Origin of the sequence: Psychrobacter sp. NG25 (assembly GCF_015234355.1) — a bacterium.
Taxonomy (GTDB): Bacteria; Pseudomonadota; Gammaproteobacteria; order Pseudomonadales; family Moraxellaceae; genus Psychrobacter.
The window spans coordinates 519043-634385 of record NZ_JADGMV010000002.1; the positions used below are offsets into that span (position 1 = coordinate 519043).

The 115343-nt window shown below is 41.2% G+C and carries 86 protein-coding genes and 1 tRNA gene (1 of these 87 running past the window's edge); 47 read left to right on the plus strand and 40 right to left on the minus strand.

Annotated elements, in window-relative coordinates:
- Window positions 1-92 precede the first annotated feature (92 nt).
- Both IPZ60_RS04860 and cysS read right to left on the minus strand, forming a co-directional pair.
- Complete coding sequence (locus IPZ60_RS04860) at window positions 93-2126, minus strand: mechanosensitive ion channel family protein (protein WP_227669224.1); 2034 nt, start codon at window positions 2124-2126, stop codon at window positions 93-95.
- A 336-nt stretch (window positions 2127-2462) separates the two neighbouring features.
- Window positions 2463-3923 (minus strand): cysteine--tRNA ligase, encoded by a 1461-nt coding sequence (cysS, locus tag IPZ60_RS04865; RefSeq protein ID WP_194196721.1) that lies wholly within the window; start codon window positions 3921-3923, stop codon window positions 2463-2465.
- Window positions 3924-4405: 482 nt separating this feature from the next.
- Between cysS and IPZ60_RS04870 the strand changes: the two genes are divergently transcribed.
- Window positions 4406-5002, plus strand: coding sequence for a cob(I)yrinic acid a,c-diamide adenosyltransferase (locus tag IPZ60_RS04870; RefSeq protein ID WP_194196722.1), 597 nt, complete (start codon window positions 4406-4408; stop codon window positions 5000-5002).
- A 101-nt stretch (window positions 5003-5103) separates the two neighbouring features.
- Here IPZ60_RS04870 and IPZ60_RS04875 read toward each other — a convergent pair whose 3' ends face one another.
- Window positions 5104-6027 (minus strand): hypothetical protein, encoded by a 924-nt coding sequence (locus IPZ60_RS04875; RefSeq protein WP_194196723.1) that lies wholly within the window; start codon window positions 6025-6027, stop codon window positions 5104-5106.
- A gap of 362 nt (window positions 6028-6389) precedes the next feature.
- Between IPZ60_RS04875 and IPZ60_RS04880 the strand changes: the two genes are divergently transcribed.
- The 8 genes from IPZ60_RS04880 to IPZ60_RS04915 all read left to right on the plus strand — a co-directional run bounded on the left by IPZ60_RS04880 (window position 6390) and on the right by IPZ60_RS04915 (window position 16191).
- Window positions 6390-7121, plus strand: coding sequence for a glycerophosphodiester phosphodiesterase (locus tag IPZ60_RS04880; protein ID WP_194196724.1), 732 nt, complete (start codon window positions 6390-6392; stop codon window positions 7119-7121).
- A 433-nt stretch (window positions 7122-7554) separates the two neighbouring features.
- On the plus strand, window positions 7555-8733 hold the full coding sequence (locus IPZ60_RS04885) for a fatty acid desaturase (protein WP_194196835.1): 1179 nt from the start codon (window positions 7555-7557) through the stop codon (window positions 8731-8733).
- Window positions 8734-8915: 182 nt separating this feature from the next.
- Window positions 8916-10382, plus strand: coding sequence for a YdiU family protein (locus tag IPZ60_RS04890; protein WP_194196725.1), 1467 nt, complete (start codon window positions 8916-8918; stop codon window positions 10380-10382).
- Between the two features lie 509 nt (window positions 10383-10891).
- Window positions 10892-13210 (plus strand): NADP-dependent malic enzyme, encoded by a 2319-nt coding sequence (locus IPZ60_RS04895; RefSeq protein ID WP_194196726.1) that lies wholly within the window; start codon window positions 10892-10894, stop codon window positions 13208-13210.
- A gap of 198 nt (window positions 13211-13408) precedes the next feature.
- A complete protein-coding gene (locus IPZ60_RS04900) occupies window positions 13409-14605 on the plus strand; it encodes a tRNA nucleotidyltransferase (RefSeq protein WP_194196727.1) in 1197 nt (398 codons plus the stop codon).
- A gap of 21 nt (window positions 14606-14626) precedes the next feature.
- The gene (locus tag IPZ60_RS04905; protein WP_194196728.1) at window positions 14627-15439 is read left to right on the plus strand and encodes a pteridine reductase; all 813 of its coding nucleotides are present in this window, start codon (window positions 14627-14629) and stop codon (window positions 15437-15439) included.
- 94 nt (window positions 15440-15533) lie between these two features.
- Window positions 15534-15610 (plus strand) — tRNA-Ile (locus IPZ60_RS04910).
- A gap of 353 nt (window positions 15611-15963) precedes the next feature.
- Window positions 15964-16191, plus strand: coding sequence for a hypothetical protein (locus IPZ60_RS04915; protein ID WP_194196729.1), 228 nt, complete (start codon window positions 15964-15966; stop codon window positions 16189-16191).
- Window positions 16192-16449: 258 nt separating this feature from the next.
- Here IPZ60_RS04915 and IPZ60_RS04920 read toward each other — a convergent pair whose 3' ends face one another.
- The 6 genes from IPZ60_RS04920 to IPZ60_RS04945 all read right to left on the minus strand — a co-directional run bounded on the left by IPZ60_RS04920 (window position 16450) and on the right by IPZ60_RS04945 (window position 24959).
- Window positions 16450-16785 (minus strand): hypothetical protein, encoded by a 336-nt coding sequence (locus IPZ60_RS04920; protein WP_194196730.1) that lies wholly within the window; start codon window positions 16783-16785, stop codon window positions 16450-16452.
- On the minus strand, window positions 16766-17365 hold the full coding sequence (locus IPZ60_RS04925; protein WP_194196731.1) for a hypothetical protein: 600 nt from the start codon (window positions 17363-17365) through the stop codon (window positions 16766-16768). Before IPZ60_RS04925 ends, IPZ60_RS04920 begins: the two co-directional genes overlap by 20 nt.
- A 1-nt stretch (window position 17366) precedes the next feature.
- Window positions 17367-18677, minus strand: a complete 1311-nt coding sequence (locus IPZ60_RS04930; protein WP_194196732.1) for a hypothetical protein — start codon at window positions 18675-18677, stop codon at window positions 17367-17369.
- Entirely contained in the window at window positions 18674-19288 is a 615-nt protein-coding gene (locus IPZ60_RS04935; RefSeq protein WP_194196733.1) for a hypothetical protein, read from the minus strand. The genes IPZ60_RS04930 and IPZ60_RS04935 overlap by 4 nt, the downstream gene beginning before the upstream one ends.
- Window positions 19285-23211 carry an ATP-binding protein gene (locus IPZ60_RS04940; protein WP_194196734.1) on the minus strand — a complete coding sequence of 1309 codons (3927 nt, stop codon included), beginning with the start codon at window positions 23209-23211 and terminating at the stop codon, window positions 19285-19287. Before IPZ60_RS04940 ends, IPZ60_RS04935 begins: the two co-directional genes overlap by 4 nt.
- An 830-nt stretch (window positions 23212-24041) precedes the next feature.
- Entirely contained in the window at window positions 24042-24959 is a 918-nt protein-coding gene (locus IPZ60_RS04945; protein ID WP_194196735.1) for a LysR family transcriptional regulator, read from the minus strand.
- A 244-nt stretch (window positions 24960-25203) separates the two neighbouring features.
- On the opposite strand from IPZ60_RS04945, the gene IPZ60_RS04950 reads away from it, so the two are divergent.
- The 13 genes from IPZ60_RS04950 to IPZ60_RS05010 all read left to right on the plus strand — a co-directional run bounded on the left by IPZ60_RS04950 (window position 25204) and on the right by IPZ60_RS05010 (window position 38650).
- Window positions 25204-26376 carry a muconate/chloromuconate family cycloisomerase gene (locus tag IPZ60_RS04950; RefSeq protein WP_194196736.1) on the plus strand — a complete coding sequence of 391 codons (1173 nt, stop codon included), beginning with the start codon at window positions 25204-25206 and terminating at the stop codon, window positions 26374-26376.
- An 89-nt stretch (window positions 26377-26465) separates the two neighbouring features.
- Window positions 26466-26756 carry a muconolactone Delta-isomerase gene (catC, locus tag IPZ60_RS04955; protein WP_179799432.1) on the plus strand — a complete coding sequence of 97 codons (291 nt, stop codon included), beginning with the start codon at window positions 26466-26468 and terminating at the stop codon, window positions 26754-26756.
- A 202-nt stretch (window positions 26757-26958) separates the two neighbouring features.
- Window positions 26959-27882, plus strand: a complete 924-nt coding sequence (catA, locus tag IPZ60_RS04960) for a catechol 1,2-dioxygenase (protein WP_194196737.1) — start codon at window positions 26959-26961, stop codon at window positions 27880-27882.
- Window positions 27883-28013: 131 nt separating this feature from the next.
- Window positions 28014-29393: a benzoate 1,2-dioxygenase large subunit gene (gene benA / locus IPZ60_RS04965; RefSeq protein ID WP_189582368.1), complete on the plus strand. Its 1380-nt coding sequence runs from the start codon at window positions 28014-28016 to the stop codon at window positions 29391-29393.
- A gap of 62 nt (window positions 29394-29455) precedes the next feature.
- On the plus strand, window positions 29456-29962 hold the full coding sequence (gene benB, locus IPZ60_RS04970; RefSeq protein WP_370463018.1) for a benzoate 1,2-dioxygenase small subunit: 507 nt from the start codon (window positions 29456-29458) through the stop codon (window positions 29960-29962).
- Between the two features lie 138 nt (window positions 29963-30100).
- A complete protein-coding gene (gene benC, locus IPZ60_RS04975) occupies window positions 30101-31126 on the plus strand; it encodes a benzoate 1,2-dioxygenase electron transfer component BenC (RefSeq protein WP_265087435.1) in 1026 nt (341 codons plus the stop codon).
- A 49-nt stretch (window positions 31127-31175) separates the two neighbouring features.
- On the plus strand, window positions 31176-31955 hold the full coding sequence (locus IPZ60_RS04980; protein ID WP_194196740.1) for a 1,6-dihydroxycyclohexa-2,4-diene-1-carboxylate dehydrogenase: 780 nt from the start codon (window positions 31176-31178) through the stop codon (window positions 31953-31955).
- 78 nt (window positions 31956-32033) lie between these two features.
- Complete coding sequence (benE, locus tag IPZ60_RS04985; RefSeq protein WP_194196741.1) at window positions 32034-33230, plus strand: benzoate/H(+) symporter BenE; 1197 nt, start codon at window positions 32034-32036, stop codon at window positions 33228-33230.
- Window positions 33231-33345: 115 nt separating this feature from the next.
- On the plus strand, window positions 33346-34047 hold the full coding sequence (locus IPZ60_RS04990) for a 3-oxoacid CoA-transferase subunit A (protein WP_194196742.1): 702 nt from the start codon (window positions 33346-33348) through the stop codon (window positions 34045-34047).
- A gap of 37 nt (window positions 34048-34084) precedes the next feature.
- Window positions 34085-34744, plus strand: coding sequence for a 3-oxoacid CoA-transferase subunit B (locus tag IPZ60_RS04995; protein WP_194196743.1), 660 nt, complete (start codon window positions 34085-34087; stop codon window positions 34742-34744).
- Between the two features lie 51 nt (window positions 34745-34795).
- Window positions 34796-36028, plus strand: coding sequence for a 3-oxoadipyl-CoA thiolase (gene pcaF, locus IPZ60_RS05000; RefSeq protein WP_194196744.1), 1233 nt, complete (start codon window positions 34796-34798; stop codon window positions 36026-36028).
- 88 nt (window positions 36029-36116) lie between these two features.
- A complete protein-coding gene (gene pcaD, locus IPZ60_RS05005; protein ID WP_194196745.1) occupies window positions 36117-36893 on the plus strand; it encodes a 3-oxoadipate enol-lactonase in 777 nt (258 codons plus the stop codon).
- A gap of 392 nt (window positions 36894-37285) precedes the next feature.
- Window positions 37286-38650: an MFS transporter gene (locus tag IPZ60_RS05010; RefSeq protein ID WP_194196746.1), complete on the plus strand. Its 1365-nt coding sequence runs from the start codon at window positions 37286-37288 to the stop codon at window positions 38648-38650.
- 506 nt (window positions 38651-39156) lie between these two features.
- Here the strand turns inward: IPZ60_RS05010 and IPZ60_RS05015 are convergent.
- From IPZ60_RS05015 to IPZ60_RS05030, 4 genes are all read right to left on the minus strand, one after another.
- On the minus strand, window positions 39157-40554 hold the full coding sequence (locus IPZ60_RS05015; protein WP_320108717.1) for an FAD-binding oxidoreductase: 1398 nt from the start codon (window positions 40552-40554) through the stop codon (window positions 39157-39159).
- 141 nt (window positions 40555-40695) lie between these two features.
- Window positions 40696-42123: a VOC family protein gene (locus IPZ60_RS05020; protein ID WP_194196748.1), complete on the minus strand. Its 1428-nt coding sequence runs from the start codon at window positions 42121-42123 to the stop codon at window positions 40696-40698.
- A 63-nt stretch (window positions 42124-42186) separates the two neighbouring features.
- Window positions 42187-43464 (minus strand): aspartate aminotransferase family protein, encoded by a 1278-nt coding sequence (locus IPZ60_RS05025; protein WP_194196749.1) that lies wholly within the window; start codon window positions 43462-43464, stop codon window positions 42187-42189.
- Between the two features lie 281 nt (window positions 43465-43745).
- Window positions 43746-44657: a LysR substrate-binding domain-containing protein gene (locus tag IPZ60_RS05030; RefSeq protein WP_194196750.1), complete on the minus strand. Its 912-nt coding sequence runs from the start codon at window positions 44655-44657 to the stop codon at window positions 43746-43748.
- Between the two features lie 446 nt (window positions 44658-45103).
- Here IPZ60_RS05030 and IPZ60_RS05035 point away from each other — a divergent pair, with 446 nt between their 5' ends.
- Window positions 45104-46396: a dicarboxylate/amino acid:cation symporter gene (locus tag IPZ60_RS05035; RefSeq protein ID WP_194196751.1), complete on the plus strand. Its 1293-nt coding sequence runs from the start codon at window positions 45104-45106 to the stop codon at window positions 46394-46396.
- 1456 nt (window positions 46397-47852) lie between these two features.
- Here IPZ60_RS05035 and IPZ60_RS05040 read toward each other — a convergent pair.
- The 5 genes from IPZ60_RS05040 to IPZ60_RS05060 form a co-directional block, all read right to left on the minus strand.
- Window positions 47853-49004 carry a M20 aminoacylase family protein gene (locus IPZ60_RS05040; RefSeq protein WP_194196752.1) on the minus strand — a complete coding sequence of 384 codons (1152 nt, stop codon included), beginning with the start codon at window positions 49002-49004 and terminating at the stop codon, window positions 47853-47855.
- Between the two features lie 79 nt (window positions 49005-49083).
- A complete protein-coding gene (locus tag IPZ60_RS05045) occupies window positions 49084-49869 on the minus strand; it encodes an aspartate/glutamate racemase family protein (protein ID WP_205628041.1) in 786 nt (261 codons plus the stop codon).
- Between the two features lie 113 nt (window positions 49870-49982).
- Window positions 49983-51329 carry an APC family permease gene (locus tag IPZ60_RS05050; RefSeq protein ID WP_194196753.1) on the minus strand — a complete coding sequence of 449 codons (1347 nt, stop codon included), beginning with the start codon at window positions 51327-51329 and terminating at the stop codon, window positions 49983-49985.
- 133 nt (window positions 51330-51462) lie between these two features.
- Window positions 51463-52626 (minus strand): Xaa-Pro peptidase family protein, encoded by a 1164-nt coding sequence (locus tag IPZ60_RS05055; RefSeq protein ID WP_194196754.1) that lies wholly within the window; start codon window positions 52624-52626, stop codon window positions 51463-51465.
- 51 nt (window positions 52627-52677) lie between these two features.
- Window positions 52678-53835 (minus strand): cystathionine beta-lyase, encoded by a 1158-nt coding sequence (locus IPZ60_RS05060; RefSeq protein ID WP_194196755.1) that lies wholly within the window; start codon window positions 53833-53835, stop codon window positions 52678-52680.
- Between the two features lie 101 nt (window positions 53836-53936).
- Between IPZ60_RS05060 and IPZ60_RS05065 the strand changes: the two genes are divergently transcribed.
- Both IPZ60_RS05065 and IPZ60_RS05070 read left to right on the plus strand, forming a co-directional pair.
- Window positions 53937-54404, plus strand: coding sequence for an Lrp/AsnC family transcriptional regulator (locus tag IPZ60_RS05065; RefSeq protein WP_194196756.1), 468 nt, complete (start codon window positions 53937-53939; stop codon window positions 54402-54404).
- Between the two features lie 240 nt (window positions 54405-54644).
- Window positions 54645-55319 (plus strand): hypothetical protein, encoded by a 675-nt coding sequence (locus IPZ60_RS05070; RefSeq protein WP_194196757.1) that lies wholly within the window; start codon window positions 54645-54647, stop codon window positions 55317-55319.
- 4 nt (window positions 55320-55323) lie between these two features.
- On the opposite strand, the gene IPZ60_RS05075 is transcribed toward IPZ60_RS05070, so the two are convergent.
- Together IPZ60_RS05075 and IPZ60_RS05080 are read right to left on the minus strand one after the other, a co-directional pair.
- A complete protein-coding gene (locus tag IPZ60_RS05075; RefSeq protein ID WP_194196758.1) occupies window positions 55324-55548 on the minus strand; it encodes a hypothetical protein in 225 nt (74 codons plus the stop codon).
- 233 nt (window positions 55549-55781) lie between these two features.
- Window positions 55782-56675, minus strand: a complete 894-nt coding sequence (locus tag IPZ60_RS05080) for a LysR family transcriptional regulator (RefSeq protein ID WP_194196759.1) — start codon at window positions 56673-56675, stop codon at window positions 55782-55784.
- A 168-nt stretch (window positions 56676-56843) separates the two neighbouring features.
- Between IPZ60_RS05080 and IPZ60_RS05085 the strand changes: the two genes are divergently transcribed.
- From IPZ60_RS05085 to IPZ60_RS05095, 3 genes are all read left to right on the plus strand, one after another.
- A complete protein-coding gene (locus IPZ60_RS05085) occupies window positions 56844-57821 on the plus strand; it encodes a zinc-dependent alcohol dehydrogenase family protein (RefSeq protein WP_194196760.1) in 978 nt (325 codons plus the stop codon).
- Window positions 57822-58038: 217 nt separating this feature from the next.
- Window positions 58039-59025, plus strand: coding sequence for a hypothetical protein (locus IPZ60_RS05090; RefSeq protein WP_194196761.1), 987 nt, complete (start codon window positions 58039-58041; stop codon window positions 59023-59025).
- Window positions 59026-59055: 30 nt separating this feature from the next.
- The gene (locus tag IPZ60_RS05095) at window positions 59056-59592 is read left to right on the plus strand and encodes a hypothetical protein (protein WP_194196762.1); all 537 of its coding nucleotides are present in this window, start codon (window positions 59056-59058) and stop codon (window positions 59590-59592) included.
- A 652-nt stretch (window positions 59593-60244) separates the two neighbouring features.
- Here the strand turns inward: IPZ60_RS05095 and IPZ60_RS05100 are convergent.
- From IPZ60_RS05100 to IPZ60_RS05110, 3 genes are all read right to left on the minus strand, one after another.
- Window positions 60245-61198, minus strand: a complete 954-nt coding sequence (locus tag IPZ60_RS05100) for an EamA family transporter (protein ID WP_320108714.1) — start codon at window positions 61196-61198, stop codon at window positions 60245-60247.
- 223 nt (window positions 61199-61421) lie between these two features.
- Window positions 61422-62885 carry a sodium:solute symporter gene (locus IPZ60_RS05105; RefSeq protein WP_194196763.1) on the minus strand — a complete coding sequence of 488 codons (1464 nt, stop codon included), beginning with the start codon at window positions 62883-62885 and terminating at the stop codon, window positions 61422-61424.
- A gap of 277 nt (window positions 62886-63162) precedes the next feature.
- Window positions 63163-64419, minus strand: a complete 1257-nt coding sequence (locus IPZ60_RS05110) for a M24 family metallopeptidase (protein ID WP_194196837.1) — start codon at window positions 64417-64419, stop codon at window positions 63163-63165.
- Between the two features lie 227 nt (window positions 64420-64646).
- Here IPZ60_RS05110 and IPZ60_RS05115 point away from each other — a divergent pair, with 227 nt between their 5' ends.
- Window positions 64647-65627 carry a GlxA family transcriptional regulator gene (locus IPZ60_RS05115; RefSeq protein ID WP_194196764.1) on the plus strand — a complete coding sequence of 327 codons (981 nt, stop codon included), beginning with the start codon at window positions 64647-64649 and terminating at the stop codon, window positions 65625-65627.
- A gap of 237 nt (window positions 65628-65864) precedes the next feature.
- Here IPZ60_RS05115 and IPZ60_RS05120 read toward each other — a convergent pair whose 3' ends face one another.
- From IPZ60_RS05120 to IPZ60_RS05140, 5 genes are all read right to left on the minus strand, one after another.
- Window positions 65865-66638, minus strand: a complete 774-nt coding sequence (locus IPZ60_RS05120) for a phosphonatase-like hydrolase (protein ID WP_194196765.1) — start codon at window positions 66636-66638, stop codon at window positions 65865-65867.
- A complete protein-coding gene (locus IPZ60_RS05125) occupies window positions 66638-67780 on the minus strand; it encodes a TIGR03364 family FAD-dependent oxidoreductase (RefSeq protein WP_194196766.1) in 1143 nt (380 codons plus the stop codon). The genes IPZ60_RS05120 and IPZ60_RS05125 overlap by 1 nt, the downstream gene beginning before the upstream one ends.
- Before the next feature lie 102 nt (window positions 67781-67882).
- On the minus strand, window positions 67883-68869 hold the full coding sequence (locus tag IPZ60_RS05130; RefSeq protein WP_194196767.1) for an ABC transporter substrate-binding protein: 987 nt from the start codon (window positions 68867-68869) through the stop codon (window positions 67883-67885).
- 77 nt (window positions 68870-68946) lie between these two features.
- Window positions 68947-70629, minus strand: a complete 1683-nt coding sequence (locus IPZ60_RS05135; RefSeq protein ID WP_194196768.1) for an iron ABC transporter permease — start codon at window positions 70627-70629, stop codon at window positions 68947-68949.
- A gap of 56 nt (window positions 70630-70685) precedes the next feature.
- Window positions 70686-71642: an ABC transporter ATP-binding protein gene (locus IPZ60_RS05140; protein WP_265087437.1), complete on the minus strand. Its 957-nt coding sequence runs from the start codon at window positions 71640-71642 to the stop codon at window positions 70686-70688.
- A gap of 174 nt (window positions 71643-71816) precedes the next feature.
- Here IPZ60_RS05140 and IPZ60_RS05145 point away from each other — a divergent pair, with 174 nt between their 5' ends.
- Window positions 71817-72692: a LysR family transcriptional regulator gene (locus tag IPZ60_RS05145; protein WP_194196769.1), complete on the plus strand. Its 876-nt coding sequence runs from the start codon at window positions 71817-71819 to the stop codon at window positions 72690-72692.
- Window positions 72693-74175: 1483 nt separating this feature from the next.
- On the opposite strand, the gene IPZ60_RS05150 is transcribed toward IPZ60_RS05145, so the two are convergent.
- A complete protein-coding gene (locus tag IPZ60_RS05150; protein WP_011514116.1) occupies window positions 74176-74607 on the minus strand; it encodes an Lrp/AsnC family transcriptional regulator in 432 nt (143 codons plus the stop codon).
- A 168-nt stretch (window positions 74608-74775) separates the two neighbouring features.
- Between IPZ60_RS05150 and IPZ60_RS05155 the strand changes: the two genes are divergently transcribed.
- From IPZ60_RS05155 to IPZ60_RS05165, 3 genes are all read left to right on the plus strand, one after another.
- Window positions 74776-75876, plus strand: coding sequence for an ornithine cyclodeaminase (locus IPZ60_RS05155; RefSeq protein WP_194196770.1), 1101 nt, complete (start codon window positions 74776-74778; stop codon window positions 75874-75876).
- Window positions 75877-76120: 244 nt separating this feature from the next.
- On the plus strand, window positions 76121-77080 hold the full coding sequence (locus IPZ60_RS05160; RefSeq protein WP_149492222.1) for an arginase: 960 nt from the start codon (window positions 76121-76123) through the stop codon (window positions 77078-77080).
- Window positions 77081-77179: 99 nt separating this feature from the next.
- The gene (locus IPZ60_RS05165) at window positions 77180-78583 is read left to right on the plus strand and encodes a YjiH family protein (RefSeq protein WP_227669225.1); all 1404 of its coding nucleotides are present in this window, start codon (window positions 77180-77182) and stop codon (window positions 78581-78583) included.
- Between the two features lie 259 nt (window positions 78584-78842).
- Here the strand turns inward: IPZ60_RS05165 and IPZ60_RS05170 are convergent, their stop codons facing one another.
- The 3 genes from IPZ60_RS05170 to IPZ60_RS05180 form a co-directional block, all read right to left on the minus strand.
- Window positions 78843-80525: an NAD-dependent malic enzyme gene (locus IPZ60_RS05170; RefSeq protein ID WP_194196771.1), complete on the minus strand. Its 1683-nt coding sequence runs from the start codon at window positions 80523-80525 to the stop codon at window positions 78843-78845.
- A gap of 297 nt (window positions 80526-80822) precedes the next feature.
- Complete coding sequence (gene dld, locus IPZ60_RS05175) at window positions 80823-82574, minus strand: D-lactate dehydrogenase (protein WP_194196772.1); 1752 nt, start codon at window positions 82572-82574, stop codon at window positions 80823-80825.
- Window positions 82575-82609: 35 nt separating this feature from the next.
- The gene (locus IPZ60_RS05180) at window positions 82610-84313 is read right to left on the minus strand and encodes an L-lactate permease (protein ID WP_194196773.1); all 1704 of its coding nucleotides are present in this window, start codon (window positions 84311-84313) and stop codon (window positions 82610-82612) included.
- A 252-nt stretch (window positions 84314-84565) separates the two neighbouring features.
- Between IPZ60_RS05180 and IPZ60_RS05185 the strand changes: the two genes are divergently transcribed.
- A complete protein-coding gene (locus IPZ60_RS05185; RefSeq protein ID WP_194196774.1) occupies window positions 84566-85471 on the plus strand; it encodes a LysR family transcriptional regulator in 906 nt (301 codons plus the stop codon).
- A gap of 343 nt (window positions 85472-85814) precedes the next feature.
- On the opposite strand, the gene IPZ60_RS05190 is transcribed toward IPZ60_RS05185, so the two are convergent.
- From IPZ60_RS05190 to IPZ60_RS05200, 3 genes are all read right to left on the minus strand, one after another.
- A complete protein-coding gene (locus IPZ60_RS05190; RefSeq protein WP_194196775.1) occupies window positions 85815-87311 on the minus strand; it encodes a CoA-acylating methylmalonate-semialdehyde dehydrogenase in 1497 nt (498 codons plus the stop codon).
- A 59-nt stretch (window positions 87312-87370) separates the two neighbouring features.
- Window positions 87371-88561: an iron-containing alcohol dehydrogenase gene (locus tag IPZ60_RS05195; protein WP_194196776.1), complete on the minus strand. Its 1191-nt coding sequence runs from the start codon at window positions 88559-88561 to the stop codon at window positions 87371-87373.
- Window positions 88562-88632: 71 nt separating this feature from the next.
- Window positions 88633-90024, minus strand: coding sequence for a GntP family permease (locus tag IPZ60_RS05200; RefSeq protein WP_194196777.1), 1392 nt, complete (start codon window positions 90022-90024; stop codon window positions 88633-88635).
- A 182-nt stretch (window positions 90025-90206) separates the two neighbouring features.
- Between IPZ60_RS05200 and IPZ60_RS05205 the strand changes: the two genes are divergently transcribed.
- Window positions 90207-90977 (plus strand): IclR family transcriptional regulator, encoded by a 771-nt coding sequence (locus IPZ60_RS05205; protein WP_194196778.1) that lies wholly within the window; start codon window positions 90207-90209, stop codon window positions 90975-90977.
- A 335-nt stretch (window positions 90978-91312) separates the two neighbouring features.
- On the opposite strand, the gene IPZ60_RS14170 is transcribed toward IPZ60_RS05205, so the two are convergent.
- Together IPZ60_RS14170 and IPZ60_RS05215 are read right to left on the minus strand one after the other, a co-directional pair.
- Entirely contained in the window at window positions 91313-93100 is a 1788-nt protein-coding gene (locus tag IPZ60_RS14170) for an Ig-like domain-containing protein (RefSeq protein WP_227669246.1), read from the minus strand.
- Between the two features lie 2263 nt (window positions 93101-95363).
- Window positions 95364-95942, minus strand: a complete 579-nt coding sequence (locus IPZ60_RS05215) for a hypothetical protein (RefSeq protein WP_194196780.1) — start codon at window positions 95940-95942, stop codon at window positions 95364-95366.
- 920 nt (window positions 95943-96862) lie between these two features.
- On the opposite strand from IPZ60_RS05215, the gene IPZ60_RS05220 reads away from it, so the two are divergent.
- Window positions 96863-98572: a multidrug ABC transporter permease/ATP-binding protein gene (locus IPZ60_RS05220; protein WP_194196781.1), complete on the plus strand. Its 1710-nt coding sequence runs from the start codon at window positions 96863-96865 to the stop codon at window positions 98570-98572.
- A gap of 250 nt (window positions 98573-98822) precedes the next feature.
- Here IPZ60_RS05220 and IPZ60_RS05225 read toward each other — a convergent pair whose 3' ends face one another.
- A complete protein-coding gene (locus IPZ60_RS05225) occupies window positions 98823-100331 on the minus strand; it encodes a PepSY domain-containing protein (protein ID WP_194196782.1) in 1509 nt (502 codons plus the stop codon).
- A gap of 301 nt (window positions 100332-100632) precedes the next feature.
- Between IPZ60_RS05225 and IPZ60_RS05230 the strand changes: the two genes are divergently transcribed.
- Entirely contained in the window at window positions 100633-102837 is a 2205-nt protein-coding gene (locus IPZ60_RS05230) for a TonB-dependent siderophore receptor (protein ID WP_227669226.1), read from the plus strand.
- A gap of 129 nt (window positions 102838-102966) precedes the next feature.
- Here IPZ60_RS05230 and IPZ60_RS05235 read toward each other — a convergent pair whose 3' ends face one another.
- On the minus strand, window positions 102967-103665 hold the full coding sequence (locus IPZ60_RS05235) for a cupin domain-containing protein (protein ID WP_194196841.1): 699 nt from the start codon (window positions 103663-103665) through the stop codon (window positions 102967-102969).
- A gap of 168 nt (window positions 103666-103833) precedes the next feature.
- Window positions 103834-104697 (minus strand): universal stress protein, encoded by an 864-nt coding sequence (locus IPZ60_RS05240; protein ID WP_194196783.1) that lies wholly within the window; start codon window positions 104695-104697, stop codon window positions 103834-103836.
- A 476-nt stretch (window positions 104698-105173) separates the two neighbouring features.
- Between IPZ60_RS05240 and IPZ60_RS05245 the strand changes: the two genes are divergently transcribed.
- The 10 genes from IPZ60_RS05245 to IPZ60_RS05290 all read left to right on the plus strand — a co-directional run.
- Window positions 105174-105707, plus strand: a complete 534-nt coding sequence (locus IPZ60_RS05245; RefSeq protein WP_194196784.1) for a DUF2058 domain-containing protein — start codon at window positions 105174-105176, stop codon at window positions 105705-105707.
- A gap of 367 nt (window positions 105708-106074) precedes the next feature.
- A complete protein-coding gene (locus IPZ60_RS05250) occupies window positions 106075-106494 on the plus strand; it encodes a hypothetical protein (protein WP_110922835.1) in 420 nt (139 codons plus the stop codon).
- 345 nt (window positions 106495-106839) lie between these two features.
- A complete protein-coding gene (locus IPZ60_RS05255) occupies window positions 106840-108993 on the plus strand; it encodes an FAD-dependent oxidoreductase (RefSeq protein ID WP_194196785.1) in 2154 nt (717 codons plus the stop codon).
- 7 nt (window positions 108994-109000) lie between these two features.
- Entirely contained in the window at window positions 109001-110296 is a 1296-nt protein-coding gene (locus IPZ60_RS05260) for an ABC transporter substrate-binding protein (protein WP_194196786.1), read from the plus strand.
- Window positions 110293-112104 (plus strand): ABC transporter permease, encoded by a 1812-nt coding sequence (locus tag IPZ60_RS05265; protein WP_194196787.1) that lies wholly within the window; start codon window positions 110293-110295, stop codon window positions 112102-112104. Before IPZ60_RS05260 ends, IPZ60_RS05265 begins: the two co-directional genes overlap by 4 nt.
- Window positions 112105-112151: 47 nt before the next feature.
- Complete coding sequence (locus IPZ60_RS05270; protein WP_110922831.1) at window positions 112152-112781, plus strand: ATP-binding cassette domain-containing protein; 630 nt, start codon at window positions 112152-112154, stop codon at window positions 112779-112781.
- Between the two features lie 40 nt (window positions 112782-112821).
- Window positions 112822-113466, plus strand: a complete 645-nt coding sequence (locus IPZ60_RS05275) for a CDP-alcohol phosphatidyltransferase family protein (RefSeq protein ID WP_194196788.1) — start codon at window positions 112822-112824, stop codon at window positions 113464-113466.
- 20 nt (window positions 113467-113486) lie between these two features.
- The gene (locus IPZ60_RS05280) at window positions 113487-114308 is read left to right on the plus strand and encodes a sterol desaturase family protein (protein ID WP_194196789.1); all 822 of its coding nucleotides are present in this window, start codon (window positions 113487-113489) and stop codon (window positions 114306-114308) included.
- Between the two features lie 360 nt (window positions 114309-114668).
- Window positions 114669-115223 (plus strand): carboxymuconolactone decarboxylase family protein, encoded by a 555-nt coding sequence (locus tag IPZ60_RS05285; protein ID WP_194196790.1) that lies wholly within the window; start codon window positions 114669-114671, stop codon window positions 115221-115223.
- Window positions 115224-115333: 110 nt separating this feature from the next.
- Window positions 115334-115343, plus strand: the beginning of a protein-coding gene (locus IPZ60_RS05290) for a DsbA family protein (RefSeq protein ID WP_194196791.1). 644 nt of this gene lie beyond the right edge of the window; 10 of the gene's 654 nt are visible here — the first part of the coding sequence; the start codon lies at window positions 115334-115336; its stop codon lies off the right edge, out of view.

The window sequence follows — 115343 nt, forward strand, 5'->3', positions numbered from 1 at the left end:
AAAAACTTCACAATAACAAGCTTTAATCAGCATCTGATTAAAGCTTGAAGAAACACATTCCATCAAATATAAGCCTTGACTAATCGTCATCTTCACTGGGACTGGCTTTCTGTTAAAGTAAAACGCTCTGTTGGTAGATACTTGTTTTGCTGCTCATATAAGTAACCAAGCATCTGCTCACGTATCTCACAGGCCAACGTCCACGCTTCTATGGGCCCTACCCCTGAAACAGCACCGCGCAATTGAATGGTGTTTTCTGTCACGTCTACGACAAATATTTCAGGCTCCGTTTTGTTATCCCAAAGCTTGTTGTCTTTAACCATCGAGATAAACTGCTGACGAATAGCGTCAATATCTGCACCATAATCGATATATAAGAACACAGGGCAGGTCTGGTGTACTTCTGTATGTGACCAGTTCTCTACCCTATCAGTGATCAATTCACGCATTGGCACAATTAATCGACGCTCATCCCATGTTTTTAGTACCGCGTAAGTGTAACGTAAGTCTTCCACGGTGCTAAAGTTGCCATCCATTATCACACTATCACCAATCCGTACTGGCTGAGTTACTGCCACTTGCACCCCTGCGATAATGTTACCCAATATCGGCTGGGCGGCGATACCAATGACCACACCTGCGATACCAGCTGAGGTCAATAAGGTCTTACCAAGGCCTTCCATATTGGCAAACTCACTAAGTCCTATCCAAAAGCTCCCCAAAATCATAACAAAGATAAAGACACGGCGAAATATCGACACATAAGTACGGCGGCGACGCTCCTTATCGAAATGCTCTTCAGCCAGATTCTCAATCTGCATATCTTGATAGCGGTTGGCAAAGAAATTAATAATGCGAATACCTAGCCACATAGTGCTAAACACCAGTCCAATCCAAATAAGGGGACGAGTGGATGAGGCAACTGCATCTAAGTAAGGAAAACCGCCAGAAACTAAGGTGAAAACGAGTGAAAAACTGATCGTAAAGGTCAAAGGTACCGTCAGTTTATTAACCAAATCTGCTACGCCATTGGTGCTACCAACATACATGCTGTACTTTTCATCATCGATATAATGATTGATGATTTTTTCAGTGCCTTTACTGAGTAGCCAGCCCACACCCATGGTTAATAAGAAAAATAGTATGAGCGCTGAAAACTCCCACAGCGCAATCCCAAATATTTTTATTTTTAACCAAGTAGGCAAATAACGTTCAAACTCGGCGGGATGATATTGCTCATAGAGATTGTCAATATTACCAACCGTCTGCGCAGAAAACACCCAAATAGGCGCTTCCTCACCTACTCGCACTCGCTGCAAATAAATAGGAACACGGCGCTCTCGATAATCAATGTATCCAAGCTGAAGAGAACGTCTAGCAATGCCCATGACACTGCTAGTATTACCAAGTGGTGGCTCAATCAGACCGTCGGGACGATCTGGCATGTCGTCGAACACATACAGCTCTTTTTCAGATAACAAAAAGTCCAGTCGCTTTGTCAGATCAAGCGCACGGCCACGCTGGCTTTTCTCATCAATCAAGTTCATATTTAACGCATAAGCGGCCAAGTCATACTGCTGCTTCATTACTGCTGATTGAAAAAACTCTAAGGCTGCAAGCGGCGTTTCTAAATTGGGCGGCTCAGACAATGGCGGCAATCCAACATTTAGCTTATCGAGTATGTAATAGCTTTCACTATACTCTCCCGTCAGTGCTGAATCGCCTTGTAGCCTGCCTGCTTGTTCGACTGCACTACGCTCAGTAGGGTCAAATATCTCTTCTACCACACCAGAGAGACCAGCACTATCCTCTCTCATGTCACTGACTTTTTGAGCAGCATATTCAGCGAAATTGTCAGGTGTACTTGATGACTGGGCGCTATCTTGCTCACTTGCGCCTTGTTCTCTTCCAGTCTGCGCATTGCCATTAATTGCTGCATTAACCGGTACGCACACAGCGCTAATCACAAGAATAAAAAAAGCGAGTAGCAATGACCACAGGTTATAAAACGACAGGTCAGACATGGTGCTAGGATGTTCATTACCATCCATACTGGCATCGACATTGGCAAACACATCAGTGGCTATACTATGGCTACTAGCAGCTCGATTTTTGAGGGTATTCATAGATTAACGGCCAGTAGTTTATGTGAGAGTCGCATACAAAGGCTGTCCTTCATGAAGATGATTCTAGGGCGTGTCATCAATTAGCACATTAATACATTTAGTGGCCTTAAAATGGCTAAATTTTGCTAAACATCGTCAGTAATTTTGTCAATATGTTCATATTAACGGCAATTTCTTCCTTGTTTATCTACAATTTTTCTCATTTTAAGCCTCACAATCTAATTGATGACACACCCTAGCTAAGATTCTTATATTTTATTAAGTCTACAAAAAAAGCCAGCGTAAAGCTGACTTAGTTTGTGACTATCTGTATGGGTATTCTGTAACAGAATTACCTTAAGCGCGGCGCCATGTCGTACCAGCACGGCTGTCTTCGAGCTCAATACCTGCATCTTTTAATTGTTCACGTATCTCATCAGCACGGGCAAAGTTTTTGTTGGCTTTAGACTCTGCACGTTCAATGATTAAACCATCGATAGCCGTATCCGTTAAACCATCATCTGCCTGTTCACCAATCACAGCTTGCAAAAATTGCTGTACTGGCTGCTGTAGAATATTGAGCACTTGCGCCAATGCCTTTAATTGCTGAGCTGACTGCCATGCGGTGTCTATCTCTTCAGCTTTAATGGCTTTGGTGATGTCACGTGCCAGCCCAAACAAGACACTGATTGCAGTTGAGCTATTAAAATCATCATTCATCGCTTTGATAAAATCTTGCCCAGCTTCACTATTGTAGGCTTCAGTAGTCAACGCTTCATCAATTATGAGCGTCTCACCCTTTAACTGTTCTGCCAATTTTAGAACGTTATAGAGCCTGCTTAGGCTATTATGTGCTTCGTCTAATGCACTGTCCGAGAAATTGACTTGGCTACGATAGTGACTCGATAATAAGAAAAACCGTACTGTCTCAGGTAGGTACTTTGCCATTACATCGCGAATGGTAAAAAAGTTACCCAATGATTTAGACATTTTTTCGCCATCGACGTTAATAAATCCAACGTGCATCCAGTTGCGTGCATACTCGCAGCCAGTCGCAGCTTCGGACTGAGCGATTTCGTTTTCGTGATGCGGGAACTGTAAGTCATGACCACCGCCATGAATATCAAAGGTGCTACCTAAGCATTTAGTCGACATCGCAGAGCATTCAATATGCCAGCCTGGTCGTCCTTGTCCCCATGGTGACGCCCACTGCGGCTCATTAGGCTTTGCGGATTTCCATAGTACAAAATCAAATGGATTGCGCTTGTCATTTTCGACATCAACGCGTGAGCCTGCCTGCATATCGTCGAGATTGCGCTTAGATAATTTGCCATAGTCTGCAAAATTATCGACGGCATAGTAAACATCACCATTGTCGCCCGCATAGGCATAGTTGCCTGTGACTAGCGTTTCAATCATTTGCTGCATCTCATCGATATGATCCGTCGCACGCGGTTCAGCATCTGGCATCTGGCAACCAAGCGCAGTCGCATCTTCATGCATGGCTTCGATAAAGCGCTGCGTCAGCGTACCAATCTCTTCACCATTTTCGCTCGCACGCGCGATAATTTTGTCATCGATATCTGTAATGTTACGCACATAATTAACGTTATAACCCAATTGTGCCAGCCAGCGTACCGCCATATCAAATCCGACCATCACCCGCGCATGACCAATGTGACAATAATCATAAACGGTCATACCGCACACATACATGCCTACTTGCCCTGCTTTGAGTGGTACGAACTGGCGTTTTCCGCCAGTCAATGAGTCATAAATCGCAAGCTGAGACATCGCATCGGCAAGTGGTGTGGTCATAGTAAAAAAGCCTTTTAATATAAATAAAATTGATTAGGGCGCGTTGAATATTCACAAATAGGCACTGCTGATTAATAAAACGGTTCCAGACAAGGCGTAAAACGACGGTAATGCTCGTGCCTTAACAAGAGTTACAACACAGTATGGAGCCGTTTTAGTATCAGCTCGAAGAGACATGACTCTTTTTTGCCATTTCATAGTTAAAAATAGACGCTTAGAATAACTAAACTTACTATTTTTAACGTCGAACTGTCTAAAAAATAGTCTCTGTCAGTGCCATGGTTGAGTGTTCAACATGCCCTAAATAATAAGTAAAAACATTGCCTGAGTTTGATTAACAAGCAATATAGACTACTGTCGTCATAAATATAACGACCGTGATATAAAACTTAACCCATTATCTTAGCGAAAACAGCCATAAAATACTACAATGAGCGCGCAACTAACACTATTCCATCACAAAAATGATTAAGGATTTAGATATGGGCAATCGCTTGAGTAAAATATACACACGTACTGGAGATGACGGCAGCACAGGTATGGCAGATGGTAGCCGTCTCAGTAAAGCTGACGACATATTCAACGTCATGGGTGATATTGACGAGCTTAACTCACACATTGGTCTGGTGCGCGCCCAGTTACAACGCAATAAAGGCCAATCTATCGCAAAGGAATTTTCTGAAGGCTTAATCATTATTCAGCACTTACTATTCAATATCGGTGGTGAACTGGCTATGCCAGAATATGAAGGGGTCAATGCCACTCATATTGAATGGTTAGAGCAACAGATTGATGCCATGAATACCACCTTGCCACCGCTAAAAGATTTTATCTTACCGACAGGTTCCGTATTGGTTAGCCAATTACATGTCGCGCGTAGTGTGTGTCGCCGTGCTGAGCGTCAAGCAGTGCTATTACAACAGCAGCGTCCAGAAGCCATTCGCCGCACCGCAGTAAGCTTTATCAATCGCTTGTCTGACTGGTTGTTTGTCGCTGCTCGTTTTTGTACCGACCCCAAGCAAGTCTCTGAAGTACTATGGGACAGTCAGGTATTAAAAGATTTTGCTGAGAAAAAATAGCGGTACGTGATTATTAAAATATAAAGAAAAGCCCGCAACCTTAACGCTGCGGGCTTTTTTTGTGCTTATCATCTAATCATTTATTTAGGCTAGCTAACTGATTAGTAAGTAGCAGTGCTGTCTTCGATGATTATCATATCAATAGATTCATCTTTAGGTACTTCTTTTGGTTTTGCTGGCGTTTTAGGCTCAGACGACGCCGTTTGATTGTTCGCTGCTGGACTGCTCTGACTTTCTGCTGGCTTATTGATGGTTGGCGGCGTCGCAGGTTCAGCAGGACGAGTCGGCTCAACCGGCGTTACTGCTCTAGGCTCACGAATTTGTGCTGGCTGACTGTTGTTTTCCTGAGTAGCAGCACGTTGGGCGCGTTGGCTTTCCACTGCTGACTGGAACACAGAGCCTGCCATTACATCAGCAACGATGGTCATTAATGCTGGTTGTCCGGCGATACGTGTACGTACCTGGCCACCTTGAGTGCCTACGACATAAGTGAAAGCGTCATCAACGAGCATGTTGTTATTAATACGAATGTTGTTTTGTGCTAAACGTGACTGCAAGCTTGGCTGATTATTGGCCGCTTGTACTTGACTAGCCTGATACAAATCTGCACTTGGTAGCGTCATGCTAACGCTTGCCTGACAAGTCGTCATACCATTTGCATTGGCTTGTTGCAATACCGCTGCGTTCTGTACATCAATCACAATACCGCTCATTTTATCCGTGATAGCACCGCTAGCAAGATTGATCTGAGCATCGTTTGCGTAGTTGGCAGCCAGCGTTTGCGCTTGCTGATTGAGCGTATTCTTTAGAGCCGATTTGAGACGATCTTGTACCATTGGATCATCACAGCTAACGGCAGTGGCTGACGTGTTTTCAGTAGCGGTCGAATCCTGTTCTGTGAGCTCTGCTGCCTCAGTGCTGTCTTCTTTCTCTGAGCGATCACAGCCTGCAAGCGCCAAACTACATACGATACCGATTCCAGCGACTTTCTGCCACTTGCTTAAACTCTTATTTGCTACGCTCATATTGATTCTGCTCCCAATTTACTAATTCGTACCGCCACTGAAGGACAGTGATTGATGTTCAAACCGCAACTCTAGCTGCCATAGGTCTGAAAACCAGATTATTATACGGTGTTTGGATGAAATGGTCATTAGTGTAGCCCATGGATATACAAATAACGTCCTTCATAATGGGTAAAACCTACACTTGGTTGCAAAAACATAACAAATACATGCTTATGAACTCAATGTAAGTGCTTTTTTAAATTATTACCGCTGGTAAACAAAAGAGAAAAAACTATCAACTGTCTGTTTTACAAATTTTATTAGACGCTGCTTATATGAGGCTATATGATTGCTCATAAAAACAGCAGACCATATAAATAATGATAAATATAAAAAACACCCGCTTACTCGGTCATCGAGGCGCTCGTGGCGAAGCACTAGAAAACACCTTTATAGGGTTTCAGCATGCTCAACGCCTTAATGCTCACGGCTTAACAGGGGTCGAGTTTGATGTGCAACTGAGCGCCGATGGTCATTTAGTCGTGTTTCACGATGATGACTTGGCACGGATGTGTCGTCAACAGTCACGCATTGATCAGTTGAGTATGGTAGAGATTCAGCGCCAACGACAGTTTGAACATCAAATAATTCCATTAGCCAGCATAGCGTCTTTGCTGAGTAACTTTACGCACATTGAGCTTGAGATTAAGACCCACAGCCGCACCGATTACCCCAAATTAATGAGAGCTTTGACACATAGTTTAATTGATAGCCCATTTGCCAACCTTCCTATTGCACTAACCAGTTTTGATATGGAATTGCATGCTCGACTGCAACGCAGTAAGCTATTGATGCATATACCGCGTGGCCTATTAATTGAAACACCTAAAGCGCTGACAACCGCAACCAATACTGCGCTGCAACTTGGCTGTAGCCAATTGGGTATTTATTATCCTTTAATCAACCAGTCTATCATTGAACGTAGTCACCGTTACGGCTTGCCTGTAAGTGCTTGGACAGTCAATGACACAGATATAATTGAACAGCTAGTCAAATGGCAAACCGATGTCATCATTACTGACTTTCCAAGCCATTTGTTATTGAATTCATAAATCTATTTCTCATTTCATTCATTCAAAAAACCTACATATATTTAGTCTTACTTACACTTCTCCTTAATGCCTGATAAGTCACAGGTTATTTCTACCAATACATTCTATAAGCCATACAAGTTGTTGTTATTTAGCAATATTTTTATAGTGTATAAGTGTTCACTTTGTTAGGTTTTTAAGGTACTATAGAGACTTAAATTAATACCGTTAGGGATATTATATGATCGCAAAAAAAGCACTTGGCTTACCGCTGAAAGGCTTACGTTTCGCTATCAAATCTGGTGATACGCTTGTGAAAGCTGCCAGCACTCAAGTCACACGTTTTAAAACGCGTTTTGATGAGAGTAACTCGTTTAATGAGCAGCCAGTTGCAAAGCGCAACTATGCTGACACTGCCGTTCAAATTGATGCTCCTGAAGATAGCAGCATTGATATGCGTGAGTTTGAGTTTACAAAAGCGCCAATCAATTGGATTCCAGCGTCTATATTGGTAGCCACGCCTATTGCTGCTGCTATTATTACGCCATGGTATCTGTTGACTCATGAAGTTAGCGCGCCAGTTTGGGGTGTATTTGGTGCCTTTATGGTATGGACAGGTATCAGTATTACTGCTGGTTATCATCGCCTATTGTCGCATCGTGCTTATAAAGCACACCCGATTGTCAAAAACTTTTTATTGCTAGGTTCTACCTTTGCCGTACAAGGTTCAGCGTTTGATTGGGTTTCTGGTCACCGTACGCATCATCGTCATGTCGATGATCGCTTAGAAGACCCGTACTCAGCAAAGCGTGGCTTTTTCTTCAGTCACATGGGCTGGATGCTACGCAATTATCCTAGTGGTAAATTTGACTATAAAAATATCCCTGACCTAACCAAAGATAGAACGCTGCAAATTCAGCATAAATATTACGGTTTATGGGTTGCGGCATTGAACATCGGTGCAGTCGCCGCGATCGGTTGGTTATTGGGTGATGTTTGGGGTACGTTGGTCATCGTAGGCTTACTACGTCTGGTACTGACGCACCACTTTACCTTCTTCATTAACTCGTTATGTCATATGTTTGGTAGCCGTCCTTATACTGATACCAATACTGCCCGTGATAACTTCTTCTTAGCTATCTTTACGTGGGGTGAGGGTTATCATAACTACCATCACTTCTTCCAATACGATTATCGTAATGGCGTAAAATGGTGGCAGTATGATCCAACCAAATGGTTGATTGCTGGCTTATCGAAACTTGGTCTGACCACAGACTTACGTACTGTCGATGACACCACTATCAAGCATGCTGAAGTGCAAATGCAGTTCAAGGCAGCTCAACAGCAGATTGATACGGCAGCCAGTACTGGCCTTGACCTTCCTCATGCGATGAAGAGCTTCCAAGATCGCATTAAGTTTGAATACGATGCATTTATACAAACTGTGGAAGAATGGCAAGCACTGAAAGCGCAAACCATTGAGTTGAAAAAGACAGAATATGCTGATCGCTTGCATGAAGTTGATGATAAGCTAAAGCATGACTATGCCAAGATTGAGCAAAAAATACTTGAGCATAATAGCAACCTAAAGACAGCGTTTCGCTCTATTGGGTTAAACAAGAAAGCCGCTTAATTACCTATAATATAGCGCTGATTTATTTTGATAATTGCAAAGCTTCTCCTTCCCTCTATCCGTCATGGATAGGGGGATTTTTTTCTTTAGTATTACAAGAGATGGACAGAGCGACACGATGTCATATGACGGCTATGTTATAGTAATCCCTTTACTCTGATATTCAAATGGGAACGGCTCATATGCGTTATCAAAACACCTATGTCAACCTAGACACACGCCTCTATCATGAGCAACTGCCAACGGCATTAGACAATCCACGTGCGGGTCATTTCAACACACAAGTTGCACAGCAATTGGGCTGGTCAGAAGATGACGACTTGATGGTACGCTGGGTTGAGATACTCGGTGGTCAATACGTGCCAGCTGAGTTTCAACCATTGGCTATGGCGTATGCCGGTCACCAGTTTGGACAGTGGGCGGGACAATTGGGTGATGGACGTGGCCTATTGATGGCGCAAGTACTCGATAGTAACAACCAACCGCAAGATTTGCATCTAAAAGGCGCTGGTCTCACACCTTACTCACGGATGGGCGATGGACGCGCTGTACTACGCAGTACTATTCGTGAGTATTTATGTGGTCATGCGCTTACGCAATTGGGTATTCCCTCCTCTAACGCTTTGGGATTTGTGGTCTCCGATACGAGAGTACGCCGTGAGCGCATAGAGGCTGGCGCGGCATTGATGCGTGTGGCTGACAGTCATATTCGCCTTGGTCATATCGAGTGGATCGCCAGTTTTGCCCCTGACTTGCTTGCTGAATTTACCGATTATATGATTGAAACTTATTATCCAGAGTGCCGCGATAGCGAAAAACCTGTATTGGCATTTTTGACCGCTGTGGTTGAGCGTACCGCACGGATGATCGCCGATTGGCAATTGATTGGCTTTGCTCATGGTGTCATGAATACAGACAACTTATCTATTACTGGCAGTACTTTAGACTTTGGGCCTTTTGGCTTCATGGAACGATTCAACCCTGCTTGGATCAACAACCACTCTGACCACACAGGTCGATACGCTTATCAAAACCAGCCTGCTATTGGCCATTGGAATCTCAATGCTTGGTTACCGCACTTTATGCGACTAGAGGGTGTCACTCGCGAAGCATTAGCCGATTGTTTAGCGCCTTATGAGGCGACCTTTATGCAGCATTATCAGCAAGGACTGTGCCGTAAACTTGGGTTGCCGCACGAGTCTGACAGTCTGAGGTTGGCTTTTGAATGGCTGACATTATTAGAAGATAACTTGCTCGATTACACCAATAGCTTCCGCGCGCTACTGGGATTAGTCGCTCCAAGCGCTCATCCATATGAGCAGCAGCTACTGGCGACCATGACTGCTGAGCTTAACGATGAGGCAACACAAGTATGGCAAGAGTGGTCGACACGTTATGTGGCTCAAATACAGCAACTGCCACTTGAGCAAGTCATCAACGAGATGACAACCAATAATCCTGTTTATGTATTGCGTAATAGTATGGCGCAGCGTGCCATCACGGCAGCAGAACAAGGTCAATTTGCAGAAGTGGAACGAGTGTTTGAGTTATTGGCGAACCCCTATCATGTACAAGATATCGCCACCGACTTGGATATTGCACCCCCTCTTCCTCATATACCGCAAGAGCCGATTAGTTGCTCATCTTAATTTAGGGCATGTCTTCAATTCAAATGATAGTCATCTAACTGGGCTAAAAACGGCTAAATTTTGCCAAACATTGTCAAACAGCTGGTTAATATCTCGATATTGACCAGCTGTTTTTCTCGTTTGACGGCAATTTATCTCCATTTTTAAAATGAGGACATACCCGAGTCTATCATTCTGTAATATTTTGAAACATTATGGGATTAAGGTTGGTATTTGGCTCTTTTTTTTGGCATCATCAAATAGATAAATAATGAATATCATTTCATTATATTGTTCCGACAATTCACGGCTGTTGACTAGGCGTGAATTGTCAATAGTGCTAGAATGATGGTTTTACTAAATTACATTTTTAAGCTTGTCTTTAATCGTTGGTTACTATGTCTGTAATCATTAGTTTTTAATGTCAATGTACCCTTAGATTATGATCATTCCATGATTTTTTGAGGGTAAAACGTTATTTTTTATCTCCATTTACTTTATTCCAATTTATTCCAACCATGGCAATTATTATGAATGACGATACCCATTTGAATACGGATCACCTTACGACAGAAAAAGAGCAGTTTGAACAAGCTGCCTTGCATTACCATGAGTTCCCACGCCCGGGTAAAATCTCAGTCACGCCTACGAAACAGTTGGCTAACCAACGCGACTTAGCGCTTGCTTACTCACCTGGTGTAGCGGTTCCTTGTCTCGAAATTGAAAGAGACCCGACATTGGCAGCTAAGTACACTGCACGTAGCAACTTGGTTGGTGTTATCACCAACGGTACTGCGGTACTGGGCCTAGGTAATATCGGTCCATTGGCATCAAAACCTGTCATGGAAGGTAAAGGCGTTCTATTCAAAAAATTCGCAGGTATTGATGTTTTTGATATTGAAATTGCACAAAATGATCCAGACAAATTCATCGAAGCGGTCGCCTCTCTTGAGCCTACTTTTGGTGGTATTAACCTAGAAGACATCAAAGCACCAGAATGTTTCAAAATTGAGCGTGAATTGCGTAAGCGCATGAACATCCCGGTATTCCATGATGATCAACATGGTACGTCAATCATCGTTGCTGCAGCGATGCTCAACGCATTGTTGATTACTGGTAAAAAAATCGAAGAAATTAAAGTGGTTTGTTCGGGTGCCGGTGCTGCTGCTATTTCTTGTTTAGACATCATTTGCGCACTTGGTGTGAACAAAAACAATATCTTTGTTTCAGATTCACGCGGTATCATTACCACTATTCGTGAAAATCTTGACGAAACCAAACAGCGCTATGCACGTGAGACGACTGCGACCACTATCGAAGAAGTCATGGACGATGTCGATATGTTCTTGGGCTTATCTATGCCTGGTACATTGTCTGAAGACATGGTTCGCCGTATGGCCAAAGACCCTATCGTCTTTGCACTTGCCAACCCAACACCTGAAATCATGCCAGAATTGGCACATGCTGTACGTCCAGACGTTATCATGGCAACAGGTCGCTCAGACTATCCAAACCAAGTAAACAACGCACTATGCTTCCCTTATATCTTCCGTGGTGCACTAGATGTTGGTGCAACCACTGTCAACGAAGAGATGAAAGTTGCTTGTGTAAAAGCAATCGCTGCGATGGCACACGTTGAAGCAACGCCAACTGCAAGCGTTAGAAACATCGAAAAAATGCAAAGCTTCGGTCGTGACTACTTAATTCCAGGACCTCTAGAGCCAAATCTAATCATTGAGATTGCTTCTGCCGTTGCTCAAGCTGCCATGGATTCAGGCGTTGCCACATTGCCTATCGATGACATGCAAGCCTATCGTCAGCGTCTGTCTGAGTTCGTCTATAACTCTGCGTTTGTGATGAAGCCAATCTTTGCTCGTGCCAAATCAGATCCAAAACGTATTGTCTACTGTGAAGGCGAAGACAACAATATCTTGCTCGCTGTGCAAGTGGTCGTTGATGAGAAACTAGCGAAGCCTATCTTGGTTGGTCGTCCTTCAGTGATTGAAGCCAATATCGAAAAACTGGGCTTACGTCTAAAAGATGGCGAGAATATTACCATCGTCAACGTTGATGATGACCCTCGTTATAAAGACTACTGGCAGGGCTACTACGAGCAAAACAAACGTCGCGGTGTCAGCATCGAGCTTGCGCGCCGTGACGTTCGTCGCAAAACCACATTGATTGGCTCGTTATTGGTCGAAAATGGTGCGGCAGATGGCATGGTATGTGGTACGTTTGGCCATTACCAGTTGCATCTAAAATACGTTGAAAGCGTCATTGGCAAAAAAGAAGGCATGAACGACTTCTATGCTATGAATGCGGTACTCATGCAAGATCGTAATATTTTCATCGCGGATACCTATATCCACGAAGATCCAACGGCTGAACAGTTGGCTGAAATGACCGTGTTGGCAGTTGACCAATTACGTCGCTTCGGTATCACGCCACGTGTCGCGCTAGTCTCTCATTCTAACTTTGGTGCATCAAACCGTACCAGCGCTGTTAAAATGCGCAAGGTATATCAGATACTGACAGATATGAATGTAGACTTTGAGTTTGATGGCGAGATGCAAGGTGATGCGGCGCTAAATGAGCATATCCGTCTAAACGATATGCCATCAAGTCCGTTAAAAGGTGCAGCGAACTTGCTCATCTTACCAACACTTGATGCGTCGAACATTGCCTTCAACTTGCTTAAAACAGCAACTGGTAGTGCTTCTATTGGTCCTATCTTATTAGGTACCAATAAGCCAGTACACATCATGACACCATCAGCGACTGCACGTGGTATCGTCAACATGACCGCACTGACAGTGACTGAAGCTCAAGACTTAGAAAGCGAAAAATAGTCATCTATCATATGCAATATGATTAAGACGGGTTCTATCATCCACTGACAGAACCCCGTCTGCTATACTAAAACCAGTCAATGCGACTTATAAAGCATTGGCTGTTTTTTTTGATCAATGAAAACTGAGCTGATGATGATTTAATCAATACAGCGATGATAAGTACAATGACATTTTGCTAAATAAACAGAGGCTTTTATGCAAATATACCTTGTGGGCGGAGCTGTTCGCGATCGACTCCTAAAGCGTCCTATTAAAGACAAGGACTTTGTGGTCGTTGGTGCAACCGTTGCAGAGATGATCGATGCAGGGTTTCAACAAGTAGGCGCTGACTTTCCTGTGTTTTTGCATCCTAGCAGTCATGAAGAGTACGCACTGGCACGTACGGAACGAAAGCAAGGATTAGGCTATCAAGGCTTCAGCGTACATGCCACTCCTGATGTGAGCTTAGAAGATGATCTACAACGTCGTGATTTGACAATCAATGCCATGGCGATAGAGGTTACCAGTCTAAATGATGACACCCCTATCAATGGTAACGTCATTGACTATTATGGTGGACTGGCTGACATAAAAAACAAAACATTGCGTCATGTATCAAGTGCATTCAGCGAAGACCCACTACGGGTTCTGCGAACGGCTCGTTTCTATAGTCGTTACTACGATTTGGGGTTCAGTATCGCAGAGGATACCTTGAACTTAATGCGCCAATTGGTTGACTCTGGAGAGCTTAGTCATCTAAGTAGCGAACGCATTTGGCAAGAGTCGAGTCGCGCAACCATGCAGATATCACCGCAAGCCTACTGGCAAAAAATATTTGAGATTGGCGCACTCACAGAGTATTTTGCGCCTTTGCATCATGCGTGGGCTGATACTCAGATACGAGAGACCGTACAGACTGCGCTATATTTCGCAGGGCAAATGCAGCTTAATTTGTCACAGCGTTGGGCACTGCTAATGAGCAGCCTTAATCCATCTTTATTTACCTCAGAGCCTATAGACGAAAACGCTAATTCAGCAGTTAATCTAAAAGAAATTAATAGCATAGGTAACATCACCAAGGTGCCAAAAGCACATACCCAATTTGCCAACTTATTCGTGCAACAAGCAGAGAAAATAAGTGCTATAAATAGTCTTAGTGCTGCTGAAAAAATCGACCTTATACAAACTTGCGGTGCTCATAAAGAGCCTGATAAACTCTCGCAATTACTCGTATGTAGTCATGTCCTACAGCTGGCAGTGCAACACCGTCAGATGATGATCGCGCTAAATAGCTTTCATGCTATCGGCATGACAGATATAGCATCAGACCTCAAGGGCCCAGCTATTGGTGCCGCATTGCAGCAGGCTAGAATTGAGCACTTGCAAGTACAGAACTCACATAAAAAACATTAGAGAGCAGATAGCATCTTAACTATGAATCAGACCATCAACGCCCTCCAATCAGAAAATATCAATACCAAAGCGCCAGTGATGCTCGTCACGGGAAGTGCTAAGCGTATTGGCGCAGCGATTATTAGAGCCGCTCACAACCAAGGCTATCGAGTCATTATTCATTGTCATCATAGTGAATCAGAAGCCAAAGTATTGGCCACACAGCTGAATAGTCTGCGTGCGGATAGCGCAGCGCTTATCATCGCCGATTTAGCCATCGTCGATGATAACAATGCTTTGAGTACACTCGTCAAAAATATTGTAGAGACCTTTGGCCAACTAGATGTATTGGTACACAATGCTTCACGCTTTTACCCTAGCCCACTTGGCAGTATTAATCACGCACAGTGGGACGAGCTATTTTTGACCAATGCCAAAGCGCCTTTATTATTGAGCCAAGCACTATTTCCTTATCTTAAAAACCAGCAAGGTTGTATTATCAGCCTACTGGACATTCACGCGCATGATAAGCCGTTTAGCAATTATACTGTCTACAATATGGCAAAAGCGGCTCATCGTATGATGGTACAGTCTTTAGCACTTGAGATGGCACCAGAGGTACGGGTCAATGGTGTCGCACCTGGCGTCAATATCTTACCTGACGCTAATAGCGACCAAGCATTGGATCATGATCAGCAACGAAGTATCATCGGCTCAATCCCTATGCAGCGCGTAGGTCGACCTGATGAAATTGCCCATAGCGTGCTGTATCTTGTGCAGGCCCATTATCTCACTGGTGAGATAATTACGGTTGATGGTGGTCGCAGTCTAACCCTGGCCGGTGGTCAGGTTTGATAGAAAATAGCACTTCATATAAAATATCTTGATAATGGCCTATTTTTTGCTTGAAAAATTCAAAAAATCAGGTATCATTGTCCGTCTAGCGTTAGGGCCCATAGCTCAGTTGGTTAGAGCAGAGGACTCATAATCCTTTGGTCGTAGGTTCAAGTCCTACTGGGCCCACCAAATTCAGACCCTTACAGTCATTGACTTGTAAGGGTTTTTTATTGCTTAAATTTCATGCAAACACGTTGATGTAATTAATTTTTTGTTACTATCTTGATACTTTGACTCTTGTAGTAATTAAAGTATGATGGCTACTACCACTATGGTTACGTACTGCTGCACGTGTGATATATAAAGGTTAAACTTACCAAAAAACTTATTGATTCAATAGACTATACCTTTAAAGGTACTGATATCTATATAGATGATGTATTGACTGGATTTGCACTACGTGTAGGTAAGCAGTCTAAACGCTTACATTACATAAGCGTATAAATGGAAAGCTATATCGAGATGTAGTAGAAGAAACACACTTGATTACGCTAACCGAAGCACGTGAAAAAGCCAGCATAATGATGGCTAACATTAAAAAAGGCATCCATGTTTATGACGGGCTTCATGAGAACCTAGAAGACCCGAAAGATAAGACCAATAATGTGCCAACACTGCAAGAAGCTTACGACTACTTTAAATCAACGAAGACTGGCTTAGCTGAAGGCACTATTACCACTTATGACCGTCGAATATCTTGCCTGCCATAATCAAATTATATATATGAGTTAGGCTAGCATAAAAATGACTTGTTTATCATAAGCTATAAAGATACTTAAAATTACTTAAATGAGAAACCCCTCCAAATTATGGAGATGTAAATATTAGAAATATTGAACTATATAGCTCTTAGAACTATCAGCTTAGAGTTGAAACACTTCTCTACCCTTAGTGACTTGAAGCTATGAGAACTTCAAATAGATTAGTTAGTTGAACCGTTTAAACTTAGAGTTTGCTTAACTAATCAATTATTCTCTATTCACAACCTCTAGTTTCACCTCATGCGCCATCAAAGCCTCTTGAGTGACCGCCAGAAACCTAACTTTCATATCATTCATATATGGCTGTAATACTGAGTCCTTAATAGTAATAGCAGACTGCTTTTCACGCTCTGCTATTTTATTTATCTCTAATAGTTTCTGACTGTGCATAGCCTTTTTGGGCAAGATATACCCTGCTGATTCGATACGCTCAGCGATAACTTCCGCAAGTTGCAAGCCTGCTAAATCATAATCAGCAAAGACATACTTAGCGCAGGTCAAACTTGCTATCTCTGTTGCGACACTATAGATGTTTTTTATCATCGTGTCCTCTGTAGATAAGCAATACCATTTCATTATTACTTACACCCTCTATTGAGCTTAAATGACCTTCAGTGAACTCAGTAAAAGATGCAAAGTTTTCAATCACTATAATTGTACCTATGTCCCAATTTAAAATATGGTTTATATGCACACCTAAATAAGACCGTAATGGTGTTGATTTATTAGCGAAGTGGTCTGTTGTCTGACTTAGCGTCTCTGCACTACCTAATAAGCGACATAGAACAAACCCCTGCGTTGGCGATCTACTCAATATTTTCTCGTCAGCCATTATGGTGCTATTCTCTAATCTTCCTTTTTGGGATAAATCTTCAATATCATCTGAAATAAGGTTAACGCCCGTTCCAGCTTTCACTAAATTAATAATGCTTTGCCAACCCATATCAGACAGGTATATCTTTTTTCCTGCTGAATATCCAATCGTCTTATCATGCTGACACAACATATAAAAAACATTGTCTTCATTACGATACGCGAATACCTTCGTGCGTTTGAGCAAACCATCACGTAAGGTTTTCAATGTTCGTTTTTGAGCTAACTTATTAGCAAGCCTTGGCTCCATATCATCTCCATACCTTATCCAAACTAGGTTCGTTATCTACTACTTTATATCTTATATAGCGCGCATCGAAAATACGTATGGTATTACAAAGCTCTGATGGTGTCTTGGTCTTAAGGTACAGTTTCCATTGATAACCATCTTTGGTATGCACGATGGCATCGTCCCTAAAATTGCTTTTACAAATATGCATAACTAAGGCTAAAAACGATTTAAATTTGATAATACGATTGACTTCAAACCGCTCCCAAAATTGTCTGACAGACAGATTCTTATTTATATCATCCGTATTGTTATATTTCATGAAGTCATACGCCCAGCGTTGTTCCGCGCTTAGTAGTGGCTTACTCGTATTATCATTATTGACGTGTAATAAGGGATCATCATAATGATTATTCACACTATCTTTGAGTGCGCGTTTAGGTGGTGACATCTTATCAAGCAAGCCGAGCAGTAGGAACTTATCCTCCTCTACGTCAACATTGGTTAGCTGACTCTCAACTGCCATGCCACCGAAGGCTAAGTTATGAGATACCAAGTCATCAAAACTTAATACCACATCTTTAGAGTTATATTGGCCGTTACGGATATTCCGGTGAAGTCGCCATAACATCTCGTTTTGACGTGTTTGTTCTTTCTTTAACTTATCAATGAGAGTGACGGTTTTATCTAGACTAATCGTTAACTCTTTAATACATTGATCGATAGTACCAAAAAGAAGATTGTCTAGTATCATAGAAACTTTATAGTTACCGGCGTGGCATTTATGCAACTCTTCTCGGCTAAGGCTTTGTACCTTTTCGATTTGTGACTTTATTTTTTGTGTGAGTGTATCTAGTATGATGCGCTTTGATTTCAGGTTAAACGTGTTGTTTAATTCTGAATTAATCGTGAACTCGATACTCGCCATCTCTTGGATAAGCGCATCAGCCAATTCATAACTATAATCGTCGATAGTGTCTAAAAAAACTTGCTCATTACTCGCCTCATCCACCTCGTATGATGCATTTAACGCAAGTTTACTATAATGCTCTATATTGCGTTTCCACTCTTCTATGTCAGGCATCACGTGCAAACGATGGGATTTTTTTGCTATGATATCGAAGATGCGTCTCATCTCTTTACTAAGCGTTATGGTATCTAGCCCTTCTTGGATGACACCGCAATCACGTAGCGTGCGATAATGCTTGGTTGATTGACTGTCCTCAATAGATAACTCAGACAGATAGGCTTGTAATAGCAAGTCGGCGCGGCTTTCGGTAGCTCGGCCTAAATCGCGAATTTTGTCCTCGTTTAATTGTCCACCACGGCTCATAGATCAAGTCCCTGTTGAGTGTGTGTTTCACTCTCCTTCTCTAGGTAATTCTCATTGATAAACTCAATAATACGATTGATATACTCCATCTTTCCCGTTACTCGGTATACCTTTTTCTCAGGATTAACCAAATAAAGAAGTTCGTCTTTTTGTAGTTTGTTAAGTAACGCTCCTACTTGCTCATCGTTGGGTTTATTAACACTATTGGTAAACTCTGCCAATTTTTTTAAGCGTGTTGCAAACTCTTGATTGTCGTTAACAGTAATTACCAACTTATCCTGCTTTATTATTTTTCCCATATATAGGGTGTCGCCATCTTCATCAGCACTAGCCAGCGCTGTCAATATATTGATGATGGGATAAATATTGTAATGAATATCTTCGAATTCTTTGACAACTCTTTTTTTATCCGTCTCATCTACGGCAACGTTGATGCCAGCAAAGACGTCACCTTCGCTAAAGGTAGTTAACCTCATACCTAATGGTTCTAAAATAGCTGTCATACGCTCAAGGTTATCAGGCGTTTTTAACCAGTGATAACCCTCTTCGTCCGTAATGAGACAAATAAACTTGTTTTGTAAGAGTTTTCTAGCAATCGTCATCTCAATCATAAGTCAAAGACTCCGTGAGCTTCCATAATGGCTTCTTGAGTTAGGGAGGATAAGTCATCGGTTTGGGACAGTCTATAGGTATTACTTTTATCACGACTACAGGCAATATTATTGGTGAATAAAGGGATAACCGCATCGTCAACAACTTGAGGCGCGGCGCACATAGCAGAGACTTTCTGGCTCTTAAGCAGTTCTAATAGCTCTTGAGTATTTTGTGGATCAAGCACACCGATTTCATCAATAAATAGCTTGAGCTCAGTATTAGTAGCCGTTGAAATCATAGATAGTAAAGACAGGTAAATGATAAGTTGAGCAATGCGCATGGTACCGTTAGATGATAACGCTTTAAATGAATTGGTTTTCGTTGCAGTTCTTGGCGCTTGACCATGTTGCTTGACCATCAGATCCATTGAGAACTGCTGGGCAAATTTAACATTCAATTTATTCTGCCCAATAAAGTGCTGCACTTTATCTAGGCTGGCAAGTAAATACTCACTTGGCATAGGTTGATTAATGCGCTCAGACCCACGCCAATTATCATATGCTTCAGAAAAATCATCGAGCACTTTATACCACTCGTTATCTTTTATGCTTGAACTGATACTCATCTTAAACTCTTCGATTGCTAAGGCATTTAAGTTGTCACAAATATCGGAGCAGTTTTTATTAATATTTCGAGTAAACTTATTTAAGTTATTATCGGCGTTATCTAAGTCATGCTTGAAATTATTTATTTTTTCAGCTTCTACAATATAATGCCCAACGATCATCTCTTTTTTACTTTCATGTTCGTTGTTAATATAGTCCATAAAAAATCTAGACTGTAAAAACCAGTTTGTTTCTGTCGTTCTACCCATAATGTCAGATTGAGACAATAATGCTTGAAACATCGACTCATTATCAAAGAAGGGTTTTTTGATGGTATCAACCAGCTTAACCCCTTGCTTTATTGTAGTGTCTGCCAACTCTATGCTATTTTGTATACCGCGTAAGATGCGCTCTGTTTGCAAATGGACATCTTCTTCAAGTAAGCGACTTTCTGCTTCAGATGAGTAAGTATTCATATCGATTAAAGCAGAGTTTAATGTTAACTCTAGCTTCTTAAGGTGCGAGGTTAAATTGGTTTTATCTGCCTCTAACACACACAGTCTTTCGGCAGTCTTAGTTATTTTTGCTTGTAACTCACTTAGTAATTTCCCGGTCTCCGCAGCATATTTCTCATAAGCATGTTGCTGTGTAGTTAGGCTTTTCTCCAGCTCATTTTTCTTACTTTCAAGCTCTCCTAGCTCGGCATATTCTTTTTCAAGAAATACATGGTAATCATCAATGCGACGCTTTGCTCGTTCAGCAGTTAAAAGCTCCGAATCTAAAAATTCAATATCAGTATTTATGCTATTTATAATACTAGGGTCATAGCCTTCGTTTTCGACTGCCTGATTTTTACGTTCTGTCGCTTCAGCTAAGAGGGTTTTATACTGTTCTTTAGCTTTATCTGATTGGGTTTTTAAATCCTCTAAACGCGCCTGCTTTTCTTGGTTTAATTTATCACTATCAATCGTATGAGTCTCATCTAATGCACTCAACTGATTTTGCTCTTCTAAGTCTAGAGCCTCCAGTTCTGTATTGAGATTAGTTAGCTGATCAGCTAACATTTTTATTTGATTTTGAATCTCTGATATACGCTTTTTCCTCTCGTCTTCTGCTTGAATATGTAGATAGCTCGCATGATCCTCTAAAGCTTCAATTTCATTTTCTATTTTTTGCTCGGTAAGCTGTAATTGAGTTATCTCTTGACCATTTTGTTTTTTGCGTTTATTCAATTTATTGAGTGTATTCTCAAGTTCAGCCAACTCAGCATTGCTTGATTCTATCTGTTGCTCATGGCTCAATATTTCTTGGGCAATGTCAGCATGAGTACGGATATCTGGGGTTGGTATAGCATTAGTATTAAGCCTTAGACCGTACAAGCCCTCATGATCAATATCAACTACGCTATACTCTTCGCCATCTGCCAGCCAATCAGGGTTTAAGTCCGCTCGGTTTAACAGCGTAGGATGAATTGTTTTACGTATTTTATTAACGGAATGATACAGCTTGTCGTTTGCTTCGCTTTGAATCAAAAAGCTAAACAAGGTATCACCTTGTACTAAAGACTCTAAATGTGTCTTACTATCCTGATGCTTGTTAATTGTGGCATTAATGCGACGTTGTTGATTTAGCTGGCTATCTACCTCATCTCTTAGATTAACTTTTTCTTCTTGTCTTTTCTTTAAATTTGTCTGATTTTCTTTTAGCACAAGACGTAAGCTAGCTATTTCGCTAAGGTTGTTATCAATAGCATTTTTTGAGGACTGACTAAATGATAGATTGCTGGTCTCAGCTTGCTTAGTCGCTATCGCTATTTCAATTCGGCTAATCTTAGTTTTGAAGTTTTCACTTTGTATCCGAAATTGCGACTGTAAGCGTTGCTTCTCCTTAGACAATCTATTTTCTATGCTTCGTTGTTTTTCACTGAATTCAAAATCAGTCACGCCCTTGGTTTTATCGATTCTATTTACTGCCTCATCGTACGTTTTTTCAAGGTTGCGGACTTCATCTTTAAATATGGCTTGAATTTTCTCTAAGTTTGTTTCTGCTTCTTTTAATTGCTGTTGATAGACTTTCAAGGTCTGTTGTTTGTTGCTCTTTTGCGATTGCAAACTATCTATTTGCGCAACACGCTCTTTTAACTTAAACATAGGCTCATATTTATACTTATCTTGAGTTCCTTGTTCAAACGCCTCTTTTTTATTTTCAAGATTCACTATCTCATTTGCCGTTAGGTTAATATTCGAGCCTAGTTTACCTTTAGCCGAATACCACATGGTTTCTTTATCATGGGCTTCTCTTTCCACATTATTATATTGATTATCAAGCGCTTTATTTTCTTCATTCTTATCAATGACTTCATTACCAATCTTGGATAATAAGATCGAAGCTTTATGTCTTATGTCAGCAAGCTGCTGTTGATGAGCAATATTGTCACTTAAAGATTGGGTTAATGTCTCAAATTTTGGTTTAAGCGCCTCTATTTGCTGCCACGTTTCGCGCTGACGCACCCATTTGGCGGTATCAATATTCACCGCATCTAACTTCAGCTCATCACTACTTAGCATGTCCTGCGTTTTCATAGCTTCTACTAAAAAAGCACATATATCATCAAATTCCAGCTGAGTCTGAAAAACATTATTAACAATAGGCGAAAAACCAAAAAATGTGGCGTGTGGATCTGACGTAAGGGCATAATCAGGACGATATTTCGCAATGGTTCTACGAGCTTGTGCAGATGTTATTTTTAAGCGTTTCATTGGGCAGTTGCTAATAATCGCTTCATACTCTAGCTGACTGATATTACTTGAGACCTGTAGTCCTTGCGACTTAATAGCGTGCATGACCTCTGAGCTTGTTTTAAAGTAGAGCTCATCATTTCTTTTACCGATAAACCAATCATCTTTATAACTACTATTTATGAAGTTAAATATCTGCTTTTTATCCTGACTGCTTAAAATGACACAACGTGATTGACCATCTCGTACGTATTCATAAACGATATAGCTATTATCATAAGGTAGATAAAACTCAATAAAGCTTTTATTTACTTCAGACTTTCTGGCAATAGCACTCAAAGGTACGCCATAAAATGGAGCAACAGCTCCCATTAGAGTCGTTTTACCAGCGGAGTTATGCCCTGTTAAAATACAGTTGTTATCAACATTTAATAGATGCGCTTGACCTTTTAGATAGCTATTAATCAATGCTACACGGAGTAATCGATTAGGTGATTGCTTTTGTGTGTTTGACTGGGTAATAGGCACATATTGATTAACTTGTGTATTATCTGAGAGAACGTTATAACTAGATGCTGATTGAGAAAAAGTATTCAAAGGGAAATCCTCTATGTCTTTCACTTATTAAAGTTTTGATGTTATTTAACTTGTCTTTTTTAGATATAAAATTGTATAAATACTATGTACTCAATAATAGACTTATGACGATTATTTTGCCATAGGTACAGTAATGTTCTTTATAAGCTAGAGGTTTATTTATTTGAAATCTATCAAACTCAAAGTTTTAATACATCATACAGTCAGTATCTCAAAGTACTAAGCAGCCTAACTGGCTGGCTCGTTCCTAAACCACTAACGTTATAAAGCCGATAGGACTAATTAGTCGAAAATTAAAGAAGTACAATTATAAGCACTATGACTAAGGACTTAGAACATGTGATGGTATCCATGGAATATAATTCATAATTAGTACATTTGATAAAGCAGTAGCAAAATGTGGTAATATTAAACAAGCATGTGCTGAAACTGTAAGCTACTAAAACCATATCCTGCTGTCTTGCACTCGATCAAAGAAGTACTTTGCTAATTCCAGCTCATGGCCTACCCTTTAACGATTCTTTAAAATCTCATAGGTTATCTAATTTTAGCTGACGACTACATATAGATGGAGTTGTGAAATTAAGATTAATGTCGGAGACATCAATCAGCTGGAATAGAGTAAATATCAATTTAAAATATAACTTATTAAATGATAGACCCTTCAATACTATAGTGTTAATAATATCTAATAAATCAACTTTACCTCGATAGGTCAAAAAAGCCCTACATGCTAATATTTATATAGCATGTAGGGCTTAGTTATGAGGTTTAATTTTCTTAGGTGATGCTGTTAATGTCAGGGTTTGATGTTGAGATTTGAGATATGCTCAAATCTTCTCACGCTTATAAATGAAGCCTTCTTCATCGTAAATTTGATAAGTGACATCTAATAGCGTTTCCAGTAATTCAGACTTATCGAAATGCCTGACACTCATCACAATTGGCGAAGTTAGTATCCCCTCTTCAAATGGTATATAGGTTATCTCTTGATGACGTAAATGCTCAAGTGTCTTTGGTACGATAGTCAACCCCTCACCTGCTGCTACCAACCCTAGGGCGATATGCAGTTCACGTACCTCCATAAAATAATTCGCTTTCAAATTGCGAGTTTCAAACAAGTCTAATACATAATCAATAAAGCTGGGGCGCGGTGCTGTTGGATACAGTAGTAAGTTTTCGTTTGTTAGATCAATAAGGCTCAAACTTTTGCATTTTTCTTTTGATAAGGGGTGCTCAATAGGAACGGCAACCACTAAATCTTCCTCCCTAAGCACCATTCGCCTAATAGAAGCATCTTCAAATAACAACCTGCCAAAACCTACATCTATCTTGCCTTCTGTCAATGCCTGCGTTTGCTGCCAAGAGTTTAGCTCATACAGCTTAATCTCGATATTTGGATGAACTTCTCTGAAACGGGATATTACTCTCGGCAATATGCCATACAATATAGATGACACAAAGCCTATCGAAAGCGAATTATCGAAACTTCCTTTACGGATAGTCATGGTACGCAGGTCGTCTGATTTTTTTAAAATTTGAATGGCATGATCATAAAAAAACTCACCTGCCTCAGTGAGCTTCAAGGGTCGATGCTCCCTATCGATAAGCGTAACGCCAATCTCTTCTTCTAATTGTTTTATCTGCCGGCTAAGTGGTGGCTGTGAGATATACAAACGAGCAGCTGCCTTATTAAAGCTTTTTTCTTCTGCCACGGCTACGAAATAGCGTAAATGCCTGAGTTCCATTCTTCTTCCTTGATTGACTTTCTGTTGCTTCTATCCTAAGTCGTTCTAATTTCTTCCCTTTTATCTATCACCTGCTTCACATACAGAATATCCATACCTAAAGAACATAACATACTACCTACCTTTCAATAAAATACCTAAAAAGTATTAAAATAAGACTAAATAGGTCTTAGACATGTCGATATTTAACACCTATAGTTCTTATTAAGCATAAGGAAGCCAAAATTTTATACTAAGGACAGATATGATTCGTTCAATTAATACTTTACTAGTACCAATACCTACTATTCGAGCGCATAAACTGGCTTGTACCGTGATGAATGAACAAGTATTGGTTCTGGTACATATCCAAACCGAAGATGGCTACGAAGGTTGGGGCGAAGCAACGACGATTGGCGGTTTAAGTTATGCTGAAGAAAGTCCTCATAGTATCAAAACCAATATCGATACTTACTTTACCCCTCTCTTGATGAAAGAGAAGCCTACAAGCACAGCAAAAGCAATGCAGCTATTGAACACCCACATCAACGGCAATCGTTTTGCAAAATGCGCGATTGAAACTGCTCTACTCGACATCGAAGGCAAAAGACTCAACTTACCTATCAGCGAGCTCATCGGTGGTCGCATCCGTGATCGTATCGAAGTAGCATGGACGCTTGCTAGCGGAAATACTGATACCGATATCGCTGAAGCTCATCAAATGATTGAACAAAGAAAACATCGAATTTTCAAATTGAAAATAGGCAGCAACCCTATTCTTGATGATGTTGCCCACGTGTTGGCTATTAAACAAGCTTTACCCGATTGCCGCATCACCGTTGATGTTAATCAAGCATGGACAGAGCTTGAAGCTATGAAAGGTATTAGTCTGTTGCAGGACGGCGGCGTTGATTTGATCGAGCAACCAGTATCGATGCGTAATAAATCAGCGTTAAAGCGTTTAGCTGAACACTTCGACGTGGCTATTATGGCTGATGAAGTTGTGCAAGATCCATATAATGCGTTTCAATTGGCAGCGGATCATTGTGCCGATGTCTTTGCTGTAAAAATCAATCAAGCTGGTGGATTAAAAGCCGCCTGCCTTATCGGACAAATGGCACATCTAGCAGGTATCGAGCTTTATGGCGGGACGATGCTAGAAGGACCCATTGGTACTGCTGCATCAGCGCATGTGTTCTCTACTTATCCTAGTCTGAACTTTGACACGGAGCTTTTTGGTCCGTTGCTACTAACAGAGGATATTTTAGCTCAACCGCTTGATTATCAAAATTTTGGTTTAATTATTCCAACCGGTGCTGGCTTAGGTATCGAGGTAGATAGCGACAAAGTATATCACTATGCCAGACAAGCAAATTTATCATCCTCAAATCCTATATCGTTAGGAACTTACGTAAGCGACTCTCACGCTGGGGCTTGATAGTGCTTTGCCAAAAGCTCCGTAAAATAAATGCTGATATAGACCAAATATCAGCCATATGACTAACCATAAAATATAAGGACATAATTATGTTATATCACGTCAGAATGGATGTGTTGTTACCGACAGATATGAATGCTGATCAAGTTAATGAACTTAAGCAAGCTGAAAAAGCGCTATCACACAAACTGCAGGAACAAGGTAAGTGGCGTCATATTTGGCGCTTAGCAGGAGAGTATTCTAACTTTAGTATTTTCGATGTCGAAAGTAATGAAGAACTACACGACATTATGATGTCGCTACCACTTTACCCTTATATGAAAGTCGAGGTCACCCCTCTACTTCGTCATCCTTCTTCTATTCGCGATGATGATAGTTAGTGCCTTATAACGCTATTACTAGATTTCATTATTACCTTTGATGTTGATCAAATAATAGCGCCTTAACCCATTTTTTAATAATTATTGGTCTATACCAGATCAACGGAGACCTGTTGCCAAAAATAAGTATTAGATGAATAAAATTTGAGTAAGAGTACTAGATATAACTACCTTTTAAATAGTCCTCAACAAGGAGAGAGACATGGAACGCAGCCAAATTGAAGCATTAGCCACTCAGTTCATCAAAGGTAAAATTGACTTTCCTGAACAAGTTAATCCACGTATACAAGCTATTGTCTTACGTATCGTAACCGACCTCATGCAGACCATCAATGATTTGAAAATCACGGCCGATGAATATTGGTCTGGGGTTGAGTTCATTGGTGACTTGGGTAAAGAAGCAGGATTACTCTCCCCTGGTCTTGGTTTTGATCATTTTATGGATTTGATGATTGAAGAAGATCTCAAAGCAGCTGGTCTTGATGGTGGCACTGTACGTACGATCGAAGGCCCTCTTTATGTTGCTGGAGCCCCAGAAGAAAAAGGTTTTGCCCGTTTAGATGACGGCACTGATATTGAGAATGGTACCGTTTTATTCATGCAAGGAGGCGTCTACGACGAAAACGGCCAGCCTTTACCAAACGCCAAGGTTGAAGTCTGGCATGCCGACAGCTTAGGTAACTATTCTTTCTTTGATGAGTCTCAATCTTCTTTTAATCTACGACGTACCATCATTACTGATGAAAACGGCAACTATGCATTCCGTAGCATTGTGCCACTCGGTTATGCAGTACCGCCAGAAGGCATGACTCAAAAGGTCTTAGGCGCGCTAGGACGTCATGGTCATCGTCCAGCACACATTCATTTTTTCGCTAGTGCAGACGGTTATCGTAAACTAACTACCCAAATCAATATCGACGGTGATGAGTACCTATGGGATGACTTTGCCTTTGCTAGTCGTGAAGGATTAGTCCCCAAGGTAAATATGGTAGAAGATGCTGACAAGTTAAAAGAGCATGGTCTGAACAAGCCTTATGCCAGTATCGACTTTGACTTTCACTTAGTAAAAGACATCGATAAGCCAGTACAGGGCAGTGAAGTTGAACGCCGTCGTGCGCAAGCTTAGTTGTTGAATATCCCTAGCTACTGTTAGCAACTACTAAATATTATAAATTTTCGCTTGATATGCATGCAGTTGGCGTATCAAGCGTCATACCCCAACATCGTTTAACACCGTTATTTACAAGGAAGACAGCCATGAGCGAGCGTATTAATCTAATACCTGAAGGATCAGATATCGCTATCGATGATTTTTTAGAAGAAAATGCAGAAAAAGGAATTTATCGCCTACATCGCAGTGCCTTTACCAATGAAGAGCTTTTTGAGCTTGAAATGAAGCATATCTTTGAAAGCAATTGGGTTTATCTGGCTCATGAGACTCAAATCCCTGATAACAACGATTATTATACAACATACATCGGCCGCCAGCCGGTCATCGTTGCGCGTAATAAAGAAGGTGAACTGCATTGTATGATCAATGCCTGCTCTCATCGAGGCGCTCAATTATGCCGTCATAAGAAAGGCAATAAGGCAACTTATACGTGCCCCTTTCACGGTTGGACTTATAACAACTCTGGCAAGCTACTTAAAGTTAAAGATCCACGCGGCGCAGGTTACCCTGACGCTTTTAATAAAGACGGCTCTCATGATCTAAAGCAAGTCAAACTTGCCAATTACAAAGGCTTCTTGTTTGCTAGTCTTAAAGATGACGTCGAACCGATTGAAGACTGGCTTGGCGGATCAACCAAAATTCTTGACATGATTGTCAATCAATCACCAGAAGGCCTAGAAGTACTACGCGGCACCTCAACCTATACCTTTGATGGTAACTGGAAGCTACAAGCTGAAAATGGTGCTGATGGCTACCATGTTTCAGCTGTCCATTGGAACTATGCTGCGACAACAGCACGTCGCAAAGAGCAAGAAGCAAAAAAAGAAGACAACATCAAAGCCATGAATGCTGGCAAATGGGGTCGTCAAGGTGGCGGATTCTATTCTTTTGAGAACGGTCATTTACTACTCTGGACTCAATGGGAGAACCCGCAAGATCGTCCTAATTTTGCGTATCGCGATGACTATGTTGCCCAGTATGGTGAAGCAATGGCCGACTGGATGATTGGACGCTCGCGTAACTTATGCTTATATCCAAACGTGTATATCATGGATCAATTTAGCTCGCAAATCCGTATGCTGCGTCCAATAGCCGTTGATAAAACTGAAGTCACTATCTGGTGTATCGCACCGAAAGGCGAAAGTGATGAAGCACGTACTCGCCGTATCCGTCAGTACGAAGACTTCTTTAACGTAACTGGTATGGCAACACCAGATGACTTAGAAGAATTCCGCTCATGCCAGCAAGGCTATAACGGCATTAAGCTCGAATGGAACGACATGTGTCGTGGTTCCGAGCACTGGATAGAAGGCGCTGACGAAGGTGCAAAAGCCATCGACCTGAAGCCTTTGTTAAGCGGAGCTAAGACTGAAGATGAAGGATTGTATACCGTGCAACATCGATATTGGCATGAAGAGATGAAAAAAGCCCTAGAGCAAGAACAGCAGCTACATGGCGCAGGCTAATATTAGCTACCTACTTAGACCAGTAACTTGCTAGTTATTGCAGGACGAACAAATATAAAAGGATATCGCTAATGAAAAATGCAACGGTTAATATCGAAGATGTGCGTCAGTTTCTGTACCGTGAAGCACGATTGCTTGATGAAAAAAAATGGGAAGAATGGCTGGCTTGTTATGACGAAGAATGTCCGTTTTGGATGCCTAGTTGGGATGATGATGGCGAGCTAATAAACAACCCGCAACGCGAAATATCTCTGATTTATTACCCTGATCGTCGCGGGCTTGAAGATCGAATTTTCCGTATCGAGACTGAGCGTTCTTCTGCAACCATTCCTGATACTCGCACCACGCATAACTTATCTAATATCGAATTACTTGAAGATAATAACGGCATTGTTAGCGTCCGATTTAACTGGATCAATAAGTCTTATCGTTATCATGAGACCAATACTTACTGGGGATTCTCTAAATACAAAATAGACATGAATCAAGCTAGCCCAAAGATTTTGGACAAATACATCGTATTAAAAGATGATTACGTACACCAAATTATGGATGTATATCACGTCTAGAGTTCGCATGATTTTATTTATGCTTTCCAGCTAGTACAAATAATTAAATTTAAAAATAGCTTGTTGGTAATTTATAAAGTATCAACGAGCCAACCAAAAATATAGTGATGTTAGTCAGTAGCCATATATTGAAAAAGGATGTTTCTCATGGAATACAACATAGCTCTACAGTTTGAAGATGGTGTCACGGGATTTATCAAATGTGAAGATGATGAAACCGTTGCCGAAGCTGCTTATCGCCAAAAATATAATATCCCTGTGGACTGTTTAGATGGCGCATGCGGTACCTGCCGTTGTCATTGTGAGTCGGGCAGCTATGACATGCATCCTGATATGTATATTGAAGAGGCGCTGACCGAAACCGAAGCTAATGATGGCTACGTCTTGACCTGTCAAATGATTCCTGAAAGCGACTGTGTCATTAAAGTGCCAACCTCATCAGAAGCCTGCAAAGTTAGTAAGTCTGTGTTCAAAGGTAAGCTACAGCAGCTAAATGTATTGTCAGAATCCACCATTCACTTCGGCGTCGAAGTGAGCAATCCAGATGCCTTAGTATTTTTACCTGGGCAGTATGTCAACATTACTATCCCTGACTCTGATGAGACACGTTCCTACTCTTTTAGCTCAATGCCTAGTACCAATCAGGCTGAATTTGTCATCCGTAACATTCCAAATGGCAAGATGAGTACCTTTTTATCTGATGTTGCCAAGCTAGGTCAAGATATTGATTTTGAAGGACCGTTTGGTAGTTTCTATTTACGTCCTATCGTACGCCCTACTGTATTTTTAGCTGGTGGTACAGGTATCGCACCCTTTTTATCGATGCTAAAAAGCTTAGAAATATCGGGTGCTCATCATCCTGTCAAGATGGTCTACGGTGTTACTAATGATGCTGATTTGATAGAGATTGAAAAACTGGAAGAAGTGAAGAAAAACCACGATTGGTTTGACTATTATACCTGTGTAGCAAGCGAGGAAAGCGGCCATGAGCGCAAAGGCTATGTAACCAGCCATGTTGAAGCTGATTGGCTAAATGATGGTGATGTTGATGTCTATCTGTGTGGTCCTCTGGCGATGGTCGATGCCGTTAGTAATTGGTTAGATACAAGTAGCCTCAAACCTAGCAATTTTTATTATGAAAAGTTCACACCTAGTGAGCAGTAATATAGCTCAAACAATACAGCGATAGAATACTTTTCTCTAGGAGACAGCAATGAGTAAGCGTTTTGATAATAAAGTATGTGTCGTAACGGGTGCCGCACAAGGTATCGGTCGCGGGGTCGCATTACGCTTAGCAAATGAGGGTGGCAAGATAGTCATGGCAGACGTCTCACCTTTGGTAGAAGACGTGTTAGCAGAAATCACTACAAATGGCGGGCATGCGACGACCATTCAAGCTGATCTTGAGACTTATCAAGGGGCACAGGATGTTATCGGTAAAGCACTTGATACCTACGGTCGTATTGACATATTGGTCAATAATGTAGGCGGTGCAATATGGATGAAACCATTCATCAGTTTCTCTGAGATAGAGATTGAAAAAGAAATTAGTCGCTCACTATTTCCAACATTATGGTGTTGCCATGCAGTATTGCCATCGATGATCAAACAACAATCTGGCACTATCGTTAATGTTTCCTCCATCGCAACGCGTGGTATCAACCGTATACCCTACTCAACTGCAAAAGGCGGTGTAAACGCCATGACTGCATCACTTGCTTTTGAACATGCAAGTGATGGAATTCGCGTTAATGCAGTGGCAACGGGTGGTACTGAAGCCCCGCCTAGAAAGATTCCACGTAATACAAAGCCTTTAACTGATGAAGAGAAAGGCTGGATGAACGCAGTTGTTGATCAAACCATCGACAGCACATTTGTGAAACGTTACGGCACAATAGATGAACAAGTCAATGCCATCGCATTTTTGGCTTCTGATGAATCTTCCTATATCACTGGAAGCACTATCCCTGTAGGCGGTGGTGACGCAGGCTAATCTCTCTCGTCAGGTTATTAAGTAGCATAGCTTTGAACAGAGAATTATCTAATCGCTGCTGATTTGCAAGGAAGCAATATGGCAAACGTAATACACACATTGAAAGATGACTGGTCAATCTCTGCCACCGTAGCAGGTTTTTTGGCCGTACTGATTTCTTATGCTGGCCCCTTAATTATCTTTTTTCAGGCAGCACAAGCAGCGCAGGTGTCAGAAGCGATGATGGCATCATGGATTTGGGGGGTGTCTATAGGTGCCGCTGTCTCAGGTATTTATTTATCCATTAAGTATAAAACCCCTATTATTACCGCTTGGTCAGCGCCTGGTACCGCACTATTGGTAACCGTCTTTCCGAATATGAGTATTAATGAAGCGATAGCCGCTTATATCGTATCAGGGATTGTGATTTTTTTAGTAGGTGCAACTGGCTCTTTTGACAAAATTTTAAGATGGATTCCTAATGGTATCGCTGCCGGTATGATGGCAGGCATCCTGTTTCAATTCGGCTTAGAGTTATTTGTAGCAACCAATACGATGCCGTTTATCGTGTTTAGCATGCTTGGCTGTTACTTAATGGCCAAACGATTTTCACCGCGCTATACCATGATTTGGGTACTGCTATGCGGTGTCATTTTGAGTGTTCTATTGGGGAAAATGAACCCTGTCGATATAGATTTAGCCATTACCATACCTACTGTGATATGGCCTGAGTGGACATGGAATGCCGTATTCAATCTTGCTGTTCCACTCATTCTTGTCAGCTTAACTGGACAGTTTTTACCTGGTATGGCGATTCTTAATCTTAGTGGTTATGACACACCAGCCAAGCCTATCGTCAGTATTACAAGCCTAGCTTCGTTAGCAGTCGCCTGTGTAGGGGGTATTACGATTGTCCTAGCAGCAATCACCGCAGCACTTTGTACTGGTAAGGATGCCCATGAATTAAAAGAGAAACGCTACATAGCAGGTGTAGCAAACGGTATTTTTTATCTATTAGGGGGACTACTTGCCGGTAGCATCGTGATGGTATTTAGCTTGCTGCCCAAAGAGCTAGTTGCAGCATTAGCCGGTCTTGCACTTATCGGTGCTATTTCTACCAACATTACTATAGCAATGAAAGATGACTCTCAAAGAGATGCAGCGCTAATCACTTTTTTAGCAACAGCATCTGGTATGAGTTTTCTTGGATTAAGCTCTGTTTTTTGGGGCATTCTTATCGGCATGATTGCTTACTATGTTTTAAGCAAAAAACGATTATTACCTCTATTTTCATAAGCAAAAATATACGTCATTTTTATCAATAGAACAGCCCAAACGACAAGACAGTCTCGAAGATGCATAAAACTTAAGTCTCGCAATACCTAATATTACTTTTGTATAGGACATAAACATGATTAATAAAGCTGAAAAAAATATCACGGATGTACTTAGCCAAATTAAAGATGGCGCCACTATTATGATTGGTGGTTTTGGAACTGCAGGGCAACCAGCTGAACTCATTGATGGCCTTATCAATTTAGGTGTTAAAAACCTTGTCATTATTAATAATAATGCTGGAAACGGTGATCATGGTCTTGCCAGATTATTAAAAACGGGCGCGGTACGTAAAATCATTTGTTCTTTTCCTCGTCAATCAGACTCATGGGTATTCGATGAGCTTTATCATGCAGGAAAAATTGATCTGGAATTAGTACCACAAGGTAATTTGGCTTGCCGTATTCAAGCGGCAGGCATGGGGCTTGGAGCCGTATATACACCAACAGGGTTCGGCACTCTACTCGCAGAAGGCAAAGAAACTCGTCATATCGATGGCAAAGACTATGTCTTGGAATATCCAATTAAAGCTGATTTCGCCTTAATAAAAGCAAACAAGGGTGATCGTTGGGGTAACTTAGTTTACCGAAAATCTGCACGTAACTTTGGTCCAATTATGGCAATGGCAGCTGACGTGACTATCGCTCAAGTCTCTCAAACAGTTGATCTAGGTGAGCTTGATCCTGAGCACGTTATTACACCAGGCATTTTTGTGCAGCACGTGGTGCAAGTCCAACCTGCTAGCACTAGTACTGAACTTTCTGATACTGCAGCGTAGCCACCGCTAAATACTGCCAATTATAAGGAGCGTCATCATGAGCCATACCTCTTACAGCGTTTTGACCCGTGACCAAATAGCCGAACGAGCTGCACAAGACATTCCAGATGGAGCCTATGTCAATTTAGGCATCGGACTACCGACTAAAATCGCACAATATTTATCTAATGATAAAGACGTATTTTTGCATTCAGAAAACGGCTTATTAGCTTTTGGTCCATCACCTGCCAAAGGTGAAGAAGATCCCGAACTGATTAATGCTGGAAAGGAATACGTTACTATGCTCGATGGCGGTAGCTACTTTCATCATGGTGACTCTTTTGCCATGATGCGCGGTGGCCATATCGACATTTGCGTGTTGGGTGCGTTTCAAGTAGCTGCTAATGGTGATTTAGCCAATTGGAGTACTGGTGCAGAGGATGCGATACCCGCTGTTGGAGGTGCTATGGACTTAGCCGTCGGCGCCAAAAAAGTTTTTGTAATGACCAATCACATCACCAAAACTGGGGATCCTAAAATCGTCAGCGAACTTACCTACCCTGTGACTGGGAAAAATTGCGTAGATCGGATTTATACTGATTTATGCGTCATTGATGTCACTGATAAAGGACTGCTAGTCACTGAAATGGTCGATGGTATGAGCTTTTTGGACTTGCAAGAATTGACTGGTGCAATGTTAATTGACGCTACTCAATAAAAACAGGTCTTACTCAAAACTTCAAACAACCAAAAATTCAGGATAATCGCCATGACTGATTCAACTGTCTATTTAAACGATGCTTATATTATCGATGCCATTCGCACTCCTTTTGGTCGTTACGGCGGCGGTCTAGCACCTGTACGTGCAGACGATTTAGGCGCTATCCCTATCAAGGCGCTAATCGAACGTAATACTAATGTCGATTGGGTAAAAGTAGATGACGTCATCTACGGCTGTGCTAATCAAAGCGGTGAAGACAACCGTAACGTCGGACGTATGTCGTCATTGCTAGCCGGCCTACCTTATCAAGTGCCTGCAACTACTGTTAATCGCTTGTGCGGCTCGTCGATGGATGCGTTAGCGATAGCGGCGCGTGCGATTAAAGCCGGTGAAGCTCATCTAATTATCGCAGGTGGTGTTGAGAGCATGAGCCGTGCACCATTTGTAATGGGTAAATCAGACAAATCCTTTGGTCGTAGCCAAAATCTTGAAGATACCACCATGGGTTGGCGCTTTATCAATCCAAAACTTGATGAGCTATATGGAACAGAAACCATGCCTCAAACGGCTGAAAATGTTGCAGAGCAATTTAATGTCAATCGAGCTGACCAAGATGCATTTGCATTACGTAGCCAACAACGTACTAAAGCGGCGCAAGAGTCTGGATTCTTCAAAGATGAGATTACCCCTGTCGTCATCCCACAACGTAAAGGCGAGCCTGTCACCATCGATACTGATGAGCATCCTCGTGCTGATACTACACTTGAGAAGTTGACCAAATTACGCCCTATCGTCACCGCAGATGGCACAGTAACCGCTGGAAATGCTTCTGGAATCAATGATGGCGCAGCAGCCTTCCTAGTAGCGTCAGAGCAAGCGATTAAAGAATTCAATCTAAAGCCGCGTGCACGTATTGTGGCCTCAACTACGGTAGGCGTTGAGCCACGTATTATGGGCTTTGCCCCAGCACCAGCGATGAAAAAGCTACTAGCGCAAACTGGCCTGTCACTTGATGATATGGATGTCGTTGAGTTAAACGAAGCCTTTGCATCGCAATCATTAGCCTGTACTCGTGATTTAGGTCTGCCTGACGGTAGCGCACGTGTCAATCCGAATGGCGGTGCGATTGCCCTTGGTCATCCACTCGGTGCATCAGGTGCACGTTTGATCTTAACCGCTCTCAATCAGCTTGAAAAAACAAGTAAGCGTTATGCCATCTGCTCAATGTGTATCGGTGTTGGACAAGGCATCGCAATGATTATTGAGCGTGTTGAGAGCTGATTAATCGTTCAAAATAAGATAGACACCCAGCTCAATAAGTCAAAAAGAAGACCTTAATCACCCGACAGTTAAAACAAGGACGTTCATCATGCCTGTATTTGAAAATAAAGGTGTCACGCTAAACTATACCACCTTTGGAGATAGCAGCAACCCTACCCTAATATTCTCCAACTCTTTAGGTACTAGCTATCATATGTGGCAACCACAAATCGATACCTTACAAGCCGATTACTTTATCATCTGCTATGACACTCGTGGCCATGGTAAATCATCAGCACCCAGAGGTCCTTATAATTTAAACCAGCTTGGGCAAGATGTGATTGATTTGTTAGATCACCTGCATCTTGATAAGGTGTTTTTTTGTGGCATTTCTATGGGCGGCATGACAGGTCAATGGTTAGCTATCAATCACCCTGACCGCTTCCACCACTTGATGTTATGTAATACTGCAGCGAAAATTGGTAACGAAATAGCATGGACGGAGCGTTCAAAATTGGTACGTGAGCAAGGTCTAGCTCCTATCGCGGCTACAGCTGCTCCACGTTGGTTCACAGCAGATTTTATCGATCATTACCCAGATGTAGTCGCGGCATTTTCTAGCGCTCTTGCGGCTGGCAGTGCAGAGGGCTACGCAAGCTGCTGCGAGGCGTTATCTATCGCTGATACTCGCAAGCAGTTAAAAGATATTCGTGTACCAATTACAGTGTTGGCAGGCATTGAAGACCCGGTGACGACCGTTGCCGATGGTCAATACATGGTTGATCATATACCTAACGCTACGCTTGCGACTATCGAAGCCTCTCATATCTCAAATATTGAACAACCTGAAGTATTTAATGAGTATGTTAGATATTACCTACAATAACGCCAGTAAATGCTTTTAAAAAACACATTTATTAGCCTTGATTAATTAGGCTAATTTAATCTATTTATCTTACATTTTTAATCATCTATATATTTTTTTAGTATATGGATGATTTTCTGCGCATCCAGTATTTTTATATTAGAAATCAATGAAAATTTTTGGTGTTAGTTGTCTTACATACACTCACTGCAAGCATCATTCTTCGTATCTAATACTTTATAAGAGTACTCACTCCTCTAATTAAGATGAAGGCCAACATTATTTCAATAAAGTGTTATATGGAAAGATATACCTTTTAGGTATCGATTAATACCTAGATAGTTTTTGACTTAGCACCTGTAAAACCCTAACTTGTAAAGCACGTATAAGGATATCATCAACGGAGAATATGAATGGAATCTCAAACCTTAAACATCAATAAAGTTATTGATGAAGCCAAATTTTCACCTTTTCATTGGAAAGTCCTGTTTTGGTGCTTATTGATTATTATCTTTGACGGCTACGACCTCATTATTTACGGCGTGGCTCTCCCACTACTTATGGAAGAGTGGTCGTTAACTTCGGTACAAGCAGGTTTTCTTGCTAGCGCAGCACTATTCGGCATGATGTTTGGCGCCATGATTTTTGGCACTTTATCTGACAAGATCGGTCGTAAAAAAACAATTATGATCTGTGTCGCTCTATTCAGTAGCTTTACTTTCTTTGGTGCTTTCGCTAGTGGGCCTATGCAGTTTGCGGCTTTACGCTTCATTGCAGGTCTAGGTATTGGCGGCGTGATGCCAATCTGCGTGGCACTAACATCTGAATACGCACCGAAACGTATGCGTAGTACTTTAGTCGCTATTATGTTCAGTGGTTATGCAATTGGTGGTATGACGTCAGCATTATTAGGATCTTTTTTGGTTCTAGATTTTGGCTGGGAAATTATGTTTTATATTGCGGGCATTCCTACTTTACTATTGCCAATTATATGGAAGATGCTACCTGAATCCTTGATGTATTTGGTCAAAGAAAATCGAGAAGACGAAGCTAAAAATATCGTTCAAAAATTGGCTCCTCAAGAAAAAGTTACACCCTCTACCACTTTAGTACTGGACGAACCCACCAAAGGTGATGATGCCCCAATTAAAGCGTTATTTCTGAATAGACGTGGATTCACTACTATTATGTTTTGGATCGCATTTTTTATGTGTTTGCTGATGGTTTACGCTTTAGCAAGCTGGTTACCAAAGCTAATGATTCAAGCCGGTTACTCGCTAGGTGCTAGTATGCTATTTCTATTTGCACTTAATATTGGTGGGATGATTGGGGCTATTGGCGGTGGCGTACTGGCCGATAAGTTTCATTTAAAACCTGTATTGACTATTATGTTTGTCGCTGGTGCCGTGGCACTAATACTACTTGGCTACAATAGTCCTCAAGTTGTACTGTATACCCTTATTGCGATTGCTGGCGCTACCACTATCGGCTCACAAATTCTGCTCTATACTTTTGTGGCTCAATATTATCCTACCGCTGTACGTACGACGGCTATGGGTTGGGCATCAGGTATTGGGCGTATTGGTGCTATCGTAGGTCCAATCCTAACTGGTGCGCTACTCACCTTAGAGCTGACCCATCAGATGAACTTCTTATTTATTGCTATACCAGGTATTATCGCAGCCATCGCTATCTTCTTAGTGAATCTTACTGCAGCAGTGGACAGTAAACATGGTAGCGTGACACCAGCTACTTTAGATAGACCTATAGCAACCTAGGTCTGAGTCAGACTTTACTTTCGTTCAGATATTCTTTTCTTATAATTATCAGTGTTGAGCGTACTCACAATGTGGGTACGCTTTTTTGATACTTTGAATGAAAGATTAGTCCTCTGCTGTTCATCACTTAAAAGTTTCATTTGTAGATCCTTACTTTTCAAAGAACTGCTAATACTATTGATTTTGATACTCTGAATTTATTGATATAGTCTAATCCAAATAAAACTGGAACAACCCATATCATGAAAGAGTTTAGGTGATACTGTTAGTATTAGGATTTGTGAAAAACCTGTATTTAAGCTACCTCATTAAGAACTTCCAATAAATTGAAGGTACTTTTTTATTGCTCATTATGTTTTACCAATATATAAAAAATAATGAAAATTTTATGATTACATTATTATGCACTGGTATGTAAACAACCCCTTAGAATTAAAGATATTAAAAAAGACGCTAGCCTTTCGGGTTAGCGTCTTTTTATTTGGGTTAAGCGTTTAGCATGCTTCTCACATATCAAAAATCTTACCACGGTTCATGATATTTTTTGGATCGAAGACTTTTTTGACTTCCTTTAGGTACTCAATCTCAGTCTCGCTACGGCTATAGTGCAAGTACGGCTTCTTAGTCATACCAACCCCATGCTCAGCAGACACTGAACCACCATATTTCTGTACTGTCTCAAACACATATTTATTGACGACCTGACACTCAGCAAAGAAATCATCTTTGCTCATATTCTCAGGTTTCAAGATGTTCAGATGCAAATTACCATCGCCGATATGACCGAACCAGCAAACTTCAAAGTCAGGATAGTTGCTGCTGACAATGTGATCAATCTCTTCGATAAAGGTCGGTACATGGCTTATCAGCACCGATACATCATTTTTATAAGGGGTAAATCCTGAGATGGTCTCTGAGATATACTCTCGTAGCTTCCACAGCTCTTCAGCCTGTGTGAGGTTTTGGCTCATAACCCCATCGACGACCCAGCCTTGCTCCATACAATGCTCAAATATGGCCATGGCTTTATCCATGATTGGCTCATAGGGTGCTTCAAATTCTAATAGCGTATAGAACTTGGTACGGGATTCAAACGGCTCTTGTACTTGACCATGTGCCATTAGCTTATCAATCGCTACATCGTCAAAGAACTCAAATGCCGTCAAATCAATTTGTGTTTGAAAAGCAGAGAGTACGTTCATAACGTCATTAAAGCTGTCCATACCAAGCACCATAACGTTTAAATCTTGGGGCTGACGCTCAAGTTTGATTTGTGCATGAGTGACGAGTCCAAGTGTACCTTCACTACCGATAAATAACTGGCGCAGGTCATAACCCGTGGCATTCTTTACCATACCGCGGTTGAGATGCAAGATATCACCTTTACCCGTAACAACAGTCAAGCCCATAATCCATTGACGGGTCATGCCATAACGAATGACTTTGATACCGCCAGCATTGGTACCGATATTGCCACCGATTTGACTAGAACCTGCTGAGGCAAAGTCGACAGGGTAGTATAGGTCTTTAGATTCAGCAAACTGTTGCAGCTGCTCGGTGACCACACCTGCTTCAATCTCGACCATGCGATCTGCAGGGTAAAATTGTCCGATACGGTTCATTTTATCCATGCTCACGACTATCTCGCCATTAGCCGCCACGGCACCAGCAGACAGACCAGTACGGCCGCCACTAGGTGTCAGGACGACGTTGTGCTCATTGGCAAGTAATACGATAAATTGCACTTGCTCTGTGGTCTTTGGAAAGACGATAGCAGATGCAGCTGGAGCAAAGTGCTTGGTCCAGTCTTTGCCCCAATGCTCTAAGCTTTCAGCATCAGTTTTGATTTGGCTGGCGTCGAAATCATGATCTTGTTGCAACTTTTGTATGATAATATCAACCACCCCTTGTGAGAGGTCTGAAAAATTATTCACCGGATATATTCCCTAAGATAGTAAATAAAAACGCATTAATAGCTGCCACTATTTTTATCAATAGTGAGACAGAGGTTTTGCTATTTTGAACCGACTATACGTGTTTAACACTTATGCCATCTTTTGCAAAGCAACAAAACAATCTTGCAGACTCTGAGCTTGGGTCGTCTCATACAAAGCCAATTCATCTTGAACGTGAGTACCCAGTGCTTTTTCAAACTCCTGTTGATTCGAATTTCCCTCATAACTACTTTGTTCAGTGTCACGTAGATTCGACTGAAAAATTCCTGCCGCACTCACAGGTAAAAAATCTTCGTAAACAATAGGCTCAATACGTATCACGTTTTTTTCGATCAGCTCGATAATCGCGGATTTGGACTCAGCCGTCTCCAAGCTCGTGAGTTGCAAGTCAGTATTGCTGTTATCCACTGGTTGATAATAAAAATACGCTAAACCTTCTCTATGTAGCGTTTGATAATCATCAGGGAATTCAGCAAATGTCGCCTCTAAAATCTGATAATACTGTGAGGCATTGGCTTCATTTGGGGTCACACCTAGCTTTTCACGAGCGTCACTCAGCAGTTTGTCATATAGTGCTCGACCCTTTGGCGTCAATGCCACACCGCGCTGCTCAATCTCACCAAAGCGTGCCGTATGTTGGCCTTGCTCATAGCTACTTTGTCCTGCATCGGCCAACGTATTCTTAAAGCGAACCGCTTCTTCTAGTGCCTTAAAGCTCGTTTGTCTTAATAAAATAGGGCAATTTCGTTTTGGTGGCCCTTCGATGATCGCTTTTGGCGGTATCCCTCTTGCTTGCATGCTGTGCTGTACAGTATCAATATCCAACGTTCGAGGTGTTAGGTGGTTGATATGTGGGCCTTTAAACCCGACCACATCAGCGATGAGACCATGTTGCTGCAACAGCTTTTCATACAGCGCTTTTGACACAGGGGTTTTGTCATGCCAGCGAAACGTTTCTAATGCCTCAACAACGAACTGCTGGCCTGCTTGCTTGCTCAAACCACCTTGCACTTCAAAAGACTCAATGAGCTCGATGACAGTATCAGTAAAGATATTGCGGCGGGCCAATGCTGCTACAGCCTCTTCTTTGAGCGCTTCGTTACCAATAAGATCTAAACGTAATAATGACGTAAACACTCGAAAGGGGCTTTTACTCAATGACGTTGCATCAGTCGCTCGAAATGCGGTGGAGTGTACAGGCACACCAGCTGGGGCCAAATCATAGTAGCCCACAGGATACATACCCATCACTGCAAACAATCGACGCATCATACTAAGCTCAGCAGCAGTACCCACTCTAATGGCACCGTGGCGCTCCATACTGAGCCTATTCATTTCGCCAGTATGCTCAAGCTGCGCTTTGATATCAGGTTGAGCAGCTAAAACCTCTGTGTTCACGTCAGTGACCAAATCAACAAGATCGCCATATAACGGTACTTCTGCTTGATACATCGCTGACATGGCCATAGAAAACTCATGGCGAATGTCATCACTGCTCATAAAATTGTGATTACTCATAGATATTTATCCTTTTTTACATCTACGGCGGGCTTGAATCCCATTAATAATTAATCTGTATATTTAAGACCACTCGACTGGATTTTGATTAGGAATCGTACGTAATACGTCTCTTAAAATATCAAGGCCAGCTTTTAGCGTTTCAGGCTCAATGGTCAGAGGTGGTAACAATCGAATGATATGACGGTATTTACCACTTGGCATGAGCAGTAGGCCTCGCTTTCGCGCTTGGGTTAGTACGTGAGCCATCACACTAGGATGAGATCCATACTCCGCATGACGCAGCTCAATACCGCGCATCGCCCCAATACCCGTGAGACCATACAGCCAAGGGGAAACGCCTTCCGCCTGCCATTGCGCGATACTTGTTTCAATTGCTTGCGCATAGTGCTTAGCCGATGCCCATATCTCATCCTCTTGCATGATATCTATCGTGGCATTTGCCGCTGCACACGCCACTGGATTACCAGAGTACGTGCCGCCCAAACTGCCTTTAGGCAAGCCATTTATCACACTGGCCTTGCCTACGACTGCACCTAAGGGCAAGCCGCCTGCGATACTTTTGCCCAGTAGTATCATATCTGGCTCAATGCCCAAATGTGAAAAGGCAAAAGGTGAACCAGTACGCCCATAGCCTGATTGAATCTCATCCATAATCAACAAGATACCGTGCTCATCACAAAAGGCGCGCAGGTACTGAGCAAAAGAGGGTGACATTAATTGAAACCCACCCTCCCCTTGTATGGGCTCTGCGATAATCGCACCAATATTACTGATGTCAGTTTCTACTTCAAACAAACGATTTAGCGCATCGATTGCCTGTTGGTCACTCACCTCATTGTCTGGACTTGGGAAAGGAATATGGTAGACACTACACCCTAAAGGCCCCAGTCCTCGCTTGTACGGAGCAACTTTACCATTCAAGTTGACAGCGGCGAGCGTCCGTCCATGGAACCCACCATCAAACGCAATGACACCGACGCGTTGGGTTTTGAGACGGGCAATCTTTATAGCGTTTTCTGTGGCTTCCGCACCAGAATTGGTGAGCATGCCCGATAGCTCACCACTGATAGGGATGAGCTCGCACAATCGTGGCATGAAGGTTTGATAGGGAGTGTGAGCAGCTGCATTGTAGGCATAATGAATGAGCGATTGGGTTTGATTGATAATGGCCGTCACGATGTGAGGGTGGCAATGTCCAAAATTCAAGACCCCTATGCCACCCACAAAATCAATATAGCATTGGTCGTTATTGTCCCAAATTTTTGCATTTTTACCTTTGGTTAAGGTGATGGGATGCACCATCGTAAAAGCATCAGTGACGTTGTATAGCTTATCCATTAAGAGTCTCTTATCTTCCTTAAATGTGACCCTCATTTCAGCAAAACCTGATGCACTCAGCAAACGAATAATAGTTGTGCTTTCATTCCTTTTTGTCATTGTGGTAAAAAATCAAAGCTAAAACAGAAAAGATCTAAGCATAAATATATATTTAATCAATGGCTTATAAATATCCTCAACAGCTTTTATTACGGTGGATGCTTGCACTGATTACTATCGATTAGCGGTAAATATTTATCTGACCAACAAGCACGACTCGTTTTTTAACGGTTCAACCTGCCCTAGGTTTCAAGATAAGCAGATATCCAGTTTATAATGACTTTTATTCTGTGTGACTCACCAAGTGATAATGGATAAGTCATATAGTAAGCTCCTCTTCCTTTTGCAGCATAATCCCATGCGGTGACTAGCGCACCTGACTGCAACTCACGTTCTACCAAGCGTAGCGGTACCAACGCGAGACCATACCCCAATAATGCCGCTGATATACATGCCTGAAACGTATCAAAACGCGGGCCAATAAATGTATTATCAACACTGACCTCTTGTTGTTCAAAGTATTCGTACCATGCATTCAAGCGCGAACTGAGATGTAATAAGGTGTAATTTGCAATACCGCTAATGAAGATCTTTTTATCTTTTAAATAGTCAGGATGACAAACAGCCACACTATATTCATCAAACAGTTTAATCGTCTCCATCCCACCCCAGATACCCGTACCATATAAAAAAGCAATATCGACATTTTGGTCTTCAGAAAAAAACGGCCCAACCTGTTCTTTGACTTCTAAATTAATTAAAGGATACGCTTTATCAAATCCGCTCAAAGCAGGAATTAGCCAGCGTGAACAAAACGTTGGGTGCGAGACAATCCTCAGTACCTCGGTATTGTCATTATGAGACACTAAATTAGTAGTCGCTATTTCAATATGCTTCAATATATCGAGTACGTCCAAATAATAAGTCTTACCAGCAGGCGTCAATGAGATTTTTTGCGGTGTTCGATAAAACAGAGCAATATTTAGCACTTCCTCTAGCTGCGCGACTTGCTTACTAATGGCGCTTTGAGTCATATGCATCTCTTGCGCTGCATTGGTAAAACTTAAGTGTCTAGCCGCTGTCTCAAAACATTGTAAAGCTTTGGTTGAAGGATATTTTCTAAAATCTAGCGAACTGTTGGTATCCGTTTTCATAACTTTTTTTCAAATCCAAAATAGTAATTGTGGTTAGGGCCTGCTGGTATAATCCTGCTTCGCTTGCTGTGTACAAAATACTTCAAAGGCTGCAAAACCTATCCCAACCATCCTGTATCCGCTTTAAATTAATCAACTATATATTAAGTAAAGCGCCTAAGCATTCACTAAAAATAGGCGTGCATTCCTCCCTGAGTAAGAAAAAAAGGAATGCTCGCCATAATTTAATTCGCTTGTCTCAGTGATTGTTGGTGTTTAGTATCCTTACCTTAAGGAAAAATTCTAATATCATATGTCTGAAAACTGACAGCATCCGTATCAATCGAAAAAGTTTGAATCATACAGGACTGGACAATGGAATGTCTAAAATCGAAATATTCTCTTGCCCATCTCGACATATCCTTTCAAAGGTCAGTGACAGATATTGTAAATAACAGGAGATAGTAATGGGAATAATTTGGCGTTGGTATACCAGCATGTCATTCATGGTAAAAATGACGGGCGGCTTTTTAATAGGTATCTTTTTGGCACTGGTCTTAGGCGAGCATAGTAGCTTTCTATCACCGCTTGGAACCCTGTTTTTGAACTTACTAAAAATGGTCGTGATACCTCTTGTCCTTTTCTCTTTGATAGTCGCAGTCAACCATTCCAACCCTAAAGAACTCGGTCGGATAGGACTAAAAATATTCCCCTTTTATATCGTCTCGACTGGTATTGCTGTGGTCGTTGGCATTGTTTTGGCAAAAATGACCAATCCTGGTGCAGGATTTTCGTTGCCGACCGCCGTAACTATGGATACCCCTGCCCGCCCATCTTTCATTGATACCATACTGAATATGGTACCCAGTAATATTTTCCATGCTTTTGCTCAAGGTGATATTCTCGCGGTCGTATTTGTCGCGGTTATCTCTGGATTGGCTATTTTGTTCATGCGCCATTCAGCAGATGAGAAGCAACAAGAGATGGGTGATTTCTTATTCAGAATGCTCGAAGCCTGTAACGAAGTCGTCTCTAAAATACTAAACGGTATTCTATTATACGCACCGATTGGTGTATTGGGCATCACTGCCAATACCTTTGGCACACAAGGATTGGATGTCGTTATTGCGCTAGGTAAATTCATTGGTACTTCATACCTTGGCGTCATCATACTGGTGGGTGTTGTGTTCCCAATCATGTTGAAACTCTTTGGCGTGAAAGTCATTCAATTCTATAAAAACATCAAAGAAGCAGCCTTTACCTCATTTGTGACCAGCAGTAGCCTGAGCACACTACCGATTACCATTAAATGTGCAGAAAAAGCAGGTATTGGTGAGCGTGTTGCCAAACTGACATTGCCTATTGGCGCAACTGTAAACATGAATGGGACGGCATTACGTTTTGGTGTCGCTGTCATCTTTGCAGCAGAAATCATGGGGATGTCACTGTCGGTACCTGAATTGGCCACCATTGTCATCATTGGTACTATGGCCGCGATTGGTACGGCTGGTGTCCCAGGTGCTGGGTTGATTGGTATGTCTATCGTCTTTACCCAAGCGGGATTGCCCATCGAAATCGTTGCGCTCACCGCAGGTATCAATATCCTGGTCGATATGATCTTCACTTTTGGCAACGTCGTTGGTGACTTAGTGGGTGCCAAAATAGTAGATCAGACTGAGAAAAGAAGTAACTTTGGAGACTTAACTGATGCTAATTTGGGACATCAAAATGAGATGCAAAAAGTGATCGCTATTGAATAAATTTTAACTAGAAAAATTAATAATATCTGAATATATTCTAGGATTACTCACATGAGTATTATGCACATCACATAACACTCATGTCGATATTGCCGTTTGCCTATAACGCCGCTTAGAGTGTCTCAAGTTTGCAACATATCAACGCACCTTAAATAAACGGAGTAGTCGCAATAGGGCTGCAAACTCAAGGTTGTATGTATAAGGTGTTTGAAAGGCACTAACATTAATTAATGAAGATATTATAGGGTCTGTTGAACATTCAAACATTAGGGCTGATGATCGCTAAAATTACACCAAATTAGGCGCAAGCCGACTATGTCGAGACCTTAGCTAGGCTTACAACAACGTTTGAGGAGATTCTAGCACCAGCCTTTCATGGCAGTACTAATTATAACCATCCTCTTATACTTTTAGTACGAAAAGACCTTTTGATCTTTAGATTTCATAGCTTAGAGTATTTTATCGATTTCATGTTTTTATCTAGGTAAGCTTCTTAATATTGGAGTTTCCTCTATTAATGTTCCATGTCCTCGATCAACACCATAATCTTTAAGTAAATATCTAAAAACTGGTTTTTTCCGCTATCCAAAACTCACTACTAACCATCGTTCTAGCCGTTGTATTGGTTCACGTAACGCAGTTGAATACGTTGCCATACCACCACTTAATCCCATCAGGCAGCCTAATCCAGTATCAGTCAAACGCGCTTGGATAACCGCTTTATAGTTCTGAAGGAGACTGGCAAGTCGCTACCATATTCAGCAATAAATATTGTTAGCGGTGTAATAAACACTACTGCTATAGTCAGTCTACAATAAACTTAGCACAACCCATATCATAGAACAATTCGTCTAAATAACTCTCCATCTATCCTTGGTATAGAAACTCCTCTTGCACCCATTTTTTTCAATAGAGTTTAGATTAGGCTCACCTACGAAGCACTGCTGCTAAGACAGATATTCTTAAATAACAATGGCATAACCTTCATGATAGCTAATATAGCAATATTACATAATCTACTTAAGAGACTATAACCTTCAAAAAATTTTAAGCTAGGTTGTATATGATATATACCTGTCTCAGGCCTTTATTATTCTTAGGTAAAGTTTTCAATATCGGGGTTTACAGAGATGCAAGACAAGAGTTGTTCTCACAGTGGGACGAGCATTTAAAAGGGTTTAAGCTATAGATCGCCAAGACAAATGTAGTTTAACTTTTACCGTCAGGCTGCACAACTAAGATATCCCAAGCTAGTTTCTACTAGTTTTACAGCATAGATCAAGCCCGCCTCTAATATGCTCGGAGAGGGTCACTTAAACTAATTTTAGATAACGTGTGAAGTCCATAGTTTTTTATATGAAAAAATGGTGCAGACATTAATAAAACCTACAATAAGGTTGCGATTTTTAAGTTGCAACCTTAATTTGGTACGTATAAATATTACATAACAACGCCATTATTGACTAAGCTGCTGCTCAACCAAGGTTATCCAGTAATCAATGCCAATGGCTAAAATACCGTCGTTAAAATCATAAAGTGAGTTATGTAGAGCAGTACCGCCACACTCGCCTTCACCATTACCAATCAAAATATAACAACCATCAATCTCACGTAACATAAATGAGAAATCCTCACTGATTGTGTATCGTTCACAATTGCCATTTACGTTATCAGCGCCAACCACTTTTTTTGCCGCTGTGACAGCATGAGTCGTCTCAACTGGAGCATTGACCGTAGACAAACAAGTGCTGTTGAAGTGATATTCATAATCAACTCCTGCAGATATACACTGCCCTTCCACCACACGTTCAATGGCCTTTTCAATTTTACCCAATGCTGAATCGGTAAAACTGCGCGTGTCACCAGTGATCGTAACTTGTGAAGGAATAACATTAACCGTACCATTGGTCTCAAAGTTGGTCACTGAGATTATAGCGGTTTCATCTATGGCACTTAAATTACGCGAAACAATCGTTTGCAATGCAGTAACCACTTGCGCACCAACAACGATCGGATCTGTACCCATATGCGGTAATGCCGCATGCCCACCAGTGGCATTGATAACAATTTTAAAGCTGCTTTCACTTGCCATCAATGAGTTTGGTCTAGTTATAAACTGTCCTGCTGGAACACCAGGGATATTATGCATACCATATATGGCGTCCATCTTCCAGCGGGTGAATAAGCCGTCAGCAATCATTGCTTTTGCACCAGTAGCTCGCTCTTCATCTGGCTGAAAAATGAAATGCACTGTACCATCAAAGCGTTTATTATTTGCCAGTGCGTAAGCAGCCCCTAGCAACATAGCAGTATGCCCATCATGCCCGCAAGCATGCATCACGCCATCATTCTTTGAGGTATGGCTGAACGTGTTTTGTTCATGTATTTGTAGCGCATCTATATCAGCACGTAGACCAATTGAGCGCGCACTAGTACCATTTTTTAAAATGCCAACCACACCAGTGCCACCAATATTGCGATGAACTTCCAGTCCAAACTCTTCGAGTTTATTAGCGACAAATTCTGCAGTCTTAAACTCTTTGGTACTCAGCTCAGGGTGCTGATGTATATGATGACGCCATTCGACTACTTTTTGTTCTAAATTCATGAATATGTCCTTTTATTGCTATTAAAAAAGCTTCCTCATTACCGTTATTCCTCCACCAATATAAGCTTATCAATGGAAATTATTTCTCACCATTTAGCAATTTACCGTAGCCTGAACATTTAGCTGTTTTGCCACAAAGTTGCATAGAATGCCAAAATAGAGCTGAATTACTAGAAATGATAGGAATACCATATTTATCTTCAAGATACTGAATATGTTCTACTGCTCGAAGACTGGTACAAGACATAAATATTGCTTCTGCTCCAGTATCTTTTACAAGGATTTCAATACCCTCTTCAAAACTACTTAATGACGCTTTATGAATCATATTATCATCCATAATCCCTAACCCAGTTAATGCGACTAATTCAAAACCAGAATCTTCTAATCGCAGTTTAAGTTGGTAGTTAACATCGGTTGGATAGGGAGAAAATATAGCTATTTTCTTTGCGTTAAGATGTTTAAAGGCTGCTTTTGCAGCAGACCATGGGTTTGTAGTAGGTATATCACCACGCCCTTCTGTCAGCAGGTTGGAGACTTTTTCTTCACCAATCACAAAGGAGGCAGAGGTACATGCAAATGCCATAACATCCATTGGTAGTCCGTCCGCCACCAGTAACGCAGCTGCACCAATGCTTGCAGCAACTTCATCCAACGCTTCTGGTGTCATGCCGTTTTTTTTAAATACGCGATTGCTGAATAAGGACGCTTGTTCTGCCAGTAAATGTGACCAATCTGTTTCTAAAGTATGATCATTGGCTAATTGCACCAGACCAATATGTACTCTGTCTGGACGAGGTGCAGGCGTAAATGTCAACTTGATCTCAAAATCATTAAATTGCTCAAGATTCATATTCATATCCATTGTTATTTCCGTCATAGCAATACTGTATCCATCATATTGCTATATTTAGAATAGTGATAATTGAACGTTTTATCAGTGTTATATCTGAAGGATAATAAAAGAGTGATACTTGGTTAGATAGTCGTCGCAATTTTCGGGCTCTCAACATTAATTTCTTTATCTTTTCTAATGGCATAAATAATTCCTGCAACAAAAGCTAGTCCCGTTACCAGTACAATGTACAGTTTGATAGAAGTAATTGAATTGTATATAAGAATCCCTTGCACCACACCAGCAAGGCCTACTAGCGTATAAAATGCCCATAAAGGAACTTTTTTACCAAACTCTCGCGTTGCCCAAGCATGTGGAAATTTACTAGGCAACATTGCAATTGATACCATCATAAAAATACCAATACAGATATCAGTAAGAATGTAGGTATTTGCGATAGTACTGATATCCCAACCAAGAATGATTGGTAGCATAGAGGCCAGCCAACAAAGCGTTAAAATCTTCCAAGGAGTGCCTCTTCTATTGGTAACAGCGAAGCTTTTTGGGAACCATCCATCATGCGTAGCTGCTTGAATAGGTTGTACATAAGAGGCATAAACACTATTAATGGTTGTCGACAGAGCCATAAATGGTCCGCAGATCATAAAAAACACGAATAATGGTGTTGAGAGAACTTCTCGCGCAACAAGGGTCATAGGCTGGTTAGCAACTTCATCAATAGGAAGAACACCACTGGCTACGACCGAAACGCCAAGATAGATTATAAAAATTGTAGCGGTTGTACCTATCATCGCGAAAGGAATGTCTTTTTTAGGATTTTTGGCGTATTTACTAAAATACATTAGATAGTATTGGGCATATGTTGCAAAAGAAAGTAAGCAAGCTGCTTTAAAGATACCTAGATTACCTTGGGATGCAAAATCTGGATTTGCTTGTGGTGAAAGAAGGCTAAAGTCAACTTGCCCAAAGCCAATTAGAATAAATGTCGCAACACCAACCAACAGCAGAGTTGTCATTATGTTTTGGAATCTAGATAGAGTATCTAGACCAAATAAATTCACAATATAGAATACCGTTAAACCTGCAATGGCACCCGCTGAAGGAGTGACTGAGGGAAGTAAGGAGTTTATGTAAAACCCTAGCGCTAATGCATATATAGCGACCGTAGGAAAATATAGAAAGAAGCTTACAACGTACATGCCCGCATATTTTTTGCCAAGTATTCTACTAATAAGAGCGTAAGGGCCACCATCTAAAACCATCGCACCACTCGCAAATAACATAGGTATGTTATAGAGCAGTCCAAATATAAGTGCAATGCCAAAAGCCAACCACAAAGCATGTCCAGTGAGTCCAATACCTGCACCGACAAGCGAAAACAGCCCAGCACCGACACAAATGCCGATCCCCATGGCTAATAGCGTCCATTTGCCCAGAATATGATGATTTCTGTCTAAAGAATTTGACATCTTATTTTATTCCCTATTAATATTCAGTGGATATATCACTTCCGATGTGATTTTTTAGAGCGGTCAAAGTACCTATAGCTGTCCTTTTATATGGGATTCACCTATACGCCTCTTTCATCCGCTCTTGATGCTATTAGTCAATAATAATTAATTCAGGTTCAGCTCGTTTTGTTAACCACTCTGCACCATCTTCTGTAATGACAATGTTTTCTTCATGCAACATCATTTTGTCTAACGCATAGGTCATACCTGGCTCTAGAGTAAGCACCATACCTGGTAGAAGAACGGTATTATCCGTGGCGGTATGAGAAGGACGTTCGGTCAACTCCATACCCAAACCATGACCCAGACGACCAATGTCACTTCCTAACGCTCCATTGGCTTCTAATACATTCCACATTGCATTGTAGATATCTGTTGTAGTTGCGCCAGGACGCGCGGCTTCAAAGCCTTTAGTCGTAGCCTCATAAGTAGCGCGATAAGCCGCTTTCGTTTGTTCGCTAGCACGACCAAACGCCCAGTTACGATCAAAATCAGAAAAATAACCATCCCAGACGGCGCCAGTATCAATTAACAAGACGTCACCAGAATCGATGACTCGATCAGTGGGTCCCATCAAAATCTCGTAATAACCATCTGGCCCTGACCCTGCGATAACAAAAGGTGTCTCGTCAACGCCCTCTCTCATCATATCTATACTAAATTGTTTACAGATTTCACGTTCTGTCATGCCCACTTTTGCGTATGTCGGTATTTTGTCAAAACCTGCATTTGTGATACGACAAATTTCACGAGTCTTGGCAATCTCAGCTTCTGATTTGATTTGACGTAATGTATGTACATCAAGTGACACATCAACAAAATCACTGCTTACCATGCTAGTCAGCAATGCATAGTTGTTGATGGGCATTCGTAAATGAGACTCTATACCTAATGTAGCGCCGATTCGTCCATGCTTACGAGGCAGCGTATTAAGAGTATTGGCCAATAGACTAATGCCATCGTCTTCTGGCTGAGGTGAAGCCCAAGTGTATATATCTTCAATCCAAGTTTCTGCCATGCCGGTAGCTCCTATTTTAGGAATAACGGCAATGGGTTTCCCTGCTGCTGGCACAACGACAAACCAAGGACGAGTGGGACTACGCCAGAATTGAGATAAAAAACCAGTAAAGTATCGAACATTTGGTTCAGTAGTAAAAATCATTGCATCGAGTTTGCGCTTATACATCATTTTCTGAGCATTTTCTGTTCTGGTTTCAAACTCTTTTTGAGTAAACCCTCTTGTGAGTTCGTTCATATTTATAACATCCATGTATATTGAAATTTGTTTATATAATCAGATTTTATTTTAAGAAGTGACTAATTGCATGGCCTGCTGTAAATCAAGAATTAAGTCGTCAGTATTTTCCAGACCTATATTCAGTCTAACTAGACGGCCTTCATAATCTTTATTTGGGCGTTCGATAGAGGGGTAAACTAAGGCCAGACTGGTTACACCACCCCAGCTCATACCAATTTTGAATAGCGCTAAAGAATTAATAAAATTTTCAACTTCAAGCGCGCTGACATAGTCTTTGAAAATAAAAGAGAAAACACTGCTAGAGCCTGTGAAATCACGTTTCCAAAACTCATGACCAGGACAAGAAGGTAAGGCGGGATGTAACACTTGCTCAACGTTAGGATTTTCTGCTATCCAGTGGGCAACTGTGAGCGTTGATTTTTCAAGATGAGCAAGTCGAATGGCTAGTGTTTGCAAACCTCTAAGCGCTAAACTACAATCATCTGGAGACACGGCGAGCCCTAACTGCTTAAAAGTGGCACCTACTTTTGCTTTTAACTTTTCAGAATTTACGGAAACAGTACCTAAAAGCAAATCACTATGCCCGCCGACATACTTAGTCAGTGCTTGAATACTAATATCAACATCATGACCAAATGCATCAAAGTGTACTCCTGCTGCATAAGTATTATCTAATGCAACGATGACGTCACTCTTGTGAGCTTCGACACAAATGGCTGGAATATCTTGTACTTCCATAGTGACGGAACCAGGGCTTTCAACCCATATCAAAGTAGTATTTTCTCTAATAAGATGAGAAATATCAGCGCCTAGCATTGGATCATATGCCTCAACTTCGATACCTAAGTTTTTAAGCATACCTTGCGCCATCTCTTTACTTGGGCCATAGGCAGAATAAGGTACTAAAGCATGACTTCCACTCTGGCAAGTGGCCAAATAAACCAACGCAATTGCAGCTTGTCCTCCTGGAACGGTAAAAGTATGATGTGCATTCTCTAGCTCGGCTATACGTTCCGCTAATTCAATGGTCGTCGGCGTTCCGTATAAACCGTAACTATAACCATTTTGTTTTTGATCCCAGCCATCAACTACGTCCGATTGTTTTTCAAACAAAACAGTAGAGCCTCTATAGGTGGGAGTAACTAGAGACTTAAAACCTGGATTGGATAAAACTTGAGGTTGAGTTAATTTAGTTTGCCAATGCATACTTATTTCCTTTAAGTATTGTTAATTTGTACTTGTAAGTTTAGCTTTTTTGCTATAAGAATAACGGTCTGAATATAGCCATTAAATGGGAAAAATTACCAATGAAGACAGCTGATTTGCTAGATAATTTCGATAAGGAGATATTGCGCGTTTTGCAAGAGGATAATAAAACCTCCTTAAAATTTCTTTCTGAAAAAGTTTGTCTATCTATAGCATCCGTTCAACGCAGAATAAAAAAGATGGAGGACAATGGTGTTATTGCTACTAATACAGCAATCGTTGATCCTATAAAAATCGGGAAACTCATTACTATTGTTGTTGAAATACATATAGAAAAATCTCATTCATCAGATTTAGAAACGCTAAAAAAGTCCTTTTCATCACCGTCGATACAGCAGTGTTACTACGTAACAGGGGATGCGGATTTTATTTTGATTTTGGTGGTATCAAGCATGGAAGAGTATAGTGTTATTAGGAAAGAATTGTTCTATGACAATCCTAATATTAAGTGGTTTAGAACGATGATAGTGATGGATCGCGTGAAATCGACATTGCATCAATTGATATAGCTTCATAAAACTTAGTTAGGGTCTAAACAGGCTGAGATAATATAAAAAAGATTAAAGTACACGCTATTTTCATAACTACTGAAGTGTTGACCTATGCTGTTCATATTTTAATCATTAAATTTATATGTAACGGCTTTATTACCGTATAGCACTCTTATCAGACCTTACAAGAAGAAATTTTGAAATATCGTTGAGTCTAGTAGGATATTTTTGAATAGCTATTAAATTTAAGAGAATACTATGAAAGTTTTACAATTTAGCTCAATTATCGCGTTAGTGACATTAACCACGCTGGCCGGTTGCCAGCATACGGATAAAACGTTAGAGGGTTCACTAGAAATAAAGCCATCCAACGTCATGCAGAAATTGTTTAGTATCAATACGGATGAAGTATTTTATATCACTTTCCCTGACCATAAGAATCAAGTGGAATTGACAAATTTTATCAGCGCCAATGACAGCCAAGGTAGCAAACCATATGTGAGAGGTGTATTAGCAAATAATAAAAATTATTCAGCGTCGCTGGACTATACCAATATCACCGCGTTAAACAGCTCAGAAGATAAAAATGTTTTTAAATTTATCGCTCCTTATACACTAACCAATACTACCCCTGTATCAGATGAAGCGCTGTCTAATTTAGATAATCCAAACCTTCCTAGCAGCTCACTTTATTTAGGATTTTTTGAGCTAGATTACAACACCAATAATATCACTCAACATAATCAACAGCTCTTAGGGAAGTACAGTACGCTGACTGACATAAACTATGATGGACAAGAGACTGTCAATGTCAGCATACGTCAGTACCCAACAGAAACCGACCAAAATAAAAACGTCAGGTCTAGTATTCATGCTCTGACGTTTAAAGCGGGCGAAAAGATGACACTGATTGATAATGTGGTTGTGGAATAAGTGTTTAGTTCATTTGAGTCCCTGTCACGCTTGTTTTTACCTGCATGATTAGTGATAAGCAATAAAGGATTACTGCTAAGGCTAAAAAAATAAAAGTCAGAGGTAAAAACAAGCTGTCTTGAAGCACGCCATCAGAAGCAATGCCACCATAAAACAAGCTTTCCATCAGCCCAGACATTCCAGCGAGGGCCAGCATAATTGAGCCACTGATAAATAATTTAGATGTCATGAAAGCTCCATAGGCTGATATTTAAGAATAATAAGTCATTTTAAATTTAGAAGTATTCATCAAGTCATGAGTGCCTAGGCATGTATCCTACATGAAATAATACGCATATTGGGCGCTCTCCTATTTTTTCATAAACTATTCATACTCGGTCTTTAAAAATATCAATATTCGTTAAAATGCATTTAGCAGTCGTTGACTATAAAAATTTGTGCGATCAAGCTGTAGACCCAAACTCAAATCGCTATCATGTGCTCTACCAAAAAATCTAAAAAAACGCGTGTTTTTGGTGAGACCATATCTCGCTTTAAATAAATAGCGTAAGTAGCACTAAGTTCTTCATAGGGACTAAAAATATGATCTGGCATGACTTGAACCAATGACCCGTTCGCCAATTCACTTTTAACAGCCCACAGTGGTATTAGCGTCAGACCTGTATGATTTAATACCAGCTGCTTCTGACCATTCACTGAGTTCACTGAAACCTGACTATTAATCATCAACTTTTTACTATCTTCTGCTATCAAAAACCACTCTTTCCAACCGTTATAACCATATCGGATACATTGGTGATCAGCTAGTTCGTCAATGCTACAAGGCGTGCCATTATTTTTTAAATATTTGGGGCTTGCACACAGTAGAAAATCATTAAATACCAAGCGTCTTGCAATCATGGTCGAATCAGATAAGCGTCCACTTCGGATAGCGACGTCAATATTTTCTTCTATAAGATCTACAACCCGTTCTGTTAACTCAATTTTTATATCAATATCTGGATATAACGACATAAATTTCGGTATCAATGGTAATACCATACTTTCACCAAAACCGACTGTCATGCTTATTTTAAGCTTACCCTGTGGCGTTATTTGTAAGTCATTAACAGCTCTTTTGGCATTATCAAACTCTGACACAATTCGCTGAGAGTATTCGTAATATTTGTGCCCCGCTTCAGTCAAACTGGTGTTTCTGGTCGTTTTATTGAGCAGACGTACCCCCAACTCCTTTTCGAGCACCGCTAACTGCCGTGAAATAGAAGACGGCTGTACATCAAAGATGCGGCTGGCCTCTGAAATGCTACCGGTTTCGACAACACTATTGAAATATGCCAATCGATTTATTGAGCTCATTGCCACTCCTCTATTAAGTTGATAGGTATTCCATTTAACTGTAACCATGGCTTGCTCAAAAAGCAAAAGTAATTTGTTTACTGGGTAATGGCTTGCTGGATTAGCAACGTCTAAACTGATTGTCCTGAAACAAACAATAAGACATTCACACCAGTAAAGGGTAATAACATGAAAGCGATGATCATTAAAGAAATCGGTACAACTGCAGTTTTTCAATTGGCAGAAAAACCAAAACCAACGGCAACACTAGGTCACATGGTTGTGGAAGTGAAAGCCACTAGTGTGAATCCTATTGATACCATGCTGCGCTCAGTCGAGCTGCCTTGGTCGGAGAATTTGCCAGAGATACTACACGGTGATGTAGCTGGCATTGTGAGCGAGATAGGTGCCGACGTCACTGAATTTAGTGTTGGTGACGAAGTTTATGGTATGGCTGGTGGCCTTAACGGTATTGATGGTGCACTTGCTGAATTCATGTTGGTTGATGTGCGTTTGATGGCTAAAAAGCCTAAAACACTCAGTATGAAGCAAGCCGCAGCCCTGCCGTTAGTCGCACTCACTTCTTATGAGGCACTCGTACAAAAAATGAATGTCAAAGAAGGCGATAATGTCTTAATTCATGGTGCAACAGGAGGCGTTGGTCATATTGCCGTTCAGCTAGCAAAAGTACTTGGCGCGACAGTCACCGCTACCTACTCTCCTGCTAATAGTGCACTACCACAAACACTAGGCGCGGATCATCTAGTGGATTATACAACAGCGGAAGTTGATGACTATGTGGCGACGTATACTGACGGTGTGGGTTTTGACAAAGTTTTCGATACGGTGGCTGGTGATAATATTCAAAAATCTTTTCAAGCTGTTAGATTCAATGGCCATGTCGCCACTATTTTACCCATTGCAGATCCATTGCAAGTTGCTCTCAAAGCCTTATCCTTTCATGGTGTTTTGGTGCTCATTCCATTATTTCATGGCATCAACCATGAATCGCACGGTCGTATCCTGACAATGATTGCAGAGCTGGTTGATAGTGGCAAAATCACGCCTATCATAGATGATAGTAACTACTCTATTTGGGAAGTAGCACGCGCGCATGACCATCTTGAATCAGGTAAAGCAGTGGGTAAGATCACGCTTACTGTATAGTGGTAGTGGTAGTGGTAAGGTTACTGAATACACACGGTCACAGGCTTTGAACTCCACTATCCTAGTGCCCTGACTTAGACCCCATTGAGAAAAATGAGTAAAAACCAATATTCCACGCCAAGAATGGATAATGGTTTTTTAAATTGCTAAATGATGTGGGCTGTAATGAATTTATTATGAATGGCCCATATAACGATCTTCTGAAAGAATAAAAATTATGATGAGAAAAACGTTACTGCCCAGCATGCTGTTATTAAGTCTGACTGCGTGCCAGAACACTAATACACAGGGCCTTGAGACAACAACGGTTTTACATAACGACCTACCGACGACAACCTCAACCGATAAGTATACTAACAATATAACGGGCGATTACGTCACAGATGGCTATACAAAGCGTAACGAGGGTTATGACTGGTTTGCGATCAGCGTACGTGATGCTGGTCAAGATGCTATTAGTGTGTCTATTCGTTCTCGCATAGACAAAAAGAAACCTACTTGTACATTAGACACCGTACTTCATAAAGCTCATGATGGACGATATCAGTTTTGGGTAGATAATAACCCCGTCTATTTGCGCTTTGATGACAATAGCTTATCCATTGAAGGTGAAACATCCCATCTACAAAAAACAGCTTTTTATTGTAGCGGCGGTGCAACACTTGGTGGCGTATATCAAAAATTAAGCGATACGCTGGATACCCGACAATTGGATAACTCGCAATACGCTACATCACTCAACTATGGTGATTTTTCTACTCAAGTGACCAGTACCTCTGACGGCAATGGTGATTATATCTTGCAGATTCAGCCCATGGGTGAAGACATTATCGAGCGACCAATTAGCGATCCTGTTGTTAGTGCTGATGTGGGCGATATGAATGGCGATGGATATCATGAAATTCTGGTGTTCACTCAAAGTGTGGGTAGCGGTTCATATGGTGACGTGATTGCTTATTCGAGCAATAAAGGGCTGTCATGGAGTGAAATCTCTTATCCAGAGCTGACTGATAAACTCAAACAAGGTTATATGGGTCATGATGCGTTTGCATTGGTTGAGAATGTATTGGTTAGACGTTTCCCACTCTATTTAGAAAACGATAGCAATGCCAATCCACAAGGTAAAACACGCCAAATTCAGTATCATATGATAGATGGTGAGGCTTCTCGTCAGTTTGTGGTTGACACGGTTAATGAGTTTTAAACACCTCTTAAAGGTTTACTGGGTCATAGAATGGAACAAGTGCTATATAAAAACTTTGAAATACAGTTAATTTTAGCATTAACTGTATTCACGACTGCCTGTACAAATATGAACTTTATTCAAACTACCGCTATTGATACTGTACTTGAAGAGACGGATCTGGTAAAAGCTAAACCAATAGCTATCGAAAAATCGAATATAAATTTCGACAGTCATCCAATTGCAAAACGTTATAGAACTGTGATTAGTGGGGAATATGCGAAACAGGACGTGAATTTTGCAAACCATTACGTAGTAATAACATGGGGCTGTGGTTCAGTCTGTGTCAGTGGTGCAATGGTCGATAGCCGAAATGGTATGGTCTATCCTTTACCAGAAGATAAAGAATGGAGTGGTAATGGCACATATGTTACATTTGAACAGGAAAGCAATATTCTAACGTCAGGATGGGTAATTCCGACCCCAACAGGCGATACTGAAGAAACGCAAAAATACTGGAGATGGGAAGAGCAATCTAAAATATTTGCACATATTTCTGCATTTCCAACCTATCTTGAAAGTAAATAAGAGAGAAGAGCTGTGAAAAAAATTACCAAAGTACAAATGGCAACGATAATCGCCATAGTCTTTTGTATTATATGGGAAATTTATATCGGTATATGGTCTAAAACACAAGTTGGAGCAATAATAAGAGTCGATGTGTTCATTATTTATCCAGTTTTAATAGCTTTAATTATTATTTCAATCAAACAATATATAAAAAATAAGCGAAGCAATCATAGATAAAGAAGCTTAAGAACAGTGCTCGATGACATATTAATCTTTTCTTTTTGATGCCTATTGTTTCAAATAAGATATGTCGCATGCTTACCCTTCATATTGCTAACTGTGTTTCTTCTTCCGGCGCTTTAAAACATTACTTCAAACAAAATCAGTTTGATAGGACAAACGAAGTGTTAGTGGTGTTTTGATGACTATCTCAATAGCTTAATCAGACCACCCTAAACCGACTTTTTCCGCTAAAAAAATTTATCATAACGTGTATTTATGGGAATACGTTCTGTGCGTTATACAGGCATCGAACTCTAAGCTGTATACTCAACATTTAGAGTGCTTTTAATAACTGTCTATTAACTCGTAGCGCAACTTACTATTTTTGAGAGCTCAGCAACTGATTTGAGAGAGTTACATTATAAATAATAATGTTTATAAAACTAAATTACGATAATTTTTGTCTTCTAAACCATCTTGGCAGATGTACATTGGTCGAATTTGTTAGCCCATTTAATAAAGCAACGAGTAAAATCAAAACAATACCCATATATTGAATACCTGCTAACACTTGATGCAGGAGCAACACTGCCAAAAATATTGCGGTCAAAGGTTCAAAGATAGTAAATACTGACGCGCGTGTGGCCGGTAATTTTTCTAATGCTTTCATATATAATGCAAAAGGTGCAATCGTACCCACCAAAGATAAGCCCAGTACATATATCCAGCTAACAACGGGAAGCTGTATCAGCTTATAATAAGTTGTATACGTGGTAGGAATGAACAATAATACAATGCCACTGAACAAAATTGACGTAAAAAAGACAAGCGGTGCAGAGTGTTTATGATGCATGGCGCGTTTACCAAGCACACCATATAACGAGTAACAAACGCCAGAGATCAGCCCAACGGCAATACCCAATTTCCCTTCAGTACTACCACCCATCGTAGTCATACCAACGCCAATCACTGCTACAACTGCCAGCAATGCAGCTTTATAAGTAATTCGCTCATCTAACAATAGGTGCGAAAATATCAAGCTAAAGACTGGCGCCGTATAGAGCAACGCAACGGCCGTACCTGCACCCACATGAAGCACTGCAAATAAGTAGCAAACCGTCATACCTAGTACGCCAATTAGGGATTGTAGACCAAGCCCAAACCATTGACCGAGTGTTAGCCTGTTTAGTGGTTTCCAGATCTTAGGCAACATCGCTATAGCAATAATAGCTGCCGTTACGATACGCAATATCGTAATCTGCCAACTACTAAAACCTAATTGACTAAGATAAGTCGAAAATATACCAAGTGTACCCCAACATATGGCCGCCATGACAATTTGTATGGTGCCAATCCATGGCTTGACGTCAACCGCTATAGGTCTGGTGCTCAATGCTTCCACGACTAATCACCTCTATTATTGAACATAAAATGTTCGTAATATAATTAAGTAAATATAAAACTGGTACAAAATAACTGAGTGTGAATCAGCATTAGCTTATCTATACAACTCGTACTTGCCAGCCTTACTGAATACGTTAACCGCCGAATTTATGACTATCAGTCAGTAAACTCAGCGGTTAACTTAGGCTCTGTTAAGTATTTATAAATATAAGTATCTATATCTAAGCGCTGACAGCTTCTTCTGATATGGCTTTGACTCTATTAGGAACCAATACACTAACGACCACGTAAGTGATGGCTGATGCAGCTGATCCGATAAGAGGTCCCTCTACCCAGCCGACAATACCTGATGTTAAGAGATAGCTACTACAAACAGCACCGACGATAATAGAGGCAATAGCAGCCATCGTTGAGCCTTTATAAAAGATAGTCACTAAAAGCACGCCAGATAAAGCTGCCATTAAAGTACCGCTAGAGAATATTCCTAGATAGCTAAGCATCGCTTCAGGTAGGAAGAAAGTAGAAATGAAGGCGATAGCAGCCACAATAGCGACCCACAATCTATTCAGTTTCAATAGCTCAGCCTCAGTGCGAGGTTTATTGTCAAATATAGCCAAACGCAAATCATGTGAGGCAGCAGTTGATAAGGTATGCAAGATAGAGTTTGCCGTAGACTTCATAGCGAAGAGAATAAACAAAGTGATCACACTACCCACCACACTTGGAATAGCATTGGCTAAATACCAAGGCATTGCTTCATCGGGATTGATCAGGCCTGGGTTTTTGATACGAACATATAAGCCAACGATAGGCACCAAACTCAAAATACACCCTAGAATGGCCGTATAAAAGCCTGTTTTGGCAATGCTAATATTAGATTTCATCGCCAAAAAACGTACTGACATATAGGGCAATGCAGTACTAAAGATAAGCGCATAGACAAATACTAGAAAAACAGAAGCTTTGGCATTACCATATGGGTTAGAATTCTCTGGATTGACAAGGTTTGGATCTATCGCATTCAGCTGCGTCATCATATCTGCTAACGGAATGTCAGTGAACACCTGAACCACTATATAAATGGCAGCAGTGGCCATCCCAATTACCATAAAAGTATCAGTCCAAGCAACGGCGAGCAATCCGCCTGCCATGGTATAAATAGTAATAATCACCAATAAAAGCGCAGAAGCCAGAAGAGGTGAAATACCGAGCCAGCTACTACCCAACATACCAAGCGCTCTAATCTGAGCCGTTAAAAATACGGTTAAAAATATAATCATGCCCAAAGACGTGACAATACGCAAAGTGCGAGCAGATATTGAATTTCGATCATTACAGTGCAAATTGACGATAAATTCAGGAATGGTACTACTACCCATCTTCATGGCTCTATTACGCAAATAGACCGCAAAAAATAATACGGCGACGACCATGGCTGGTGCAAAAAAGAAATTACCTAAAAGCTCAATCGTCCCATATTGGTATGCGGCACCAGGTGAACCCATAAAGCCCCAACCACTAAACCCAGTCGCCACGACAGTACCTGCCATAACAAAAGGCCCTAATGAGCGACCGGCTACTAAAAAACCACTTTCCTCATCTGCTGACATGACTTTTGACGCTTTACTAGCCAATACAATGAGAAGTGCAATTGCTGCTAACAATATCATCCAATTAATAAACATGTCGATTCCTCGTATCGTTTACTACATTACTTGTTATGACGCTCTACGAAGAAATAACTCACTGCCAGTAATAGCGTCAGTACATTAATGGTCAAAAACCAAAATAACGTCCAGCTGTTAAGAAACAGGTCCATAATGTTATTTCCTTAATAAGTAAAATGTGAAAATAATTGCATCGTGTGAGGCGCATCATCATCTATATTGGCGGGCTGAAAATAAGAAATTTATTCATGGTAGGCCCACTCAATATAGATAGTATTTATTGATGCCCCCTCCATTAACGACCGATAATATTATGCTCAGGGCCATACTTAAAGCCTGTGATATTATCAGCGCCCGTCTCATTGATGACTAAGATGTCATGCTCTCGATAACCGCCAGCACCTGGCATGCCCTCTGGAATCATAATCATCGGCTCCATAGAGATGACCATACCTGGCTCAAGCACTGTTTCAATATCTTCACGTAGCTCCAGTCCTGCCTCGCGTCCATAATAGTGGCTGAGCACACCAAAAGAATGGCCATAACCAAAGCTGCGTTTTTCTAATAAGTCGTATTTTGCATAAATTTTATTCAGCTCATGTGCGATATCGCAGCAACGCACGCCAGGTTTGATAAGCTCAAGACCTGCTTCATGTACTTCACAATTTATCTGCCAGTATCGTAGTGAATCTGCATCACATTTATCCAAGAACAATGTTCGTTCAAGCGCGGTATAGTAGCCTGCTATCATAGAAAAACAGTTAAGACTCAATATATCACCCGATTGGACACGACGATTGGTCACTGGATTGTGGGCACCATCCGTATTAATACCTGACTGAAACCATGTCCATGTATCCATGAGTTCCACTTGACCAAACTGCTCACCAATAGCCTTCACCATCGCTTGTGTAGATGCCAAGGCAACTTCGTATTCGGGCACGCCATCATAAACAGCCTGTACCAATGCAGCTCCACCAATATCACAGACCTGAGCACCCTTTGTTATTAGCGCTATCTCTTCAGAGGACTTAACCATTCTCATGGTCATACATGCTAGGCTAATATCAATAAACTCTACATTGGGTAAGGTAGCTTTGAGCTTAGCAAAACGATCCATTGGTAAATGATCAAACTCAATACCTACACGTCCGTGATGAGGAATTTGTTGAGCAATGGCTTTGAAATAGTTATCACGCTGCCAATCAGTGTAAACAATATTATTGTCACCCACAGTACGACGCCAAGGCTGTCCACCATCGATATTGGCGGATATTGACACGACTTCTTTTGAAGTAACGACTAGTCCATAAGGTCGCCCAAAAGAGCAATATATGAAGTCAGAGTAGTAATTGATGTTATGTATCGAGGTGAAAAATACCGCTGCAATATTATGGTTGTCTAAATACTCACGAAGTTTCTCATGACGATTTGCATATTCTTGATGACTAAAAGTCGGTTGCACTTTCTGGCCGTTTTTAATTTCGATTAGACTTGGGAGATGCAGATTATCTAATGAGCCATCTAAAGAGGCTAGGTTTAATGAGTTCATCGATTTTCGAGAAAAATCTGTAGAAGATAACGTGCTAGTGAGGTCTTTTAGTGCTGACATGGAATGTCTCCAAAGTAGGTAATAATTAACTGAGAACACGTTCGATAATAGAGGTAAAATTAATAAGGTATTTTTTCATAAGCGACATTTTATGTTTATAATCGGACATATGGACAAACAACTTAACATTAACCAGAATTTGAGGTGTGTTCTGAAGGCGACAAAAGATGACTCAGATAACAAAAAAGATGACAGACAAGCCTAGGCGTATTGGGTTTCTACTAATCAATGGCTTTACCATGCTCGCGTTCAGCAATATCATTGAGCCACTTCGAATGGCAAATTATGTGAGCGAGCAACTCTTATACTCGTGGGTGGTGGCAGGGTTCGATGACAATAAAACCAGTAGTAGTAACGGTATTAAGTTAAGTCATACTGCACCACTCGACTACTTATTAACCTGCGACTTGGTATTTGTATGCGGAGGACACCAAACAGATTACTTGGAGTCTAGTAAGCTCATTACCTTAATTCAGCGATTGGCAGTACGGGATATTGCACTTGGCGGTTTGTGTACAGGGGCGCTAGCATTGGCGGCTGCCGGCTTACTTGAACAGCAAGCAGCCTCACTGCATTGGGAAAACATCAGCGTAGCCCAAGAAAGCTATCCAGGTGTTATTTTTAATGACCAAATATTTACAATAGCACCGCAGCTATACTCTTGTTCAGGTGGAGCTTGCGCATTGGATATGACTTTACATATCATCAATAAGCATCATGGTCATCACATCGTTTCCAAGATACAAGATATGTTTATTATCACCTCTATACGTGAGCCTACTTACGTACAGCATATGCCCAAGCCAAAAATACTGAGCAGTAGCTATACCAATGTGATAGATGCTATTGCATTGATGAAAACCAATCTTGAAGAGCCTTTAAGCGTTAAGGATATTGCCCGTCATCTTGGATTATCAAGTAGACAATTACAGCGCATATTTAACAAAAATTTTAGTTGTTCACCGCAACAGTATTACGTGCGATTGCGCCTTGAACACGCCAAATATATTCTTAAACATACTACGCTACCTATTAGCCAAATCGTACTAGCAAGCGGCTTTATCGATAACAGTGCATTCTCTAGCACCTTCAAAAAAAACTATGGCATGACACCAAGCCATTACAGGCAAGAGAATCAGCTGATATAGCTTATTTTGTCTTGACGCAGTAACTAGGATGGCTTAACGGTATTCTTTGACTACCCTAAAAATATCAGAAAATTACTTTATGATTATGCTTGATGACCGTATTAGTAAGCCTTTAATCTAAACGGCAATTACACAGAAACTGCGATGTTTTCTCTAAATTAAAAAAGCCATAAAAGTCATTACTTTTATGGCTCTACTATTCTGTTGTATATTTTGAAGCTTAGACCTAGCTTTAAGCTAAATGAACTCCTTTAATTCAGTCAGCTTGTCTAAAACTGCATCGGGTGAATATTTCGCTAGCTGCTGCTCATTTTGTGCGCCAGATAACACACCTAAAACCAGCCCGCATCCTGCATTATTACCTTCCTCAATATCGATACCACTATCCCCTGCTTTTAACACCTGCTGTGAGTTATCAATATTAAACTGCTTCATCGCAAGAGTAATCATATCAGGGCCTGGACGACCATTGTCTACATCATCGGCTGTTACTAGTGCATCTACTTGATCTCCCACAGACCACCCTAAGACAGTCAAAATTTTATTAGCAGTCTTAGCATCATATCCTGTATTTAATACCACTTTACGACCGCTCGCCTTTAACTGCTTGAACAACTCTGACATGCCTTCAAACTCAGATAAGGTGTCCTTGCTATAAGCAGTTGCAAGACTGTCTCTAAAGGCTGCAAATGCCGTATCCGTTAACGATTCAATACAAGCATCAGATAAATCTAACCTGTTTAAAATATCGCGGATGGCGTTGCGTTTTTCTTTCCCTGCACCATATTCTAAACATAACTCAAGACTCACTTGCTTATCTGATTTGCCAGCGCTATTCAGTGCTTCATTGATGGCATTACGTACGGTTTTATAGACTAGGTTACCTTCATCTACTGTTGTGCCAGCCATATCAAATACACAGAGCTTAATATCAAAAAATTTATTTTTAATATTATTTATACTATCGCTATGTGAGCTGCTGCTTGTTACATTATTCTTTACTGTATTCATTACTTTGATTCCAATACCAATTCAATTAATTCTTCGCCAAATGCGAAACCTGTTGATGCCCCTGTACCACTGGTGACTGCACCGACCACCACGCCTTTTTCAGGTGATGTCTTAAATACCACGTCATCTGCACTTGGATATACACCCAACCAGTGCTGAGTAATATCTATCTCACCAATATCCATCACCTGCTTAAATTCATTAATGATTAGATCATCAATTCGAGTGTCTCTAAACGGTAGTTCTCTATCACTATAGTCATGACTATCGCCAATGATTAGTGAGCCATCTTCAGACTGAACCACAATTAGGTGGACACCTGCTTGACGCTCTACACTTTGAATATCATCAAGTAAGGTTTTTAGTACCGTAGCTTCAGGTAACTGAGCAAATCCATCATAACGGGCAAAGCTTAAATCTGACATGACAGCGGCATTTAATCTAAATGCTTTTTTGGGCATGACTCGCATCATATTTAGTGTGCACATCTTAGCTTTGGTCTTAGCGAACACGTCTGGATATAAGCCAGTAAAGTCCGCTCCGGGGCAGACCACACAGTGCTCAGCGTTAAGGACACCACGACTGGTATGCACTTTTGGTAATTCCACTGAAGTCACCGTGGTATGATTATAAAAGTCCACACTCTGGGTCTCTTGTAACCAATGGGCCAGCTTAGCGACTGCAGTATTGGACTCTACTCTAAGCTCATGCGGACTATATAACACCCCTTCTCCTTTGTTCAGATAAGGCACGGCTTCATTAATTTCAGACTGTGTCAGTAGTCGGCACCCCTCACCCATTTCCGTATCTAAAAAAGCGTGTGCAACATCTACCGCTTCAGGTCGCTGCATTAACATATGCAGACCGTTATGCTCTACCTGAATACCTGCTTTTGGCGCAATCTCGGTCCAAACATTACGCGAGTGCATGGCACGTTGCCAATGCTCACCTTGACGCTGACCACTAACGGTCACAAATCCAAAATTACGAACAGAAGCATCTTTGTTCTGAGATTGGCGTTCTACAACTGCAACACTTAGCCCCTTTTTAACGGCAGCGTAGGCGCTTGCCAGCCCAACGATGCCGCCACCTACGACAACGACATCGTATGTTTTATCAGAAAGTATTTTGCTCATTGTCATATCTGCTCTTCCCATACATCTTTATTAATTAGCCCTCTACTTGCTTAACCTATGAACTAATATAGCTAAGCATGAATGGGCATTATTTTGATTGAACTAAAATTACTCACCATGGAAAAAAGCACGGTGCTTATCTAACAGCTCGGCAGTTAATAGCTCTGGATAGGTCTTAGAATTATCAATCTGATTCTCAGCAGCTACTGTCTCACCGTCATACACAGTATTTGGATAAATCTCTAATAAACCTGGGCGAGCTTTAGTGACAATTAATTCAGCCATTTTCATTGCTTTAGGATTGGTTTTCTCTCCTTTATCAATAACAGCAACCGATTCAGTCAATGTGTAATTACCTTCACTGGGATCCACAAAATCAATTGGTAAACCTTTTGCTTTATTAGCGACTGCCTGATGACGTAGTCCGAAACCGATAGGCACCTCACCTGCCATTACCTTTTTAAGAGGACCAGAGCCAGATAGCTCTAAATTAGGTCCTGCATTTTCACGAATAGCATTCATGATTTGTTGACCTTCAGCATCGGTTCCATATTCAGCAGCAATATCCTGTACAAACAACCAACCGGTTGATGAACCATTTGGATCAACCATAGAAATTTGGTTTTTATAAATAGGATTTGCTAAGTCTTTGGCACTGGTAGGTATGGGGAGATTATTGGCTTCCATCTCTTTGGTATTGAGTAAGATGGCACCCGTAAAGCTGAGTATCGGTGCATAGTAATTAGGCGTCGCAATCTGTGGGTTTGCCGTAAATGCTAACGCTTTAAACATTGGGTTCTTTGCTTGAGCACTTTCGATATAAAACGAGCTCATTGTCACCATATCAGCTTCAATATTTTTTCCTTCTGCTAATAGTCGTCCACCAAGTTCACCTGTTCCGAATGATTGAAATATGTATTGACCTTCAAAGCCTGCCTCATCAAGCACCTCTTGAATAACCTCGACTGCCTCTTCATCAGCATTACTATAAATAATCACCTCCTCGCCAGCCGTATCTCCCGAGCTTTGCGACCCACAACCTGCTACTAAAACTCCGCAAGTCAATCCCGTTATTATCGTTTTAAATAAATTCATTGTTTTCCCTGATTATTTGAGTGATTAAAGGTTAAATTAGTTTTCGTAACATCAACGCCTAGACTGTGTTGAAATATCTAAGCGACCGTCGTTACTGTGGGTTTTTTCACTTTTATTTTTGTTGTGCCATTGATGCTTCTGGTATAAAGGTATCGAACTACTGCGAAGAATATTAATGCCGTGATATTTGTGAGTAGCACCATCAGCGACAAGATAAAAATCTCATCAAAGCGGGCGAAGTGCTGTAATTCAACAATTTTTGTAGTAAGCACCATCGTCTTCGCACCTGAAATGAATATCACTGCACTGATGCTGACCATCGCACTGATAAAGAAGTACGAGGCCACTTCGATAAGTGTAAATATTGAGTTGGGTACAACAATTCGGCGTAAAGACTGTAGCCATGAGTCTCCAAGTAAAGAAGCTGTGGTCTCCCAGCCTAAATTCATTTTTGATAGTGCGTTTTTACTCATGAGATAAGGTGTCGAGAAGTAATGAATGATATTACTAATCACAATAATGAAGATGGTGTTCGATATCGATGAGCCTGAAAAAACCATCAGGTAAGCAATACCAATAACCATACCCGGCACTGTATTGGTTACTAAGGCTGAGCTTTCTATCGTCAGCTTTCCTATCTTGAATAATCCTGAGCGCTCGTATATCAACGCGGCAACATAGGTAATAATAGTTCCAAAAATAGCTGTTAGTGTGGCGACCATAAGTGAGTTCTTATACACTCGCATTAGGTTCGAGGACTCAATCACCTTAGTAAATGTGTCTGTACTAAACGCCATCTCGTAAGGCCATGTCTTAATCCATGGAATGATGAAGATCACAGCAAATACGAATAACAGTGAAATCAAAATGCCACTGGACAACACACCCAGAATCCTGTCTTTGACTTTAGAGGTGGGCAAGTCAAAATGCTCTACTGAGTCATACCTGACATTAAATCGAGCCACATACCAAAGCAGTAGAATGCTCAAGACAGAGGGGATTAGCATAAACAGGGCAACCACAGATCCCTTTTCAAACGAGGGAGATGCACCCAGTATTTGGGTATAAAGCTCAGTGGCTATAACCTTATACTGACCACCAATAGAGGCTGGAATACCAAAGTCAGTAAAGGCTAAAAAGAAGCATTGAATGATAGCGGCTGCAAACGTACCAATTAAAGGACGAATGACCGTCATATCTATCTGGCGTAAGCGTGAATCGCCCATCAGTTCTGATACGATTACGAACTTCTTATCCAAATATTGAAAAGTATTGTTAAGTAGTAAAAAGGCTATTGGCAAGGTATAGATGGTGTAGCCAAGCCACATACCATAGAAACCATATATGTCTTCAAACAACTGAAAGCCAATCATCTTAGTGAGTAGACCTTGCTTACCAAAGGTGTAAATAATGGCAAATCCATAAGTTACTGTTGGCAATAGCATAGGGAACAGTGATGCAAGCTTAATGGTTTGTTTAAAACCCTTTGGCAAGTTAGTCCAGTGCACCGTATAAGCAAGGATAAATGCCAAAAAGGTGGCACTCATCGCACTAACAATGACGACAAAAAAACTATTTAACATCACTTGTCTGAAGTCATTACTGCTGATGATATCGATGTAATGGTTTAGACCTAATCCATCAGCCACATTAAATGACAGCATCAACATTTTGCCTAAAGGCACAAACATAAAGACGATGAATAGCGCACCAATGAAAAGCCATGAAGCTTTCATTAGCAGTGAGTTATTAAGTTTCATAATGACCTACGCGCAAAATAAGTAAGTTTTGAGAGACCAGCGTTGGCCTAGTGCGATTAACTTGTGGAAGTGTCTTTAATGGATTTAGCAGCTGTGCGCTGGATTATGGCGTTGATATCTTCAGTAACTGAGCTACCAGTTGGTGTAGGTCTCATTTGAGTGTATTTTTCTAAAGGGTCAGCTGGCGCATCGTCCGCTTCAAATAGGCTCAAGATATTACGACGTTTGATATTTAGCTGATTTAAGATAAAGCTCTTAACAAAATCATTGGCAGGGTTTTTAATGATTTCTGATGGTTTAGCATATTGAGCTACTTTGCCGTCTGATAACAACAAAATGCGATCAGAGAGTGTCATCGCTTCTTCAGGATCATGTGTCACAATCAAAGTGGTTAGCTTATAACGCTCTGCAATCTCGCGAATACGTGCCTTAATCGTCTCTTTAATAACTCCATCTAAAGCAGATAAAGGCTCATCTAACAATAAAATTTTCGGCTTCATCACTAGAGTACGCGCTAATGCAACACGCTGCTTTTGTCCCCCAGAGAGCTGGCTGATTCGCTTGTTCAAATGAGCCTTAATCTCCAAAAGGTCAACCAGCTCATCAACCTCCGCTTGTGTGCTGACGTTAGGCCTATTGCGCAGCCCATATTCAATATTCTGCTTTACATTCAAGTTAGGAAACAAAGCATAGTCTTGGAATACAATATTGAAACCTCTGTGCTTCATAGGCACACGTGTGATGTCTTCATTATCATAAGCAAGCCGACCAGAACTAATATCGGTTAGACCTAAAATGATATGCAGCAACGTAGTTTTCCCACAGCCAGATGGGCCTAATATTGAAACAATCTCACCCTTATTTACCTTTAGGGAGATATCCTCAAAAATAACTTTGCCATCATACTTCTTAGTCACATTTCTTAGTTCTAACATAATTTTAAGCCCAAACTTATATTCTGGTATTGGCAGTGAGTGATAGCTCAAGCAAATATACTTAGGTAAATTGCTCAACGCTTTAATCGTTTACATGTGACTAATATAAGAGATGAGTATGACAATTTGGTGTCATATATAAGGTTAGCTTATATATTTAATCATTCAGTCTTATTCATCGTGTATAACTTCTCGTACTTCCCAGAGATATGCCTGACAATCTCTGAAACCGATACGAAAAACGGCGGTCATATGACGAAAAAGCCATATACTTATAATCAGCTAAACATCTTAAACTCTGTGCTTGAGGAAGGTAATTACACGCAGGCAGCTAAACGTTTAGGCGTGTCTCAATCGGCCATTAGCCAAGCACTATCTACGCTTGAAAACAATCTTGGGTTTAAGCTATTTATGCAACGTGGCAGGCACCTTGTGCCAACAGATTACTGCTTAGAGCTTGGGTCGTTGACGAGTAAAATACGAGCAGTTGAAGATGATCTAGAGCAGCTGATTCAAAGAAGTAAAATCTTTGAATCGGCTATATTAAAGGTAGCTCTATGCAGCCCATTGCCGGGAACTGAAATTATCAGGCAGTTTAGTAAGCGCTATCCCAAGCTACAAACTGAGATCTATTTTGGTAATTTTTATGAAACGTTCAGTAGAGTAGTTAACGGTCAAGTAGATGTTGGCATTCTTGCAAATGTGCCAAAGGATGACAGGTTGCAGTTTAAGAAATGTGCTACCCAGCGACTCGTTGCCTTATGCTCACCGAACCATCCTTTTGCATCAAGAGAGTCTATAAGCTTAACTGAGCTGGTGTCGGAAACCGTCATATTCCGCACGCACGGCTCTACCACTCAAAAACTTATAAATGAGGCACTGGTAAAAATTAATTTAGAGATAACCCCTACCTATATCGTTAACACTCAAGAAAGTGTTTACGATGCGGTACAGCAAAACTTAGGTGTCGGATTTGCATGGAGCGAAAGCGCAATAAGAAAAGGTGGTTTTGTGAAGGTGCCTATTGCGGAGTTGCCTTCAGACTATGATGAGGTGGTTTTTTCACTCAAAAATGTAAACAACTTAGTAGTGACTGCTTTGATGAACTCTTTAGATGCTTCTGGTTAGACCGTGTCAAAAGAGTATCCTAATGCTTTCGTTGTATACGCATTATATGTTATTGATAACTCTAATTATCAGTTAGTGACCCTTGCTGTCAAATCCGTAGACATTAAATTGAGAGATTCTAATCAATAAATGGTCTGGTCAGATCGATGGGACTGTCTGTGGCTGGCAAGTACAAAAGATGAAAACTAAATGGGGTATCTGCGATATCGAGGAATAGCGAATATTACTTAATCTTGAATTGGCTAAAAATCCCTTCTTTGTTTAGAGTATATTATCGTGCATGAGTTATTACACTTTAAAGAACGATAGCACAACGATAGGTTTAAAGCTTTATTAGATACACATATCTGACTGGAGATCAAGATGTGACTTACTTGATCGGTTGCCTGTAGGTCAAAATGGCTGGCAACAGCGAGTGTAGTATCTTATTGTCTGATCAGATATATAGATTCGCTACTTTTAAGCTAGATAAGTGATGTCCGTATATGAATGAAAATGTTTATGGCTCTTTAGTAATATTCAAAATTCGTACTTTCTTTCACTAAGTTTAACGCTATAGAAAAATCACTTCATAGGCTGGCTTGAGATTTGTCAGATGCCAACCACCTCATTAGTGCGGTTATAAGAATATCAATATCATAAATTCATATACGATATGACTGATTTTTATAGAAGTAAAAAAGGTTGCCAAAACTATATTGTGCATAGTGTTAGCAACTTTTCTTTAATTGGTATTTTGCTTAGATGATGTGCTTAATATTGGGGTTTGAAAATAGAGCTACTGCTATTCGTGAATTGAATATTCAAACCTTTCCTGCGGAAGTTGATAAGTCGATCTGACCCCTGCCAAAATCCGTAAAAATACTTGAGGGACTTTAATTCGCAAGTCCAACTACATGTGGACTTTTTTCATACATTGAACGGAAGATATATCCTTTATTGCTAATCACTTAAAAGTTTTATTTGTAGACCCTTACTTTTCAAAAACTTCTGACACTATTCATTTTGATACTATTTTGATACTCTGAATTTATTGATAGATATATCTACTTGTTGACAGATATGTTTATATTACAACCTAAACCCTTATATCAACTGACTTACAACCGGAAATTACAACTATTTATCGCTATATATTGTGTATTGTTGTTGTAAAAACAAGGACTCATAATCCTTTGGTCGTAGGTTCAAGTCCTACTGGGCCCACCAAATTCAAACCCTTACAGTCATTGACTTGTAAGGGTTTTTTATTGTCTGCAATTTAGTGAAATACAATATATAATCAGTTCAATATAAAATTGATATAACTTATGTCAGAAAAATTTTTATCTTAGCGCTGTCCTAAATAACTAATTCAGTTCCCTTTGAACTCACTGTTTTAACTGATGTAATTGACGTTTTTGCATGCCATTATGTTTACACATATGTCGCTTGGCTTGGCTTCTTCGACTGTGCTGAACATATTTATCTGGATACGGTTACCTTACAAACTCGAAAGCAGAACACTTGTTTCACTATTTAGAATGCCGTCAATCTCTCTGACTTGACGTAGTACTTCATCAAATTCTCTCAAGCTTGTAGTGTGTATCTCTGCAACCAAATCCCATGCCCCATTGGTCGTATGTAACTTAATCAGCTGCGGGATACCTCGTAATTTCCTAATCACTTGTGACGTAGATTTTCCTGTCACTTCAATCATCATCATCGCTTTAACCGTTTCTTTATCTAATGCTTCATGCACTCGAATGGTAAATCCTAAAATAGCGCCGTTATGAATCAGTCTGTCTAACCTATTTTGGACAGTGGCACGAGAAACTTTGAGTTTTTTAGCAAGGTTTGAGATGGTTGCTCGACCATCTTGTCGAAGTTCAGATATCAGTTCGCTATCTAAAGAGTCATAAGTGTAATACGCCATAAAAATGCTTCCTTCGTTGAATTTTGACATTATGCCAAGTAGCACTTAACAATATGTCAAAAATACGTCCATATTTAATAACTTATTGACATTTTAACTGACAATTATAATTGGTAGCATATTAATTGTCGGTTCAACAAACAATATTCATGAAAAGGAACAGCATTAATGTCTAAATTTATCGTATCACCCAAGGAAGGCGTGCCATTCGTTAGTGTACAAGCGATGGCTAAAATGATTCATGATTATGGCGTTGAGCAATGCATTACAGATCTAGTAGATGCTTTAGAAAAAGATTATCTTCGTTGGGATCAATTTGAAAAATCTTCTCGCTTTGCTTCGCATTCAAAAGATGGTGTCATCGAGTTGATGCCAGTCAGCGATGGAGAGATGTTTGCTTGTAAATATGTCAATGGTCACCCAATCAATACCACACGAAACTTGCAGACCGTAGCGGCGATGGGTATCTTGTCTGACGTCGAGACTGGGTATCCTATTTTGCTAACAGAGATGTGTATTCTGACGGCATTACGTACGGCTGCCACATCAGCTATGTTGGCTAAACATTGTGCGCCAAAAGGCGTTAAAAAATTGGCGCTAATAGGAAACGGCGCTCAGTCTGAATTTCAAGCATTAGGCATGAAAGCCATCATGGGTATCTCAGAAGTTCGTTTGTATGATGTTGATCCAGCGGCCTCGCAGAAAACGGCTGACAATCTTGTAGACTCAGGTTTAGAAGTTATTGTTTGTAGCACGTTAGAGGAAGCTGTTTTAGGTGCAGAGATCATTACTACCTGTACGGCTGACAAAACCAATGCCACTATTTTACGCGACGATATAATCACAAAAGGTGTTTATATCAATGCGATAGGCGGTGATTGTCCTGGTAAAACAGAGCTGGATAGCAATATATTGATGCGAGCAGATCATGTGATTGTGGAGTTTGAGCCTCAGACACGCGTTGAGGGTGAGATTCAAAATCTATCAAGCGACTTCCCTGTTACTGAATTTCATCGCATCCTCAAAGGTGAAGTGCAAGCTCGAACGTCAGCAGATGATTTAATCGTGTTTGATGGTGTTGGTTTTGCCTCAGAAGACTTTACGGCGTTGGTCTTTTTACGCGACTTGATCAGAGAGCAGGGCGGGTATGAGGTTTTAGATCTGATACCTCAGCAAGCTGACCCTAAAAACTTATATTCGGTAGTGAAAGGCCATAGCAAAAATCATAGCCTAGTGACGAATGAAGCTGAATCTGTGGCTATGTCGTAAGTGATTAATGCAACAGTAATTAATACTGCAAAACGATAAGTGCTTCTAAAAGTACTTATCGTTTTGTATAAAGTTTAAAACAAAAATTAATTTTTAAACTTTTTCTATATTTAGTATGGCTCTTGAACACTTGTGGATATGTTTATTTTTTAAATCTATCTGCTAATTTTCAAGAACTTTAATATATAAAAATGAATTTAATTTAAATGATGTAAAAATTATTTTATTTAATAGAGACAAAATCATGACTGATATGATGAAAAATATAAGAATAGTAGAAGTTTATTCAGATATTGCAGGATATAAAAAAGGCGCCTCTCTAGGCATTGATGCATTAAAAGCATCATCGAAAGAGCTCAATGCAGATTATTTTGAAAAATTGCAATTCGACAGTATTGAAGATGATAGCAACAGTGAGGGGGAGTCACAGTTTGCGCATGCAAAGTATGCTGATGTGATTGAACCGATTATCTCTAAGTTAGCACACAAAATAAAAGATATAAGAAATGAGAATAAATTTCCTATTGTTTTAGCTGGAGATCATTCTAGTTGTGCAGGAACGATGCATGGCCTAAAAATGGCGCATCCTGATGCTGAAATTGGTGTGGTCTATATAGACGCACACGCTGATTTTCATTCACCATATACCAGTGGATCAGGAAACATGCATGGCATGCCTTTGGCGATGGCTTGTGCGATCGACAATCTAGAATGCCAGCGCAATGAGCTTTCTGAAAAAGAAAAAGAGTATTGGGAAAAATTGAAATTTATGGCATCAAGCGAACCATCTATCAAGCCAGAAAATGTGGTCTTTTGTGCCGTTAGAGACTATCAAGAAGAAGAGATGGATTTAATTAGAAGACATAAAATCCCTTTATATAGCGTTGCTGAGATAACTCAAAAAGGCATCAGTTCCACAGTAGAGGAAATCTTCAAAAAATTAGAATATTGTGATCATATTTATGTCTCGTTTGATGTTGATAGCGTTGACCCTTTGTATGTACCAGGAACCGGTACGCCTGCAATGAATGGCCTATCATACGAACAAGCCATGCAACTTAACATAGAGCTAATCAAAAATAAGAAAGTATGCTGTTGGGAAATGGCAGAAATCAATCCTTTGTATAACAATTCAAAAGATGACTCTACCAGAATATTTAAAATTTTAGAAAAAGTTACGCAGTCTCTTTTAAAGAATTACTAATATTAAATATTTAAAATAATTTAAAGCATCTAGCCTAAATATATTTATTGCAAATATTTATTTAGGCTAGTTAAAAAATGGACTGCGAGTAACAATAATATGGACATTATTAAATCTAGTTCTTCAAGTCAAGATGTTAGCAATATCAGTACCAGACAGTTCTTAAAATTCTTTATACCCTCTATAATAGGTCTGTTGCTCTTCGTATTTCCAATCCCCTATGTAGATGGTAAGTTTGTATCATATGCAGAAGGATTTACCATTCCTATCTCTGTGTTAAAGGATTATATACAGGGTTATATGGGTGATGTTTTACCACTGCTTGTTGTAATCTCCATTATGATTACACTGTGCTGTACGCTATATACTAAGGTCATGAAGCCTTCATTGATTCTAAACAATGCCTTTTTAAATAACTTGTTGAACGTCACAACACCTTGGCTCATCATTAGAATGCTTGGTGCGTTCTTTGTTGTCGCTACTTATTTTAAATTTGGGTTTGAGGCAATATATTCAGATAATATCGGTGGATTAATATTATATGAATTAATGCCAATACTTTTTATCGTATTTTTCTTGGCTGGGTTGTTGCTACCACTACTGCTTGATTTTGGCTTATTAGAATTTTTCGGAGTTCTACTAAGTAAAGTGATGAGACCTCTATTCGGTTTGCCCGGTAGGTCCTCTGTAGATTGTCTAACGTCATGGTTGGGTGATGGAACTATCGGCGTATTATTAACTGATAAACAATTGGAAGGCGGGTTTTATACCAAAAAAGAAGCGGCAGTTATTGCTACCAGTTTTTCAGCAGTCTCGATTACGTTCTGCTTGGTTGTCATCTCTCAGGTTAAGCTAGAAACCTACTTTCTCAATATGATTGGGGTGGTTGCTTTATGCGGGATTGTTTGTGCTTTGATCGTACCAAGGCTGTTACCTTTATCTAGAATTGAAGATACGTATGTAGTAGAAAATGGTGATAGAGATCATGAAACCATCCCTGAAGGAAAAACATTATTTACGCACAGCTTACATAAAGCCGTTCACAAAGCAGAAAAGAGTCCAAGCTTTTCTACTTTCTTAAAGGATGGGTTAAAAAATATTTTGGATATGTGGATCGGAATATTACCCGTCGTTATGGCAATCGGGACGATGGGCTTAATCGTTGCAGAAGAAACCCCTGTATTTGATTATTTAGGTATGCCGTTTATTCCATTCTTAGAGTTATTGAACATACCTTTTGCGGTAGAGATGTCAAAAACGATTATGGTAGGTTTTGCCGATATGTTTTTGCCTGCGATTATCGGCTCTTCAATAGAATCAGAGTTGACCCGATTTGTCATCGCTTGCTTGTCAGTATCTCAATTGATCTATATGTCGGAAGTAGGCGGATTGATTTTAGGAACGAAGATTCCAGTTAGCTTTTTTCAGTTATTAGTGATTTTTCTATTGAGAACCATTATCTCATTACCGATTATTGCATTATGTGCGCACATGATTTTTTAATAATATTAAATTGCAATTTTTGCATCGCAAGAGGATTTTCTGAAAGTCGGCTGCACCAATTCTGAACAAAAAATCAGCAGCAAAAAACCACCTATAAAGGTGGTTTTTTGCTATTAAAATCAGGCTATCTACAAGATTGTCGTTTTACAAAGCCGACTACCCTCTCCAACATGACAGGCTCATCAACTATCTTTTTCATTCAATATGTTGCTTAGATAATTTGCCCAGTATTAAGATTTGCTATGTCTAATTTATAAACCTAGAAAGAAGTACGGCGATAGTTACGATATTCAGGTAACCAAAAATTCGCTTTCAATCGGCGTTGTAAGTTCTCCGACGTGATAGGTAGTGCCAGCTTATCTTGAACTGCTTGCAATGCCACTGCATAAGCTATTTTTTCACTAATCTCTCTGATAACTTTGATAGGCGGTAGTATGGCACCTGGTGCTTTTTCGTATTCCATTGATATATCTGCAAGCGCTTGGCTTGCCGCCATTAGCATATTATCGCTGATACCCGTCGCCCGTGCTGCTAAAACACCCAGACCGATACCGGGGAAAATATAGCTGTTATTACACTGAGAAACCTCAAAAGACTGACCGTTAAAAGTAGTATGAGGAAAAGGACTACCCGTTGCAATAATTGCCTTACCCTTACTCCAATTAGTCACTTCTTGCGGCGTTGCTTCCACACGAGACGTTGGATTTGAAAGAGGCAGTACAATTGGGTGTTCAGTATTGACGCACAAGGCTTCGATCACCTCTTGGGTGAACAGACCTTTTTGTCCACTGACGCCGAATAACACGGTAATTTTTGCTTGTTTAACTACTTGCGCTAAACCCAGCTTTTGACTTTTGTCCCAGTGATCAATAGCAGATTGCTTTTGCACTAACGGTTCTTGGAATTTTTGTAGCTCTGTCATGCTATCAATAAGCAGGCCATAACGGTCAACCATAAACACTTGGCTGCGAGCCTGCTCTTCAGTCAACCCTTCACGCTGCATTTGACGAATGATATGCTCAGCAATACCACAACCAGCAGATCCTGCCCCTAAAAATGCTATTTTTTGCTGACTTAGTTTCTGACCTTTATTTAGGCACGCTGCAATCAAAGCACCGACCGAAACCGCAGCAGTCCCTTGAATATCATCATTGAAGCAGCATAATTGGTCACGATATCTATTCAATAAAGGGGTGGCGTTGCCCTGTGCAAAATCTTCAAATTGTAATAACACCTCTGGCCAACGACGCTTAACGGCTTGAATAAATAAATCGACAAACTCATTATACTCATCACCAGAGATGCGTGGATTTCTCCACCCCATATACATAGGATCGTCAAGTAGCTGTTGGTTATTGGTGCCGACATCTAGCAGAATAGGTAGACAATAAGCAGGACTGATGCCACCACAAGCCGTATACAAAGCTAACTTACCAATGGGAATCCCCATACCACCAATACCTTGATCACCTAGGCCCAATATACGTTCGCCGTCAGTAACAACGATCACTTTGACGTTTTGTTTGGTGGCATTTTGCAGCATATCATCGATTTGATGGCGCTCAGGATATGAGATAAACAAACCCCGTTTACGGCGATAAATTTGCGAGAATTTTTCACACGCTTGACCAACTGTTGGCGTATAAATGAGCGGCATGACTTCTTCGATATGCTGCTCAATTAGATGGTGAAATAAGGTTTCATTGGTATCTTGTATATTACGCAAGTAAATATGCTTATCCATATCATTAGTGAATGAGCGCAGTTGATGATAAGCACGTAATGATTGCTCTTCAATCGTCTCAATGTTATGAGGTAATAGCCCTGTTAAATTAAAACTATCACGTTCTTCTGATGAAAAAGCACTCCCTTTATTCAGTAAAGAGGTCTCTAGTAGAGCTGGTCCAGCAATGGGGATATATAAAGGACGCTTGTTTGACATAATGTAATCTTCTTATTAAAGGCATATGAGTGAAAGCCATACTAAGTGAAAGCTATGCTAGTGCTGCATTATACATAGCATCGACTGGTATTTAACAATAGATAACAAAATCATTTTGAATAAATGTGCTTCTGAACTCTAGGCCACTGATATATTTACCTAGAAATAATAAAAAAGCACTACCAATCGGCAGTGCTTTTGAGGGTGTATTGAACAATTTATAATAGACAAACACTGAACGATTCAGCCACTTAGCTACTGATAAATAATCAGTCCGCTGCCAGTTTTAAAGTTCAGTTATAAACAGCACGAGCAATTACGTTTGGTTTTCGACATTTTACCAATACCCGGATTAAAGGTATTGGTTGGGTCTAGGCTCTTATAAAAATTTTGCAGATCAGGTTCTGCTTCATATAGATGCCCTACATTATGCTCAGCAGGATACTTTGCCCCGCGTGCACTCAACAGCGCTAACATCATCTTTTTAACAAGGTGTGCATCACTGCCCTTCTTCAAGATATAGTCTTGATGAAACACATAACAAAAGAAATGTCCGTAATACAGCTTCATCTCTAAGTGCTTTTCAATTTCTTCAGGTAGCGTTTCAAGCCATTCTAATTCATTACGCGGTATGGCAATATCCAACGCTAATATCTCACCGACTTCTTTTTCGTGTATCACTTCATATCTTAATGCGGCACCAGCTGCGGCAAAACGATTTAAAAGCGCGCTTTCTGACTCTTCCTGACTACATTCAAAATAGTTACCCGTGTCTGAAGCAGCAAAGAACGTCTTTAGAAAACTCTGTGCCTCTGCTATACCATCATCACTCATTTTTATGATGAGATGATGTTCATATTGATCGCGGTACTCCATCATGCGCTTCGGTAGATGCTTTGGAAATATATTGGCGATGAACTGCATGACTTTGTCAGTAAAATGCTTTGGCATCCATGACCATTTATGGAACTTTGCGTCCATAGCGCCTTTAATAGAAAACAATCTAGGTAAGGCATTTGTACCAAGATGCTTAATGCTCAGGAACGTGTCCTTACCATACTTAGCAGATACATCAAATATATCACGATGCATATATTCACCAACTTCAGGAATATTATCGAAGCTCGATAATATCTGTCTTCTGAGCTGTGCCAGCTCACTCACACTATTGGTACCTATATAAAAGGTTTTCTCTTTTACCGCTATTGGATAGGTGTCAAGACGTACCGCAAACACGGCAAGCTTGCCAGCACAGCCACTGGCCTCATAAAGTCTTCGCTTATCCGCATTAAAGCGGCTGGGTGTGCTTGCATCAACATCTTTTACTCTAGCGATGTACTCTTTGTCAGAAGCAAGCTTGCCAGTGTTAGGTAATTCTCTTTTATCAAAATTACCTGTTTGTAAGTTAGTAAGTATTTCTACTGGAGTGTCGCCCAATTCTACGTCTAGATGATTGACTAGCACCAGCTGACCGTGTTGGTTTATTTGGGCAAACAATGCAAGCTCGGTATAGGCAGGGCCTCTTTTAACCAGCGCACCGCCGGAGTTGTTAGAAATACCACCAATAATAGACGCACCCAATGTCGAAGACCCGATGACGGAGTGAGGCGCCCTATTTACGGTATTAAGCTGACTTTGCAACTGATGTAATGTCGCCCCAGGCAAGCTAATCACTTGCTCATTGTCATTCACCAAATACAACTGGTTCATTGCAAGCGTGTTAATCACAACCACCGGTCTATCGTAGTCATTACCGCTCGGGGTTGAGCCTTCAGTCAGTCCTGTTTTTGCCGCTTGCATGATAATGATGCAGTCGCCTTCTACACACACTTCTAAGCTACGCCAAATCTCAAGCAGTGTTTGCGGAAACAAAACAGCCAAAGCATTGCCACCACCAGAGCGCCACCCCATTCTATAGTGTTCGTTTTTCTCTGGATCAGCCTGTACATTACTGGCTCCCAGTAAATGCGTTAGCTTATCTAACACTTGATCAGGACGGAGTGTGTCCGGATACGTTATGTTTGATGAGAAAAGGTTTGATGAAGCCATATGACGCTCCTTAACTTGTGATTGTGTGTCACTCATTATGCTAAAGGCCCTTGAAAACCAAAGAGGTAAATGGCAGCCATGACGATGATGCCACAGAACAACACATAATAGAGGGTAGGTAAAATAGTACGCCTAAGTGTGGCGCCCTCCATACCGAGTAGACCCACCGTTGCTGATGCAGCCACCACGTTATGTATGGCAATCATATTACCAGCTGCAGCACCAACTGCTTGAGCTGCGATGATCAATGAAGGTGAAATATGTAAGCTCATGGCGGCTTCATATTGGAATTGACTGAACATCATATTAGATACGGTATTAGAGCCCGCGATAAAGGCACCTAACGCTCCAATGGTTGCACTGATCAATGGAAAAGCACTGCCAAAAGTACCCGCAAATAACTCTGCACTAGCGACTGGCATACTTGCCACATCTGATAAGTTTACGCCTGAATTAATAAAAATCCTAACCATTGGAATCGTGAAAATAAGGACAAATCCAGCCCCTAGTACAGTTTTACCTGACTCTTTGAATGCACTGCTTAGTGCACTGCCTGGTTTTTTGGTTTGAAAAGCTGCGGCAACCAAGGCGCTGATTAATAACAAGCCACCTGGTAAGTATAAAGGGCTAAAACTGGCACTGATATCTGCCTCACTTAAAATCGAGGTTAGGTCTACTGTTGCGCTGTTAAGCAAAGACTGAAAACCTGTTAATATTCTTGAACACACCAGTAAGAGGGCAACCAGTAAATAAGGAAACCATGCCATAACCACGGACATCTTTTTACCATTTGAACTCGGTGTCAAGTCTTCCTTACTGACCACTAACTTACCAAGCCATTCATTTGGCCAGCTTTTTTTCGGTTCAAAATCCCATGTGGTTTTTGGTACTAAAAAGCCACGTTTTGCCGCATTAACAACGATAGCAATACTGACCAAACCACCGACCAGTGACGGAAACTCGGGCCCTAAGAAGACACCTGTTAAGGTATAAGGAATCGTAAATGCCAAGCCAGCGAATATAGCAAATGGCCAGATTGCGAAGCCTTCTTTCCAGCTTTTGTTTTTTCCAAAAAATCGCGTGAGCATCATCACCATAAAAAGTGGCATAAATGTACCAATGACACCGTGCATAATAGCGACTTGGCTGGTAATCAGTTGTAAAAAGTCACCCCACTCTAGTCCTTGTTGTGCCAGTTGGGCGCTAATAGCTACTGTATCTAACCCCTTGTTTACCCCAATAACGATAGGCGTACCGACCGCACCAAACGATACCGGCGTACTTTGTATCATCATTCCCATTAACACCGCACCCAACGCTGGAAACCCTATCGCGACGAGTAAAGGTGCTGCAATAGCGGCAGCTGTACCAAAGCCAGCAGCCCCCTCAAGAAAGCAGCCAAAGCACCATGCAATAATAATGGCTTGCACTCGCCTATCTGGCGATACATTGGTAAACCCAGCACGGATAACGGCGATAGCACCGGTATGCTTCAACGTATTCAGTAAAAAAATAGCACCGAATATGATCCACAATACTGAAACGGTAATAACCAAACCCTGAATAATAGATGAGGACACGCGATTAAGCGTCATATCCCATACAAAGAGGGCAAGCGCGGCAGTAACGGCTAAAATAATTGGCATGGTTTTTTTGGCTGACCACTGCAAGCCTATCAGAAAAACACCACAGAGAATGATTGGTAGTAATGCCAGCAGCCCATATATTGTTTGATTCAAAATCATATCCTTTTTAACGTGTAATCTTCCTTGAACAAAGTCATCTAAATATTTATTTTTATGACTTAATGGTGATTAGAAAATTTTAAACAGTCATGCACAATGAGTGCTAATAATTGCACCGACTAAATGTTCAAAATTCCCCAAAATATTCTACGCCTTGTCCATACATTGATATATTGCATCAAAGGACAATGTTATTTTCTTTTTTTGCTATAATCCGAAACATATTGCACCAATTGGAGAACAAGTATGGTCAAAGCTGATGATATGGTTTTATTCGTTCAAGTAGTTGATGAAGGATCATTCTCTCGGGTCGCTGAAAAACTGTCATTGACGAATTCAGTCGTAAGCAAACGCATTGCAAGATTAGAAGAAAATCTAAACGCACAGCTACTTTATAGAACCACCAGAAAATTGAGCTTAACCGATGCAGGAAAAACGCTTTACAACAAAGCTAAAATTGCTAAATTTGCCTTTCAAGAAGCGGAAAACGCCGTAACAGGTTACGGTGAGGATATGAAGGGCAACATACGTATCACTCTACCGGTGGTCTCTGCTAATCTAGTATTGAGCGAATCTATTGCTGAATTCTGTAAACAACACCCAGAAATATCAGTGGATTTACAAATTACCAATCGATTGGTTGATTTGATAGAAGAAGGGTTTGATCTGGCCATAAGAACCGCCGAGCTTGAAGATTCATCACTTATTGCAAGGCGCCTTATAGATAGTCAGTGGGTGATATGTGCGACGCCGGAATATTTGGAGCAACATGGTACACCTCAGACACCTGAACAATTACAGGATCATAAATGCTTGGTCTATAAGTTTGATAATGCGGCTAATGACGTATGGCCACTATATATAGACGGTACAGAGCAATTGCTTGCTGTAGAGGGTCGGTTTCATAGCAATCATCTTGATGCGATTAAACAAGCGACTCTTAGCGATTTAGGTATCTCTTTTTTACCACAAGCACTTGTTTATAAGGAGCTGCAGCAAAATACGCTCACACAGATTTTGCAACGCTTTACACGAAAAAGAATGGGAATGTATGCGGTTTATCCTAAGGCAAAGCAACCGGATCAAAAGTTGAAACTGCTTGTTGCGCATTTGCGAGAGTCACTCCATGAAAAACAGGCTTATTACTGCTAAGTAATAGGCCTGTTTTTCATGTGTATAAGCAAAGATAAATTAAAGCATTGATTATATGTTGATACGTTCAAACTATCGCTACTGCCCTGCAGTATCATAAAATTGGCATCTCCAAGGTCAGCGACTAGGCGTATTCTTTCTTTAGGGTTTAGCGCTATACCTTCATAATCATCATAACTTTTACGCAGCTGTCTTAGGAAAATTATAGAGCGACATCTATTTCGAGACTAGAGCCTTATCTTTACCATGACCCATATGACCCAAAAACAACAAAAAAGCCACTTAGCTATTAAGTGGCTTTTTTGTTGAGAGTGTTATTTGTACTACAGACGAGCTATAAACGCTAACCTAAAGTTGGCATCGAAAATTGCTTATCTTCTCGTATTGCTGCGCTAGGCCAGCGTTGGGTAATTGTTTTTCGGCGAGTAAAAAACCTAACACCATCTGGTCCGTACATGAACAAATCTCCAAATAATGAGCGCTTCCAACCACCAAAGCTTTGAGAAGCAACAGGCACTGGTAGTGGAATATTAACGCCAACCATACCCACCTGAATATTATCAACGAAGTAACGTGCCGCCTCCCCATCTCGGGTATAGATACACGTGCCATTGCCGTATTCATGTTCATTTATGAGCTGTATCGCCTCTTCCATTGTCTGCACACGCATCACCTGAAGCACTGGTCCAAAAATCTCTGCTTCGTAACTGTCCATCTCTTTTGTCACATTGTCTATTAGAGTTGGACCCACAAAGAAACCTTGCTCATGACCTGTCGGTGCTGCATCAGAGCCATCAATGATGACGTTAGCTCCTTGGTCAGTAGCACTTTTGATATGCTCTAAAATTTTAGATTTGTGCGCACCAGTAATGACAGGACCAAAATCATTTTCTTTGTCAGAATAAGCACCTAATTTCAACTGCTGTATGGCAGGCTGTAATGCTTCAACCATTTTATCAGCTATATCATCACCGACTGCGACCGCAACAGATAGCGCCATACAGCGCTCGCCTGACGAACCAAATGCAGCGCCTAGTAGCGAAGTAACCACATTATCTAAGTCTGCATCTGGCATCACGATTGCATGGTTTTTTGCGCCGCCTAATGCTTGACACCTTTTGCCTTGAGCGGTGGCTGTTGTATAAATACATTCTGCAATTGGTGTAGAGCCCACGAAACTTATGGCTTCAACATCTGAATGATGCAAAAGCGCATCAACGGCCTCTTTGCCACCATTGACCACGTTCAACACACCATCAGGCAATCCTGCTTCTTTCATCAATTTTGCAATAAACATGGCGGCACTAGGATCACGTTCAGATGGCTTTAGAATAAACGTGTTTCCGCAGACGATAGCCATAGGGAACATCCAAAGAGGAACCATCACAGGAAAGTTAAATGGGGTAATTCCAGCCACTACGCCTAGAGGATGAAACTCACTCCAAGAGTCAATATCTGGGCCAGCATTACGACTGTGCTCACCTTTTAATAACTCTGGTGCACCGCAAGCATATTCAACATTCTCGATGCCGCGCTGTAGCTCACCAGCGGCATCATGTGAAATCTTCCCATGCTCTTCACCGATTAGTCGACAGATTTCATCAGCATTTTGTTCTAATAATTCTTTGAATTTGAACATGACTCTAGCGCGTTTCATCGGCGGGGTTTTACGCCATGCCGGAAAAGCGGCTTTTGCTGCAACGACGGCTTCATCAATCGTTTTAGCACCACCTAACGCAACTTGCTTACTCACTTCACCCGTAGAAGGGTTATAAATAGGCTGAGTTTGACCGTCTTCAGTAATCGTATGACCGTTAATAAAATGTCCGATAGTTTGCATAATATATTCCTTTTATAGGATTGAGTTGGTAAGTGAATTAAAAGTAAAATTTCCGTTTATTACCTTAGTAAAGCATCATTCGAGGCGTCTTCTGTCCATAGCAGCGCATAAAGTTGCAGCATTTCTTCTAAACTAGGTATTCGAGGATTGTTGTTAGGCGAGCCTGAGCCAAACGCTTGGTCACACATCGTATTGACCAACTCATCAAACTCTGTTTTTTGAACCCCAAATTGCGCTAATGTAGGTACTTTAAGCTCCGTATTCAAACCTTTTAAGTAAGCAATCAACTTTATATTTGCTTGGTCGTCTGTATCGTTGAGTTCAGCAATACCTAGTGCACGGGCACAGTCTGCATAGCGATCCGGAGTACTTGATATACCAAACTCAGTAATCGTTGGTAATAACATCGCATTTGATAGACCGTGTGGTACATGAAAGAACGCCCCAATTGGCCGACTCATGCCATGTACTAAGGCCACTGATGAATTGTTAAATGCAATGCCTGCTAACGTAGAGCCCAACATCATCGCTTCACGTGCCGTTTCGTCCTTACCATCGTGATAGGCTTTTTGTAGATTGGGTCCAATCAAACGTAATGCTGCTAAAGCTTGCTGGTCACTATAAGCATTACGTTTTTGACTAACGTAAGCCTCGATAGCATGTGTCATCGCATCAATGCCCGTATCGGCAGTCGTGCGAGGGGGGACGGTCATCGTGAGACTATAGTCAATAATCGCTGCGACTGGCATGAACCCCATACCGACACACAATAACTTTTCGTTATTGGCCTCATCAGTGATGATAGTAAACTTGGTAACCTCTGACCCTGTTCCTGCGGTAGTAGGAATGGCAACAATAGGCAAGCCAGCTTTATTCACTTGACGAGGAAATTTATAGTCATTAATGACACCACCGAATTTACCCAAAATTGAAATGGCTTTTGCACTATCTATAGGACTGCCGCCGCCCAAAGCAATTAACCCATCATATTCTTGATGTCGTACTTGCTGCACACCTGATTCAATAGAGCTTTCAGTTGGTTCTGGCATAGTATCCGAGAATACATCAGCCGTGATATCAACGCCTTTCAAAATGGCTTGTAGTTTCTCTACATAGCCGAGTTTCACCATCATTTCATCTGTGATAATGAGTGGCTTTTTTATACCCAAGCTATCTAATATTGTCGGTAGCTTTTGACACGCATCACGCCCGACCTCCATTATTCTTGGGAGAAGAATACTATGTGACATATTTACCTATCCTTGTGTTGATCACGATGTTTTTCATACTGTGTGTTTAATATTTTGTGTTGAATACTGTGCTAAAACGAACCCATTAACGTGCCTAAAGTTATGACAGCTATAAGTGCTAGCACAGGTACGGCAACAGCGACCACAAAAATATCTTTATAAGATTCTTTGTGTGTGAGCTGACAAATTACCAATAACGTTATCACTGCGCCATTATGAGGAAGCGCATCCAAACCACCTGATGCGATAGACGCTACGCGATGCATCAACTCAGGATTGATGCCAAATTGAGAGGCCAATTGTAGATAGTTGTCCCCCATAGTATTTAGAGCAATACTTAGTCCACCTGATGCAGAGCCAGTAATACCTGCCATCACATTGACGAACACGGCTTCTGAAATCAGTGGATTGCCTGGAGATAAGCCTAATAAAAATTCTTTTACAATGATAAATCCTGTCAAAGTAGCGATTACCGATCCATAACCAACTTCAGAGGCTGTATTAAAAATAGGTAGCAATGAACCAAGCGCACCTTCGCTAAGAGATTCTTTTAAGTTTTTCCAACGTTTCCAATTCAGCAAAATCATCGACCCACAAGATACAACTAAAGCGATGACGATAGCCCAAATACCGAGTACTTTAGCCAGTGGCACAGCACCAAACGCTTCACTCGCCAAATAGCTGTTATCCATGCTGGGTAATAGCCATTTCGTACAAATGAAGTTAATCAATATGACCAAGATAATGGGTAACAATGCCACCAGTAATGAAGGCTTAGCACTACGATCGGTGACAACTAATTTATCGTTATGGTGCTCACCATAACCCTCCCCTTCATTGAAAGCTTTTTTAGCACGATAATTAAGCCAAACCATGCCACCTACTAGCATAATCAAGCCAGCGATAGCACCAAGACCAGGGGCTGCAAAAGAATCCGTTTTGAAAAATGGCATGGGAATAGCGTTTTGAATGGCAGGCGTACCTGGTAGCGCCGTCATCGTAAAAGTCAAAGCACCTAGCGCGATTGCACCAGGAATCAATCTTTTTGGAATATTTAATTCACGAAATAGAGCAGCAGCGATTGGGTATACAGCAAAACCTACTACAAACAACGACACCCCACCGTACGTCAAAATGGCACAAGCCATGACAATAGACAGAACCGCTTGTTTTTTGCCAAGTTTGGCGACCAATGATTCGGATATGCTCAATGCCGATCCTGAATCATCCATCAATTTACCGAATATAGCCCCTAATAGAAAAAGCGGGAAAAAGCTGATGATATATCCGCCCAACCCTTTCATAAATACTTGGGTATAGACGCCTAGCATCGTACTGGCCTCACCACTCAACAGCACAGCTAGCATTGCTAATAACGGCGCTAACAAAATGACGCTATGACCACGGTAAGCCAAATACATCAGCAACCCTAGCGACAGCAAAATGGGGAATAAACTTATCATGTGCACTCCTTGTGCGATAACTACATCAAATCCATTTGTTAAAAAATCACATAACGATAGAATATTTATCGTTTTAAGAAAATAACAGAATATTTTCATAATAACAAGCCTCAAACGGACAAATATTATCGTTATAATGTCTAGAGAGATTTAATGTCATCTGGTTAGGAGGCTACAAAGCCATGGTTAATACTAAAAAGAAGGGCTCTAGTGTTGAGCGGGTTTTGCAGATTGTAGAAATTCTAGCAAGATCGCAAAGACCGATGAGTGTGAGCGACTTAGCGGACACATTGGATGTGCCTATACCTAGTATGTATAGATTATTAGATCAACTACAAAATATTGGGTTCGTACAACTCGACTTACCCGGAAAGGTAACGTCTGGAAAAAGAACCTATAAGCTCGCGATGGATTTATTACAGAATAATCATTTCAAGATCGAAAGACTTGCGATATTGCAGCAACTATCATCACAAATAGGCGAAACTGTCGGTATTGCCATTATGCAAGACCTAGACATCGTCTATATCGATAGGGTTTTGTCTGATTGGCCGCTTCAAATATACCTACCCGTTGGGACTCATGTTCCCATCTGGGCAAGTGCCAGTGGTAAATTATTCTTATCACAACTATCCAATGCAAAATGCGAACGTATCATCGATAAAATTTCTATACATGCATTAACCACCAATACTCAGACGGATAAAAAACGTTTGATGCAGACCATCGCTGAGACTCGAGATACTAGAATAGGCATAGATAACGAAGAGTTTATTCCAGGTATGGTCGCCTGTGCCGTACTCATTCCTAATGATGAAAATAAAGCGTTTGCGACAGTGTTTACCCACGGCCCGACAGTAAGAAAAACTTTGGAAGAATTGCTGGAGTACGTACCTCTGATGCGTGAGGCCGCTTTGGAGCTAGCAGTGACTTTTAATCAGGATTATGAATAAGGCCGCTAACAAGGATAAGACTGATTATATGACCACAATTATGAGTGCCTAAGTCTAGCTAGGTACTAATAGTGGCTTCATAATAATGGCTTCGTACAGATGCGAAAATAAACCATAACTAAATATGTTGTTAAATAATACATTCTAAAGATTAACAGTTACTATTAGGGTTTCTCATATCCGAGAACCACTATCTTGTATGCAACAAGTATGACTGTTATATATTAAACCAACTGTCTTCACCTCTCTCTTAAACATATATTTTTGTTTATCCTTCATAAAAAAACGCCCCCATTGCGGGAGCGTTTTAACGTTTAAGATGCGATTAACCGATCTTAGATGACATTAGTAATATCAATATCGATATAAACCTGTGTGCTTATATCACTATCTAATTGCCAAACATTATATTGTTGTCCAGCAGTATCGGCGACATCGTTTCCTGTATCAATCCAAGTCGAAGGATTACCAGATTCATCTTTATCATTAAGATCAGCACCAATACCGCCTAAATCTACCGTATCATCACCGTCACCTTTGATATAAATAGGAGTAGATACACCTGAATTGGCAATATCCGCTGCTTGAACCGTAAGTGTGTTGGCACCGATACCACTGATATCTATCACGTCAGGCTGGATAAGGTCAGCTAAGCTAACAACTTGGTCTGATCCTTCAAAGCTAAGGATATCAAGTCCTTCGCTTGATGTGATTAGCGATATATCAGGCAACTCGATAGCGTCATCCGTATCATCCACAAGTGTGAAGCTGCTGAAGCTCATACGTCCAGCGGCTGGCGCTTGTCCATCACTATTGATAGCTATACTCAGCGTGGCAGTATCCGTATTACCGTTACCGTCATTGATGGTATAGACAAAATCGTCTGTTTGATCAATACCACTAGCATCTTCATTTGGCGTGTAACTATATGCACCATCAGAACCTATAACCAATATGCCATAATCACCCGTTATAGGGGTAGACCCATTCACAGGCTCACCATCGACAGCTGTCACCGTTATTGTTTGTCCGTCACCATCATCATTAGTGATGACGTTACCAGTCGATACCACAGTATTAAAGTTATCGGAGTCAATCAGTTCGCTAGCAACCGACTGCACATTCATGACTGGTAAAAGTGAAAGACCTAAGAGTGAACTGCTGTCACTACCGAGTACGAAATAGTAGGTTGCACTTGCACCATTAGTTCCCCCAGTAAGAGTAGCAATTTCTAAATCATTAGCACTCCATATTCCACCAGGACCAGGCACTGGAGCCCCTAACACGTCAATAACATCTCTTGTAAAGTCAAACCAATCCGCTTGCTGGTCAAACAGTGTAATATTGCCAGTTTCATTGTCTACTTGATAGACCAAAAGGTCGAGATCCGGATTTCCGACGACCACAGGTACAGACCCACTCCCATCTAGGGTGAGTGACAGCTGCTGATCAGCAGTAACAGTAACATTAAAAGCAGAAGCAGTACTCAATGCCGAGACGGTCAGCCCACCAAGAGCACTAAGACTGAGTAATCCACTAGCCGTTCCATTGTACGGCGGCTGGGTGATTATCGGGTCTACTTCTAAACCAGCATAACCCTGATCATCAGTAGCAATAGGTGTCACGGTATCAACTGTAATGTCAGCTGTAACAGAGCTACTCACATTACCTGAAGGATCCGTTGCTATCACTGTGATAGTCTCAGCACCTTGATCCATAGCAGCTACATCCGCCTGATCAACTGAAGCACTCCAGTTACCATCAGCACCAACAGTCGCTGTACCAATGACGTCACCCGTTTCATCGGTCAAGGTAATAATAGCACTTGCCTCGCCGGTACCTGTGATATTAAAGCCTTCTGCAGATTCTTGACTATTCACTACATCGTCACCAGCGATTGGGGTATCTATAGTTGGTGTCGCTGGTGGCGTCATATCGTCAAGCTCTATCACCAGCTTTGCTGTATCGCCAATAACGCCATCAGAAACTGTGTAAGTAAATATCTCTGATTGACCTAGTGAGGCAAAATTACCATTCGCCGTATACGTGTAGTCACCATTTTCATCAATAACTAAAACACCATACTGACCTTGTATGGTAAACACAGTAATACCACCGACCATTTCAGAGGTAGGCTCTAACTGAGTATTATCACTATCAATATCAGTCAGTACCGTACTCGATGTCACAGTATCTTCACCTGTCTCATCGGTATTTAATGCGTCAGGGTCAATCACATTACCAGTAATAACGGTATCATCGGCATAATCGAACTCAGTCAATGTCGCTGTAATGTCCGTAGTTTCGAGTAAGGTTAAAGTATTACTAAGAAGCGCAGCGGTAATGTCATCAAGTAATGGATCTAAAACACCTAATCCTAATACATTATCTTCAAGTATATCTACTACAGCATCGAGACCTAAGCCTTCATCTCCAGCCGCAGTTAGTGCAATATTGAGAAGACCATTGACAGTACCTCCTAAAACTGGACCTAATGCATTATTGATCGTCGCAAAAACAACTTCTTGATTATCAGGACCCAATACAACCCCTGCTTCCCCTAACTCTGCCAATGTGAGACCGTTGACTAAGGTTTCTAGAGCACTTCTATCATTACGTACAACTATTGTGTAATCATCTGGTTCTAGACCAGATACAGTTGCCGTTAATGTATCGTTGCCCGTTAAGCCTAATAACTCTAGACCTATCACATTACCTACTAATGGTTCATTACCAGTAGTACCGACATAAACAAGTTCACCAGTACTATTGTAGACTTCAATATTGACCGCATCTGCTACTGCTACTAGCGCCGTCTGACTGACTTCGATACTGACAGTACCACTAGCGCCTGCACTTACTGTAAAGCCAAGGCTGCTATTTGAGCCGCCGCTACCTTCAGCGACACCAAGTACAGTTAAATCAGAACCATTAACCGAGGGATAAGTGGTCACTTGTAACTCACCTAAATCAAGACCATCCAAATCATCTTGAGCAGTGATAGGTGGTACAACGATAGCAGGGGCGGTGCCTGTCGTTGAAGCACTGTCCAAGTCGCCATCGGTGGCATTGACCACAGGCGCCGCTAAGGTGCCACCGGCATTGACGATGTCGGCACCCGCTTGGGTCAGGGTGATGACGCCTGTTGCTGGATCAATGGCGTAGTTCACCGCTGAGTCAGTATCAAGCTCATAGCTGACCGTATCTCCATTAGGATCGGTTGAACCACTGGCCGTTGCCACCAGCGTACCGGCGACCGCTTCCCCTTGTTCTAGATCAGCGGAGGCTGACACGGTTGGTGCTGTTGGGGCGTCGTTGTTGTTGTTGTCGACCGTCGTCGGGGCGGTGCCTGTCGTTGAAGCACTGTCCAAGTCGCCATCGGTGGCATTGACCACAGGCGCCGCTAAGGTGCCACCGGCATTGACGATGTCGGCACCCGCTTGGGTCAGGGTGATGNACGCCTGTTGCTGGATCAATGGCGTAGTTCACCGCTGAGTCAGTATCAAGCTCATAGCTGACCGTATCTCCATTAGGATCGGTTGAACCACTGGCCGTTGCCACCAGCGTACCGGCGACCGCTTCCCCTTGTTCTAGATCAGCGGAGGCTGACACGGTTGGTGCTGTTGGGGCAGTATCATCGCCATTATCAGAACCACCGCCAGAACCACCGCCAGAAAGTGCCGCCCCTGCTAAACCAAGACCTGCCAATCCAGCTAGCCAAGGAAGAGCATTAAAAGTTGCTGTCGCACCTAACCACCAAGGTGCAGCATATTCCTCTCCGCCCAACGCTTGTCCCTGCACTTCACCCAATTGCAACTCAGTGACAAAATCGGATACTTCACCAGTATTAGGAATGTAGTAATAATAGTTACCATCTTCAGCGATACCGATGAGCGCACTATCGATACCATCATAAAACCCTTCCATGATCAGTTCAGAACTTTCGCTATTTTCTTCAAAAGAAACGTGAAGGTCTTTATTTACACGCTTAGTCACAATATGATGTGGGGCATAGCCCGTTGATTCGTCAATAAGTTCGTAGTTCACTTTGTCGACAGCTTTTATTATTGTAGGTTTGCCGTCTTGCGTAATAACTTTATGCTCAGAAATAGTTTGTACCGTGTCATTTACTTTGATAACTATAGTATTCATAACATCATCCTTAATTAACTTTAAGTCAATAAATATCAATATAAAATTGGGAGTTGGTTTTGTTAATCCGCTTAAACAAATATACAAATAGCGCTATGCATTTTTTATTTATTACTCTTTATATCGATAAAATAGTCTTTACATTCCATACATCCACTAAAGTGGTTTTATCGTACTTCTTTGAAGAAGTATCGTTAAATAAAGATTTTTATTCTTAATCAATATTCAAACAGGCTATTTTTTTAGATTTTTATTTAAATTACTACAATCTGATGGCACTCGACTGATTTGATGATTTTGACGAGTACTGGTCTTCATCAACAGCAATGCTTCATCAGCGGCTACCTGCTGAAGGATAGGACTACCTTCTTTTGATGAAGTAACTTGTAGATAAGTCGTCGTTTGAGGGCTAAGTTGATACTGTTTAGAGTAAGTAGTGATTTTGCCAGTTTCTTCATCTAACACTTTGGCATTGATAAGTTGTAATCCGTTACATACCCTAATGTCTGAATAATGTCCGTTTGTCAGGCTCACTTGAAACGCACTGCTAGGTCCCATGCCTATATTGATATTACGTGGGTTAATACTACCTAATGAGTCATTATTATTGGCATTACGGAAAAATACGATTCTACTTTCCATTTCTTGTAAGGAGTCATCAGGCATAACTTTAAACACTTCATGATTTTTTGCCCAATTGGTTTTAATCTTGCTATCTGAGAGTACTGATTGCTGATTTTCTTTTATGATCTGGCAGCCTGTTACGCTCATAGCTACAAAGAATGCAGCAGATAATAATATTTTTCTTTCCATAGTAATTCCTCCTCATAAAAGACTAATAAATCTTACTCTTTGATACAGCTAATAGACTTATATAAAAAATTATTATAAGCATCTATGTGATACATAAAAATTATTAATACAACATTACATTATTAAAAAATATACATAAGAATTAAATTTTCGGAGCCAAATAAATCACAAAAAAACACCTTGTATATAAATATATAGTAGAGCTGAAATAAAAACAATGGTTAAAATAAGTTACTAATTAATTGATAGGAAAACAGCCATTTAATATATAATTTTGATAATAGTCACCATCACATCAGAGCATACAAATTCGTCTTCATAAAATCATTGCTATGGTTTATTTGAGGATTCAAAATATTTTATTTTTGTGAATTTTTTAAGTTGAATTGACTATATATCAGCATAGAAAACCACTAGAAAAATAATAGAAAACATAAAAATTAATATGCTATTTGTCAGATACTACTCAGAAGCAAAGTAAGTTCCATCCTTTTCAACCATAATAAATTCCTATCGATACGATGAAATCAATCGAGTTTGAGTTCTATGCTTTTTTCAGCATCACTTAAAACGGTAGTAACACAATATTCAGCATTCCCTCTCACGGTCACAAACACGTTGACACATATACAGATTGACGTCACAATATTGTAAATATAAATGGTTATCAATAACATCTAAGGCCTGTCTGACTTTTCTTGCCTACCTTCTTCTATTCCACGTATATCTATATATCTTCTGCTGTCTTGATAAGATACCGCCGAATATCATTCAGAGAAGTGCAATAAATAACGTTAGCAACTCTCAATTTATAGTCTGCAATGATTAAAACTTACTTGTATATTTACGATAAAAGTCAGGCTTTGCCTAACAATCCTTTTCTGCCATCACACATACAATTATTATCATAACGAGCCATTATGTCTTCACGCACTACCACTTCTTTGTATCATATGATTTGGACGCATTATCGCCTGCCTTTTCTCAAAGTTATCCTGCTTAATTTGGTAAATGCGGCTGTCAGTGTGGGCATCATTGCGTATATAAACCATACCTTTATCAGCCAGCCTGTCTTTGATACTTTGTCATTACTCAGCTTAGGCTATTTTTCTGCCTTGATTACACTACTATTAGTCACTACTTTTTTATCACAGTACGCGTTGACACGTCTGGGCCATCAGTTTGTATACGAGCTCAGAACAAAACTGGTCAAACAAATTATAGATACCAAAGTGCCGCAGATAGATCACTTAGGTAGTGCACGATTAATTGCCAGCTTATCTTCAGACATCCAATCTATTACGACTGCCTTTGTACGCATGCCAGAATTGGTACAAGGCGTTATATTATCTGCGGGGGTTGCCCTCTATTTAGGATGGCTGTCACTACCACTATTGTTTATCATCATGTTTTGGATTGTGATGACAATCTGGATAAGCACCATTTTAGTAAAGCACGTCTATACTCATTTGATAGAACTCAGAGCGATTAATGATTTTTTATATCAAGATTATCAATCTATTATAGAAGGTCGTAAGGAGCTTGCGCTCAATCAGTACCGCGCTGAACAGTTATATTCAGATGAATTTTTATCTCATACCAAGTCATACCAAAAAACCGTTATTAAATCTGATACCTTTCACTTATCTGCTGTGAACTGGTCCAATATCATGATGTTTGCCTCGATTGGTGTGGTGTTTGCGGTATCGAATTATCTGAATATACCGATGGGCGTCGCAACCACCTTTTCTCTGACCATTCTATTTATGCAGTCACCCATTCTGCACGCGGTTGGTGCGTATCCAACCCTACAGACTGCCCAAGTGGCACTAGACAAAATACAGTCTCTAGAGCTGGCTGACTACCAAGCAGAGTTTATGACTGATCGCGTGGCAAAAGACTGGAACTCTATCTCACTGACTGACGTTGGTTATCGCTATGGCGGTATCAATATGAAGACACAAGAGCTAGCTGGTGACGTAAATAATGCTGATGATATCTTGAAGTCGGTCAATCTTACCGTGAGACGTGGTGATGTAGTGTTCTTAATCGGCGCCAATGGTAGCGGTAAGTCTACCCTCGCCAAAATCATTACGGGAATTTTCACTCCTACCACAGGCTCTGTACAAGTAGACCAAGGCATCGTGGATTCAGAGAATAATGCCGATTATAGACAGCTGTTTTCTGCTATCTTCAGTGATCAGCATCTGTTTAAACAGCTAATTGGCAATCAGGGCAATCAACCTGATGAGGCACTGATATCTGACTGGCTGCAGAAGCTCAATCTACAAGACAAAGTGAGCGTGTCTGATCATCAACTCTCTACAGATAAACTATCTCAAGGTCAACGTAAACGATTGGCCATGCTACTCTCAGTCGCTGAACAAAAAGACATCTTATTGCTTGATGAATGGGCCGCTGACCAAGACCCTGCTTTTCGCCGTGTGTTCTATCAAACGCTAATACCTGAGCTAAAAGCACTGGGCAAAACGCTGTTTATTATCAGTCATGACGACAGCTACTTTGAACACGCTGACCGCTTATTATTGATGAAAGAAGGCAGATTGATTGAATTGAATGCCGAAGAACGACAGCGCGCCAGTACAGATGCAATCGCCATGTTGCAATAAATATGACTTGTTATAGATGAAGACGGTCACGAAAAAAAATGGGGCGACTTATCATAAGTCGCCCCATTATGGTAGAAAGAACCACGCTATAGTTATAGTCGGTGAACTACTGAGCCGCTACGGCGTTACCCTCCTTAGATGTACTACTTGTACAATCTGCATTCGGCTGCCTTGTACCCATTTTAGCGTTCTTTGACTATATATAAATCAAAAGTATCTAGACACTCAAAAACTTGTCTAAGCCGTTTGCTTATTTTAATAATTTCTGTAAAAAAGCACTACGAGATATCACCAAAAAGTCTAACAGTGCAATGACAACGATTGCGATAATGGCTGTCGGAAATATCATCGCGATTATCAGTAAAGGAATAGCAAGCGGCCACCAAATAGAAAAACGCTGACCACTTGCTGGCGGGTTTAACCCACTACTCTCATTGGTATTGCTAGGGCGACGTTGCCACCACATGATATAGCCGCTCACACTAATTACGATAACAAACAGACAAAACAAGACATTGGCCATCACGCTCCACCATCCGAGCGTACCCATATGCAGCGCGATACCTGCCGCCATAAACTTACCAAACGCATTGTAATCATCGAAATGAATATCAGCCAAGACATTACCCGAATAGCGATCGATATGTACCGTGCGATCAGCGGTTGGACTCGTCATATCATAACTCATCGAGTCTTGACTGAGGGTCCAAACCCCAGTTTCACCTTGTGGTAGATTCAACTGATAACGCCCTACAAACCCAATTTCACGAGCGTAGCGGTCTACCGTATCAATCATGATAGGTATATTAGGTGCGATACCATCCTTACCCATCGTCGTACCTGATACTGGCATCGGCGTTAGCTCAAGCACCCAAGGAACTTCCTTGGTGTCGCCCGAGTTTAAGACACTGCCGTGCGTGGGTGCTTCCGTATGTGCTTCGGACGCTGCCGCACCATGGACGTGAGGTGCAGCCATTGACTCCTGCATCGCAGTACTGTGTTGACTATGATCAATTGATACCGGCATAGGCGCCACACCCCACTTACCTGCAGGAAACTGACTCCATGCCTGTACCATTCTTTCGCCCCACACACCTGCCCACGCCATACCTGATATACAGAAAAACAGCAGCAGAATCGATACCCAACTGCCCAATGTCGCATGAATAGTACGGATAAAAGAGCATTTTTTCTTGTTGGCTACCACCTCGTTAGGTATCAGCATGGCCTTAACTGATTTGCGTTTTTGCCACCAGAGATACCAACCCGTCAAAATCATCAAGATGGTCAACGATGCAGCCGTTTCTAGTAGATAATCCCCTACTTTACCGATGAGCAAATCACTATGAATATTATTAAACGTATCATAAAGACCGCTGCTAGCAGGTGCGCTATTGACGACATCAGCTGTATAAGGATTCACTGCCACCATATTGGTATGGCCTTCTGACTGCACCTGAAACAAAGCGACGGTATCTGCGTCACGGGGCGCAATATATTTAATCAATCCGCTATAAGGTAAAGTACCGAGCGCGTTTTTGGCTTGTATAGACACTGGTTCTTGGACAGTCGACTCTGGAATCATGACAGTTAAGCGATCGTTATCTCTACCGGCTGTGTTGGACATAGACAGCATACCCAGTGCGGTGACCGCCAAAACAATCAAAAAAGGCGCTACAAACATGCCAGCATAGAAATGCCAGCGCCATACCGTAAAATAGCGCTGCGTGTTAGGTGACTGACTGCTGTCTCTGTTCATAAATACGACCTTTGATAATCTCTGATTGCCCAAGTAACAACATAAATCTGTTCGTAACTTAATATCGGCTGCATCATACGAGAAAACCCTCGAAAAAACCACTACCCCTCTAGTCATATATCAATAATATTAATGTAAAGAAGCCGTACTAAACCATTCAGAACCGCGTCCAATATTTCTAGAATATGTTAATTGTAACTTTTTAATGATAACAATAATCATTAGTGTTATTATTATTTCTGTTATTTGTCTCCCTAAATTTAAATCCAACATATTCAACGAATACTATTGAACAGGAAATATGATGCGGCTTTCTCTAACCTCTGAATCTATCCGAAAAAAACATCTGACCGTAGCAGTACAAATTGGCTTAGTTATGAGCATCAGTCATGTCGCTTATGCTGAGTCGGCTGATACTGAAGGCACATTGAGCAATACTCAAACAGAAAATTCTGAGACAGCGACACCATCAACGACCTTAGATACGATTACTGTCTATGCCGATAGTTACCGTAGTACAGGCACAAAAACCGCATTAGACCCTGATGATGCACCGATGAGCTATACCAGAATCGATCAAGACCTATTGCAAAAACGCCAAGCTGACAGTGTCAACGCTGCCCTACGCTATGAGCCCGGTGTTAGCTCTGAGAGTCGCGGCACGGTATCTATCTTTGATGAGTACAGAGTCCGTGGCTTTAAGACTTTATCGAATTTTTATGATGGATTAAGATTGCCTTACGATGGTGCTTGGAACCTCATGCCGCAAGTAGACATCTATGCAACCGAAGCCGTAGAAGTCGTCAAAGGACCCGCATCCTCACTTTATGGTTATACGGCACCCGGCGGTATGGTCAATCAAATAGCCAAAACACCTAAAAGCACCCAAGAAACTGAGGTACAGCTACGACTAGGCAATCAAAACCTAAAAGAAGTGGCAATCGATACAACAGGGGCGCTTACAGACAGCTTGAATTATCGCTTTGTGGCATTAAAACGCAAAAAAGATGGCCAGATGCAGACCACGGAAGAAGAGCGCACCCTGCTCAACCCATCGCTTGAATGGCAAGCGACAGACAATGTATCCGTACTTGCTAATCTATTTTATCAAGATGATCCAGACATGGTGCCCTCTACTCCGCTGCCTTCGGTCGGTACTGTCTATAACGCTAGCTACGGCAAGTTGGATAGCGATGCCTATGCGGGTGACGAATGGAATAAATTTAGCAAAGAAGTATTCATGCCGAGTGTCACCGTAAACTGGGACATCAATGACCAACTAACCTTTAAGCACATACTGCGCTATACCGATGCCGAAGCAGAGCAACGCAATATGTATAATAGTGGAGGGTTGGTCAGCGGTAGTGATACGATATTGAACCGCGTGGCTTATACTACCGATGAAAGCATGAAAAACTGGACCACAGACAATCAGCTGGCTTATCAGTTCGATACGGCTAATACCTCTCATAACCTCCTGTTTGGTGTCGAGTACCAAGAGACAGATAGTACTGCGGCCTACTATGATGCTGGCGCGGATGGTACGCCAAACCTTGACTTGTCGGATCCAGACTTTTCTCAAATCAATAGCGACACGCTGCCATTAGATGTCTACAGTCAATATGAAGACATCGAACAGAGCCAGCTTGGTTTTTATGTGCAAGATGAGATGAAATGGCAAGACTGGACCGTGGTTGCAGGCTTACGACATGACAAATTCAAGAGCACCACTGATCAAACCAAAGCCTCTTCAGGTGTGATGTATAGCGGCCAAGAAATCGACAATAGCGCATCAGAGACCAGTGGTCGTCTTGCTGCTATTTATGATTTCGATAACGGTCTATCACCTTATGCGAGCTACTCACAATCGTTCCAGCCAGTCGTTGGTAGCAACTTCGTGACCGATGAGCCATTTGAACCTACAACAGCTGACCAGCTAGAAGCCGGTATTAAATATCAATCTGCAGATGGCGGCACTAAAGGGACATTGGCGGTATTTGATATTAAACAACAAAATGTTGTTGTATCAGATTACGTCAACTATAGAAGTCAAACCCAAACCGGTGAGATTGCGTCTAAAGGATTTGAAGTCTCAGGCAGTCACATGCTCAACGACTGGGTAGATGTCGCGGCGAGCTACAGCTATACCGATGCTGAGATTACAGAAGATGAGTTCAACCCTGATGTGGTCGGTAACACGCCAGCGCAAACAGCGAAACATAAAGCCACGCTATGGACGGACTACTACGCCACAGATAAGCTGACGCTCAATGCAGGTGTTCGCTATGAAAGCGGTATGCAGATAGATAAACAAAATTCAGACGAGCTACCAAGCGTGACACTGGTAGATATTGGCGGCAGCTATCAAGTCAACCCGACGCTCACTGTCGGTGCTAGTGTGAATAATCTGTTTGATAAAACCTATGTTAGCTCCTGTTACGACAGCAATAACTGCTGGATGGGACCCGAGCGTCAAATAACAGTCAGTGTAAAAGCCAATTTCTAATCATAAAAAACTGGCTATTGTCATAATAGCCAGTTTTTATCAAATGATAGATGAAAGTATAGGGTGCATATTTATAACACCAAGGTAGAAAATAAGACAGAAAATTCAGGTGGCTTGGTCAATTGCCAATCACAGACCAATCACTTGTATTAGATGTCCTCTCTTAACATATACCGTGGCGCCTTCTAACCCTGCTTTTATTTTCGACTGCTCACCTACTGGTAGACGTATCCAACTATCTCGTTGATATACCTTATCACCATCTAATAGGCTGCCCTCTACTAAGCTACCTTCTACAACCAGTAACTCTGCACCGCCTGCACCTACACCACTAATGATATCTTCGTCGAATAATACGTCGCCTGCTGTGAGACGTTGCAAACTCACCTGCTCACCATCATCAGAAAAAAGCGCACAGACATCACGATTGCCTTGGCGTGTCCAATTGCCATCATCGTGAGTATCAATAGCAACATAGCGGTCTTCATCAGACGGCATCTGTCTGAGCTTCACAAAGATCACCGCACCTTCGTCACTATAAGGGGTGTGACCTGATGACGGTGGGTTACGCAAATACCAGCCTGCTGGATAGTGCTTGTCATCTGCAGAAAACGTACCTGACAATACCAAAATCTCTTCACCACCTGGATGCAAGTGATGCGGAAAATAAGAATTAGGCGCGTAACGCACCAGACTGGTGGCTCGGGCTTTTTCTTCTCCAACGCGATCTAGCATGATACGTTCTACACCACTCTGCGGTGAGTTTACCCACTGTTGGTCTTCAACTGCAAGTGCGGCGCGACTAGAAAAATCTGCATTAATAAGCATAACATTGTGTCCAAAAATAGTAGTGTGCAAGGCAACTAAATACTCTCTTATAAAGTATCTGGCATCATTTATTGAGCCTTGTTCATAATTATCAATCATTTTTTAAGAATCATTAGAGATAGATAACAAATGCACCAGTTTTATAAGACGCCCCGACCTTTATTGCACTTATCGCACTAAAATGACTGGCGACAATGTACTGGCAATAATCTCTGTTGTCGTACTACCGAGAAACAGTTGCTGCAATTTAGAGTGACCGTAAGCCCCAACCACCATGATATCGATGTCATTTTCCGTTTGAAAAGCCAACAAGCCATTGACCGCATCCGCCGATGATAAATGATGAGCCGCCACAATAAACCCAGCCGCTTCTAATTGTGCTGCTGCAGCACTTAAGCTCTGCTTAGCGGCATCATTGTGGCTCCCTATCATAACGATATGACCTTGCAGCCCTTTTAGTACTGGGCTTCTTGCAACCATCCATGCTGCCTTAATAGCAGTTTTACTACCATCGAAAGCGATCATGTATGAGCTTGGCGCTTTGAATGTCTCTGAACAAATCAAGATAGGAACATCGGATGCACGGGCGACCGTTTCGATTTGACTACCGATATTGATACGACTGTTTTTGTGATCTTCTCCACGTCGACCCATAACAATAGCACGATTTTCTGTCTTAAAATGCTCAATGGCGGGTAGCAGCTTGCCGCGACGTTGATAGATACGGATAGCGACATCTTCAAAATCACTTTGAATATGGCTTTTTGCATCTTGGACCAAGGCATTGCTATAACTATTGACCACCTTCGCTCTTTGCTCATCCATCTGGGTCAGTTCCTCTAACAAAAACTGGCGGCTGTTCACCCCTATCGCGCCCGACAAATCGCGTCTGGTCGATGCAGGAACCTCACTGACATGCAACAAACCAACAGGTAAATTCAACTTACTGGCATACCATGCTGCATAGTCACAAACTGATTCAGTCACTGCCGAACCATCAATACAAGCTAAAACGTGCTGTGATGTTGTCATAATATGTCCTTAATTTTAATTATTTAGGGCGTGTCCTCATTTTAAAAATGGTGATAAAAATGAGATAAATTGCCGTCAAACAAGGAAAATAGCGCAGATAATATCGAGATATTAGTCAGCTATTTGACGCCGTTTGGCAAAATTTAGCCATTTTTATCCCATTTAGATGACTATCGATTGAATTGAGGATACGCCCTAGTTCCATATAGCGTCCAATGCTCATTCCAAATGCTCTGGGAGAATCCTTCCCATTACTTTGATAGTAACCAATTTGGCTGACTTCATCCAGTGATGTATGCCTGCCTCTACAATAATCTTTATTCTGCTATCTTTAGCATTGCGCAAGATTTAAAAATGCATGGCTTTACCGCATCAACAAAGTCTTGTCATCGTCTAACAACATGCCCTAACAAATTTTGCTACAATGTATTTTTTAGCATTTGTGATTTAAATATCGTTATTTAGGTGATGGAACTATGGCAAAAAATGCCCTACAGGCTCAACTACTCAAAGCGGGATTGGTAGATAGCAAAAAAGCCAATCAAATCAGCAAGCAAAATCAGCATGCCAAGCGTACTGGCGACTCAGAAAGTCTAGAAGCGAAAAAAGCATTAGCAGATGCACAAGCAAAAAAACTAGAAAAAGATCAGCAGCTCAATCAGGAAAAACAACGCGCTTTAGAAGAAAAGGCACTCAAGGCCAATATTGTCCAAATGATTAAGCAGCATCAAATCACTGATATCAGTGGTGATGTCAGCTATCAGTTTGTCGACAGCTCTAAAGTCAAAAAAATCTCTATTACCCAAAAACTATATGACCAAATTGTCGCCGGTCATGTCGTCATTGCGCGGTTAGAAGAAGGCTATGCATTACTTCCTCGTCCGTTAGCAGATCGTATAGATTCAAAAATGGAAGGCTTTATGGTCGTATCAAACGATACATCAGAAGACGTACTGGCAGAAGATGACCCTTATGCCGCCTATGTGATTCCAGATGATTTGATGTGGTAAACACTTGGTATTTATAATACTTGCTTTGTTAACTTAGACACCCTTTGTAGAATACTTGCTTCTACAAAGGGTTTTTTATTGTATAGAAAATAATCACCTTTAAGCTAGCGTTACAGGTTTTATTGAAAAAGGTAACAAATCGCCATAACCCTGCCATACATGGCGATGCGAACTTGAACAGCCATTCAATAACAACTACAATGCGATTTCTTGACCTATTTAGCGCTAAGGCTTGCTCGAAATTGAGCAATCACTCAAGAATTGAACACATTTTGACTTTTACTAATCATATAACAAAAGCCAATATCGGCACCCTAATCAAGAAGTTTTGAAAAGGCTTTCAAAATTTCTCAAAAAGAGATTTCTCATGCCAAAACATCTGCCACTTTCACTCTTATTGCTTCGACTTGGTATCTTCACAGTCTTTTTATTTTGGACGCTTGATAAATTTATCAATCCTGACCATGCCGCAGGCGTTATGTCTAAGTTTTATGGAATGGAAAATATGGGTGATTCCATATTCTATGTTATGGGCGCTGTTCAGTTGATACTCATCATACTGTTTGTCGTCGGGTTATTTAAAACCTGGACTTATGGTATTTTGCTGCTGGCTCATGCAGGCTCAACTTTTTCGACCTTTGCTTTATATCTAGAACCATTTGATAACCTATTGTTTTTTGCCGCATGGCCAATGCTGGCAGCATGTATTGCTCTCTTCTTGATGAGAGACTGGGATACATTGACACTAGGCAAACGCACCGTGGGCAAAACTGTTCCTTTGACATAGAGATAAACAGAGTCTATCGTTTGACTATGGTCAAATCTAAATAAATTCAGTACCAGCAATCCAAGCGTAGACCGTACAGGTGGTACGTCAAATGCAGGTGTTGCCGTAGCAAAGCTATAGAGGTTAATTGGTGCAATAATATAAATGCTAGCTAAAATGGCTTAAGCTATATATTATTAAAACTAACAACTTAGCTGTTTTATTGCAGGTAAACGAATAGATTATTCAACAATTCAATGTAATTGCCACCATCACTAAAACAGCAAAAGTTTTTTGATCATAGTTTTAATTATAGAAAGATGACTATGAATGAAACCTTTGCTTTACTATTAGGCCGAATCTTTCATGATTAAGAGAATATTTCTAATACTGTTAATAGTGCTATTAGCAGTGGGGTTTTTCTACTTTGACCTCAACCAACTGTTGACGCTTGAGGGCTTAAAGGGCTCGATGGCGCAGTTCAACGACTATAAAGCAGAATCACCGTTACTTATTATCGGTGGGTTCTTTTTACTATACGTCGTTGTTACTGCCCTCTCGCTACCTGGCGCTGCTATACTGACATTGGCATCTGGTGCTTTATTTGGTCTATTTCAGGGCTTAGTCATTGCCTCATTTGCCTCAAGTATTGGCGCGACACTTTCGTTTTTAGCATCACGTTATTTACTACGCGATACCATCAAACAGCGCTTTCCTGAACGCCTTGCCGCTATCGATGCTGGCGTCGAAAAAGAAGGTGGCTTTTACTTATTCACATTACGTTTAGTCCCTGTATTTCCCTTCTTTTTAATCAATTTACTCATGGGTGTGACCGCCATTAAGTCATGGACCTACTACTGGGTAAGCCAAGTAGGTATGTTGGCAGGTACTTTTGTATTCGTTAATGCGGGTACGCAACTTGCGCAAATAGAAAGCTTGTCAGGTATTTTATCGCTCAATTTAATTTTATCGTTCGCTTTATTGGGCATATTCCCGCTTATTGCTAAAGGAATCTTAAACGTGTTTAAAAAACGTCGCGTCTATAAAAACTACTCGAAGCCCAAACAGTTCGATCGCAACATGATTGTTATTGGTGCGGGTGCTGGCGGCTTGGTAACGAGCTATATTGCTGCTGCTGTTAAAGCAAAAGTAACATTAATCGAAGCAGGTGAAATGGGCGGTGATTGCTTAAACTATGGTTGTGTCCCAAGTAAAGCCGTGATTAAAAGTGCAAAAATCGCAGATCAAATTCGCCACGGTGAAAACTACGGCCTTGAAAATGCGTCTCCGCAGTTCTCGTTCAAAAAAGTCATGGCACGTGTACATGATGTCGTGGCTGAGATTGCACCGCATGACAGTGTTGAGCGTTATACCGATTTGGGTGTCGATGTGGTAAAAGGCTATGCCAAGCTCATCGATCCATGGACGGTAGAAATCGCCCTAAATGATGGTGGCACACAAAAGCTAACTGCCCGTACTATCGTTATTGCAACTGGTGCACGCCCATTTGTACCGCCATTACCTGGTATTGAAGAAACGGGCTACGTGACCAGCGATACCATATGGAACAAGTTTGCAGAACTAGACGAAGCGCCCAAAAAGCTGGTCGTACTGGGCGGTGGTCCTATCGGTAGTGAATTGGCGCAGAGTTTTGCACGCTTGGGCTCAAATGTGACTCAAATTGAGATGAGTGAGCGCATCATGATCAAAGAAGATCTTGAAGTGTCTACCTTTGCACACCAAGCGCTGGTTGAAAGCGGTGTAAACATTTTGACCTCACATCAAGCACTACGCTGTGAAGCTCGTGATGGTAAAAAGTATATTGTCGTTAAACACAACGACACTGAAATCGACATAGAGTACGATGAGCTATTGTGTGCCGTTGGTCGAAGCGCTCGCCTGACTGGTTATGGCCTTGAAGATTTGGGTATCGAAACCAACCGTACTATCGTCACCAACGAATACTTAGAAACGCTGTATCCTAATATTTTTGCAGCAGGTGATATCGTAGGCCCATATCAGTTTACTCATGTCGCAGCCCATCAGGGTTGGTATGCCGCAGTGAACGGCTTATTTGGTAACCTGAAAAAGTTTAAAGTAGACTACCGTGTGATTCCATGGACCACGTTTATCGATCCAGAAGTCGCACGTGTCGGCTTAAATGAGCAAGACGCGATAGACAAAGGTATTGAGTACGAGATTACCCGCTTTGAGTTCAAAGAGCTAGACCGTGCCATTACTGACAGCGCAGCTAAAGGATTTATCAAAGTCATTACCCCTAAAGGGAAAGATAAAATACTTGGCGTGACCATCGTATCTGAACATGCTGGTGATTTGATTGCTGAGTTTGTATTAGCGATGAAACACGGCTTGGGACTGAACAAAATACTTGGTACTATTCATAGCTACCCAACTTGGGCGGAAGGCAACAAATATGTGGCCGGTGAATGGAAACGTGACCATGCCCCTCAGCGCGTATTAAGCTGGCTAGAAAAATACCATACTTGGCGTCGAGGTTAGCCCATCAATGCACGTTCTTAAATCCTTGCCAGCATTAAAAAACGTCATGCGCTATAGCTCTTATGCTATGGCGCTAAGCGTTTGTATCGGTATCTCTGCAAGCACTGCCTCCCCTAATATTAGCAGTGATGGCAAGGAAGCACCTTGGCAGCAGGTTGAATCTCAGGGTAAAAATCAAGACGTTTACTTCTACGCGTGGGGCGGAGACCCTCAAATCAATGCCTATTTACAGTGGGTAGCCAAGCAAGTTGATGATAAATATAACATCAACTTGGTCCATGTAAAACTCACAGATACCAGTGAAGCCGTCAGTCGAGTATTGGCAGAAAAATCAGCCAATAACAATGACCAAGGTAGCGTAGATCTGATTTGGATTAATGGCGCAAACTTTGCCACCATGAGTGAGAATTCACTATTGCTCAAACAGTGGGCAAACAAGCTGCCTAATTTTACCCTCACTGACCCTGATAACAACCCTGCTGTTACCTTTGATTTTGGTGTACCGACCAATGGTATGGAAGCACCATGGGGACAAGCGTCACTGACTTTTTATTACGACAATCTATCCGTCAAAAAGCCACCCACTACCTTAAAAGAACTAACGACTTGGACAAAACAAAATCCCGGTCGCTTTAGCTATCCAAAACCACCTGACTTTTTAGGCATGAGCTTTTTGAAATATGCCTTGGTCATGCTGCATGAGCAACACGATGCTGATACTGGCGAGAATACCAGCGCTCAGCTCAATATGCCTGTCACTGAGCAAAATAGAGCGATTGTCCTCGACCCACTATGGGCATTCTTAGATGACTTGCATCCGACGCTTTGGCGCAGGGGTGAGCAGTTTGTACAAACGGGTGCGCAAATGCGTCGGTTGGTCGATGATACCGAACTTAGTTTAGCGTTCAGCTTTTCAGCCCCTGAAGTTCCAGCAGCTGTGCAGCGTTATGACTTACCTGAAAGTATTCGTAGCTATGCGATGAGCGATGGTAGCTTGAGTAATACTCACTTTGTGGCCATTCCTTATAATGCCAGCCATCCACAAGCAGCACAGCTCGTCGCTAACTTTTTGATGAGTCCAGAGGCACAAGCCAAAAAACAAACGCCTTCTGTATGGGGTGACAAAACCGTACTCGTCCAGTCTACCCTCACCTCTGAGCAGCAAGCCTTGTTCAAAACCAACAAACCCCATCCCAGTGCCCTGCCGTTTGATAGTATTACACGCACAGTGAGCGAGCCACACCCAAGTTGGGTTGAAGCAATCATGGAAGGCTGGCAAGCACGCTACGGGGTTCGCCCATGAATAAAGATTTGAATGACAAGGCCGCTCAAAGCAGTGTCAATAAAAATGATATAAATAAAGGCAGCGTCAATAATTGTACGGCAATTGCCACTCCTTATAAAAAAGACCTATTTACGCGCATTGCCATATCTAGTCCAAAGCTTTTATTGCTGATACTGGTGCTACCGGTACTCGGCGGACTGATTAGTGTGCTATTGCCTGCGTTTAGCTGGGTGCCCGCGCTTGACCAGACGACCATCAGTCTACAAGGGTTTAAAGATCTTTGGATGACGCCAGGTCTTACCCAGATGGTGGCGCTTAGCCTGGCAACTGGACTCATCAGTACTCTGCTCGCTTTTGTCATGACACTTATGATACTGGCAGCGTTTTTCAATAGTGTTTGGCTCACGCGTATCGAGCATTTGCTAAGCCCCATTTTAGTGATTCCTCATGCCGCAGCGGCGATTGCCGTTGGTTTTCTCATTGCGCCTTCTGGTATGTTTTCACGATTAATTTCACCATGGTTAAGCGGTTGGGAAATGTCACCAGAGGGGATATTTCCTCATGACCCCTACGGTATCAGTATCATTCTGGGCTTGACGTTGAAAGAACTGCCTTTTTTATTATTAATCGCATTGGGTGCTTTGGCACAACCAGAGCTTGGTAAAAAACTGCGTCAACAGTATAAAGTCGCATTAAATCTGGGTTATTACCCGATTGCCGCCTTTTTTAAATCGGTATTTCCTCTGCTATATCCATTGCTGCGTTTGCCGATTTTGGCAGTGCTTGCCTATGCCAGTGCCAGCGTAGAGATGCCATTGATATTGGGCCCGAATACACCGCCCACACTTGCAGTCACTATCATGCAATGGTTCAATGACGTGGACCTGAATTTACGTATAAAAGCATCAGCAGGGGCACTATTACAGCTGGCATTGACGGGTGGCTTGATCGCTTTATGGCTTGGCGGTGAGCAAATAGTAAAAATACTATTCTGTAGCTCACTAACCAATGGTAAACGCAATTATGGAGATGCTGTCTGTCAGAGAATCACGGCCACTATGACTACTGTGGTCATTGGCTTTATTTTCATGTCACTCATTGGTCTTGCCATGTGGTCAGTGGCTGGGTTTTGGCGGTTTCCAGACGCTTTGCCAGAACAGTTTGTATTGCTACATTTCCAAAGCGCCTTTATGCAAATGGGTACGCCACTCTTTAATACCATTGCTATCGGCCTAGTGAGCACACTCTTTGCTATTGTACTCACATTATTATGTTTGGAAGCCGAGCAATTAAGTGCAAAGCGACTTTCAAACTTTACCAGCTTAATCATTTACTTGCCGCTGCTGGTGCCTAGCATCGCTTTCTTGTTTGGCTTGGTTTGGCTACAGCAGTTGGTTAATAACCAAGCGGCGTTTTTTAATGTGGCATTTACACATTTATTATTTGTACTGCCCTATGTGTTTTTATCGCTGGCTAGCAGCTATCGACGCTTAGACCCACGTTTTGCGAATGTGGCAGCAAGCTTAGGTTCGACACCTATAAAAGTGTTTTTTCAGGTTAAACTACCACAACTGTTTACGCCCATTTTGATTGCCGTTGCACTGGGCCTAGCGATCAGCTTCGGCCAATATTTACCGACGTTATTGGCAGGTGGCGGACGTATTGCAACCATCACTACAGAAGCCGTGACACTCGCGAATGGGGCCAGTAGGCGCACTAGTGCGGTCTATGCCATCATCCAAATGGCACTACCGCTGATTGGTTTTATACTGGCAAGTCTGCTCCCTAAATATATTTTTAGAAGTGGCAAAAACAACACTCATTAACACGCCCTACATAAGCCAATAATGACAATACGAATAAAGGGGTTTTGATGTCACCATCTTTAGAGATAAGAAACTTAGAGCTATATCGAGAAGACACGCGTCTACTAGGCATAGATGAGCAAATTTTTGGCGGTGATATACTCACCGTTATGGGGCCATCTGGTAGTGGTAAATCGAGCTTTTTGAACTGGCTAACAGGTACATTGCCCAGCGGTTTCCATGCCACGGGCGAAGCTTGGTTAAATGATGAAAACGTGTGCCAACTTCCGCCGCATTTACGCCATATTGGGGTGCTGTATCAAGACCCTTTGCTGTTTTCACATTTATCCGTTGCCGGAAATATCGCCTTTGCTATGCCCAAAGGTAATAAAAAACAGCGTTTAGAAAAAATCGAACAAGCATTAGAGCAAGTTGGATTGGCAGGCATGGGTAGTCGACATCCTGATAACTTATCAGGGGGACAGCAAGCACGAATCGCCCTACTACGAACCTTGATGAGTGAGCCAAAAGCCATATTGCTCGATGAGCCATTTAGTAAGTTGGACACACAGCTTAGAGTCGATACACGTCAGTTGGTATTTGAGCAAATTCGCACGTTCAAACTGCCTGCGATTATGGTGACGCATGACCATAGCGATGCCGAAGCAGCAGGCGGCAAAGTTATTCATTTAACCTGATTGTCTTAGACATCAACGCGATTTACAGAAGGCCATTCGCATGCTCGACAAATTTATCACGCCCATCATCAAACCAATACTGACCTCTGTGGTTGTCGTACTGCATAAGCGCGGTGTCACAGCAGATCAACTCACGATGATGGGGTTTTTGATTGGCATGCTAGCCTTACCATTACTCGCGTTTGAGTTTTGGTATGGGGCGCTTGCAGCCATTGCAGTGAATCGCGTTTTTGATGGTCTGGATGGTGCTCTGGCTCGACATGCCAACCAAAGCTCAAGCGCTGGTGGCTATTTGGACATTACGCTCGATTTTTTATTTTATGCAGCCATACCGCTTGGCTTTATTTTGGCAAATCCTGAACAAAACGCCATTGCAGGCTCGATATTATTAGCCACTTTCATTGGTACTGGCTCAAGCTTTTTGGCATTTGCCATTGCAGCAGAAAAGTTCAATCTGGACAAGCCGCAGTTTAAGTACAAGAGTTTCTACTATCTAAACGGCCTGACTGAAGGAACCGAAACCATCGCGCTGTTTGTGGCGTTTTGTCTTTGGCCGCAGCACTTCTCACTCCTTGCTGGTATCTTTGCGACTGCTTGTGCCGTCACAATATTCACCCGCATCCATGGGGGCTACCATACACTCAAACAGCTAGAGACTGACGTTCATCAAAAACCATATCCATAAAAACAGTGAAGAGTTAACCAATGACAAATGAAGTATGGTGGAGACTTGGCGTTTTTTTTAGCGTCTTAGTCATCATGATGATGCTTGAATGGCGTATGCCTGCACGTAAATCCCCAATCAAAAGTAGTAAACGCTGGTTTGCTAACTTTAGCTTGGTGGTTGCAGCTTCTATTGTCACACGGTTGGCCGTACCTATTGGTCTGACAGCTGTAGCGCTATACAACCAACAGCATGGTATCGGCTTATTTAATATCATTGAATTACCAAGTATTGTAGTCATCATACTGAGCTTGCTATTGCTTGACATCGTTATCTATTGGCAGCATCGACTGTTTCATCGCGTCCCTATTCTATGGCGCTTACATAGAGTACATCATGCCGATGCGCACATTGATACCAGTACGGGGCTGAGATTTCATCCTATAGAAATCTTATTGAGCATTGTAGTGAAGCTTATTGCTGTCACCTTGTTGGGGGTGCCTGCAATCGCCGTGCTGATTTTTGAGATTGCCCTAAATGGACTGGCGATGTTCAATCACGCCAATATTCGCCTAGCACCTGCGATCGAAAAGCCCTTGCGCTTAATATTGATGACCCAGATTTTGCATCGTATCCACCACAGTAAACGTGTGAGCGAGACCAATTCAAACTACGGTTTTAGCGTTATTTGGTGGGACAAGCTGTTTGGCAGCTATAAGAGTGAAGCAAAGAAATCTGACAGCGAGTTAGATATTGGTCTAAAAGAGTATCCATTACCCGAGCAAAATGCATCGTTATGGAATTTGCTCATCATGCCATTCAAAGATAAACCTCCCAAAGGTAAGCCTTCTAAAAGCAAGTAAACTTATCGGTCAATCGTAAAATGACCAAACTCACCTGTGACCTTATCTAAAATTCACTTTTAGGTAGGGTAAATTTTTTAATATCTATTGTGTTTGTAAACCCTTATCTATCAAAGCCTTCACAATCATTACTTTATTAACCCGTTCTAAATGTAAACGAAATTTACAAATAACTTGAGCAATCGTTCAAATAATATTTGAACGATTGCTCAAAATGAATTATAGTGGTTGCAGTTGTTAAGCGACTCACGAAAATATCATTTATTAATATGAGTGTTCGCTCAAATAAATGTTTGTTTCTTTAGTCACTTGCACACTTACTTTACAACAATTTATTAATAATGAATAAAAGGTTTTAATATGACTGATTTTACTCTACACGACAAAGACACAGCCCCAGCAGAAAGCAAAGACTTACTTGATTCTTCTATCAAAGCATTTGGTATGGTACCTAACCTACACGCTGTAATGGCTGAAGCACCTGGCTTGCTCGAAGGCTATCAACGTCTACATCAACTGTTTTTAGACAGCAGCTTTGATGATGAAGAAACCACTGTGGTATGGCAAACTATCAACGTTGAACATGCTTGCCATTACTGTGTACCTGCACATACTGGTATTGCTAAGAGCATGAAAGTAGATGACGCTATCACTGATGCATTACGTGATGAAACGCCACTACCAACTGAAAAATTGGAAGCATTGCGTACCTTCACACTATCTGTAGTCCGTAATCGTGGTAACGTTGATGACAGCGCTGTTCAAGCGTTTTTAGATGCAGGCTACACTAAGCGTCAGATTCTTGAAGTTATTCTTGGTGCTGCTCAAAAAGTAATGAGCAACTACACGAACCACCTAGCTAATACACCAATCGACAAACCATTCCAAAAATTTGAATGGCACAAAGCTGACTAATACGTTTTTCAGCTAACGCTGACACAGTTCATTTGATGTTTTCATACTGTTGTTCGAAACATCTTCGGGCAGCAGTTTTTCATTTTAATTTATCGCTAATGAGAGATACTATGGAACAGG

Bases quoted from the DNA above. Each gene is read 5' to 3' on its own strand.
- IPZ60_RS04860 (WP_227669224.1), bottom strand. From the start codon at position 2,126: ATGAATACCCTCAAAAATCGAGCTGCTAGTAGCCATAGTATAGCCACT.
- cysS (WP_194196721.1), bottom strand. From the start codon at position 3,923: ATGACCACACCACTTGCCGATGCGATGTCTCAGCTTGCGATTTATGAC.
- IPZ60_RS04870 (WP_194196722.1), top strand. From the start codon at position 4,406: ATGGGCAATCGCTTGAGTAAAATATACACACGTACTGGAGATGACGGC.
- IPZ60_RS04875 (WP_194196723.1), bottom strand. From the start codon at position 6,027: ATGAGCGTAGCAAATAAGAGTTTAAGCAAGTGGCAGAAAGTCGCTGGA.
- IPZ60_RS04880 (WP_194196724.1), top strand. From the start codon at position 6,390: ATGATAAATATAAAAAACACCCGCTTACTCGGTCATCGAGGCGCTCGT.
- IPZ60_RS04885 (WP_194196835.1), top strand. From the start codon at position 7,555: ATGCGTGAGTTTGAGTTTACAAAAGCGCCAATCAATTGGATTCCAGCG.
- IPZ60_RS04890 (WP_194196725.1), top strand. From the start codon at position 8,916: ATGCGTTATCAAAACACCTATGTCAACCTAGACACACGCCTCTATCAT.
- IPZ60_RS04895 (WP_194196726.1), top strand. From the start codon at position 10,892: ATGAATGACGATACCCATTTGAATACGGATCACCTTACGACAGAAAAA.
- IPZ60_RS04900 (WP_194196727.1), top strand. From the start codon at position 13,409: ATGCAAATATACCTTGTGGGCGGAGCTGTTCGCGATCGACTCCTAAAG.
- IPZ60_RS04905 (WP_194196728.1), top strand. From the start codon at position 14,627: ATGAATCAGACCATCAACGCCCTCCAATCAGAAAATATCAATACCAAA.
- IPZ60_RS04920 (WP_194196730.1), bottom strand. From the start codon at position 16,785: ATGATAAAAAACATCTATAGTGTCGCAACAGAGATAGCAAGTTTGACC.
- IPZ60_RS04925 (WP_194196731.1), bottom strand. From the start codon at position 17,365: ATGGAGCCAAGGCTTGCTAATAAGTTAGCTCAAAAACGAACATTGAAA.
- IPZ60_RS04930 (WP_194196732.1), bottom strand. From the start codon at position 18,677: ATGAGCCGTGGTGGACAATTAAACGAGGACAAAATTCGCGATTTAGGC.
- IPZ60_RS04935 (WP_194196733.1), bottom strand. From the start codon at position 19,288: ATGATTGAGATGACGATTGCTAGAAAACTCTTACAAAACAAGTTTATT.
- IPZ60_RS04945 (WP_194196735.1), bottom strand. From the start codon at position 24,959: ATGGAACTCAGGCATTTACGCTATTTCGTAGCCGTGGCAGAAGAAAAA.
- IPZ60_RS04950 (WP_194196736.1), top strand. From the start codon at position 25,204: ATGATTCGTTCAATTAATACTTTACTAGTACCAATACCTACTATTCGA.
- catC (WP_179799432.1), top strand. From the start codon at position 26,466: ATGTTATATCACGTCAGAATGGATGTGTTGTTACCGACAGATATGAAT.
- catA (WP_194196737.1), top strand. From the start codon at position 26,959: ATGGAACGCAGCCAAATTGAAGCATTAGCCACTCAGTTCATCAAAGGT.
- benA (WP_189582368.1), top strand. From the start codon at position 28,014: ATGAGCGAGCGTATTAATCTAATACCTGAAGGATCAGATATCGCTATC.
- benC (WP_265087435.1), top strand. From the start codon at position 30,101: ATGTTTCTCATGGAATACAACATAGCTCTACAGTTTGAAGATGGTGTC.
- IPZ60_RS04980 (WP_194196740.1), top strand. From the start codon at position 31,176: ATGAGTAAGCGTTTTGATAATAAAGTATGTGTCGTAACGGGTGCCGCA.
- benE (WP_194196741.1), top strand. From the start codon at position 32,034: ATGGCAAACGTAATACACACATTGAAAGATGACTGGTCAATCTCTGCC.
- IPZ60_RS04990 (WP_194196742.1), top strand. From the start codon at position 33,346: ATGATTAATAAAGCTGAAAAAAATATCACGGATGTACTTAGCCAAATT.
- IPZ60_RS04995 (WP_194196743.1), top strand. From the start codon at position 34,085: ATGAGCCATACCTCTTACAGCGTTTTGACCCGTGACCAAATAGCCGAA.
- pcaF (WP_194196744.1), top strand. From the start codon at position 34,796: ATGACTGATTCAACTGTCTATTTAAACGATGCTTATATTATCGATGCC.
- pcaD (WP_194196745.1), top strand. From the start codon at position 36,117: ATGCCTGTATTTGAAAATAAAGGTGTCACGCTAAACTATACCACCTTT.
- IPZ60_RS05010 (WP_194196746.1), top strand. From the start codon at position 37,286: ATGGAATCTCAAACCTTAAACATCAATAAAGTTATTGATGAAGCCAAA.
- IPZ60_RS05020 (WP_194196748.1), bottom strand. From the start codon at position 42,123: ATGAGTAATCACAATTTTATGAGCAGTGATGACATTCGCCATGAGTTT.
- IPZ60_RS05025 (WP_194196749.1), bottom strand. From the start codon at position 43,464: ATGGATAAGCTATACAACGTCACTGATGCTTTTACGATGGTGCATCCC.
- IPZ60_RS05030 (WP_194196750.1), bottom strand. From the start codon at position 44,657: ATGAAAACGGATACCAACAGTTCGCTAGATTTTAGAAAATATCCTTCA.
- IPZ60_RS05035 (WP_194196751.1), top strand. From the start codon at position 45,104: ATGGGAATAATTTGGCGTTGGTATACCAGCATGTCATTCATGGTAAAA.
- IPZ60_RS05040 (WP_194196752.1), bottom strand. From the start codon at position 49,004: ATGAATTTAGAACAAAAAGTAGTCGAATGGCGTCATCATATACATCAG.
- IPZ60_RS05045 (WP_205628041.1), bottom strand. From the start codon at position 49,869: ATGGATATGAATATGAATCTTGAGCAATTTAATGATTTTGAGATCAAG.
- IPZ60_RS05050 (WP_194196753.1), bottom strand. From the start codon at position 51,329: ATGTCAAATTCTTTAGACAGAAATCATCATATTCTGGGCAAATGGACG.
- IPZ60_RS05055 (WP_194196754.1), bottom strand. From the start codon at position 52,626: ATGAACGAACTCACAAGAGGGTTTACTCAAAAAGAGTTTGAAACCAGA.
- IPZ60_RS05060 (WP_194196755.1), bottom strand. From the start codon at position 53,835: ATGCATTGGCAAACTAAATTAACTCAACCTCAAGTTTTATCCAATCCA.
- IPZ60_RS05065 (WP_194196756.1), top strand. From the start codon at position 53,937: ATGAAGACAGCTGATTTGCTAGATAATTTCGATAAGGAGATATTGCGC.
- IPZ60_RS05070 (WP_194196757.1), top strand. From the start codon at position 54,645: ATGAAAGTTTTACAATTTAGCTCAATTATCGCGTTAGTGACATTAACC.
- IPZ60_RS05075 (WP_194196758.1), bottom strand. From the start codon at position 55,548: ATGACATCTAAATTATTTATCAGTGGCTCAATTATGCTGGCCCTCGCT.
- IPZ60_RS05080 (WP_194196759.1), bottom strand. From the start codon at position 56,675: ATGAGCTCAATAAATCGATTGGCATATTTCAATAGTGTTGTCGAAACC.
- IPZ60_RS05085 (WP_194196760.1), top strand. From the start codon at position 56,844: ATGAAAGCGATGATCATTAAAGAAATCGGTACAACTGCAGTTTTTCAA.
- IPZ60_RS05090 (WP_194196761.1), top strand. From the start codon at position 58,039: ATGATGAGAAAAACGTTACTGCCCAGCATGCTGTTATTAAGTCTGACT.
- IPZ60_RS05095 (WP_194196762.1), top strand. From the start codon at position 59,056: ATGGAACAAGTGCTATATAAAAACTTTGAAATACAGTTAATTTTAGCA.
- IPZ60_RS05105 (WP_194196763.1), bottom strand. From the start codon at position 62,885: ATGTTTATTAATTGGATGATATTGTTAGCAGCAATTGCACTTCTCATT.
- IPZ60_RS05110 (WP_194196837.1), bottom strand. From the start codon at position 64,419: ATGAACTCATTAAACCTAGCCTCTTTAGATGGCTCATTAGATAATCTG.
- IPZ60_RS05115 (WP_194196764.1), top strand. From the start codon at position 64,647: ATGACTCAGATAACAAAAAAGATGACAGACAAGCCTAGGCGTATTGGG.
- IPZ60_RS05120 (WP_194196765.1), bottom strand. From the start codon at position 66,638: ATGAATACAGTAAAGAATAATGTAACAAGCAGCAGCTCACATAGCGAT.
- IPZ60_RS05125 (WP_194196766.1), bottom strand. From the start codon at position 67,780: ATGACAATGAGCAAAATACTTTCTGATAAAACATACGATGTCGTTGTC.
- IPZ60_RS05130 (WP_194196767.1), bottom strand. From the start codon at position 68,869: ATGAATTTATTTAAAACGATAATAACGGGATTGACTTGCGGAGTTTTA.
- IPZ60_RS05135 (WP_194196768.1), bottom strand. From the start codon at position 70,629: ATGAAACTTAATAACTCACTGCTAATGAAAGCTTCATGGCTTTTCATT.
- IPZ60_RS05145 (WP_194196769.1), top strand. From the start codon at position 71,817: ATGACGAAAAAGCCATATACTTATAATCAGCTAAACATCTTAAACTCT.
- IPZ60_RS05150 (WP_011514116.1), bottom strand. From the start codon at position 74,607: ATGGCGTATTACACTTATGACTCTTTAGATAGCGAACTGATATCTGAA.
- IPZ60_RS05155 (WP_194196770.1), top strand. From the start codon at position 74,776: ATGTCTAAATTTATCGTATCACCCAAGGAAGGCGTGCCATTCGTTAGT.
- IPZ60_RS05160 (WP_149492222.1), top strand. From the start codon at position 76,121: ATGACTGATATGATGAAAAATATAAGAATAGTAGAAGTTTATTCAGAT.
- IPZ60_RS05165 (WP_227669225.1), top strand. From the start codon at position 77,180: ATGGACATTATTAAATCTAGTTCTTCAAGTCAAGATGTTAGCAATATC.
- IPZ60_RS05170 (WP_194196771.1), bottom strand. From the start codon at position 80,525: ATGTCAAACAAGCGTCCTTTATATATCCCCATTGCTGGACCAGCTCTA.
- dld (WP_194196772.1), bottom strand. From the start codon at position 82,574: ATGGCTTCATCAAACCTTTTCTCATCAAACATAACGTATCCGGACACA.
- IPZ60_RS05185 (WP_194196774.1), top strand. From the start codon at position 84,566: ATGGTCAAAGCTGATGATATGGTTTTATTCGTTCAAGTAGTTGATGAA.
- IPZ60_RS05190 (WP_194196775.1), bottom strand. From the start codon at position 87,311: ATGCAAACTATCGGACATTTTATTAACGGTCATACGATTACTGAAGAC.
- IPZ60_RS05195 (WP_194196776.1), bottom strand. From the start codon at position 88,561: ATGTCACATAGTATTCTTCTCCCAAGAATAATGGAGGTCGGGCGTGAT.
- IPZ60_RS05200 (WP_194196777.1), bottom strand. From the start codon at position 90,024: ATGATAAGTTTATTCCCCATTTTGCTGTCGCTAGGGTTGCTGATGTAT.
- IPZ60_RS05205 (WP_194196778.1), top strand. From the start codon at position 90,207: ATGGTTAATACTAAAAAGAAGGGCTCTAGTGTTGAGCGGGTTTTGCAG.
- IPZ60_RS14170 (WP_227669246.1), bottom strand. From the start codon at position 93,100: ATGGTCGGTGGTATTACTGTGTTTACCATACAAGGTCAGTATGGTGTT.
- IPZ60_RS05215 (WP_194196780.1), bottom strand. From the start codon at position 95,942: ATGGAAAGAAAAATATTATTATCTGCTGCATTCTTTGTAGCTATGAGC.
- IPZ60_RS05220 (WP_194196781.1), top strand. From the start codon at position 96,863: ATGTCTTCACGCACTACCACTTCTTTGTATCATATGATTTGGACGCAT.
- IPZ60_RS05225 (WP_194196782.1), bottom strand. From the start codon at position 100,331: ATGAACAGAGACAGCAGTCAGTCACCTAACACGCAGCGCTATTTTACG.
- IPZ60_RS05230 (WP_227669226.1), top strand. From the start codon at position 100,633: ATGATGCGGCTTTCTCTAACCTCTGAATCTATCCGAAAAAAACATCTG.
- IPZ60_RS05235 (WP_194196841.1), bottom strand. From the start codon at position 103,665: ATGCTTATTAATGCAGATTTTTCTAGTCGCGCCGCACTTGCAGTTGAA.
- IPZ60_RS05240 (WP_194196783.1), bottom strand. From the start codon at position 104,697: ATGACAACATCACAGCACGTTTTAGCTTGTATTGATGGTTCGGCAGTG.
- IPZ60_RS05245 (WP_194196784.1), top strand. From the start codon at position 105,174: ATGGCAAAAAATGCCCTACAGGCTCAACTACTCAAAGCGGGATTGGTA.
- IPZ60_RS05250 (WP_110922835.1), top strand. From the start codon at position 106,075: ATGCCAAAACATCTGCCACTTTCACTCTTATTGCTTCGACTTGGTATC.
- IPZ60_RS05255 (WP_194196785.1), top strand. From the start codon at position 106,840: ATGATTAAGAGAATATTTCTAATACTGTTAATAGTGCTATTAGCAGTG.
- IPZ60_RS05260 (WP_194196786.1), top strand. From the start codon at position 109,001: ATGCACGTTCTTAAATCCTTGCCAGCATTAAAAAACGTCATGCGCTAT.
- IPZ60_RS05265 (WP_194196787.1), top strand. From the start codon at position 110,293: ATGAATAAAGATTTGAATGACAAGGCCGCTCAAAGCAGTGTCAATAAA.
- IPZ60_RS05270 (WP_110922831.1), top strand. From the start codon at position 112,152: ATGTCACCATCTTTAGAGATAAGAAACTTAGAGCTATATCGAGAAGAC.
- IPZ60_RS05275 (WP_194196788.1), top strand. From the start codon at position 112,822: ATGCTCGACAAATTTATCACGCCCATCATCAAACCAATACTGACCTCT.
- IPZ60_RS05280 (WP_194196789.1), top strand. From the start codon at position 113,487: ATGACAAATGAAGTATGGTGGAGACTTGGCGTTTTTTTTAGCGTCTTA.
- IPZ60_RS05285 (WP_194196790.1), top strand. From the start codon at position 114,669: ATGACTGATTTTACTCTACACGACAAAGACACAGCCCCAGCAGAAAGC.